This window comes from Streptomyces sp. DSM 116795, from assembly GCF_055792905.1.
This window is the reverse complement of sequence record NZ_CM147707.1, coordinates 5,441,709-5,554,617: the sequence shown is the minus strand read 5'-3', so window position 1 is coordinate 5,554,617 and position 112,909 is coordinate 5,441,709. Positions and strand designations below refer to the sequence as shown.

Annotated in this window: 99 protein-coding genes and 3 tRNA genes (2 of these 102 only partly in view); 55 read left to right on the top strand and 47 right to left on the bottom strand. The window is 70.7% G+C overall.

The genetic code is table 11. The annotated features are described in order from the left end of the window. The 4 genes in view from ACSMXX_RS23945 to ACSMXX_RS23930 are tightly spaced (at most 21 nt apart) and all read left to right on the top strand, a layout consistent with a single transcriptional unit that may run on beyond the window. Window positions 1-145: the 3' end of an SCO2322 family protein gene (locus tag ACSMXX_RS23945; RefSeq protein ID WP_473180754.1), read on the top strand. It extends 686 nt beyond the left edge of the window; only the last 145 of its 831 coding nucleotides appear in the window; its start codon lies off the left edge, out of view; its stop codon occupies window positions 143-145. A 21-nt stretch (window positions 146-166) separates the two neighbouring features. Next, window positions 167-1,399 (top strand): energy-coupling factor transporter transmembrane component T, encoded by a 1,233-nt coding sequence (locus tag ACSMXX_RS23940; protein ID WP_473180753.1) that lies wholly within the window; start codon window positions 167-169, stop codon window positions 1,397-1,399. Next, window positions 1,396-3,318 carry an ABC transporter ATP-binding protein gene (locus ACSMXX_RS23935; RefSeq protein WP_473180752.1) on the top strand — a complete coding sequence of 641 codons (1,923 nt, stop codon included), beginning with the start codon at window positions 1,396-1,398 and terminating at the stop codon, window positions 3,316-3,318. Before ACSMXX_RS23940 ends, ACSMXX_RS23935 begins: the two co-directional genes overlap by 4 nt. Window positions 3,319-3,338: 20 nt before the next feature. After that, window positions 3,339-4,238: an ECF transporter S component gene (locus ACSMXX_RS23930; RefSeq protein ID WP_473180751.1), complete on the top strand. Its 900-nt coding sequence runs from the start codon at window positions 3,339-3,341 to the stop codon at window positions 4,236-4,238. A 16-nt stretch (window positions 4,239-4,254) separates the two neighbouring features. Here ACSMXX_RS23930 and ACSMXX_RS23925 read toward each other — a convergent pair whose 3' ends face one another. From ACSMXX_RS23925 to ACSMXX_RS23900, 6 genes are all read right to left on the bottom strand, one after another. Then, a complete protein-coding gene (locus tag ACSMXX_RS23925; RefSeq protein WP_473180750.1) occupies window positions 4,255-4,740 on the bottom strand; it encodes a peptidase inhibitor family I36 protein in 486 nt (161 codons plus the stop codon). A 138-nt stretch (window positions 4,741-4,878) separates the two neighbouring features. Then, window positions 4,879-5,877 carry an AraC-like ligand-binding domain-containing protein gene (locus tag ACSMXX_RS23920; protein WP_473180749.1) on the bottom strand — a complete coding sequence of 333 codons (999 nt, stop codon included), beginning with the start codon at window positions 5,875-5,877 and terminating at the stop codon, window positions 4,879-4,881. 310 nt (window positions 5,878-6,187) lie between these two features. Then, window positions 6,188-6,685: an NUDIX domain-containing protein gene (locus ACSMXX_RS23915; protein ID WP_473184933.1), complete on the bottom strand. Its 498-nt coding sequence runs from the start codon at window positions 6,683-6,685 to the stop codon at window positions 6,188-6,190. 148 nt (window positions 6,686-6,833) lie between these two features. After that, window positions 6,834-7,094, bottom strand: a complete 261-nt coding sequence (locus ACSMXX_RS23910; protein ID WP_473180748.1) for a hypothetical protein — start codon at window positions 7,092-7,094, stop codon at window positions 6,834-6,836. 28 nt (window positions 7,095-7,122) lie between these two features. Further along, on the bottom strand, window positions 7,123-7,593 hold the full coding sequence (locus ACSMXX_RS23905) for a glycine-rich domain-containing protein (RefSeq protein ID WP_473180747.1): 471 nt from the start codon (window positions 7,591-7,593) through the stop codon (window positions 7,123-7,125). Window positions 7,594-7,756: 163 nt separating this feature from the next. Next, the gene (locus ACSMXX_RS23900) at window positions 7,757-7,927 is read right to left on the bottom strand and encodes a hypothetical protein (protein WP_473180746.1); all 171 of its coding nucleotides are present in this window, start codon (window positions 7,925-7,927) and stop codon (window positions 7,757-7,759) included. A 118-nt stretch (window positions 7,928-8,045) separates the two neighbouring features. On the opposite strand from ACSMXX_RS23900, the gene ACSMXX_RS23895 reads away from it, so the two are divergent. The 4 genes from ACSMXX_RS23895 to ACSMXX_RS23880 all read left to right on the top strand — a co-directional run bounded on the left by ACSMXX_RS23895 (window position 8,046) and on the right by ACSMXX_RS23880 (window position 10,644). Further along, window positions 8,046-8,825 carry an XRE family transcriptional regulator gene (locus ACSMXX_RS23895; protein ID WP_473180745.1) on the top strand — a complete coding sequence of 260 codons (780 nt, stop codon included), beginning with the start codon at window positions 8,046-8,048 and terminating at the stop codon, window positions 8,823-8,825. A gap of 194 nt (window positions 8,826-9,019) precedes the next feature. Further along, window positions 9,020-9,337, top strand: a complete 318-nt coding sequence (locus ACSMXX_RS23890; RefSeq protein ID WP_473180744.1) for an antibiotic biosynthesis monooxygenase family protein — start codon at window positions 9,020-9,022, stop codon at window positions 9,335-9,337. A 136-nt stretch (window positions 9,338-9,473) separates the two neighbouring features. Continuing rightward, the gene (locus ACSMXX_RS23885) at window positions 9,474-9,653 is read left to right on the top strand and encodes a hypothetical protein (RefSeq protein WP_473180743.1); all 180 of its coding nucleotides are present in this window, start codon (window positions 9,474-9,476) and stop codon (window positions 9,651-9,653) included. Between the two features lie 196 nt (window positions 9,654-9,849). Beyond that, on the top strand, window positions 9,850-10,644 hold the full coding sequence (locus tag ACSMXX_RS23880) for a class I SAM-dependent methyltransferase (RefSeq protein WP_473180742.1): 795 nt from the start codon (window positions 9,850-9,852) through the stop codon (window positions 10,642-10,644). A 55-nt stretch (window positions 10,645-10,699) separates the two neighbouring features. Here the strand turns inward: ACSMXX_RS23880 and ACSMXX_RS23875 are convergent, their stop codons facing one another. From ACSMXX_RS23875 to ACSMXX_RS23860, 4 genes are all read right to left on the bottom strand, one after another. Next, window positions 10,700-11,317: an HAD-IA family hydrolase gene (locus tag ACSMXX_RS23875; protein WP_473184932.1), complete on the bottom strand. Its 618-nt coding sequence runs from the start codon at window positions 11,315-11,317 to the stop codon at window positions 10,700-10,702. Window positions 11,318-11,718: 401 nt separating this feature from the next. Continuing rightward, window positions 11,719-12,822 carry a peptidoglycan-binding domain-containing protein gene (locus ACSMXX_RS23870; protein ID WP_473180741.1) on the bottom strand — a complete coding sequence of 368 codons (1,104 nt, stop codon included), beginning with the start codon at window positions 12,820-12,822 and terminating at the stop codon, window positions 11,719-11,721. A 232-nt stretch (window positions 12,823-13,054) separates the two neighbouring features. Beyond that, on the bottom strand, window positions 13,055-13,258 hold the full coding sequence (locus ACSMXX_RS23865) for a hypothetical protein (protein WP_473180740.1): 204 nt from the start codon (window positions 13,256-13,258) through the stop codon (window positions 13,055-13,057). A 636-nt stretch (window positions 13,259-13,894) separates the two neighbouring features. Next, window positions 13,895-14,488, bottom strand: a complete 594-nt coding sequence (locus tag ACSMXX_RS23860; protein WP_473180739.1) for a TMEM165/GDT1 family protein — start codon at window positions 14,486-14,488, stop codon at window positions 13,895-13,897. Between the two features lie 508 nt (window positions 14,489-14,996). On the opposite strand from ACSMXX_RS23860, the gene ACSMXX_RS23855 reads away from it, so the two are divergent. From ACSMXX_RS23855 to ACSMXX_RS23845, 3 genes are all read left to right on the top strand, one after another. Then, window positions 14,997-15,668: an HNH endonuclease family protein gene (locus ACSMXX_RS23855; protein ID WP_473180738.1), complete on the top strand. Its 672-nt coding sequence runs from the start codon at window positions 14,997-14,999 to the stop codon at window positions 15,666-15,668. Between the two features lie 614 nt (window positions 15,669-16,282). Next, window positions 16,283-18,124, top strand: a complete 1,842-nt coding sequence (locus tag ACSMXX_RS23850; protein ID WP_473180737.1) for an alkaline phosphatase D family protein — start codon at window positions 16,283-16,285, stop codon at window positions 18,122-18,124. A 199-nt stretch (window positions 18,125-18,323) separates the two neighbouring features. Then, window positions 18,324-19,025, top strand: a complete 702-nt coding sequence (locus ACSMXX_RS23845) for a DedA family protein (protein ID WP_473180736.1) — start codon at window positions 18,324-18,326, stop codon at window positions 19,023-19,025. A 59-nt stretch (window positions 19,026-19,084) separates the two neighbouring features. Here ACSMXX_RS23845 and ACSMXX_RS23840 read toward each other — a convergent pair whose 3' ends face one another. Then, window positions 19,085-20,320: a chitinase gene (locus ACSMXX_RS23840; protein ID WP_473180735.1), complete on the bottom strand. Its 1,236-nt coding sequence runs from the start codon at window positions 20,318-20,320 to the stop codon at window positions 19,085-19,087. A gap of 136 nt (window positions 20,321-20,456) precedes the next feature. Further along, a complete protein-coding gene (locus ACSMXX_RS23835; RefSeq protein ID WP_473180734.1) occupies window positions 20,457-21,068 on the bottom strand; it encodes a hypothetical protein in 612 nt (203 codons plus the stop codon). A 295-nt stretch (window positions 21,069-21,363) separates the two neighbouring features. Here ACSMXX_RS23835 and ACSMXX_RS23830 point away from each other — a divergent pair, with 295 nt between their 5' ends. Then, window positions 21,364-24,420: a tetratricopeptide repeat protein gene (locus ACSMXX_RS23830; RefSeq protein WP_473180733.1), complete on the top strand. Its 3,057-nt coding sequence runs from the start codon at window positions 21,364-21,366 to the stop codon at window positions 24,418-24,420. A 337-nt stretch (window positions 24,421-24,757) separates the two neighbouring features. Here ACSMXX_RS23830 and ACSMXX_RS23825 read toward each other — a convergent pair. Next, window positions 24,758-24,832 (bottom strand) — tRNA-Val (locus tag ACSMXX_RS23825). Between the two features lie 223 nt (window positions 24,833-25,055). On the opposite strand from ACSMXX_RS23825, the gene ACSMXX_RS23820 reads away from it, so the two are divergent. Together ACSMXX_RS23820 and ACSMXX_RS23815 are read left to right on the top strand one after the other, a co-directional pair. After that, window positions 25,056-26,312 (top strand): hypothetical protein, encoded by a 1,257-nt coding sequence (locus ACSMXX_RS23820; RefSeq protein ID WP_473184931.1) that lies wholly within the window; start codon window positions 25,056-25,058, stop codon window positions 26,310-26,312. A gap of 59 nt (window positions 26,313-26,371) precedes the next feature. Beyond that, complete coding sequence (locus ACSMXX_RS23815) at window positions 26,372-26,608, top strand: FmdB family zinc ribbon protein (protein ID WP_473180732.1); 237 nt, start codon at window positions 26,372-26,374, stop codon at window positions 26,606-26,608. Window positions 26,609-26,834: 226 nt separating this feature from the next. Here ACSMXX_RS23815 and ACSMXX_RS23810 read toward each other — a convergent pair whose 3' ends face one another. Both ACSMXX_RS23810 and ACSMXX_RS23805 read right to left on the bottom strand, forming a co-directional pair. Then, window positions 26,835-27,647: a pentapeptide repeat-containing protein gene (locus ACSMXX_RS23810; RefSeq protein WP_473180731.1), complete on the bottom strand. Its 813-nt coding sequence runs from the start codon at window positions 27,645-27,647 to the stop codon at window positions 26,835-26,837. Between the two features lie 151 nt (window positions 27,648-27,798). Beyond that, the gene (locus ACSMXX_RS23805; protein ID WP_473180730.1) at window positions 27,799-30,492 is read right to left on the bottom strand and encodes an SAM-dependent methyltransferase; all 2,694 of its coding nucleotides are present in this window, start codon (window positions 30,490-30,492) and stop codon (window positions 27,799-27,801) included. A 282-nt stretch (window positions 30,493-30,774) separates the two neighbouring features. On the opposite strand from ACSMXX_RS23805, the gene ACSMXX_RS23800 reads away from it, so the two are divergent. After that, entirely contained in the window at window positions 30,775-31,353 is a 579-nt protein-coding gene (locus tag ACSMXX_RS23800) for a rhodanese-like domain-containing protein (RefSeq protein ID WP_473180729.1), read from the top strand. 1 nt (window position 31,354) lies between these two features. Here the strand turns inward: ACSMXX_RS23800 and ACSMXX_RS23795 are convergent, their stop codons facing one another. Genes ACSMXX_RS23795 through ACSMXX_RS23785 form a run of 3 tightly spaced genes read right to left on the bottom strand, consistent with a single transcriptional unit; the run spans window position 31,355 to window position 36,089 of the window. Beyond that, window positions 31,355-32,230, bottom strand: a complete 876-nt coding sequence (locus ACSMXX_RS23795) for an HAD family hydrolase (RefSeq protein ID WP_473180728.1) — start codon at window positions 32,228-32,230, stop codon at window positions 31,355-31,357. Then, a complete protein-coding gene (locus ACSMXX_RS23790) occupies window positions 32,227-34,854 on the bottom strand; it encodes a phosphoribosyltransferase (RefSeq protein ID WP_473180727.1) in 2,628 nt (875 codons plus the stop codon). Before ACSMXX_RS23790 ends, ACSMXX_RS23795 begins: the two co-directional genes overlap by 4 nt. After that, window positions 34,851-36,089, bottom strand: a complete 1,239-nt coding sequence (locus ACSMXX_RS23785) for an HpcH/HpaI aldolase/citrate lyase family protein (protein WP_473180726.1) — start codon at window positions 36,087-36,089, stop codon at window positions 34,851-34,853. The genes ACSMXX_RS23790 and ACSMXX_RS23785 overlap by 4 nt, the downstream gene beginning before the upstream one ends. 237 nt (window positions 36,090-36,326) lie before the next feature. Between ACSMXX_RS23785 and ACSMXX_RS23780 the strand changes: the two genes are divergently transcribed. Next, entirely contained in the window at window positions 36,327-37,283 is a 957-nt protein-coding gene (locus ACSMXX_RS23780; RefSeq protein WP_473180725.1) for a TerD family protein, read from the top strand. An 82-nt stretch (window positions 37,284-37,365) separates the two neighbouring features. On the opposite strand, the gene ACSMXX_RS23775 is transcribed toward ACSMXX_RS23780, so the two are convergent. From ACSMXX_RS23775 to ACSMXX_RS23750, 6 genes are all read right to left on the bottom strand, one after another. Further along, window positions 37,366-38,124, bottom strand: coding sequence for a Tellurium resistance (locus tag ACSMXX_RS23775; protein ID WP_473180724.1), 759 nt, complete (start codon window positions 38,122-38,124; stop codon window positions 37,366-37,368). 144 nt (window positions 38,125-38,268) lie between these two features. Then, entirely contained in the window at window positions 38,269-39,429 is a 1,161-nt protein-coding gene (locus tag ACSMXX_RS23770; protein ID WP_473180723.1) for a DUF475 domain-containing protein, read from the bottom strand. Between the two features lie 38 nt (window positions 39,430-39,467). Continuing rightward, the gene (locus tag ACSMXX_RS23765; RefSeq protein ID WP_473180722.1) at window positions 39,468-40,046 is read right to left on the bottom strand and encodes a TerD family protein; all 579 of its coding nucleotides are present in this window, start codon (window positions 40,044-40,046) and stop codon (window positions 39,468-39,470) included. A 107-nt stretch (window positions 40,047-40,153) separates the two neighbouring features. Beyond that, entirely contained in the window at window positions 40,154-40,729 is a 576-nt protein-coding gene (locus ACSMXX_RS23760) for a TerD family protein (RefSeq protein WP_473180721.1), read from the bottom strand. 121 nt (window positions 40,730-40,850) lie between these two features. Beyond that, on the bottom strand, window positions 40,851-41,309 hold the full coding sequence (locus ACSMXX_RS23755) for a peroxiredoxin (RefSeq protein WP_473180720.1): 459 nt from the start codon (window positions 41,307-41,309) through the stop codon (window positions 40,851-40,853). A 319-nt stretch (window positions 41,310-41,628) separates the two neighbouring features. Next, a complete protein-coding gene (locus tag ACSMXX_RS23750) occupies window positions 41,629-42,069 on the bottom strand; it encodes a DUF3052 domain-containing protein (protein WP_473180719.1) in 441 nt (146 codons plus the stop codon). Window positions 42,070-42,477: 408 nt separating this feature from the next. Here ACSMXX_RS23750 and aceE point away from each other — a divergent pair, with 408 nt between their 5' ends. Continuing rightward, window positions 42,478-45,225 carry a pyruvate dehydrogenase (acetyl-transferring), homodimeric type gene (aceE, locus tag ACSMXX_RS23745; RefSeq protein WP_473180718.1) on the top strand — a complete coding sequence of 916 codons (2,748 nt, stop codon included), beginning with the start codon at window positions 42,478-42,480 and terminating at the stop codon, window positions 45,223-45,225. Window positions 45,226-45,308: 83 nt separating this feature from the next. On the opposite strand, the gene ACSMXX_RS23740 is transcribed toward aceE, so the two are convergent. Both ACSMXX_RS23740 and ACSMXX_RS23735 read right to left on the bottom strand, forming a co-directional pair. Continuing rightward, window positions 45,309-45,671: a peptidase inhibitor family I36 protein gene (locus ACSMXX_RS23740; protein ID WP_473180717.1), complete on the bottom strand. Its 363-nt coding sequence runs from the start codon at window positions 45,669-45,671 to the stop codon at window positions 45,309-45,311. A 294-nt stretch (window positions 45,672-45,965) separates the two neighbouring features. After that, window positions 45,966-47,603: an MFS transporter gene (locus ACSMXX_RS23735; protein ID WP_473180716.1), complete on the bottom strand. Its 1,638-nt coding sequence runs from the start codon at window positions 47,601-47,603 to the stop codon at window positions 45,966-45,968. 234 nt (window positions 47,604-47,837) lie between these two features. Here ACSMXX_RS23735 and ACSMXX_RS23730 point away from each other — a divergent pair, with 234 nt between their 5' ends. The 6 genes from ACSMXX_RS23730 to ACSMXX_RS23705 all read left to right on the top strand — a co-directional run bounded on the left by ACSMXX_RS23730 (window position 47,838) and on the right by ACSMXX_RS23705 (window position 55,028). Continuing rightward, complete coding sequence (locus ACSMXX_RS23730) at window positions 47,838-48,482, top strand: TetR/AcrR family transcriptional regulator (RefSeq protein ID WP_473180715.1); 645 nt, start codon at window positions 47,838-47,840, stop codon at window positions 48,480-48,482. 334 nt (window positions 48,483-48,816) lie between these two features. After that, window positions 48,817-50,031 carry an alpha/beta hydrolase gene (locus ACSMXX_RS23725; RefSeq protein ID WP_473184930.1) on the top strand — a complete coding sequence of 405 codons (1,215 nt, stop codon included), beginning with the start codon at window positions 48,817-48,819 and terminating at the stop codon, window positions 50,029-50,031. Window positions 50,032-50,253: 222 nt separating this feature from the next. Continuing rightward, window positions 50,254-51,147, top strand: a complete 894-nt coding sequence (locus tag ACSMXX_RS23720) for a DUF4429 domain-containing protein (RefSeq protein ID WP_473180714.1) — start codon at window positions 50,254-50,256, stop codon at window positions 51,145-51,147. Window positions 51,148-51,291: 144 nt separating this feature from the next. Continuing rightward, a complete protein-coding gene (locus ACSMXX_RS23715; RefSeq protein WP_473180713.1) occupies window positions 51,292-52,764 on the top strand; it encodes a sensor histidine kinase in 1,473 nt (490 codons plus the stop codon). Continuing rightward, window positions 52,761-53,504, top strand: a complete 744-nt coding sequence (locus tag ACSMXX_RS23710; RefSeq protein ID WP_473180712.1) for a response regulator — start codon at window positions 52,761-52,763, stop codon at window positions 53,502-53,504. The genes ACSMXX_RS23715 and ACSMXX_RS23710 overlap by 4 nt, the downstream gene beginning before the upstream one ends. Window positions 53,505-53,804: 300 nt before the next feature. After that, on the top strand, window positions 53,805-55,028 hold the full coding sequence (locus tag ACSMXX_RS23705; RefSeq protein WP_473180711.1) for an alpha/beta hydrolase: 1,224 nt from the start codon (window positions 53,805-53,807) through the stop codon (window positions 55,026-55,028). Between the two features lie 101 nt (window positions 55,029-55,129). Here the strand turns inward: ACSMXX_RS23705 and ACSMXX_RS23700 are convergent, their stop codons facing one another. Together ACSMXX_RS23700 and ACSMXX_RS23695 are read right to left on the bottom strand one after the other, a co-directional pair. Further along, a complete protein-coding gene (locus ACSMXX_RS23700; RefSeq protein ID WP_473180710.1) occupies window positions 55,130-56,161 on the bottom strand; it encodes an aldo/keto reductase in 1,032 nt (343 codons plus the stop codon). Between the two features lie 72 nt (window positions 56,162-56,233). Beyond that, window positions 56,234-56,704, bottom strand: coding sequence for a MerR family transcriptional regulator (locus ACSMXX_RS23695; RefSeq protein ID WP_473180709.1), 471 nt, complete (start codon window positions 56,702-56,704; stop codon window positions 56,234-56,236). Window positions 56,705-56,784: 80 nt separating this feature from the next. Between ACSMXX_RS23695 and ACSMXX_RS23690 the strand changes: the two genes are divergently transcribed. Next, window positions 56,785-57,648 carry a serine hydrolase domain-containing protein gene (locus tag ACSMXX_RS23690; RefSeq protein WP_473180708.1) on the top strand — a complete coding sequence of 288 codons (864 nt, stop codon included), beginning with the start codon at window positions 56,785-56,787 and terminating at the stop codon, window positions 57,646-57,648. Window positions 57,649-57,830: 182 nt separating this feature from the next. Here ACSMXX_RS23690 and ACSMXX_RS23685 read toward each other — a convergent pair whose 3' ends face one another. Next, window positions 57,831-58,637 carry a pirin family protein gene (locus tag ACSMXX_RS23685; protein WP_473180707.1) on the bottom strand — a complete coding sequence of 269 codons (807 nt, stop codon included), beginning with the start codon at window positions 58,635-58,637 and terminating at the stop codon, window positions 57,831-57,833. Between the two features lie 82 nt (window positions 58,638-58,719). On the opposite strand from ACSMXX_RS23685, the gene ACSMXX_RS23680 reads away from it, so the two are divergent. From ACSMXX_RS23680 to fabF, 5 genes are all read left to right on the top strand, one after another. Next, the gene (locus ACSMXX_RS23680) at window positions 58,720-59,946 is read left to right on the top strand and encodes a PucR family transcriptional regulator (RefSeq protein WP_473180706.1); all 1,227 of its coding nucleotides are present in this window, start codon (window positions 58,720-58,722) and stop codon (window positions 59,944-59,946) included. 95 nt (window positions 59,947-60,041) lie between these two features. Beyond that, window positions 60,042-60,974, top strand: a complete 933-nt coding sequence (locus tag ACSMXX_RS23675) for an ACP S-malonyltransferase (protein WP_473180705.1) — start codon at window positions 60,042-60,044, stop codon at window positions 60,972-60,974. 20 nt (window positions 60,975-60,994) lie between these two features. Next, window positions 60,995-61,999, top strand: a complete 1,005-nt coding sequence (locus ACSMXX_RS23670; RefSeq protein WP_473180704.1) for a beta-ketoacyl-ACP synthase 3 — start codon at window positions 60,995-60,997, stop codon at window positions 61,997-61,999. 97 nt (window positions 62,000-62,096) lie between these two features. After that, a complete protein-coding gene (locus ACSMXX_RS23665) occupies window positions 62,097-62,345 on the top strand; it encodes an acyl carrier protein (protein WP_028434988.1) in 249 nt (82 codons plus the stop codon). 155 nt (window positions 62,346-62,500) lie between these two features. Beyond that, window positions 62,501-63,772 carry a beta-ketoacyl-ACP synthase II gene (gene fabF / locus ACSMXX_RS23660; RefSeq protein ID WP_473180703.1) on the top strand — a complete coding sequence of 424 codons (1,272 nt, stop codon included), beginning with the start codon at window positions 62,501-62,503 and terminating at the stop codon, window positions 63,770-63,772. 77 nt (window positions 63,773-63,849) lie between these two features. Here the strand turns inward: fabF and ACSMXX_RS23655 are convergent, their stop codons facing one another. Both ACSMXX_RS23655 and ACSMXX_RS23650 read right to left on the bottom strand, forming a co-directional pair. Then, window positions 63,850-64,746, bottom strand: coding sequence for an NAD(P)-dependent oxidoreductase (locus ACSMXX_RS23655; protein WP_473180702.1), 897 nt, complete (start codon window positions 64,744-64,746; stop codon window positions 63,850-63,852). 30 nt (window positions 64,747-64,776) lie between these two features. Further along, entirely contained in the window at window positions 64,777-65,271 is a 495-nt protein-coding gene (locus ACSMXX_RS23650; RefSeq protein WP_070011712.1) for a DUF3145 domain-containing protein, read from the bottom strand. Between the two features lie 325 nt (window positions 65,272-65,596). Between ACSMXX_RS23650 and ACSMXX_RS23645 the strand changes: the two genes are divergently transcribed. The 7 genes from ACSMXX_RS23645 to mmsB all read left to right on the top strand — a co-directional run bounded on the left by ACSMXX_RS23645 (window position 65,597) and on the right by mmsB (window position 74,238). Next, window positions 65,597-66,556, top strand: coding sequence for a GDSL-type esterase/lipase family protein (locus ACSMXX_RS23645; RefSeq protein ID WP_473180701.1), 960 nt, complete (start codon window positions 65,597-65,599; stop codon window positions 66,554-66,556). Window positions 66,557-66,699: 143 nt separating this feature from the next. Continuing rightward, window positions 66,700-67,869: a mandelate racemase/muconate lactonizing enzyme family protein gene (locus ACSMXX_RS23640; protein ID WP_473180700.1), complete on the top strand. Its 1,170-nt coding sequence runs from the start codon at window positions 66,700-66,702 to the stop codon at window positions 67,867-67,869. After that, window positions 67,866-68,918: a zinc-dependent alcohol dehydrogenase gene (locus tag ACSMXX_RS23635; RefSeq protein ID WP_473180699.1), complete on the top strand. Its 1,053-nt coding sequence runs from the start codon at window positions 67,866-67,868 to the stop codon at window positions 68,916-68,918. Before ACSMXX_RS23640 ends, ACSMXX_RS23635 begins: the two co-directional genes overlap by 4 nt. Window positions 68,919-69,085: 167 nt before the next feature. Next, the gene (locus ACSMXX_RS23630) at window positions 69,086-70,093 is read left to right on the top strand and encodes a hypothetical protein (protein WP_473180698.1); all 1,008 of its coding nucleotides are present in this window, start codon (window positions 69,086-69,088) and stop codon (window positions 70,091-70,093) included. 3 nt (window positions 70,094-70,096) lie between these two features. Beyond that, on the top strand, window positions 70,097-71,314 hold the full coding sequence (gene chvE, locus ACSMXX_RS23625; protein ID WP_473180697.1) for a multiple monosaccharide ABC transporter substrate-binding protein: 1,218 nt from the start codon (window positions 70,097-70,099) through the stop codon (window positions 71,312-71,314). Between the two features lie 59 nt (window positions 71,315-71,373). Further along, window positions 71,374-72,978, top strand: a complete 1,605-nt coding sequence (gene mmsA / locus ACSMXX_RS23620; protein WP_473184929.1) for a multiple monosaccharide ABC transporter ATP-binding protein — start codon at window positions 71,374-71,376, stop codon at window positions 72,976-72,978. A 9-nt stretch (window positions 72,979-72,987) separates the two neighbouring features. After that, on the top strand, window positions 72,988-74,238 hold the full coding sequence (mmsB, locus tag ACSMXX_RS23615) for a multiple monosaccharide ABC transporter permease (protein ID WP_473180696.1): 1,251 nt from the start codon (window positions 72,988-72,990) through the stop codon (window positions 74,236-74,238). Window positions 74,239-74,357: 119 nt separating this feature from the next. On the opposite strand, the gene ACSMXX_RS23610 is transcribed toward mmsB, so the two are convergent. Both ACSMXX_RS23610 and ACSMXX_RS23605 read right to left on the bottom strand, forming a co-directional pair. Beyond that, on the bottom strand, window positions 74,358-74,786 hold the full coding sequence (locus tag ACSMXX_RS23610) for an organic hydroperoxide resistance protein (RefSeq protein WP_473180695.1): 429 nt from the start codon (window positions 74,784-74,786) through the stop codon (window positions 74,358-74,360). A gap of 157 nt (window positions 74,787-74,943) precedes the next feature. Further along, window positions 74,944-75,972, bottom strand: a complete 1,029-nt coding sequence (locus ACSMXX_RS23605) for an NADP-dependent oxidoreductase (protein WP_473180694.1) — start codon at window positions 75,970-75,972, stop codon at window positions 74,944-74,946. 90 nt (window positions 75,973-76,062) lie between these two features. On the opposite strand from ACSMXX_RS23605, the gene ACSMXX_RS23600 reads away from it, so the two are divergent. Continuing rightward, entirely contained in the window at window positions 76,063-76,536 is a 474-nt protein-coding gene (locus ACSMXX_RS23600) for a MarR family winged helix-turn-helix transcriptional regulator (RefSeq protein ID WP_473180693.1), read from the top strand. Between the two features lie 119 nt (window positions 76,537-76,655). On the opposite strand, the gene ACSMXX_RS23595 is transcribed toward ACSMXX_RS23600, so the two are convergent. The 3 genes from ACSMXX_RS23595 to ku all read right to left on the bottom strand — a co-directional run bounded on the left by ACSMXX_RS23595 (window position 76,656) and on the right by ku (window position 79,683). Further along, complete coding sequence (locus tag ACSMXX_RS23595) at window positions 76,656-77,540, bottom strand: SMP-30/gluconolactonase/LRE family protein (RefSeq protein ID WP_473180692.1); 885 nt, start codon at window positions 77,538-77,540, stop codon at window positions 76,656-76,658. Between the two features lie 59 nt (window positions 77,541-77,599). Beyond that, window positions 77,600-78,364, bottom strand: coding sequence for an IclR family transcriptional regulator (locus ACSMXX_RS23590; protein WP_473180691.1), 765 nt, complete (start codon window positions 78,362-78,364; stop codon window positions 77,600-77,602). Window positions 78,365-78,504: 140 nt separating this feature from the next. Further along, entirely contained in the window at window positions 78,505-79,683 is a 1,179-nt protein-coding gene (gene ku, locus ACSMXX_RS23585; RefSeq protein ID WP_473180690.1) for a non-homologous end joining protein Ku, read from the bottom strand. 30 nt (window positions 79,684-79,713) lie between these two features. Here ku and ligD point away from each other — a divergent pair, with 30 nt between their 5' ends. Continuing rightward, window positions 79,714-80,604 (top strand): non-homologous end-joining DNA ligase, encoded by an 891-nt coding sequence (ligD, locus tag ACSMXX_RS23580; protein ID WP_473180689.1) that lies wholly within the window; start codon window positions 79,714-79,716, stop codon window positions 80,602-80,604. A gap of 117 nt (window positions 80,605-80,721) precedes the next feature. Here ligD and ACSMXX_RS23575 read toward each other — a convergent pair whose 3' ends face one another. Then, on the bottom strand, window positions 80,722-81,021 hold the full coding sequence (locus ACSMXX_RS23575) for a YtxH domain-containing protein (protein ID WP_473180688.1): 300 nt from the start codon (window positions 81,019-81,021) through the stop codon (window positions 80,722-80,724). A gap of 158 nt (window positions 81,022-81,179) precedes the next feature. Between ACSMXX_RS23575 and ACSMXX_RS23570 the strand changes: the two genes are divergently transcribed. The 5 genes from ACSMXX_RS23570 (at window position 81,180) to ACSMXX_RS23550 (ending at window position 83,523) form a co-directional block, all read left to right on the top strand. Beyond that, window positions 81,180-81,252, top strand: a tRNA-Asn gene (locus tag ACSMXX_RS23570). A gap of 187 nt (window positions 81,253-81,439) precedes the next feature. Then, window positions 81,440-81,513: transfer RNA gene (locus ACSMXX_RS23565), tRNA-Ile, on the top strand. A 359-nt stretch (window positions 81,514-81,872) separates the two neighbouring features. Continuing rightward, window positions 81,873-82,097: a hypothetical protein gene (locus tag ACSMXX_RS23560; protein WP_473180687.1), complete on the top strand. Its 225-nt coding sequence runs from the start codon at window positions 81,873-81,875 to the stop codon at window positions 82,095-82,097. A gap of 6 nt (window positions 82,098-82,103) precedes the next feature. After that, complete coding sequence (locus ACSMXX_RS23555) at window positions 82,104-82,754, top strand: Clp protease N-terminal domain-containing protein (RefSeq protein ID WP_473180686.1); 651 nt, start codon at window positions 82,104-82,106, stop codon at window positions 82,752-82,754. 238 nt (window positions 82,755-82,992) lie between these two features. Continuing rightward, window positions 82,993-83,523, top strand: a complete 531-nt coding sequence (locus ACSMXX_RS23550) for a hypothetical protein (RefSeq protein WP_473180685.1) — start codon at window positions 82,993-82,995, stop codon at window positions 83,521-83,523. Between the two features lie 89 nt (window positions 83,524-83,612). Here the strand turns inward: ACSMXX_RS23550 and ACSMXX_RS23545 are convergent, their stop codons facing one another. Further along, a complete protein-coding gene (locus ACSMXX_RS23545; protein WP_473180684.1) occupies window positions 83,613-84,818 on the bottom strand; it encodes a MalY/PatB family protein in 1,206 nt (401 codons plus the stop codon). Between the two features lie 209 nt (window positions 84,819-85,027). On the opposite strand from ACSMXX_RS23545, the gene ACSMXX_RS23540 reads away from it, so the two are divergent. The 3 genes from ACSMXX_RS23540 to ACSMXX_RS23530 all read left to right on the top strand — a co-directional run bounded on the left by ACSMXX_RS23540 (window position 85,028) and on the right by ACSMXX_RS23530 (window position 90,307). Beyond that, complete coding sequence (locus ACSMXX_RS23540; protein WP_473180683.1) at window positions 85,028-86,434, top strand: FGGY family carbohydrate kinase; 1,407 nt, start codon at window positions 85,028-85,030, stop codon at window positions 86,432-86,434. A 220-nt stretch (window positions 86,435-86,654) separates the two neighbouring features. Beyond that, window positions 86,655-88,388 carry an ABC transporter ATP-binding protein gene (locus tag ACSMXX_RS23535; protein ID WP_473180682.1) on the top strand — a complete coding sequence of 578 codons (1,734 nt, stop codon included), beginning with the start codon at window positions 86,655-86,657 and terminating at the stop codon, window positions 88,386-88,388. Window positions 88,389-88,402: 14 nt separating this feature from the next. Continuing rightward, window positions 88,403-90,307 (top strand): ABC transporter ATP-binding protein, encoded by a 1,905-nt coding sequence (locus ACSMXX_RS23530; protein ID WP_473184928.1) that lies wholly within the window; start codon window positions 88,403-88,405, stop codon window positions 90,305-90,307. A 97-nt stretch (window positions 90,308-90,404) separates the two neighbouring features. Here ACSMXX_RS23530 and ACSMXX_RS23525 read toward each other — a convergent pair whose 3' ends face one another. From ACSMXX_RS23525 to ACSMXX_RS23505, 5 genes are all read right to left on the bottom strand, one after another. Beyond that, on the bottom strand, window positions 90,405-91,712 hold the full coding sequence (locus ACSMXX_RS23525; RefSeq protein ID WP_473180681.1) for an RNA polymerase sigma factor: 1,308 nt from the start codon (window positions 91,710-91,712) through the stop codon (window positions 90,405-90,407). A 422-nt stretch (window positions 91,713-92,134) separates the two neighbouring features. Further along, on the bottom strand, window positions 92,135-94,060 hold the full coding sequence (gene dnaG / locus ACSMXX_RS23520; protein ID WP_473180680.1) for a DNA primase: 1,926 nt from the start codon (window positions 94,058-94,060) through the stop codon (window positions 92,135-92,137). A 291-nt stretch (window positions 94,061-94,351) separates the two neighbouring features. Beyond that, the gene (locus tag ACSMXX_RS23515; RefSeq protein ID WP_473180679.1) at window positions 94,352-95,635 is read right to left on the bottom strand and encodes an NAD(P)/FAD-dependent oxidoreductase; all 1,284 of its coding nucleotides are present in this window, start codon (window positions 95,633-95,635) and stop codon (window positions 94,352-94,354) included. 348 nt (window positions 95,636-95,983) lie between these two features. Further along, the gene (locus tag ACSMXX_RS23510; RefSeq protein WP_473180678.1) at window positions 95,984-97,468 is read right to left on the bottom strand and encodes a deoxyguanosinetriphosphate triphosphohydrolase family protein; all 1,485 of its coding nucleotides are present in this window, start codon (window positions 97,466-97,468) and stop codon (window positions 95,984-95,986) included. 99 nt (window positions 97,469-97,567) lie between these two features. Next, window positions 97,568-98,410 (bottom strand): sirohydrochlorin chelatase, encoded by an 843-nt coding sequence (locus ACSMXX_RS23505; RefSeq protein ID WP_473184927.1) that lies wholly within the window; start codon window positions 98,408-98,410, stop codon window positions 97,568-97,570. A 317-nt stretch (window positions 98,411-98,727) separates the two neighbouring features. Here ACSMXX_RS23505 and ACSMXX_RS23500 point away from each other — a divergent pair, with 317 nt between their 5' ends. The 4 genes from ACSMXX_RS23500 to ACSMXX_RS23485 all read left to right on the top strand — a co-directional run bounded on the left by ACSMXX_RS23500 (window position 98,728) and on the right by ACSMXX_RS23485 (window position 103,197). Further along, complete coding sequence (locus tag ACSMXX_RS23500) at window positions 98,728-100,899, top strand: molybdopterin oxidoreductase family protein (RefSeq protein WP_473180677.1); 2,172 nt, start codon at window positions 98,728-98,730, stop codon at window positions 100,897-100,899. A 71-nt stretch (window positions 100,900-100,970) separates the two neighbouring features. After that, window positions 100,971-101,723 carry a SanA/YdcF family protein gene (locus tag ACSMXX_RS23495; RefSeq protein ID WP_473180676.1) on the top strand — a complete coding sequence of 251 codons (753 nt, stop codon included), beginning with the start codon at window positions 100,971-100,973 and terminating at the stop codon, window positions 101,721-101,723. Between the two features lie 136 nt (window positions 101,724-101,859). Continuing rightward, window positions 101,860-102,669, top strand: a complete 810-nt coding sequence (locus tag ACSMXX_RS23490) for an ArsR/SmtB family transcription factor (protein ID WP_473180675.1) — start codon at window positions 101,860-101,862, stop codon at window positions 102,667-102,669. A gap of 117 nt (window positions 102,670-102,786) precedes the next feature. Then, window positions 102,787-103,197, top strand: coding sequence for a VOC family protein (locus ACSMXX_RS23485; protein ID WP_473180674.1), 411 nt, complete (start codon window positions 102,787-102,789; stop codon window positions 103,195-103,197). A gap of 42 nt (window positions 103,198-103,239) precedes the next feature. Here the strand turns inward: ACSMXX_RS23485 and cutA are convergent, their stop codons facing one another. After that, complete coding sequence (gene cutA / locus ACSMXX_RS23480) at window positions 103,240-103,581, bottom strand: divalent-cation tolerance protein CutA (protein WP_473180673.1); 342 nt, start codon at window positions 103,579-103,581, stop codon at window positions 103,240-103,242. 57 nt (window positions 103,582-103,638) lie between these two features. Then, on the bottom strand, window positions 103,639-105,072 hold the full coding sequence (locus ACSMXX_RS23475) for a short-chain fatty acid transporter (protein WP_473180672.1): 1,434 nt from the start codon (window positions 105,070-105,072) through the stop codon (window positions 103,639-103,641). A 283-nt stretch (window positions 105,073-105,355) separates the two neighbouring features. On the opposite strand from ACSMXX_RS23475, the gene ACSMXX_RS23470 reads away from it, so the two are divergent. Next, the gene (locus ACSMXX_RS23470) at window positions 105,356-105,751 is read left to right on the top strand and encodes a VOC family protein (RefSeq protein WP_473180671.1); all 396 of its coding nucleotides are present in this window, start codon (window positions 105,356-105,358) and stop codon (window positions 105,749-105,751) included. Here ACSMXX_RS23470 and ACSMXX_RS23465 read toward each other — a convergent pair. Beyond that, on the bottom strand, window positions 105,691-106,455 hold the full coding sequence (locus tag ACSMXX_RS23465) for a helix-turn-helix transcriptional regulator (RefSeq protein WP_473180670.1): 765 nt from the start codon (window positions 106,453-106,455) through the stop codon (window positions 105,691-105,693). The genes ACSMXX_RS23470 and ACSMXX_RS23465 overlap by 61 nt on opposite strands. A 163-nt stretch (window positions 106,456-106,618) precedes the next feature. Between ACSMXX_RS23465 and ACSMXX_RS23460 the strand changes: the two genes are divergently transcribed. Genes ACSMXX_RS23460 through ACSMXX_RS23450 form a run of 3 tightly spaced genes read left to right on the top strand, consistent with a single transcriptional unit; the run spans window position 106,619 to window position 111,281 of the window. After that, window positions 106,619-108,013: an NAD(P)/FAD-dependent oxidoreductase gene (locus ACSMXX_RS23460; RefSeq protein ID WP_473180669.1), complete on the top strand. Its 1,395-nt coding sequence runs from the start codon at window positions 106,619-106,621 to the stop codon at window positions 108,011-108,013. Then, window positions 108,010-110,766 (top strand): nitrite reductase large subunit NirB, encoded by a 2,757-nt coding sequence (gene nirB / locus ACSMXX_RS23455; protein ID WP_473180668.1) that lies wholly within the window; start codon window positions 108,010-108,012, stop codon window positions 110,764-110,766. The genes ACSMXX_RS23460 and nirB overlap by 4 nt, the downstream gene beginning before the upstream one ends. Further along, window positions 110,763-111,281, top strand: a complete 519-nt coding sequence (locus ACSMXX_RS23450) for a nitrite reductase (NAD(P)H) small subunit (protein WP_473180667.1) — start codon at window positions 110,763-110,765, stop codon at window positions 111,279-111,281. Before nirB ends, ACSMXX_RS23450 begins: the two co-directional genes overlap by 4 nt. Before the next feature lie 179 nt (window positions 111,282-111,460). Here the strand turns inward: ACSMXX_RS23450 and ACSMXX_RS23445 are convergent, their stop codons facing one another. Next, the gene (locus ACSMXX_RS23445; protein ID WP_473180666.1) at window positions 111,461-111,898 is read right to left on the bottom strand and encodes a MarR family winged helix-turn-helix transcriptional regulator; all 438 of its coding nucleotides are present in this window, start codon (window positions 111,896-111,898) and stop codon (window positions 111,461-111,463) included. Between the two features lie 298 nt (window positions 111,899-112,196). Between ACSMXX_RS23445 and pcaH the strand changes: the two genes are divergently transcribed. Continuing rightward, window positions 112,197-112,909, top strand: the 5' portion of a protein-coding gene (gene pcaH / locus ACSMXX_RS23440) for a protocatechuate 3,4-dioxygenase subunit beta (RefSeq protein WP_473180665.1). The gene runs 58 nt beyond the window's last position; 713 of the gene's 771 nt are visible here — the first part of the coding sequence; its start codon is at window positions 112,197-112,199; the stop codon falls past the right edge of the window.

Genomic DNA, 112,909 nt, shown 5'->3' with positions numbered 1-112,909 from the left:
CGAGACCACGGGGCGCGGCGAGGAAGGGGACCAGGGCGGCTTCCTCGGCGGCAGCCTCGGCCCGGTGGCCGGCGTCGCCGCGGGCCTCGCCGCCGTCGCCGCGCTCGCCTTCGCCGCCGCCCGCCGTTCGCGCCGCCGCCGGTGACCGGCCGGGTGCGGTGACGTGATGAACGGGTGGCTGCGAGCGCCGGAGGCCCGGCGCGGCCTCGACCTGCACCCCGGCGCCTGGTGGCTCTGGGCGCTGGGCCTGGCGACCGCCGCTTCGCGCACCACGAACCCGCTGCTGCTGATGCTGCTGTGCGCCGTGGCGGGCTACGTCGTCGCCGCACGCCGTACGAACGCCCCCTGGGCCCGCTCGTACGGGGTGTTCCTGAAGCTCGGACTCGTGGTGCTCGTCATCCGGCTCTTCTTCGCCTTCTTCCTCGGCTCCCCCGTCCCCGGCAGCCACGTACTGGTCACGATGCCCGAAGTGCCGCTGCCGGACTGGGCGCAGGGCGTACGCGTCGGGGGCCGCGTCACCGCCGAAGGGCTGGTGTTCGCCCTGTACGACGGGATGAAGCTGGCGACTCTGCTGATCTGCGTCGGCGCCGCCAACGCCCTCGCGAATCCCGCCCGGTTGCTCAAGTCCCTTCCTGGCGCGCTCTACGAGGCGGGAGTTGCCGTCGTCGTCGCGATGACCTTCGCACCGAACCTGGTGGCGGACGTACGGCGGCTGCGTGCCGCACGCCGGCTGCGCGGGCGCGCCGACAGGGGGCTGCGGTCCGTCCTCCAGGTCGGACTGCCGGTGCTGGAGGGCGCGTTGGAACGCTCGGTGGCGCTGGCCGCCGCGATGGACGCCCGCGGTTACGGGCGCAGCGCCGAAGTGCCGCGCGCCGTACGCCGGATGACCGCCGGGCTCACGCTCGGCGGGCTGCTCGGTGTCTGCGCCGGTTCGTACGCGCTGCTGTCGGCGCAGGGAGCGGAGTACGGGCTGCCGGCGCTGCTCGCCGGCGCGGTGCTGGCCCTGGCCGGGTTGCGGCTGGGCGGACGGCGCACCATCCGTACCCGCTACCGGCCAGAACTGTGGGGCGCGCGGGCCTGGTTGACGGCCGCGTCCGGTGCGGCGGCCGGGGCGGTGCTGGTCGTGGCGGGCGGCGCGTTCCCGGAAGCGATGCATCCGCCGGCGGTGCCGCTGACGGCGCCGGAGCTTCCGCTGTGGCCCGCGGCGGGGCTGCTCGTCGGCCTGCTGCCCGCGTTCGCGGCGCCCGTCCCGGGGGCGGGCGCGGGCGCGAGCCCTGCCACGAGCCCGGGACCGGCAGCGGCACCGGCTCTGGAACCGGCTCCGGCTCCGGCACCGGCACCGGCTCGGCATCCGGCCGGGACAGCGTCGTCACCCGTACCCGAGGAGCCAGCGAAGTGATCAAGTTCGAGCAGGTGTCGGTCCGCTACGACGGCACGGCCGACGCCGCCCCGGGCGCAGACGCCTCCGCGCCGCAACTCGCCCTGCGCGAGGTGGACCTGGAGATACCCGAGGGCGAACTGTGCCTGCTGGTCGGCCCGTCCGGCGTCGGCAAGTCCACACTGCTGGGCACCGTCTCCGGACTCGTCCCGCACTTCACCGGCGGCACTCTGCACGGGCGCGTCACGGTCGCGGGACGCGACACGCGTACGCACAAGCCGCGCGAACTGGCCGACGTCGTCGGCACGGTGGGCCAGGATCCGCTCGCGCACTTCGTCACCGACACCGTCGAGGACGAACTCGCCTACGGAATGGAGTCGTTGGGCCTCCCGCCGGACACGATGCGGCGCCGCGTCGAGGAGACCCTCGACCTTCTCGGCCTCAACGAACTGCGCGACCGCCCCATCGCCACCCTCTCCGGGGGCCAGCAGCAGCGCGTCGCGATCGGTTCCGTACTCACGCCGCATCCGCGCGTGCTCGTCCTGGACGAGCCGACCTCGGCCCTCGATCCGGGCGCCGCCGAGGAGGTGCTGGCGGTACTGCAGCGCCTCGTCCACGACCTCGGTACGACCGTGCTGATGGCCGAGCACCGGTTGGAGCGCGTCGTGCACTACGCCGACCAGGTGCTGCTGCTGCCGGAACCCGGCGCACCGGCCCGGCTGGGGGACCCCGCGGGCCTGATGGCCGTCTCGCCGGTGCAGCCGCCCGTCGTCGCGCTGGGGCGGCTCGCGGGCTGGTCGCCGCTGCCCCTTTCCGTACGGGATGCGCGCCGCAGGGCGGGGCCGCTGCGCGACAGGCTCACGGACGTATCCGGCACTGGCACCGGCACTGGCACCGGCACCGGCGCGCAGGGCGCCGGGCATCGGCACACCGCCGCGCCGGGCGTCCAGACCGCCGCCGCCAACTCCTCGTCCGCGCCCTCCTCGTCAGCGCACTCCTCGTCCACGCCTGTCGGCGAACCCCGAGGTGAAGCCCAGGAATCCCGCGGCGAACTCCCCGACGGCACAAGCCCGTTGGCCCGGCTGCGCGCCCGCATCCGGTCACGGGGCCGGCACACCGCCGGCCCGTCCGCGGAGGACGGCACGGACGCACCGCCGACGGCGCAGATCCGCGGACTCACCCTCCGCCGCGGCCACATCACCGCCCTGCACGGGGTGGAGCTCACCCTCCGCCCCGGAGAGACCGTCGCGCTCATGGGCCGCAACGGAGCAGGCAAGTCCACACTCCTGGGCACCCTCATGGGCGTACACACACCGACTGCCGGAACGGTGACGGTCGGTGGCGCCGAGCGCCTCACCCCGTCCCGCATCCACCCACGTCGACTGCTGCGGCACGCGGGCCTCGTACCGCAGGAGCCGCGCGACCTCCTCCACGCGGACACCGTCGCCGGCGAGTGCGCGGCAGCCGACACGGACGCCGGCGCCGGGGCCGGAACCTGCCGCCGTCTGGTCTCCGAACTGCTGCCCGGGGTGGCCGACGGCATGCACCCGCGCGATCTGTCGGAGGGACAGCGCCTGGCTCTCGCACTCGCCGTGATCCTCACCGCCCGTCCGGAGCTGATCCTGCTGGACGAGCCGACCCGCGGCCTGGACTACGCCGCCAAGTCCCGCCTCGTCGGCATCCTGCGCACCCTCGCCGGGGAGCGGCACTCGATCGTTCTGGCCACGCACGACGTGGAGTTGGCGGCCGAAGTCGCCGACCGCGTCGTGATACTGGCGCAGGGCGAGACCGTCGCGGACGGCCCCGTCGCCGAAGTGGTCACCTCTTCCCCCGCGTTCGCACCACAGGTCGCCAAGGTCCTCGCTCCGGCACGCTGGCTCACCGTCCCCCAGGTCCGCGCGGCACTCGACGCGCCGGCCGCCCACGGAGCCCCGGAGTGAACCCCCGTGCGAACCCCCGGATGAACCCCCGTGCGAACCCCCGGGTGAAACCCCGCAGCCGCGCGCTCCGCCTCGGCCCGCGTTCCGTCACGGCACTGGCGCTGACGAGCGCCACCGGTGTCGTCGCCTTCGGCTGGCCGCTGCTCGCCGACTCCGCCTCCGGGCTGGCCCACTCACGGGACGCACCCTGGCTCTTCACGGCGCTGCTCCCGCTGCTGCTGGCAGTCGTCGTCGCGACGATCGCCGACACCGGCATGGACGCGAAGGCGGTCGCGATGCTCGGCGTACTGGCGGCGGCAGGTGCGGCGCTGCGCCCGCTGGGAGCGGGTACGGCCGGCCTGGAGCCGATGTTCTTCCTGATCGTGCTCTCGGGACGCGTACTCGGGCCGGGCTTCGGCTTCGTACTGGGCGCGCTGTCGATGTTCGCCGGAGCGCTGCTCACGGGCGGCGCCGGCCCGTGGATGCCGTTCCAGATGCTCACCATGGGCTGGGTCGCCATGGGCGCGGGGCTGCTGCCGGGCTCCGAACGGCTCCGCGGGCGACGGGAGTTGCTGATGCTCGCGCTCTACGGAGCGGCCTCGGCCCTGCTGTACGGGCTGGTGATGAACCTCCAGGGCTGGCCGTACATCGCGGGCCTCGGGTCGGGCATCTCCTTCGTCCCGGGCGACCCGCTGCCGGAGAACCTGGCACGGTTCGTCACATACGTACTGGCCACGTCCCTCGGCTGGGACGTACCCCGGGCCACGCTGACCGTCGTCCTCGTCCTCACCCTCGGCAGCACGGTACTGCGGGCGCTGCGCCGTGCCACCCGCCGCGCGTCCTTCGACGCCCCGGTGCACTTCGTACCGCCCCCGGCCGCGCCCGCGCCGCAACGGGAACGCGGACGGCCGGAGGCGGTACGAGAAGACAGGGCGCCGTAACGCCGTTCCGGCCGGCTTACAGCCCGCGGGCCGCGTAGTCGTAACGGTCGTTGTAGCGGACGTACGCGTCCGAGCCCTCGAAGAGCTGGTACGGATCGGGCTGTCCCGTCTTCTTGTCCTTGAGGAAGTAGTTGCCCCTCTCGCAGCCGCCGCGCGCCACGAACGACGAGACCTTGTCACGCCAGTAGCGCGTGAACTCGAACTTCTTGCACTTCGCGGCCGACGCCCGCCACTTCGCCATCGGGGCACGGTAGTTGCTGTTCGCGTACACGCAGTACCAGCCGCTCGGGCAGGCGGCCTTGGCGTCCGACAGCACGACGCGGACCGTCCCGCCCTCGTACGAGATCTCGTCGCCGCTCAGCTTCTTGCCGCCCGGAACCTCGGCCATGTAACGGTCGATCTGTGTGTTGCCCGGGGCCGCTTGGGCCGGAAGCACGGTGAATCCGGTGGCCAGCAGCGCACCGGCACTGATGGCGATACCGGCCTTCTTCAGGGCCTTCATGAACTGGGTCCTCCCGTTTCTGTGCCGGAACGCCGGCACGTTGGTTCCCCTGCCCGGCGGGCACGGGAACGTCGCTCGACGAGACCGGATTCTTCCGGGGGGTTGTAGGCGCGCGGGATAGCGCTGCGTGCCAACTGCTCAGCGCTGGACGCCAATTCGGGTGCACGAGGAAGCGTGACGGTACTCGCTGGGAGTGGTGCCGTAGGCACTGCGGAAGGCCCGGGTGAAGTCGGCGGGACGCAGAAACCCCCAACGGGCGGCCACGGCGTGGACGGGCCGCGCCGCCAGGACGGGGTCGGCGAGGTCGCGCCGGGCGCGGGCCAGACGCTGCTGCTTGATGTACGAGGCGACCGTGGCACCGTGGGTGTGCTGCTGGAAGAGGCGGTGCAGGGTCCGCAGCGAGATGTGGTGAGCGGCCGCGACGGTGGCCGGGGAGAGTTGGGCGTCGCCCAGGTGCTGACGGATGAAGCCCTGGATCTCCAGGAACTGCACGCGCCGCCGAGACTCGGCAGGCGTCCGGTCCTCGGCCTCGAGGTGCTGGGCCAGCCATGCCGTGACCAGGTCGACGAGCACGCCGCCGAGCCGCTGCCAGTCGGCGGGCCGGCAGGGACCGGTGTCGGCCGACAGGTTGCCGAGGAACCCGGCGAGCAGCCGTCCGACCCCTTCCCGTCCGGACGTCCGGACGGCGAGCATCCGGTCCACGTGGTCCGGCGGGAGCGGCACCATGGCCCGCGGGACCTGCACCACCACGGAGGCCGCCGTGCCGTGACGAGCGGCGTCCACGATGGCTGTGTAGGGACGTGAGGTGGAGTACACCACCAGATCACCCGCTCCGAGCGACGCCTCGCACCGCTCCTGAACGATGGACTGCCGCCCCCGCTGGATGAGCCCCACCGCGTACATTTCAGGGTCGGACCGCCGGATCAGGCGTGGCGTCCGGAGCGACCTCATCGACGCGTACGTCAGGCCGGTCACCTGCGCCCCACCCATCTCCGCGGCTTGGAGCGACGCCCGGAACTCGGCTGCACGGTCGATCCTGAACTCGTTCGGTATCAGAGCCCGCGACGTGATGTCACACCACGCGTCCACCCGGTCCGGCACCGCCAGATCCTGACTGTCGAACACCTTCTCCAGCATTGAGCCATCCCCCTGTTTGCTGTTCTGTTTTCGTCTGCAGCGCGGTCGCCTTCACCCTCCCGGGCTGGGAGCCGCCGGAAAAGGGCGCCCTCGGACACCGACGACCGGAAGCGCGCCAGAACCGAACCGGTGGAACCAACAGCCCCAGTGCGCCCGCCAGTTCGGCGGGGCGGGATCGCACCCCCGAACTACGAAGAGGCCCTGCGTCATGCACCGCCCCCCGGCGCGATCACCCGATCAGGAACCTTGCTCGACCAGAAAGCCCGTTGATCGGTAAGCGGAAGCGTTCTGACCCACCTCAAAAGCACGATCACTGCGCAGACGCCCTATCAGCACGACCAGTGAAATACCGATCCAGAATCTCCGGACTATCGGGAGTGAAAGTCCACTCCTGAAGGATCCGCGGCAGATCGGACTCACTCAGCCAACTGTGCCAAGCGACCTCATTTGAGTTCGGCATGACAGCCCGCGGAACGACGGCCTCGCACACCCCAAGCCAGTGAGGGCTCAGCCCGCTTCGGTTAAGGAACTTGAACCGAAAGCGTACTGCCGCCGACACCCCCAATTCCTCCTCCAGCTCACGGGTAGCTGCCTGCTCATAAGACTCCCCGACTACCAGGGCTCCACCCACTCCGACCTCGTAATGCCCCGGGAATCGGGGCACCTGCTCAGCACGCCGATGGACGAGGATCCGACCCTGCCGGTCGTGACACACGACCACGGCAATCCGGTGCAGCCAGCCCTCCCGGACGGCGTCTCTCCGACTCACTGGCCCCAGCACGCGGTCCTGTGCATCGACACGTTCCACGACTTCATCCACGACGCACACGATCGCAGAGCCCACTGACAGCAGCCCTCGAATGCCGGACTGCCAAGTCTGCTGCGAGTTGGGCTCCACACACGCGAAGAGCCCCCGGTCCCGTGATTCGGGATCGGGGGCTCAGTCTTGCGCGGGGTCAGTCGTCTTGCTCGTTCTTCGGCGGGATGACGAAGCCACGTGTGGGCCCGGGATGTTCGCGGTCTGCGCCCGGTGTCGGCACGTGTGCGGCGACGGCCGCCAGAGCGTCCGCCGTGATGTCCCGGCGCGTCTCCGGGTAGGAGCGGTCGTACACCCTCCATTCCCCGGACGGTTCGTCAGGATCCACGGGAGCGAGGACGCCGCCGATGCCCAGCCTGCGGAGCACGTCCGCTACCCGTTCTGCTTCGTCCGGTCCCATGGCTCCCCTTCCGTGCGGTGGCCTGACCTTACCTGTGGGTCCCGCAGTTGCCGGGACGGATCGGCCCGCAGCCGCCGGGCACAGGTGTGTGCGAGCACTTCGCCGCGACGTTGACGAGTGCCTTCGTCGGCCCCGTCCACAGTTCCTGATCCACCGTGTGCCCCGCCTGCTCGATGGTGGCCACGGTCCGGGTCAGCACGTCCGGGTCGAACCGCTCAACGTCCGGCCGTTCCGGGTAGTGGTGGACGAACCCGCCGACGCGTGCGCAGAGGTCGGAATACAGCTCCGTGTGAAGGATCAGCGCGTGCCAGCCTTCGTCCACGACACGGGATGGCGACGTACGGACGGTCGGGAACTGCGTCACGGCGTCCACGTACTTCAGTGCCTCCGTGACGATACGGACGGCCACACCTTCGGCCATGCCCGGATTGTTGTCCCGCACCGTTGCGGTGACGCCTTCGAACTGGTCGAGCGTAAGCATCGTGCGTACATCGGACATGCTGTCTCCCCTGAATCAGTCGGGTGTACTGGCGAAAATCAGAACGACGACAAGCAACGTGGCGAGGACGACCGTGCAGCCGTAGATCGGGCCCGCGTACCGGCCGATCACCGCCGCCGCTTCCGCCGACAAACGGAGCAGGGAAACGGGCACGGCAGAGGGCTCACCACACGGGCCAAGGCAGTTCCCTCCCGTGCGTCTCCCGTACGTGCCTGCGGAGCTTCACGCGGGCGTCCGTCTCCTCGCTCCTGTGGCACTCCTGGGCCGCTCGCTCCATTTGCTGGGTGATCTGGCCGCATACGGCACAGCCTCTCTGCTGCTCGTCGCTGTCCATGCCTGCATGCTCCGGCGGTCACGAGGGCCAATGCGACGACGTGTCAGGCGTCCTGACGGAGTCACTCGCCAGGTGTCATTGAGGCGACATTGGGTGACAGTTCGGGGAGACTGGCGTCATGACGACAGCGACGGAAGCACCGAACAACGCTCTCCGTGCCGTGCGTATCGGCATGCGCCTGAGCCAGGACGGCCTGGCCCGGGAACTTCGTCGCGCAGGGGACGCCGCCGGCGACCCGAACGACGCTTCCAAACGACTCGTACAGCGTTGGGAAAGCGGCGTGAGCACGTGGCCTCGCCCGGTCTATGCTCGCGCCTTAGAGCGAGTCACGGGCCTTCCGGTGGAGTCACTGGGTTTTGTGCTCCCCGTTCCCATTGCGCGGGTACAGAGCGACGGCAGAGGCGGGCACGACATGGAGCACGGAACGAATGGCGTCACGGCTGCCGTTGGTGCGCCCCGGGCAGCGCCGGGCACCGCCACGGAGAACTACTCAGGCGTCTGGCTGAGCCGGTACGAGTTCTTCTCGTCCGGCCGCGAAGCGACGTTCAAGGGTGCGCACTACGTCGTGCTGCTCCAGCACGGGAGCAAGCTCACCGGCCGCTCCCTGGACGGGGCCTCGCTGAACCCGGACTCGCCCCTCTCGCTGGATCTCACCATTGATCGGAACGTGGTCACGGGAACCTGGGTAGAGCAGACCGCGCAGGACGGCTACTACGCAGGCGCCCGGTACCACGGCGCTGTCCAACTCCTCGTGGAGCCCACCGGGCGGAGGATGGCCGGGAAATGGGTCGGGTTCGGCAAGGATTTCGACGTGAACACCGGGCCCTGGGAGTTGGTCTTCCAGGATGCGTCTACGGGGCAGGAGACCTTGGAGAAGTACAGCCGCCTGCCGGAGTAGCACATGGACACGCGGACATCCGCGCGGCCGGAGGCGGTACGGCACGACGGAACCGACGGAACTCCTTGAGCAAGGCGCTCGGCGAACCCAACAGCCCCAGTGCGCCCGCCAGTTCGGCGAGCAAGCCTCCGGCCCCTCCCCCACGCCACATCCGGAACGCGGGCAGCGTCCCGCGGTGCGGCAGGATGGGACGCATGAGCGTAGTGAAGATCAACGTGCTGACCGTCCCCGCCGAGCAGCGGGAAACCCTCGAGAAGCGCTTCGCGTCACGCGCGGGCGCGGTGGAGGGCTCGGACGGCTTCGAATGGTTCGAACTCCTCCGCCCCGTAGAGGGCACCGACAACTACCTGGTCTACACGCGGTGGCGCGACGAGGAATCGTTCCAGGCATGGATGGAAGGCCCGATGAAGGCGGCCCACCAGGGCGGCGGCGACCGCCCCAGGCCGGCCGCCGAGAGCTCCAGCGTGTGGTCGTTCGAGGTCGTCCAGCAGGCGGCGCCGAAGAAGGCATAGCTGCTGCGGCCGTGCGGTGGCGTGACGCACGGCGAGGCCCGTCGGCGGAAGCCCGATGACACCCGAATGACGCCAACTCACGCCGTTCAACGGACGCCTGACGTGTCGTCGCTCCCGCGCACGCGAACATCCGAGGATGTCGGAAACGAGGCGCGAAGCGAAGGCGGCAACGGAGTGCCCGGTGTGCACCGCGATGCTGGGGATGGTGGAGAAGGCGGCCAGGGAGTACGACCGGAGCGCGGAGACCGACGCTCGGGTGAGGTTGCGCAGGCATGCGCGGGCGGTGCACGGGCGGGAGCTGCCGCTTCCGTGGTGAGCCCTCGCCGTGCCCGTTCAGGGCCGGGGTCTGCCGGCGCAAGGTGCAGCTGTGCGGGAGTGACCCGCGGACGCGGTCGAGCAGCGGGAGAGTCTTCCGGCCGTTTCCGGCCCGGTACGCCGGGCCGGTACGCCGGGCCGGACCTGCGGTTCCAGCGGCAGAACTAGAATCGCCGAGGAACGGGGAGGGGGTACGGATGGACCGGAACATCCGCAGCGCGGAGGACGTACTCAGGCTTCTGGACAGCCTGTTCGAGCCGGAGGCGGACCGCTGGACCACGGATGCGGCCGACTGGTGGGACGGCTTCTACGCGGACCGCGCACGGCCGGTGCCGTTCTTCGTTCCGCGGCCGGACGAGAGCCTCGCCTCGTACGCCGAACGCGGCCTCATCACTCCGGGCCGCGCCCTCGACCTGGGATGCGGTCCCGGCCGTAACGCTCTCCATCTTGCTTCGCTCGGCTTCGAGGTGGACGCAGTCGACCTCTCGCCGGCTGCCATCGCCTGGGCCGGGGACCGCGCACGTGAGGCCGGAGCCGGTGTGCGGTTCCACTGCGGTGACGCGTTCGACCTCACGGCCGGCGACTCGGACGGATCGGGCGGCTCGGGCGGCTCCGGCGACTCGGATGACTCCGACGACTCCGGAGAACTCCGCGGACCGTACGACTTGATTTACGACTCCGGCTGCTTCCATCACCTGCCGCCGCACCGCCGCGTCAGCTATCTCGCGCTGCTCGACCGCGTCCTCGCACCCGGCGGCCATCTCGGCCTGGTCTGCTTCGCGGCCGGCGAGATGGGGTGCGAGCTCGGGGACGCGGATCTGTACCGCCGTGCGCGTCTCGAAGGCGGCCTCGCCTATACGCCGGAGTCACTGCGGTGGATCTTCTCCGACCTGACGGAGCTGGAGCTGCGCCGTATGCGGGACGAGCCACCGGAGTCCGCGTACTTCGGCGAACCCTTCCTCTGGACGGCCCTGTTCCGCCGCGAGCCCTGACGAACCGCCACCCGGTGGCCGCCGGGCCGCTCTCACGGACCGGCCGCGAGGGCGCTCAGTCCGCGAAGTCGAGGCGGACGCTCCCGTCCGCGAGGGGCTCGACCGTCAGCCGGGTCAGGTCGCTGATGTGAACCGTCGGCTCGTACGCGGCCGCACGCGGCCCGACTCCCACCACCCGCATGCCGGCGGCCCGCGCCGCGGCGATGCCCGCACCGGAGTCCTCAAAGGCCACGCACTCCTCCGGCGGAAGGCCGAGCTCCGCCGCGCCCTTCAGGAAGCCTTCCGGATCCGGCTTGCTCGCGCTCACGCTCTCCGCCGTGACACGCAGATCGGGCATACGCACCTGCGCCGCGCTCATCCGGGCAGTCGCCAGAGCGGTGTCCGCGGACGTGACGAGCGCGTGCGGCACGCGGACGACGGCCGCCATGAACGCCGGGGCTCCGGTCACCGGAACGATGCCGTCCAACTCGCGCGTCTCACGGGCCAGGAGCGCCGCGTTCTCCGCGTGGTTGACCTCCATGGGGCGGTCCGGGAAGACATCGGCCATCGTCTCGTGACCCTGCCTGCCGTGCGAGATGCTGAGCACCACGGCCGGGTCGAGGCCCTTGGAGGCGGCCCAGTCGCTCCATACGCGTTCGACGACGGCGTCGGAATTAACGAGGGTGCCGTCCATGTCGAGGAGCAGTCCACGGGCGGTGAGGGACGGCTGCTGCGGCTGTTGCCGCTGCGACGGCTGTGGCTCCTGCTGGGGTAGCGATGTCGGCATGACCTGCGGGCTCCCTCGCACACTGGGACAGAACCAAGTGGTCCCGCCCGCCGGTCAGGGGACCCGAGGGCCAGGCAGCCTGGCGCAGGGGAACGGACGGGACCACTTTGTTCCATCACGATACAAAGAGACGGGGACCGGCGCCAGTCCGCACCGTCCGTACGGGTCCCGCCGGGGCCTCCGTGCCGCGCCGGTGCATGCTCAGCCCGAGGCCCGCGCCGCGCGCCCCGCGCTGCGCGAGGCACGTGCCCGCCCGGCGCGAGGCTGTGCCGTGCCCGGCGCGAGGCGGCAGCGAGGCTCGTCCCCGCTCAGCCCGAGGTCTGGGACTCCAGCGCGCGGCGCGTGTTGGGGCCGTACTCGCCGAAGTCGTCCCCTCGCACCTCGTTGCGCGCCTGGTACTGGGCGACCGCCTGCTGCACCTGCTGCGAGTAGACCCCGTCCTCCGGCGCGCTCTCGTCGAGCGCACCTGCCTGCTTGAGCCGGCGCTGCAGTTCGGCGACCTCCGGGCCGCTGTCGCCGGGACGCAGCGTCTCGCCGCCCGGCTGCGTCGACTCCTGCGGGGGGCGCGGACGGTCCCGGTCACCGTCGTGGTTCCCGCCTCCGCCCCAGCCCCAGCCGTCGCCGCGGCCGCCGTCGTCGTCGGAACCGCCGGGCGTGCCGGGCGCAGAGGACGAGGACGGGGACGTACGCGACGGGACGGGAGCCCGTTCCGCGCGGTCACCGCCGTCACGGTCGGCGCGCGGGCTGCCGGAGCCGGTACGCGCGGTCTGCTTCGCCGAGGGCTTCTTGTCGCGTTTGCTCTCTTCCGTACGAGAGGGCTCCTCGGTCGGACCACCGCTGGGGGGATCCGGGAGCGCCGTGTCGTCGGTGCTGAGGCTGCGGTCGTCGCCGCTGCCGCCGCCCGTGAACGCCTGCGTCGTCAGCAGGCCGGCGCCGAGCGCCGCGACGGCTCCGACGGCCGCGAGCGCGGCCTTGGCGGGGCGGCGGCGCTTGCCGGCCGCCTCGTCCCGTCCGTAGGCGTAGTCTCCGCGGCCCTTACGGCGGCGGTGGCTGCCTCCTCGCGAGACGGACGCGGCAGAGGTCAGCGGTGCGGCGGTTGCGCCCGGCTCGGACGGCTCGGACGGCTCGGGCGGGTCGTACGGGTGGTACGACTCCTGCGGCTCGCTCTCGTGCCAGCCGTCGTACGGGCGCAGCACGGGAAGTTCGGCGGTCTCCCCCTGCCCGCAGCGAGCGAACGGTTCGAGGTCGGGCGTCTGCGACCCCTCGTCCTCCGGTTCCGGCAGGTCGACGTACGGGCGTATGTGCATCGGGTCGACGTGCTCAGCCGTGAACGGGCCTACGCAGCCACAGAACTTCCCCCCGTCGGCGGTCAACTCCGCACCGCACTCCGGGCAGCATCTATGTGCCGTCATCCCGGCCCCTCCCCTGGGTCTTGCCGCCGCGCCCTTTACGCGCCGACGCCACCCGAATCGCCAGTGACTGTCCAGCCGTGCACCTTACGCGGCCCGTGGGAGGGTGGGTCAACCGCAGTCCGAAATGACGTGCGAAGAGTGACGAGGGTCATTCCGGCGCTTGCTCGCTTTTCCAACGCGCCCTCCCGCCCCGGAAAGAGGACGGGAAGGCGGAACGGCCGTGCGCGCAGGGCTACTTCGGGCGTGCCGGGGCATGCCAGGTGACGGTCTTCGCCGGGTCGCCTTCGCCGGAGAAGACGAGTGCGGCGGGCGAGTCGGTCCTGGCGAGCATGAAGACGGAACACTCCTTGACCGACGCCTTCGGCTTCACCAATTCGTCGGGTTCCGCGTCCGGGCACGCGGAGACGCCTTCGCCGCTGAAGTCGATCAGATTCATGCGACGCGCGGGTTGTCCGCTCACAGTGCGCAGTTCGGCCTTCTGATTCATCTGCGGCAGCAGTTCGTGGGAGCCGTTGTTCCAGTTTTCAACGGTGACGTAGTACGTGCCTGCGGGCCCTTCTTCTGGTCCCCACTCAATTCGAAGCGGCCGAGATCGGACACCTTGCCGGGGCGGATGCTTTCGGGCGTGGCCTGCACCTTCACCGTGCGGCCCTCGGCGTCCAGCACCGCGCGTACGCGGCGGACTTCTTCAACGGCAGCATTCCGCCGGGAAGTTGACCCTTCCCCTCTTCGCCCGCCTTCCAGATGACCGGATCGCTCGTATTGCCGTCGGCGTCCCTGCCTGCGTACGAGCCGGCGGCCGGTTCCCCGGACGGTCCGTCCGCCGCGGCGAGCGAGAAGTCCCGCTCCGGCGAGGGGCGTTCCAGGCGCTTCTTGCCCTCCGGCTTTCCCGGATCACCGGCCGCCGCAGGCCGATCGGGCGCCGGACTGCCGTCCCGTACCCGACGATCCGCCGTGCGGGGGCATCAGGGTAAGGCAGCGCTCCGGAAGCGGTCCGCCGGGAGGGCGAAGTGAGCACGCCGGCACGCCCGCACGCCTCGTGGGGTGCCGGCACGCGGTCACGCGGCTCCGGTTACGGCGCCACGGCCTCGTACAGACTGAAAGCGGCGAGACCGGTCATCAGCAAAGCCGCGACCCTGGTGATCAGTCGCAAGGGCACGAACCGCATGAGCGTACGTCCCCCGATGATCCCGATGGCCGCCACCGACCACAGCGCGAGCACCGCACCGAGACCCACCGAGAGGGGATCGTCGTACCGGGCCGCGAGGTTGGCGGTCATGATCTGCGTCAGATCTCCGAACTCCGCGACCAGGATGAGCATGAAGCCGCTGGAGGCCACCTTCCAGAAGGACCGTCCGTCCGGGTCCCGCGGCTGCTCCTCACCCTCTCCCTCCCCTTCGTCCTTCTTCAGCAGCAGCACAGCCGCGCCTGCGAGGAAGAGCACGCCGACCACGGCCTGGACGATGCGGTGCGGAAGCAGCGTCAGCACGCTGCCGGCCGCCACGGCGAGGACGACGTGCAGGACGAAGGCGGCGGCGACACCCGCGAACACGTACGAGGCGCGGTAGCGGGTGCCCAGCACGAGGCCTGCGAGGGCTGTCTTGTCGGGCAGTTCGGCGAGGAAGACGACGCCGAAGACGACGGCTGCGACGGAGAGGCTGATCACTGAAGGGTCCTCCGGGAGGGGCTGCCCTACCGGAGCGGAGCACGCTTCGGCACGGCAGCGTCGTACATTACGGACACTGCTCGGCCGAAGGTCTCGCTGGCGCCGCAGACCCCGAACCGGGCGCAGACCGCTGCCTGGCCGGGATGCCGCGCTCCGGGCGCCGGGGCGGGACTAACGGCCGCCGGCACCGCGCGACGGACGGCGGTGGCCGCAGACCGGAAGTCCGCCCAGTGTGTCGACGGTCCGGCGAAGAGCTACTCCCCTTCTGCTTCAGCAAGGCTAGACGATGCATCCGTCCGTGCGCGATCAGCTCCAGGACGGCCCGCAGTGGAAAAAGGGCGAGGGAAAAAGGCACGGTCAGCGGGGAGTTGTGACCAAGCCCTTGATGTGACGTGAACACGTCGTCACGCTGTTACCCGACGCCTGCCTCCCGGCAACGTGTCGTCGGCACCATCAGTCCTCACGGGGCGTACGCCTCGCAACATCCCCCCACAACGAGGGAGTCCGTATGCAGAAGCGCATACGCACGAAGCTCTACGCGCGTCGACGCAAGTCGGTCATAATCACCGTAATCGCCGCTCCCTGCGCCGGGCTGCTGCTCTTCACCGCCGGTATCGCTCCTGCCCAGGCCGAGCCGCCCGCGCCGCCCAGTGCCGCAGAGGCGAAGACCATGCTGGACGGGCTGTCGGAGCAGGCAGAGGGCTCCATGGACGGCTACGACCGCGAGAAGTTCCCCCACTGGAGCGACCAGGGCGAGGGCTGCGACACCCGCGAGGCCGTACTCAAGCGCGACGGCGAGGGCGTGGAGACGGGCAGCGACTGCTACCCGACCAGCGGCTCCTGGACCAGCCCCTACGACGACGGGAAGTGGACCGACCCCTCCGACGTCGACATCGACCACATGGTGCCGCTCGCCGAATCGTGGACCTCGGGCGCCAGCGAGTGGACACAGGAAGAGCGGGAGAAGCTCGCCAACGACATGGAGGTCGCGCAGCTGCTCGCGGTCACGGACAACGTGAACCAGTCGAAGAGCGACCAGGACCCGGCCGAGTGGATGCCGCCGAATGAGAGCTTCCACTGCACTTACGCCCGGATGTGGATCTGGGTGAAGGACACCTACAAGATGACCGCGGACCCGGCCGAGAAGGGCGCACTGACCGACGCGCTCGGCACCTGCTGAGCCTGGTCGGCGTCGCTTGGGCGGCGGGCAGACGCTGGGCAGGCACGGCCAGACACTGGGCAGGTGCTCGCAATCGGTTCGCGCCCGGGGACCCGGTCGGCCGGGACCCGGTTCGGGACCGAACCCGGTCCGCGACGCCGCTCACAGCGCAGAGCACTGCTCCGGAATGCATCCCTCCACGCGGAGGGTCAGGGCAATTTCGGAGCAGTGCTCTCTGCGTATATACGGGGGCGCGGGTGCGGGCGCCAGGTGCAGCGCCGCCCGTAGCTGCGTGAGCACCGCTCTCACCCCGAAGCACCGCTCCCCCGCGCACCAGGCCGGTGAGCACTGCTCTCATCCCGGAGCATCCCTCCCCCGCATAGACTCGTGAGCACCGCTCACCCCAGAAAGCACTGCTCACGCGCCCAGCGCCGCGAGCACCGCTCTCACCCCGGAGCACCCCTCTCCCGGACCGGCCCGCGAGCACCGCTCTCGCAACGAAGCACCGCTCCGATACGCTCCGATCCTCCCCGACCCGCTCCGCCGCAAGGGCAAAGAGCACCGCTCTCCCCGCCGGAAACTCGCCGGTTGCCCTGGTCGTTCCGTAGCGTGCGGGGCGACGGAGGGAGAACTCCATGGGCAGGCTGCGCCTGGGACCGCTGCTGCGTTACGTCGACGAGGACACGGCGACGATCTGGATCGAGACCGACGGCCCGGCCGAGGCCGAGGTCCGCTGCGACTCCGGAACCGCCGGCGGCACCGCCCGCACCTGGCAGATCGCGGGCCACCACTACGCCCTGATCACGGTCGTCGGCCTCGAACCCGGCACCGAGACCGCCTACCGCCTCCTCCTCGACGGCGGCGAGGTCTGGCCCCTGCCCGGCTCCCCGCTCCCCCCGAGCACGATCCGCACGCCCGCGCCGGGCACAGGCACCGTCGACGTCGCCTTCGGTTCGTGCCGCTGGGCCACCCGCCCCTCCGCCAGTTCCCACGACCCGGTCGGCCCCGACGCCCTCGACGCCCTCGCCCAGCGCGCCATCGCGGGCGGCGGCCGCCCGGACGTGCTCCTGCTCCTCGGAGACCAGGTCTACGCCGACGAGACCTCCGAGGACGTACGGGCGAAGCTCGCGGCGAGACGCGACCTGACGAAGCCGCCGTGGAGCCAGGTCGCGGACTTCGACGAATACACACTCCTCTACGACGAGTCCTGGACGGACCCGGAGGTGCGCTGGCTGCTCTCCACCGTCTCCAGCTGCATGATCTTCGACGATCACGACGTGATAGACGACTGGAACACCAGCGACGCATGGCGCACCGAAATGCGCGCGACCGGCTGGTGGCGCGAACGCATACTGGGCGGCCTGGCTTCGTACTGGGTCTATCAGCACCTGGGCAATCTCTCGCCGGGCGAGCTCGCGGAGGACCCGGTTTTCGCGGCCGTACGTGCCGCCGGGGACGGCACAGCGGTGCTGCGCGAGTTCGTGGAGCGCGCCGACACGTACCCGGACACGGCGCGCTGGAGCTACCGCCGCGACTTCGGCAGGGTCCGCATGCTGATGGTCGACACCCGGGCGGCGCGTGTGCTCGACGAGCAGGAGCGCGCGATGCTCGGCAAGCAGCAGATGGCGTGGCTGCGCGAGCAGATGCTGACCGGGACCGGCCCGCAGGACCACCACCCCACAGGCACCGGTGCCCACGGACCCGCCGGCGTTCACGCGGGCACCGGGAGGCTCACCGGCGGGCACACCGGCGCTCAAGGAGCCGAGAGCGGCTACGACCACCTCCTCCTCGGCACGTCGCTGCCGTGGCTGCTCCCGCCGGCGATCCACGACGCCGAGGCCTGGAACGCGGCCCTGTGCCGCGGCGTACGCGGCGAGCGCTGGGCGCGCGTCGGTGAACGGATGCGGCGCGCCGCGGACTTGGAGCACTGGGCCGCCTATCCGCGTTCGTTCGAGGCGCTGAGCGAACTCGTCGAAGAGGTGGCTGCTGCGCACGCGGCGCCATCGACGGTGTGTGTCCTGTCCGGGGACGTGCACCACGCCTACGTCAGCGAGCCCCACTTCTCCCGCCCCGTGAATTCCCTTGTCCTGCAGCTGACTTGCTCACCCATGCACAACAGCGTCCCCGCGGTGATGCGCGCGGGCTTCCGTTTCGGCTGGAGCCGCGCCGGCCGCAGCCTGGGACGTGCGCTGGCACGCCACGGACGTACGGGGCGCCCGCTGGTCAAGTGGAAGCGTTCCGGGGGCCCTTGGTTCGGCAACCAGCTCATGACGCTGCGGCTGCGCGGCCGTTCGGCGGAGCTGTCGCTGGAGCATGCACGGGCCGTTCCCGAGGGGGCGGACTCTCCGGGGGGCGTTCCGGGCGCGGGACGCGGCAGCCGTTCACGTCTGGACGAGGTGCTCCGGCGGACACTCGTTCCCGCTCAGGGCCCACCGGCTTCCGCGTCCCCCAACGAGCCTCATCACACCGGGAGTTGATCCACCCTCCGGGTCCTTCAGAGTGCTCCCGCTGCCCCTTGAAGATCCGTTACTGCTCTGAGACAGGACCGAGATCGATCCCGCACGCAGCAGCGGCCCCCCGCGCAACATGCGGGCGTACGCTGGACCGACTCTTCATTTGAACCTGACGTGACACACGGAGCGGCGCAGCGAACGGGAGAGGTACGGGGGAAGAACGGTGCTGGAGTTCCTGGGATCTGTGACCGGATCCCCATGGCTGTACGGAATGATCGCGGCCTCCGTACTGCTGGACGTCTTCGTTCCCCTGCTGCCGAGCGGTGTACTCGTCGTCGCCGCCGCGACAGCCGTGGCGGGCACCACCGCCACCACTGCCACCACCACAGCCGCCGGCGCCGCTGATCTGCCGAGCCAGGCCCGTCACGCCGCCGATTCGGCGCACGTACCGGAGATCCTCGCCCTGGTGCTGTGCGCGGCCACGGCCTCGGTGCTCGGCGACCTCGTCGCGTACCGCATGGCGCGGCGCGGCGGCCACCGCTTCGACCGGGCCCTCTCCCGCTCGCGCCGTCTGAGGCTGGCTCAGGAGAAGCTCGGCCGGGCGCTCGCGGGCGGCGGGGGCGCGCTGGTGGTGCTGGCGCGGTTCGCTCCGGCGGGGCGATCCGTCGTGAGCCTCACGGCGGGGGCGGCGCACCGGCGCGCGAAGGAGTTCGTCCCGTGGTCCGCGCTGGCGGGGCTCACATGGGCCGCGTACAGCGTGAGCCTCGGCTACTTCGGGGGGCGCTGGCTGGGCGCGACGTGGCTCGGGACGGCGGTTTCGGTGCTGGCGCTCTTCACGTTCGGCACGCTGGCGGCGTACGCGCTGCGGCGCAAGGCCGAAGGGGCAGACGGCCGGGAATCCGGGCAGCCGGCGCACTCAGGCTAGGGATCCGACTCAGCGCAGGGACCCGTAGGGCGTAGGGAGCCGGAGGTCCGGTCCCCAGCTCAACGGCCGTGCTGCGCAAGGGTTTTCGTGTACTGCCACGGCTTCTGCGCAACGCCCGAGCAGGAGTCCTCCGCGGGGTAGGGGCGTGCGCCGCAGGGCCGGTCACGGTTGACGGACCAGAAGGTGAGCCTGCCCAGACCGTGCTTGCGCGCGTGGGCGGCGATGGTGCGGAAGTCCTCCACCGTGATCGTCTCCCCCTCCCCCGTGATCCCGTTCATCGAGGAGATGCCGCTGTGCGCGTACGCCTCGGTCTCCGTGTAGCCGTACGCGCTGATCAGCCGTCCCTTGAGCCCGTCCACCGCGCGCGTGCTGATACGTCCCATGTCCTCGCCCTTCGCCGGCGGCACGAACGAGAACGGCATGATGCTCCACGCATCCGGCTCCACACCCATCTCCGCGGCACGGTCGATGAGCGAACGGTCCGGCCCTGAGCGGTAACTGGGCAGCGTGATGTACGTGACCAGGCCCGGGTTCGCCTTCTTCACACGGCCGAGTGCGGCGAGGGTCTTCCGCTGCGCCTCCTTGCTGCGGTAGGCGCTCATCTCGATGTCGATGTCGATCGCCTTGAGGGCGTAGGCGTCGATCACCTTCTGGTACGCGGCCGCCAGCGACTCGGCGTCGGCGCAGCTCTGTTCGAGCTTGTGGCCCAGGCCGCCGCCGAAGGAGGGGATGACGTCGCCGCCCGCCGCCCGCACGGCCCGTACCGTACGGGCGTCGACGCCGCCGGACAGCGGCCGACGGCCGTCCCAGCGCGGTTCGCAGGTGCCACGGCTGAGGACGAAGGCGAGCGAGAACCAGCGGACGCCGGTCGCCGCCATGACCTTCGCGGGTTCCGGTGCGTCTCCCCAGCCGAGCGAGAGGTACGGCGCGACGGCCATCGGGGCGGGGGGCGGCGGAGCGGCCCCGGGACGCGGAGCGCCGGGGGCCGCCGGGATCGCGGCCGGGGTAGCGCGGATGACCGGGGCCGTGGGGTCGGCCGGAGCGGCGGTGCCGAGCGTGGCCAGCGCCAGCGCGAGAACGCCGCCGGCGCTGCCGAGGCGGCCGGCCGCACCGGACCGTCCTGCGCCGGGCGGCTCGCCACCCGTGCGGCCTGTGCGGCTGCGGCGGGTGACGCAGGCGATGTGGGTGACGCGGATGATCCGGGTGATCCGGGTGATCCGGGTGATCCGGGTGGCGCGAAGCCGGGCCAGCGCTCTCATCCGATCCCTCGTCTCTCGGCCGGTGCCCTCTGTCATGCCGAGATGGTGAACACGCCGGCCGTCCGGGCACAGCATCCGCTCCCCGGCGTGTCCTGCGCCCGTACGGACGCTGCCGCCGCGCCGCGATGTCCTCAACTCCCTGGATGAGCAGGGGAGTCGGGGGCGGGCCGGGTCACTCCTCGGGGCGGTCGATCTCCGAGAAGCCCTCACTCTGCTCCCAGCGGAGGGTGTAGAGACCCGAGTCGCTGTCGTAGAGGAAGACGACCCTGCTGCCGTCGTCGTTGATGGAGGTGTCGTCCCAGCCGTCGAAGTCCTCGGTGACGTCGATGTCCCAGTCGGTCAGGTCGCCGGTGCCCACTCCGGCCACGGACTCGGTCGGCGGCTCACCGTCGGAGCAGTACAGGCCGAAGTCGGCGATGAGCGAGACGGTGCCTTCGCGCTCGGCGAGGCCGACGCCCTGGCAGAGGTCGGTCCTGGTCTTGTAGAGCGTCTTCCACTTGCTCCACTTCCCGCCGCCGGCGGCCTGGTGCCGCTCCTGCACGCCCGTACCCTTCACCAGCCGCACGTGGACGTTCCGGCCGTCGCTGAGTTCGAGAGTGGACTCGTAGTCGTCGTCCGCGGCCGTCGCGGCCGGCTGATGCCGTGCGTCCGAACCGGCGGGTCCGCCACCCGAGTTCACGTCCTCGCCGACGGAGACGCCCTGCGCCGTGCCGTACCCCGTCGCGAGCAGTCCGGCGACGGCCAGCCCTGCGAGCCCTGCCCTGTGCGCCTTTCGGATTCCCACGATGCGATTCCCCTCTAGTGGTCGTCCCCGTCGGTCCTGCCTCTGCACGGCGGCAGAGACGCTCCGAAGACGCAGCCCGCCCGCTCCCCGGTTCCCGCCGTAGCCGGAGGCCGGGCCGGGCCGGGCCGGGCCGGGCCGGGCCGGGCCGGGCCGGGCCGGGCCGGGCCGGGCCGGGGTAGACGACTCCGGATCCGCTGCGGAGTCGTCGGCGTCAAGATCTCATGTGAATGTCGGCACCCCTGCCGCAAGGCGACGGGATGAGTCATCATGATTTCCAAGATGCGAGGGGGCACTCATGACTCAGCGACGAATGACACGGCAGGATCTGGTACGTCAGCGTCGCCGGGACGGGTTCGTCGGCCGTCGAGGCGAAGTCGCGGTGTTCCGAGAGAATCTCACCTTGGATCCAGCAGATCCAAGGTGCCAGTTTCTCTTTCATGTTTTCGGCTTGAGCGGAGTTGGAAAGAGCACTCTCATCAGGCACTGGGACCATCTTGCTCGTCAGCGTGGCTCAGCCACAGCCCTCATCGACGATGAAGTGCACAGCGTCATCGAAGCCATGGAGGTAATTTGTAACCAATTGGAGAAGCAAGGTCACTCCCTGAAGAGGTTCGCCAAACAATTGAACCTCTACCGTCAGCGCCGACACGAAGCAGAGAAGACTCCCGATCCCGGGGAAGGATTTCCCCAGGCTGTGTCGAACTCAAGCCTCATTACTACGCAGCTCGGTCTTGCTGGACTGGGGTTACTTCCCGGACTAGGTGCGTTCGCGGGCGCTGTGGATCCACAATTGGCCGCCCAGGGGACTGACAAACTCCGTTCAATGCTCAGCAGCCGCTTCCGAAGCCACGAGGACTTGCAGCTCGTCCTGTCTCCTCTGGAGATCCTCACTCCAATCTTCCTTGAGGAGTTGAGTGAAGTTGCAGAGCAGGTCCCCTGGTTGGTGATTTTCTTCGACACTTTCGAGCAGACGGCACCGCTGCTGGAGACATGGCTACACGAAATCACCCTAGAATCTCGTTACGGCACGCTTCCCGTCAACGTTCAGGTTGTACTCTGTGGCCAGAGTAAACTTGATTCCCGCTGCTGGGGTGACTCCCTGGATCTCATTTGCCAGGTGCCGCTGGAAGTATTCACAGAAGATGAGTCACGGCAGCTCCTTGCTCACCACGGTGTCACCGCGGAAGAAGTAATCGAGGTCATTCTGCGCCTTTCCGGTCGACTGCCTGCCTGGGTGGCAGCCCTGGCACAGGCACGCCCCGAAGAGCCCGAGTCCATAGATGACCCGACCGACAGCGCAATCGAACGCTTTCTAAAGTGGGAGCCGGATCCTGACCGCCGAAAAACTGCACTGCTCTGCGCATTGCCGCGGCGACTCAATGAGGACCTGTACCGCTGTATCGCTCCGGCTTCGCTGCTGGAAGAGTATGCCTGGCTGCGAAATTTGACCTTCGTCAGCGGTGACGGTGGCAGCAGTCATTACCACGACGCGGTCCGCACACCCATGCTTCGCCTTCAGCGCACCCAGTCGCCGACGTTTTGGCAAGAGCAGCACAGCCGCCTGTGCGAAACGTTCCGGGAGACACGGCGGAGCATAGAAACCCGGGTGAATTCCGAAAACCTTTGGGGTGACGCAACCTGGAGGGAAGCTCGACTCGAAGAGTTGTACCACTCGATATGTGCAGACCCTCGCAATGCTCTTCCTCAGGCTCTCGAAACGGCCGTGGATGCGAGCATCCACGGCGGCGTCACCCTCCACCGATGCGTTCAAACGATCAGTCAGGCAAGTCAAGACACCGACGACAAGAGCGTCGCCCGGTGGGGACGACGCCTGGCCGTCAACGAAGACGACGACAGCATGATCAGTGCGCTCACCCACCTCGCCTCGGCCCCTGAGCTGGACACCAAGACCCGGTCTCGTGCCCACTCCGTGATAGGCCTTGAGCACCGGAGGAGGAGAAATTTCAGCGAGGCAATTGACGCCTTCACCGATGCGCTCACCTTGGACCCCGAATTACCACGGGCGTATAACGGCAGAGGAGAAACCTATCGACAGATGGAACGCTATGACGAAGCCATCGTCGACCTTACACGGGCCATCGAACTCAAAGCGAGCACATCCCAGTATTTCACCCGACGTGCCCAGTGTTACTGGCGAGTGAATCGTCTCGATGAAGCAATTTCTGACTTCACTAGCTCACTGGAACTCAACCCTCGAAATACCGTCGCGCTAGCCGTACGCGGTGTCATATACCGCACGATGAAGCGGTACAACGAAGCGCTATCCGATCTCACTCAAGCAATCGAGCTCAGCCCGAAGTACTACTTCGCCATAATTAATCGCGCCATCCTCTACCGCATTACAGAACGCTACGAAGAGGCGGTATCCGAACTCACGCAAGAAATCGAAGACGACTCCTGGGCTATATCTGCCCTGATCGAACGAGGGGCGGTTCACAGAGCTGCCGAACGCTACGAAGAGGCGTTGGCGGACTTCACTCAAGCAATTGAACTGAGTCCAGAGTATCCTTTCGGCATCACCGAACGCGGTGATCTCTATTCAAAATTGGGTCGGCATGATGAAGCCCTGGCCGATTTCACACGCGCTGTCTCAGCCGGACATTTCACTAAAATCGCCCTGCTCAAGCGAAGTAGATTCTACAGGTCAATCGGGTCCATGGTTGATTCCCTGGCAGATTTGACGCTGGCACTCGACACCGATCCTGAGTACGTATTCGCCCTCGTTGAACGTGGTGAGGTGCACCGCGGAATGGGCCGCTACAGCGACGCCATAGCCGACTTCAGCCGAGCAATCGATCTCGACCCGGGCAGCTATATGGCTTTCGCAGAGCGCGCAAAGACATATCGCTTCATGAATTCCTACGAGGAAGCCGTCTCTGACCTCACTCATGCTATCGAATTAGACCCTGATCGCGAATACGGATTATCCCTGCGTGGCGGAGCATTCCGCATTATGGGACATTACGGAGATGCGCTTTCAGATCTCACTCGTGCCCTTGAACTCAGGCCGAGCGACGGCTGGGCCCGCTATGAATTGGCACTCGTCTCGCGCTTGCGAGGCGAAGATGCGGGCGAGCACTGGGAAAGGTTGACCAATTCCGTCGAAGACAACGACGCGGCCGTCATGTTCCTAACTCACTGCGCCTTGAGCCGATGGGAAGAGGCCGGGGAACAGCTAGAGGATCTTCTAGCCGCAAACGCCACCTCAGAATCCCTTCGGGAAATACTGAGAGATCTTGAGGAGTTGCAACTCTCAGTATCTGTCGATCAAGCAGACGTGGAGCCGCTGAGAAGCCGTCTCGAAGAATCGCTGGCCGGCATTCATGACTGACGGACCAAGCAGAAGGGTCCGAAGACTCGTGGCCACATAGCGGCAAGCGCTCTGGAGTTAACACGCGAAAAGTCCCCTCTCTTGGGAGGGTCGTTCGGCAGTTCCCAGCCTTCTTGGGTAGCCCCAGAAAGAGTCCTGACTTCCCCATCCTCGCTTCACCACTACGGAGTCCCTCTGTGGTTCGCCGGACTGATCGTGGTCATAGTGCTGTTCCGGGCGGCCAGCGGCTGAGCCAGCGCGATCCAGGCCACGAGGAACGGTACTCACTCAGTCAGACACTCCGCGCACAACGAAGGCCCGTCACGATCACGTGACGGGCCTTTGACGTGGGACTTCGTGGTGGGCACAACTGGGATCGAACCAGTGACATCTTGCTTGTAAGGCAAGCGCTCTACCGCTGAGCTATGCGCCCGTCGAACGAGGCCACAGACTACCTTGTCCCGCCTCCGACGGCGCAAACCCTTGCGGCCGGCGACCGGGGACCCGGGGCCGCAGGCGCTCGGGGCAGCCGTTCGGTGGTCTTTCCACGTACCGTTGAACGAACTGGCTCGTGTGTTCGTTGGCCCAGGGTGGGAGAATGACCAGCGATCGCTGATGCGGGACGTGGGGACGCGGGGAGAGGTTCGGTGGCGGCTATGAACGGCGGCGGTACGCGCCGCTGGGGCTGGGGCAACGCTCGTGCGGAGCACCAGCGCGCCGACGCGCAGACAGCCAAGGACGACGCCGCGGCCGCGTTCTACGAGCTGGACAGCGCCCAGCGGGACCTGCGGATCTCCATCGAGACCCTGAACGCAGTCGACGACTCTCCCGCCGCGCGCAAGGCGGTCGCGGACTTCGCTGATTTCGGCTCCCGCATCGACCAGGTCAGCCACGTGTACATCTCCGCCGTGGACGCCCACGACCTGGACCGTGACGACCTCGATGCGGGCGCCGCAGCACGCGCACGCGCCGAGCTGGCCAAGGCGCGCCAGGAGCTGGAGCGGGTCAGGGGCGAGCTGCAGCGGTTCGGCGAAAGCCTGGGTCCGCTGCTGTCGCAGGCCGAGACGCAGCTCGCGCGGCTCACCCCCGCCGTGGAGCGGGCCAAGCAGGGCCTGCTGGCGGCGTCGAACGCCCTGGACGCCGCACGGGACTCCGGGCTCAAGGCCGACGATCTCGCCGGCCGGCTCGCGGCGCTCTCCCCCGACCTGACCAAGCTCAACGAGGGCGCGGGCCAGCACGGCGTGCAGGAGACGCTGCGCCGCGCCGACCGCGTCGTGCGCGAGGCCGAGGCGATCCGCGGCGAGGCGGAGCGGCTGCCCGAGCGGGCCGCGGAGACCGACAAGCGGCTCGCTTCGCTTCGTACGCGCGCACAGGCGCTGCACACCCGGGCGGGCCAGGTCGAGCCGGTGCTGAGTGAGCTGCGGCGGCGCTTCAGCGCCGAGTGCTGGCAGGATCTGCAGCAGGTGCCGGCGCAGACGGCCAAGTCCGTACGGCAGGCGGAAGAGAAGCTGGCAGAGGGCCGCAAGGCGCGCGACGAGCAGCGCTGGGCCGACGCGACGGCGCAACTGTCGACGGTGCGGGCGCTGCTGAACTCCGCGGACGAGGCGATCAAGGCCGCCGGCGACCGTCTGCAGCGGCTCAATGAGGTCTCCTTCGACCAGACGAAGGAGGTCGAGCGGACGCGTTTCGCGATCCGTGACGCGCAGCGCCTGGCGATGGCGGGTCGCAGTACGCCCGATCCGTCTCACGCGGGGCCGCTGGACGATGCCGTCGCGCGCGTGGACCGGGCGGTGGCCGAGCTGACGGGCCGCCATCCCGACTACTGGCATCTGCTGACCGAGCTGGACGCGGTGAAGGAGTCGGTCCAGCGAGTGGTCGAACGGATCCGGGAGCAGCGGGCGGCCGGCCAGTGATGTGCGGCCCGGCCAGGCTGCCGGTCGGCGGCGCTGCCGTGCGCCGGTAGCATTCCTGCATGCCGCGATACGAGTACCGCTGCCGTGAGTGCGACACGCAGTTCGAACTGGCCCGTCCCATGGCCGAGTCCGGTGCGCCGGCCGACTGCCCCAACGGGCACGGGGACACGGTGAAGCTGCTGTCGACCGTCGCTGTGGGCGGTGCCTCCGCCGCGTCCGCGTCCGCGCCCGCCGCGAATGCCGCGCCGGCGGGAGGCGGCGGGGGCGGCTGCTGCGGCGGGGGCTGCTGCGGCTGAACCCTGTGCGTTGATCGGTGACGGCTGACGGCTGACGGCTGACGGCTGACGGCTGACGGCTGACGATTCACAGCTCACGGTCGTCAGATTTCAGATGTCGGCTATCAGCTGACAGATGACGTCATCTGTCAGCTGATAGCCGAAACGGCAACCATCCCCTCGACGTCCCACCAGACCCCGGAGCCCGACCTCAGCCCGGCCTTTCGCCCTCGCCCGCCGGCCCGGCCTACCGCCAGTGCAGCGGGCGGCCGAGCCCGTCCGGGACTCGGGTCGCCGGGCTGCCCTTCGCCGCGTCGAGCTGCGACCGCGTGAGGAAGAGACTTCCGGTGAGGTCCGCTCCGCTCAGGTCGGCGTCCCGCAGGTCCGCTCCCGTCAGGTCCGCGCTCCGCAGGTCCGCACCGCCGAGGTCGGTGGCGATCAGGCAGGCCCCGCGCAGCGACGCCCCCCGCAGGTCCGCTCCTGCCAGCCGCGCTCCGGTGAGGTCGGCGCCTCTGTGGTCCTTCCTCGGGCCGGGCAGCCGCGACCGTACGAGTTCGCTGGTACGCAGCAGCAGGCCGTTGATCCGGTCGCGGAGCGCCCACATGTCCACGGCGGCGAGTTCGTCCGGGCTGCCGTGTGTGAGGCGCGTGACGTCCTCCAGGGCGCGGCGCAGTTCACCGCGCAGCGGTCCGGCGTCCGGGAGCGCCACCGCTTCGGTCAGGAACAGCAGCAGCTCATGCAGCTGCCTCATCACCGGGAAGACCTCGAACATCCGCTCCGCCGTGCCGGGTTCGCCCCGCCAGTCGCGGCCCCCGAAGGTGTCCTGGGAGACCTTCTGGCCCGCTCCGAAGCAGTCGTACACGGTGCAGCCGGAGAAGCCCCGTTCGCGGAGCCCGGCGTGGATGCCGCAGCGGAAATCCGGCCGGAGGTTCGGGCAGGGCTCGCCTGCGTCCTTGTCGACAGCGAATTCCGAGGATGCGAGGAAGGGCAGCGCGACGCAGCACAGGCCGAAGCAGTTCGCGCAGTCGGCCTGCAGGCTCTGCGGCCGGGCCGGTGTCAAGGCGAGGGTCTCCTGCGGTCCTGGGAGCCGGTGGGTCTTCGATCCTTCCACCCGCCCCCGTACGCGCGACACCGGTTTTCCGCCCGCCCGGAGCCGCTCCGGGCCACCGCGTCCGGAGGCGCCCGGAGCCGCCGCCGGACCGCCCCCGCTCCTAGGGGACGCGGGCAACGGCCCCGTATGAGCCGACCCGTGAGTCGTCCTCCGCAAGATCCTCCTCGGAGCGTTCCGAGCGCCAGCGGTGCACCAGCACGATCCCGGGATCGACGAGCTCCAACCCTTCGAGCAGCGCCGCCACTTCGTCGTACGTACGAGGTTTCACCGGGGTGCCCGTCAGCTTCTGGTGCTGCTCGCAGACCGTCTCCACCTCCCCGGGATCGATGTCGCCGGTGAGGTGCGAGAGCGTCAGATAGCTCCCGGGGGCCAGGGCACCCGTGAAGCCGCGGATCATCTCGTACGCGACCTGGTCGTCGGTGACGAAGGGCAGCAGCGCGACCAGGGAGAGAGACACCGGCTGGTCCAGGTCGAGGGATTCGCGGACCTCGGGAGAGTCGAGGACGCTGGCGGGATCCGTGGCGTCGGCCCGCAGGAACGCGGTGCGGCCGAGCGGGCTGCCGCTGAGCAGGGCCTCGGCGTGTGCGTGTACGACGGGGTCCTCGTCCACGTAGACGACGCGTGCGCTGGGGGCCTCGGACTGTGCGACCTGGTGGAGGCTGGGCTCGGTCGGGATTCCGGCGCCCAGGTCGAGGAACTGCCGGATGCCGGCGCGCCCGGCGAGCTGGCGTACAGCGCGGAGCATGAAGGCACGGTTCTCGCGGGCCATGACCGCCACGGCCGGGGCGGCTTCGACGGACTGCTGGGCGGCGATCCTGTCGGCCGCGTAGTTCGTCCGGCCGCCCAGGAAATAGTCGTACGCACGCGCGGGATGCGGTCTGTCGGTGGGCGGCTGCCCGGCGGCGCTCCTGGCCTTCTCCGCGGACTCAACGGTCCCGTCCGGGGGCTTCTCCACGGTCGCGCCCGTGCCGGCCCGCTGCGCTTCCCGTTCGCTGCCCGTGACGGTGGAAGGCCGGACGTGCCCGGAGGTGTACAGCGCCCAGAGCAGTTCGTGGATGGCTGCCGGCCTGTCCTTGCGCAGCGGCAGATGTGTGAGGGTGCCGGCCTCCCGCAGCCAGCTCGCGAGCGTGCCGCTGGAGATGCCCAGCTCGCGGGCCGTCGCCTCCGGGTCGAGTTCCAGCTCGACCCACACGGACAGGGCCGAAAGCAGACGTGGAGGGAGCTGTGCCAGCACGCCGTTGCCCCACATGACGGCGCCTTCGTTGTCGAGGACCTGGCGCACGCCGCCCGCCGGCGCCACCCCGGGTACGGGCGGCGGCAGGTCGGCCAGGCGCATCGCCAGATCCAGCTTGGCCCGGTCCCCGAGCAGCGCCCGGTCCAGGCCCACCCGTCCGGTCAGCTCGTCCAGCCGTGAGAGGACGGTGTCGCGGTGCATCCCGAGGAGCCGTCCCGCACCCTGCGATCCCATCTGGATCGCCGCGGTGCACACCTCCAGCAGCCGCTGCCGTTCCGCGTCGGCGAGGTACTGCTCCAGCGGCGCCAGCAGCTCCCTGGCCCATGCGCGGGCCGAGGTGTCGAGCAGTTCCGCGAGGGGAGGGCGTCCGTCGTGCACGGCCACGCCGCCCGGGGTGCGCAGGGCCGCTTCCACGCTCACCGCCGCCGCACCGTAGAGGCGCGCGGCGTGCTCCAGGGGCCCGCGCCCGCTGACCCCCACGGCACGGTCGGGGTCCGCTTCCGCGACCGGCTCCAGCACGGTCTGGACGGGGGCCTGCGCACCGTCCCAGATGATGATGAGCTGGGCGTCGTCGACCGGGCAGAGCACGGTCAGCGCCCGTCCCCACTGCAGCGCCTCCTCGACCTCCGCCGCGACCTCCTCGCGGTCCTCCTCCATGGCCTTCTCCAGGACCGCGACCTGCACCACGCCCGCGGCCATCAAGCCGGGCGCCAGGGGTTCCACGGCCCGGCCGGCGGAGGTCACGTCGCCCACCATCAGGTACTGGAACGCCGAGGTACGTGCCGCCTGCACGGCGGAGTGGAGACGGCGCTCGCGTTCCGTCACGTCCTCCTCGCGCAGCAGTCCGGCCACCATCACAGCCACCTGTTCGAGGCCGAGCCGGCCGCGTCCTCCCCAGGGCCTGTCGCGGGAGGCGACCAGCAGCCGGTGGGGCGGCCCGACACCCACCGGCCACACCTCCACGTAGCGTCCGTTCGCGGCGCCCCTCACGGGCCCGACCTCACGGCCCCGTACCAGTTCCCGCAGCAGGCCGGTCTGCCGGGCGACCTCCGGGGGCCAGTCCTGCTCCCGGTAGCCGTCGACCACTCGCACCTCCGCGTGGGACTCACGGGAGACCCACTCCAGTACGCCTTCGGGGCCGCCGCCCTCGGCCATGGCGTGCGCGGCCACGTTCGAGTAGGTCTCCACCTGCCGGACCTCCGCCTGCAGCGCCGCGACCTGCGCGCCCATGAGCGCCTCCGCGACCCGCACCGGTCCGCCGGGAATCAGGGGCGTCAGTACGGGGACGAGGCCGCAGTCGGGCACCTCGTCGGCGTCGCCGGTCTCGCCGCAGAGCACCACGCCCGCCGCGTCCTCGGCGCGGAGCCGCACCCATTCGAGGTCGCTGTCGGCGGACGTCACGAGCAGCACACGCTCCGTACGTTCACCGATCGGCGGGCCGTCGGGGCCGCAACGCGTGATCCTCTCCACCATCCTGCCGGGGTCGTCCGGCGCGTCCCCCGTGCTGGCCCACCGCAGCAGCGGCGGAGAACCCGCGGTCAGATGGCCCAGCGTCAACATGCCTCCAGCGTCATCCCGGGCATCGCGCGGCGCACCTCGGGGTGACGTCCGCGGGGACATGCGCGGCGGGGCCAGCGGTCTCGTGGCGCGGTCGTCGGTGCCTGAACCGGCCGGTCTCCGCCGGTCCCAGCACCGCAGTACGGGCGTATGTCACAAATGGGTGAATTTTTCAGCAAGGCCGACGGGATTCGGTGCGGACATCCGGAATACCTCGCTCCAGGGCACTGCTGAGTCGGTCAGATCTGAAGCAGGATGATCAGAACCGAACCGGAAGGCTCCGCTGTGACCGACCCGTCTGCGACTCTCACGGTCGACGAACTCGCACCACGGCTGAACAGCGCCACCGTCATCGACGTCCGCACCCCGGGCGAGTACGCCTCAGGGCACATCCCCGGCGCGCACAACATTCCGCTCGACCGTCTCGACGACGCGCTGCCCGCACTGGGCACCGCCACCGGGAAGGGCGAACTGGTCGTCGTCTGTGCGTCCGGAGCCCGTTCCGGTACGGCGTGCGGCCGGCTCGCGGGCCGGGGGATCACGGCGGCGTCGCTCGAAGGCGGGACGGAAGCCTGGTCCCGGGGCGGTCACACACTCGACCGTCCAGAGGGCGCACGCGCGGTATGGCCGATGGAGCGCCAGGTCAGGCTCGTGGCCGGGTCGCTGGTCGTGCTGGGCATCCTGCTCGACCTTGCGATTCCGGGTGCGCGCATCCTTTCGTTCCTGATCGGCGGCGGACTGGTCTTCTCCGCGCTGAGCAACACGTGCGGCATGGCCGCGGTGCTCTCGAAGCTCCCGTACAACCGCCGCCGGCCCGGCGACGCGGGCCTGGACGCCACGCTCAGCAGGCTGACGCAGGCCTGATTCAGCCCGCAGGTCCGCGTCCGCGTCCGGTCCGCCCGGGCGCCGTCCCGGTCCTCTCGCACATCTCCCGTACGATCCGCTCGCCGGCGGCGACACCGCGCTCGCTCAGCGCGGTGATGTGCCCGGCGCTCCATCCGCTGCCGGCGAGTTCGCCGTGGCCCGGAAACCAGCCCTCGTCGGCGGCGAGCAGCATGTCCGCGTCGAGCAGCGAGTCACCGGCCGCACACGTGTACGTCGCGCCGGTGCGCCGGGCGACCTCGGCGACGGCAGCGCTCTTCGTCAGCGGACCCGGTACGGCGTAGATCTTGCGGCCCTGCAGCGACACCGTCCAGCCGCGCGGTCCGGCCCAGGCGGTCAGCTCCTTCACCCACGTCTGCGGCAGCCGGCCGCGGTCGACGACGAGGTATGCGAACAGCTCGTCCGCGACGCGCTGTTTGAGCACCCAGTCGCCCTCCGAGGACGCTCCACGCAGATGTGCGCAGACCTCCTCCAGCGGCGCGCAGCCGGCGAGCCCACGCCGCACCTGTGCGTTCCACTCCGCGTCGGGCTCGCCGTCGACCAGCAGATGCCCGCCGTTGGCGCAGACCGCGTAGCGCGCGGGACCGCCGGGCAGCCGCACACGCCGGTACTGTTCGCGAGTCCTGGTGGTGGTGGGCACGAAGACGCACCGGTCCGTCAGCTCCGCCAGCATCCCCGCGGCCGTCTCCGTCATGTACGACAGCGGCCTGCCCTCGTACACCTCCACGCACAGCAGCCGCGGCGCCTCGCTGTCCGGCACGCTCAGCCCGAGGGCCGCAGCCGAGTAGATCAGCGTGCGGTCGAGGTCGCTCGCGACGAGCATCGGGGGCGGAACCGGCCGCCCGGACGGACGGGTCATCCGGCGGCCCTGCCGTCCGCGCCCGTGGCCCCTCGCGTGAACCGCGGGTGGATCAGACCCACACAGCTGTACGGAAGTCCGTCCGTCTCCTCGACGGGAACGCCCCGCTGCTCCGCCAGCAGCCGCACATGATCCAGGTCGCGCCCGGTGCCGCGCCGTGTCAGCACCCGCCACGGCACGCGGCGCAGCAGCACACGCGTCGTCTCACCGACCCCGGGTTTGACGAGATTGACGTCGCCGATGCCGTATTCCTCGCTGATCCACTCCACCGCCCGCCAGCCGGCCCACGTCGGAGCGCGGTCGGCGGCGAGGAGCTCGGACGCGTCGTCGGCGGCGCCCGCGCGGACCTCGTCGAAGCGGGCCGTGACCGTGTCGAGGAAGTGGCCGGAGACGTCCGCGCCGGCGAGTCCGCGGTAGTGCTTGGCACCGTGGTAGTCGTGCGGACCGACGAGGTCCGCACGGAGCACCGTGCGCGATATCAGCCCGGAGACGGTGGAGTTGAGGCACGCGGAGGGTATGAGGAAGTCCTCGCGCGTGCCGTACGTACGCACGCAGCCGCCCGGATCGGCGAGCACGGCGATCTCCGGGTCGAACTCCCCGAACGGAGCGAGTGCTTCGGCGAGTTCGCGGGTGATGGCGCCCTTGCCCGTCCAGCCGTCGACGAAGACGACGTCGGCGGGGTCGTGGTGGGAGGCGATCCAGCGCAGGGCGTTGGCGTCGATGCCGCGTCCGCGCACGATGGACACCGCGTAGTGCGGCAGAGCGAGCCCGTGGGTCTGCTGCGCCCAGCGCCGCATCAGCACGCCGACGGGTGTGCCTGCGCGCGCGAGTGAGACCAGCACGGGGCGTCCCGTCCCGCGCCCGGCACGTTCCGCGAGCACCGTCTCCGTGACGGTGCCGACCGCTCGTGCGACGCGTCCGGATGAGGCCTCGAGTGCGCCGTGGAAGAGCCGCTCGTACTCCGCACTCGGCTGGTATTCGACGGGCAGCGACTCCGCGTAGTGCGCCCCGCCGCTCTGGATCGCCTCCTCGCGCTCCTCAGTCGGTGCCTCCAGCCGCGTTTCGGACAGGTCCTGCAGCAGCCAGCCGACCTCGTCGGGTGCGTACGAGGAGAAGTCCGGGCCACGCAGCGGCGCCCGCAGCGGACGGTAGGACGGGACCACCGCGAGCAGCACGCTGTCCGTGTGGGAGCGCAGCCCGTCCAGGAGACCGCCGGGTGCGCGCAGCGCCGGGGTGTCGGCGGCCGAGTCGGTGACGACGACGACGGCGTCGAAGCGGCGCCGGGGGTCGTTGCCTGGCGCGACGTTGTAGGCGTAGCGCGTCTCGCCCGCCGCCTCCTCCGCCAAGTCCTGGCCGGTGCCTTCGTGCGCGGGGAAGGAGATGCACGTACGGACCGCGTAGGCAGGGTCGTCGAGCGCGAGCACCGGTGAGCGCGTCGTGGTGGAGAAACGCACCTCCGCCGCCTTGCCGAGCCGCTCCTCCAGGGTGACGGCGAGGCGCAGCGGCGCGTACATCAACTCCTCGCAGCCCAGCAGCAGTACGCGCGGGGTACGGCGGCCGCCGTCGGGCGCCTCCGTTCCGGCGGGGAGTGTGCCGGACTCGGCCAGCGCGGCTGCCAGCCGCCCGGCCATGCCGGGCAGTGCCGCGTCCAGACGCGCACGGTGCGCGGCGGTGAAGCCGTGCCGTCCGCCGTCCGGCAGCCGCAGCGGCCAGCCGAGGTCCACCGTCGCCGCCGGGTGGGCGCGGCCCGGCGGTGCCGGAAGCGGAGAGCCCCGGTCCGCGGCGGCGTCTGCCTCCGCCGTCGCTTCGGCCGTCGCTTCAGCCACGAGCCGCTGCCCGCGCTCCAGCACGTCGTGCGGGAGCGAGACGCGGCCGCGTGCGAGCGCCACCACGTCCACGCGCGCGCCGAGTTCGGCCGCGAACTTCTCCAGGGCCGCCGCGTCGTCGGCCGAGCGCATGTCGGTGAGCGCCACCACGACGTACCGCTGACGCGGATGCCGCCGGTGCAGGGCGGCGATGGTGTTGCGCACGGTGCGGCCGGTGGAGAATTCGTCGTCGACGAGCACCAGCGGCCCGTCCCCGGTCAGCAGACCGGGCTCCTCGGGAAGCAGCAGATGGGACGTGGCGTGGCTGTGTTCCTCCTCGAACCCGCCGGCGGTGGCCACCCCCGGCACCTCGCGCCGAGTCGAGTGCAGACATGTGACGTCGCCGACGCCGTCGGCGACGCTGTGCCCCAGCCCTGTGGCCGTCTCCGCGTAGCCCAGCACCACCGCGCGCTCCGCGAGCGCGTCGCCCAGCAGCGCACGGACCCGCCGGCCCAGCCGGACGCCGACGCCGTAGACGGTGCCGGGCCGCTCCGGGACGTGCTTGCCCAGCACCCGCGATACGAGGAGATGCGCACGCTTGGGATTGCGGCGCAGGGCGAGGCCCATCAGCTCCCGGAGGCCGTCGCCGCTGAGCCCGACGTCCAGCCGCTCGGCGACCCACTCGCCGGACCACACCGCGTCGCCGTCGGCACCGCTCGCCGGTTCCCCGGCCACGTGAGCGTGAACCGTCGCGCGGCTCGGCTCCCCCGCCGTGTCCCGCCGCGCGCCGCTCGCCGGTTCCCTCGCCGCGTCGCTCATCCCGTCGCCCGTCCCTCTCCCGTCGGCTTGCCGTCCGCCCGCGCCCCCGCCACCAGCAAGTCGACGAAGCCGACGCCCTCGCGCGCCACGCCGAACAGCTCCGCGCGCAGCAGCGTCCGCTCGGCCCACGCGCGGTGCGGCTTCACCTCGTTCATCTTGTTCGTGTACGCGGACCGCACAACACCGCCTCCGCTGCGCTCGGGCCGCAGGATGTCCGTGGCGTCGCTGTACTCCTCCAGGCTCACCACGGACAGCGCGTGCACCGGCAGCACGTGCGAGGGGTGGATGCAGGTCTTGCCCTGCAGGCCGTTGGCCCGGTCCAGTTCGATCTCGCGCAGCAGTCCGTCCATGTCGTCGTCGATGAGCGCCGTACGCAGCTCCTCGGCGCGTCCGGTGAAGATGCTCTGCCGCAGCTGGGGCTTGAACATCCTCTCCTGGAGCCGGAAGTACTCCCACACCGGTCCCGTGACCGTGTAGCCGGTCCCGTCCACCCGGCCCAGCACGTTCACCACGTCACCGATGACGGAGGCGACGAGCTGGACGTCGTAGGCGGTCATCTCGGGCGTACGGCGGAGCCCGTAGGCGGAGCAGAAGTCCGTCACGCCCAGCCGCAGCGCAAGGACCCGCTCGCGGTACTTGTCGACGGCACGCGCGATGCCGGCCAGCGTCCCGGCGCGGGTCTCCAGGTGCAGCAGCTCCGGCGACTCCAGTACGGGCATCGCGAACAGCCGCCGTCCCGTGGCGGCTTCGGCCTCCGCCAGCGCCTCCAGGAACGGAATACCGCGCTCCTCGGTGAACTTGGGCAGTACGAACCCCGACAGCAGCCCGGCGGCGGGTCCCAGCCGCGCCACCAGATCCACGATCTGCTCCGGCTCGCGTACCCGTATGAACAGCAGCGGGACGTCCTGCTCCCGCCAGCCCGCGTCTCCGGCGCCTCCCGCCCCTCCGGATACGAGCTGCCTGAGCTGTTCGAGCTGCCCCACGAGATTGGTCTCGGCCGCCGAGACGTCGGCGTCGCCGATCGAGTCCTCCAGGCACAGCACCATGGACACCACGCCCCGCCGGGTCTGTTTGACCACGTCGGAGGCGAGCGACGTGCGCGTGGCGGGGCAGTAGAGGGTGGCACCCAGCGCGGTGGAGAGCGTGCGTCCCGCCGACTCCGCGGTGAACTCTGCGGGCTCGTGCTGGAAGAGCCCGCGCCGCACCCCGGGCGGTAGCTGACCGAAATGCCGCATGCGTGTCCCCGTTTCCCTTCCCGCGGCATCCGGCGTGTCCGACGCGGCCGCTGTCAGTCGTGAGCCGCCCTCCCCGCCGTACCGTCCGGCGGCGAGAAGCGGCCGCTCATCGTACGTACGGGAGGGGTCCATTGGTTCCAATCGGGGATGAAAAATGTATTACCGACCCGTACACACCCCACCCGCTACCGCCTCCCGGCGTTGTCGCGACGCATGGGCGGAAGGCAGGATGAGCCCATGACGCACGCCATGGTGAAGGGCTCGAACGTTCAGCTGGAGACTGTGGCGGTGCGCGCCGTCCTGTGCTGGGTCCCCGGTTCAGGCGTCCCCGACGTCGACGCTTCGGCGCTGCTGCTCGGCAAGAGCGGACGGGTCGGTTCCGACGAGGACTTCGTCTTCTACAACCAGCCGCTGCATCCGTCCGGCGCGGTGCGCCACCTGGCAGAGACACAGGACCAGGACGGAATGCGCGAATCGGTCGAGGCCGATCTGGGAGCCGTCGCCGGTCATGTGGACCGGGTGCTGCTGGCCGCTTCCACGGACGGCGGCACCTTCGCCGACGTACAGCGGCTGCGGCTCCTGCTGTACTCGGGCGGCGAGGCCGCCGGAGAGCCACTGCTGCAGTTCGACATCGCGCCGGAGACGGGCGCCGAGACGGCGATGATCTGCGGAGAGCTGTACAGGCGCGGCACCGGCTGGAAGTTCCGCGCGCTCGGCCAGGGTTACGACACGGGGCTGGTGGGTCTGGCCACCCAGTACGGAATCACCGTGGAGGAACCGGGCCCGGTGTCCGCAGCCGGAGCCGGAGCCGGAGCCGGAGCCGGTCCGGGGTCCACCGCACCGGAACAGCCCGCCCCTACCGTTCCGGCTCAACCGCCGGCTTCCACACACGACGCCGTGACCGTGCCGGCCCTCAACAACCCGCAGCATGCGCCCGAGCCGGAGGACTTCCCCCTCGCGGCTCCCGCCCCCGGGCCCGCGGCCCGGCCCGCTGCGGCCGCGCCGTCGCCCATTGCGGCGACCGGTCCTGGCCCGGCGGCACCGGCACAGCCCGGCTACGCCTATCCGCAGCCGCCGCAGCAACCGCCAGCCACCCGGCCCGCGTACGGATATCCGCAGCCCGCCTACGGCTACCCGCAGCCGGACCCGGACTTCGCGCTGCCGCCCCAGGGCCCGCAGTTCCAGAACCGCTGACGGGCCCGGGGCCGGGCCACGGTCCCGGGCCCAGTCACGAACCCGGCCCCCGTCACGGCCCCGGCCTCGGTTCCGCTTCCGGTCAGGCCTTGCCGGCCTTGTAGCCCCGGCCCCACTGCAGCCCCCAGCCGTAGAGCCGGTCCAGCTCGGACTGGAAGCCGTAGACGTAACGCACCTGGCGGCGGACCATCAACTGGTCCTTCTCGTGCTGAATGAGGAGCACCGCGCACGAACGCGCCTGCGGAGCCCGCTGATCGAGGGCGACTTCGACGCGCGGCCCGTTGCTCGGGAAGAGCGAGAGGATCGCGTGCGTACGGTCGAAGGCCGGGGTCCCGTCGTAGATGTAGACGAAGAAGAGCAGCCGCTTGATGTCGTCCTTGTGGTCGAGATTCACGTAGATCGTCTCGCCGGACGGTGAGCCGAAACGGTCGTCACCAGTGAGCTTCACGAACGGCGGGGAGTTCCAGTCGCCGAGGAAGTTGCCCAGCGGCTGCACGACTCCCTTGCTTCCGTCGGCCAGTTCGTACATGCAGGCAAGGTCGAGGTCGACGTTGACGACGCCTTGCGTGTGCGCCTGTACGACCTGCGGCTTCAACGCCTGGAGCGGATGCCTGAGCGAGCCGCGGCGGCCCGTTCTGCCGTCGAAGTCCGAAGAGCGCATGCGCCAGGAGAGGTTGACCCGCAAACTGCCGTTGTCCGCCCCCTGTTCGGTGAGCGACACCGACGAGTGGCGCTTGGTCAGCTCGACCGCGTAGGTCGACGGGCCCCCTACCGTGTCGAACTTCGGACCGCGCCGCCGCATCCCGGCGCTGCTGCGCCAGTTCTCCCAAAGGGAGACCATTCCGCACCCCCACTCGAACTCCAACTGCTGCGGGGCGGCTCCGAGTCGGGACTCGGAGCCGCCCCGTCAAGAGCGTTCCGCAAACAGGCCGCCGTGACACCCGGAGACGCGAGCCCGCCCACATCTTCCGGGATCACACGGGTCTCACGCTTTGGTTCCGACCTCCTTGCCGGCGGACTCGTCCTCCTCGCCGCCGCCCCCGCTGCCTCCGGACTCCGCGATGCGCTTGTTGCGCCGTAGCGAGGACCAGAAGGACGCGGCGATCAGTGCGACACCGATCAGGCCGGTGATGACCTCGTTGATCTCGTACTTGATGGTGATGAGCAGGATGGCCGCCAGCGCACCGATCGCGTAGTGCGCGCCGTGCTCCAGGTAGACGTAGTCGTCGAGCGTGCCCTGCCGGACGAGATAGACCGTGAGGGAACGGACGTACATCGCGCCGATGCCCAGGCCGAGCGCCATCCAGAAGATGTGGTTGGTGATGGCGAAGGCGCCGATGACGCCGTCGAACGAGAAGGAGGCGTCGAGGACTTCGAGGTAGAGGAACATGAAGAACGCGGCCTTGCCGGCCATCCCGACAAGCGTCGGGTCCTTGCCCTCCTTCTTGGCTTCCTCCTCGGCCTCGTGCTCCCGTTCCTCCTCCTCTTCAAGTTTGTTCTCGAAGTGGCCCGAGAGACCGCCGACGAGGAGGTACGTGATGAGGCCGGCGACGCCCGACAGCAGCACCGTCGACGACTTGTCGGCGTGAGCGCCTCCGTGCTGGTGCGCCTCGACGGCGAAGGTCATCGCGGAGACCATCAGCACGATCAGCGCGATGCAGACCGAGAGCATGTCCACCTTGCCGAGCTTGGCCAGGGGCCGCTCGAGCCAGGCCAGCCACTTGTACTCCCGCTCCTCGAAGATGAAGTCGAGGAAGATCATCAGCAGGAACATGCCGCCGAAGGCCGCGATGGCCGGGTGGGCGTCGGTGACCAGCTCCTCGTACCTGGTCGGACTGTCCAGCGCGAGCTGAACGGCCTCGATGGGGCCGATCTTGGCGCTGATGGCCACGATGACGACCGGGAAGACCAGCCTCATCCCGAACACCGCGATGAGGATGCCGATGGTCAGGAAGATCTTCTGCCAGAACTGGTTGAGCTTCTTCAGCACACCGGCGTTGACGACCGCGTTATCGAAGGACAGCGAGATCTCCAGGACGGACAGGATCGCCACGACGGCGAAGCCCTTCCACCCCCAGAGGAACGCGGCGAGGGCAAGTCCCACGGCAGTGACGCCGAAAGACCAGCCGAAAGTTTTCAGAACCACTGGGCTTCCCAATCGCTTTACGGGCTATTGACCTTGGCTTACGAAACGTTGACCCCGAAGTCTAGAGCGATGCCTCGCAGGCCTGAGGCGTACCCCTGCCCAACGGCCCTGAACTTCCATTCGCCGTCGCGCCGGTACAGCTCGCCGAAGATCATCGCGGTCTCCGAGGAGGCGTCTTCGGAGAGGTCGTAGCGCGCCAGCTCCTGCCCGTCCTCCTGGTTCAGGACTCGGATGTAGGCGTCGGTGACCTGGCCGAAGGTCTGCCGGCGGGGCTCGGCGTCGTAGATGGAGACCGGGAAGACGATCTTGTCGACGTGGGCGGGGACGAGGGGCAGGTCCACCAGAACCGTCTCGTCGTCCTCTCCTCCGGTGCCGCCGACCAGTTCGTCACCGGTGTGCTCGACCGAACCGTCGGGGCTCTTGAGGTTGTTGTAGAAGACGAAGTAGTCGTCGCCGAGGACCCTGCCGTTCGCACACAGCAGCGCGCTGGCGTCCAGGTCGAAGGCGGCTCCGGTGGTCGACCGGGCCTGCCAGCCCAGTCCGATCCGGACTTGGGTCAGATTCGGTGCGGCCTTAGAGAGGGAGACATTTCCCCCCTTGGCGAGCGTCACGCTCATGTTCCGATCCTCTCCCCGGTGTTGATGCACCCAGTCTCCCGACATCACCAGGCGCCGCACACCTCCAGATCACGGAAGTCTGCGGCGCCGGCGGTTGCCGGGATCGGTCAGACGTTGACCCCGAAGTCCTGCGCGATGCCGCGCAGTCCCGACGCGTAACCCTGGCCGATGGCACGGAACTTCCACTCCGCGCCGTGCCTGTAGAGCTCACCGAAGACCATGGCCGTCTCCGTGGAGGCGTCCTCGGAGAGGTCGTAGCGCGCCAGTTCGTTGTTGTCGGCCTGGTTGACGACGCGGATGAACGCGTTGCGGACCTGGCCGAAGCTCTGCTGGCGGCTCTCCGCCTCGTAGATGGAGACGGGGAAGACGATCTTCTGCACATCGGCAGGGACACCCGCCAGATTGACCTTGATGACCTCGTCGTCGCCCTCGCCCTCACCGGTGAGGTTGTCGCCGGTGTGCTCGACGGAGCCGTCGGGGCTCTTGAGGTTGTTGAAGAATACGAAATTCTGGTCCTTGCCGACCTTGCCCTCGGCGTTCGCAAGAAGTGCGCTGGCGTCGAGGTCGAAGTCCGAACCTGTGGTCGTACGGGCATCCCAGCCCAGGCCGACGATCACAGCTGTCAGGTTCGGGGCCTCCTTGGTGAGCGAGACGTTGCCGCCCTTGTTGAGGCTGACTCCCACGAGTCCTCCAGGTGTCTGTTCGAAGGAGCACCCTGTCCGTGCCCCCGCCTGCCTATTCCGGTTGCTGCCGGATCAACGAATCGATCCTAGTGAGCGGTTCCCCCCGCTCACAGAGCTTCGCTCACAGGGTTTCGAGCGCCCTGACGTACTCGTTCAGGTCGCGGGCCTCCGGGATCGCGTTGACGACGCTCCAGCGCACGACACCCTCGGTGTCGATGACGAAGGTGCCGCGCACGGCGCAGCCCTTCTCCTCGTCGAAGACCCCGAAGGCGCGGGAGGCCTCACCGTGCGGCCAGAAGTCCGAGAGGAGCGGGTACTCCAGGCCCTCCTGGTCGGAGAAGACGCGCAGCGCGAAAGGCGAGTCGTTGGACACGGCGAGCAGCTGCACGTCGTCGTTGACGAACGAGGGGAGTTCGTCACGCAGCGCGCACAGCTCCCCTGTGCAGATCCCGGTGAACGCGAAGGGGTAGAAGAGCAGAACGACGTTCTTCTTGCCGCGGAAGTCGGAGAGTGAGACCGCTTCGCCGTGCTGACTCTTCAGTGTGAAGTCCGGTGCCTTGGTGCCGACCTCGATTGCCATGGGGAGAAGAGCCCTTTCCGTAGAGACGATCCGTCGTAGAGACGATCCGTCGTAGAGACGATCCGTCGTGTCGTGGAGACGATCTGTCGTTGAGACGATCTGTGAGCACGACATGTGCCGCCCGTGTCCGCCCGGCGCCGGACGGTAGGGGCGGGCACCGTCGTACAGGACGTCGGCGCAGTCTTTCACTCCCGCCCCCGGAGCGACTCCGGGCCCCCGGCAGGCTGGCTGCCGGGGGCCCGGATCTGGTCTTGTTCACTGCTCGCCGGAGCTTCTCGTCGAACCCTGGGGGCTGCGCCTTGGGGAGGGAGGCCCCGAGCTACCGCTTGCCTGTGCGGGCGGCCTTGGGGGTGACGAGACGGCTGCCGCTCCAGTCCTTGCCAGCGTTGACGGTGCTGGTCTGTGCGAGCCCGGCGGTCTGTGCCGCCTCGCCGATCTCGCTCGGCTCGACGTAGCCCTCGCGGCCCGTCTTGGGCGTCAGCAGCCAGACCGGAGAACCCGCGTCGATCATCGTGGTGGCATCCACCAGCGCGTCCGTCAGGTCGCCGTCCTCCTCGCGGAACCACAGCATCACGGCGTCGGCCACGTCGTCATGGTCCTCGTCGACGAGCTCCGTACCCGTGATGGCCTCGATTCCCTCACGGAGTGCCTGCTCGGCGTCGTCGTCGTAACCGAGCTCCTGGACCACCTGTCCGGGCTGGAAACCCAGCCTTGCGGCGGGGTTGGTCCGCTCCTCCGCGTGGTCCGCGGTCGCGCTCACGGATTGCCTCCTGTCTCTTGCTGGAATCTGCCTTGTGCCCCGCGCGCACGCGAGGCATTGGCCGTAGTCCACACGGGCAGGGCGGATCGCGCAAGTACCCCACCATCCATCCCGCCCAAACGTTGACGTGTCGCCCCACAATGCCCGATGGTCAGTGATTCACGCCACAGTGACCAGGTCGATACGGGGTGGTTGAACCCCTTTCGTACCGACTGTACTCGCCGCTGCACAGTGCCTCCGTGACGGGCGTAGGGTGGCAATTCGGCCGCCCCATTTGACCCTTCTTTTCGAGGCGTTGTGAGTCTGAGCCGGGTTACCCCGCAGTAGAGGTGACGTGGACGCAGCGGCGGTACACGATGGAGGCGGCGCGACACCATGCAGACCGATCACGAACAGCGAAGGAACAGCGTGGCTTCCGGATCCGATCGCAACCCGATCATCATTGGCGGCCTTCCCAGCCAGGTCCCGGACTTTGATCCCGAGGAGACCCAGGAATGGCTCGACTCGCTCGACGCTGCCGTCGACGAGCGCGGCCGGGGACGTGCCCGCTATCTCATGCTCAGGCTCATCGAGCGGGCGCGCGAGAAGCGCGTCGCCGTACCGGAGATGCGCAGCACGGACTACGTCAACACCATCGCCACGCGGGACGAGCCGTTCTTCCCCGGTAACGAGGACGTCGAGCGCAAGGTCCTCAACGCGACCCGCTGGAACGCCGCGGTGATGGTCTCGCGTGCACAGCGTCCAGGCATCGGGGTGGGCGGTCACATCGCCACCTTCGCCTCCTCGGCCTCGCTCTACGACGTCGGCTTCAACCACTTCTTCCGCGGCAAGGACGAGGGGGACGGCGGCGACCAGGTCTTCTTCCAGGGCCACGCCTCCCCGGGCATCTATGCGCGTGCCTTCCTGCTCGACCGGCTCTCCGAGGCACAGCTGGACGGCTTCCGGCAGGAGAAGAGCAAGGCGCCCAACGGACTCTCCAGCTATCCGCACCCGCGGTCCATGCCGGACTTCTGGGAGTTCCCGACCGTCTCGATGGGGCTCGGCCCGGTCGGCGCGATCTATCAGGCCAGGATGAACCGCTATATGGGGGCCCGCGGCATCGCCGACACCTCCAAATCGCATGTGTGGGCCTTCCTCGGCGACGGCGAGATGGACGAGCCGGAGTCGCTGGGCCAGCTCTCGCTGGCGGCCCGGGAAGGGCTGGACAACCTCACCTTCGTCATCAACTGCAATCTGCAGCGGCTCGACGGACCCGTGCGCGGCAACGGGAAGATCATCCAGGAGCTGGAGTCGTACTTCCGCGGCGCCGGCTGGAACGTGATCAAGCTGGTCTGGGACCGCTCCTGGGACCCGCTGCTGGCCCAGGACCGCGACGGCGTGCTGGTCAACAAGCTCAACACCACGCCCGACGGCCAGTTCCAGACATACGCCACCGAGAGCGGTGCCTACATCCGCGACCACTTCTTCGGAGGTGACCAGCGGCTGCGGGCGATGGCGGAGAACATGACCGACGACCAGCTGCTGCACCTGGGGCGCGGCGGCCACGACCACCGCAAGGTGTACGCGACCTACAAGGCGGCCAAGGAGCACCAGGGCCAGCCCACCGTGATCCTCGCGCAGACCATCAAGGGCTGGACGCTGGGGCCGAACTTCGAAGGCCGCAACGCCACGCACCAGATGAAGAAGCTGACGATCGACGACCTCAAGGGCTTCCGCGACCGGCTGCGCCTGCCGATCCCGGACAAGGAGCTGGAGTCCGGCGCCCCGCCGTACTACCACCCGGGCAGGGAGTCCGAAGAGATCCAGTACATGCACGACCGGCGCAGGGAGCTCGGCGGCTACGTCCCCACGCGCGTGAACCGCTCGAAACCGCTGAAGCTGCCCGGCGACAAGGCGTACGCGGCGGTGAAGAAGGGGTCCGGCCAGCAGCAGATCGCCACCACCATGGCCTTCGTGCGGCTGCTGAAGGACCTCATGCGTGACAAGGAGATCGGGAAGCGCTTCGTGCCGATCGCGCCCGACGAATACCGCACCTTCGGAATGGACTCCTTCTTTCCCTCGGCCAAGATCTACAACCCGCTGGGGCAGAGCTACGAGTCCGTGGACCGTGAACTGCTGCTGGCCTACAAGGAATCGCCCACCGGGCAGATGCTGCACGACGGCATCACGGAGGCGGGCTGCACGGCCGCGGCGACGGCCGCCGGCTCGGCCTATGCCACGCACGGCGAGCCGCTGATCCCGATCTACGTCTTCTACTCGATGTTCGGATTCCAGCGGACCGGCGACCAGTTCTGGCAGATGGCCGACCAGCTGTCGCGCGGTTTCGTACTGGGCGCGACCGCCGGCCGTACGACCTTGACCGGTGAAGGGCTGCAGCACGCGGACGGACACTCCCAGCTGCTGGCGTCGACCAACCCGGCCGCGGTCTCCTACGACCCGGCCTTCGGCTTCGAGATCGCGCACATCGTCAAGGACGGCCTCCAGCGGATGTACGGCTCCAGCCCCGAACACCCGCAGGGCGAGGACGTCTTCTACTACCTCACCGTCTACAACGAGCCGATCCGGCAGCCCGCCGAGCCGGAGAACGTGGACGCCGAAGGCATCGTCCGGGGCCTCTACCGCTACCGGACGGGCGAGAAGGGGACCATCCCCGCGCAGATCCTCGCCTCGGGTGTGGCGATGCCGTGGGCTCTGGAGGCGCAGGAGATCCTCGCCGACCAGTGGAACGTCAAGGCGGACGTCTGGTCGGCGACCTCCTGGAACGAGCTGCGCCGCGAAGCGGTGGACGCCGAGGAGCACAACCTGCTTCACCCCGAGGAGGACCAGCGCGTCCCGTACGTGACGCGGAAGCTGCAGAGCGCCGACGGGCCGAAGGTGGCCGTCTCCGACTGGATGCGGTCCGTGCCGGACCAGATCGCCCGCTGGGTGCCCGGCACCTACCAGTCCCTCGGAGCCGACGGCTTCGGCTTTGCCGATACGCGCGGTGCCGCCAGGCGCTTCTTCCACATCGACGCGCAGTCGATCGTGCTCGCCGTGCTCACGGAGCTCGCACGGGAGGGGAAGATCGACCGCTCGGCGCTGAAGCAGGCCCTCGACCGCTACCAGCTGCTGGACGTGGCGGCCGCGGACCCGGGCGCGGCCGGCGGCGACGCGTAGCTTCCACTGAACGGCTGTTCTCTTCCGGGGCCCCGCACACCGCGGCGGCCCCGGAAGCGGCTCAGCCCCTCCGGACCGCGACATCAGCGCTCCCAGACCTTGAACGCCCGCACCCTGTACGCGCCTTCCGGTGTCCACGATCCCGAGGGGTGGGTGTGGAACCCGGCGGTCTCCGCGCACTCGCCGCTCTCGTAGACGGTGACGGGACGGCCCGTGCGGTTGGCGAAGGACTGTACGCCCGAGCTCCCGGGAAGCCGCAGACAGCTCCCGATGGCGACGCGCTTCAGCTCGTACGCACGCCGCTCGCCCCCGAAGCGGGGCTCCGGCCACAGGCAGACCTCTCCCGCCGCGCACTCACCGAGCCTCGGCTCGGGCCCGGCGGCCGCCGCCGGCTGCGGCACGGCGCCGCTCCCCGCGGTCACCGCCCCCAGCGCCAGCGCGGCCACGACGCCCCTCGCCGAGAACCCCCGCCGCCGGAGCGGCCAGGCGCCCCGCCCGGACACACTTCGCCCGCATCCACGCATGCTGATCACTTCCCCCGATACCCGCCCGGGCCCGACCGCCCGGCGTCGTGACCAGCATGTACGGGGCTCGCGGCGACGCCAAGCGGGAACCGTGGGTTTCACCGGTACAGGTGGCGGAGTTATCCACAGGCGGCAAGCACGCCCCCGCCGGGAGCCGGACACAACTCGGGGGCGGACAGCCGTACCGTCCGCCCCCGGTTCACACCCGCGGTGCGGTCACACGTGCACTGACGGACCCGCGTCGCTCTTGCCGCTCTTGGTGAAGAAGGCGACCCCGGACGCGAACACCGCGACGATGCCCGCGCACATGAAGGCGAGACCCATCCCCGAGATGAAGGAGTCGTGCACGACGTTCTTCATGGCTTCGGCCAGCTGCGCGGGCGTGCCCGCGGGTGCGGGCGGAGCGACGCCGACCTCGGCAGCGCCCTTGAGCTTCTCCTCCTGGCCGGGCGGGAGCGGCGGGAGCTTCGCGTCCGCCCACTTCTCCGGCAGCGCCGTGTCGACCCGGGTGGCCATGACGACGCCGAGCACCGCCGTACCGAGGCTGCCGCCCACCTGCATCGCCGCCTGCTGCAGTCCGCCCGCGACACCGGAGTGCTCCAGCGGCGCGTTGCCGACGATGACGTCGGTGGCACCGACCATCACCGGTGCGAGGCCGAGACCCAGCAGCGCGAACCAGAGCGAGGTGACGGCGAAGCTGCTGTCCGAATCCATGGTGGAGAGGCCGAACATCGCGATCCCCGCGACGAGCATGGCCCCGACGAGCGGACCGCGCGGCCCGACCTTGGAGATCAGCCCGCCCGCCAGCGGCGAGGCCACGATCATCATCGCGGTCAGCGGCAGCAGCCGGATCCCGCTGTCCACGGGCGACATGCCGTGCACGTTCTGCAGGTAGAAGGTGACGAAGAAGATGCCGCCCATGAACCCGAAGGCCATCAGCACCATCAGCACGGTGCCGGCCGTGAGCGGAACCGAGCGGAACATGCTCAGCGGAACCAGCGGCTCCTTCGCCTTGGTCTCCCAGAGTCCGAAGACGAGGAAGGCGAGGAGGGAACCGCCGAGGAAGGCCAGCGTCACCGGGTCGCTCCAGCCCCAGGACGGTGCCTTGATCAGTGCCCAGATCAGGCAGAACATCGCGCCGGACAGCAGCACGATGCCCGGGACGTCGAAGGAGCGGGGCGCGTTCTCCGCCCGGTGGTCCCGGAGGATCACCAGACCCATCAGCAGCGCGACGAGACCCACCGGGATGTTGATGAAGAAGACCGACTCCCAGTTGACCTTCTCCACCAGGAGGCCGCCGACGATGGGCCCGGCGGCGGTCGAGGCGCCGATGACCGCGCCCCAGACGCCGATTGCCGTGTTGAGCTTCTCGGCTGGGAACGAGGCGCGCAGCAGACCGAGCGCCGCGGGCATCAGCAGGGCGCCGAAGAGCCCCTGCAGCACGCGGAAGACGACGACGAGCGAGACGCTGCCCCCCAGGCCGATCGCACCGGAGGCCGCAGCGAAGCCGACGACGCCGAGAAGGAACGTCTGCCGGTGCCCGAACCGGTCACCGAGCTTGCCCGCGGTGATCAGGGCGACGGCGAGCGCGAGCAGATATCCGTTGGTGATCCACTGGACGTCGGCGAGTGACGCTCCGAGGTCCTTCTGGATGGCGGGGTTGGCGATGGCGACGATTGTGCCGTCGAGGGCCACCATCGTGATGCCGATCGCCACGGTGACAAGGGTCAGCCACGGGTGGCCGCGGACCCCTGAGCGGGGCTCCGGTGCGCCTGATACGCCTGGTATGCCTGGGTCGTTCGGACCGGGCGGCTCCGGCGTCCGGCCCGTGGCTGTGCTGGTCTGGGAGCTCATGCCGCGAGGTTAGTGACAGCCACTGACAATTGACAAACCGAATTATTCGTCGGTAGATGTCAGACTGCTCACATCGGGGCCGCGGCGCCCGTCCCCCACATCCGTGCCGCGCACACGGCTCCGCCCGTACGACTGTCCGTCCCGGTGCCGCACCCGCGGTCCGCGCCGGCAGCCCACGTCGGCAGCATCAGCACAGCACCCAGTACCAGCACCCGTATCCCGAACCTCTGGGAGGTGGCCGAAGTGACCGGTCTGCGTGAGCGCAAGAAGCAGCGCACCCGGGACTCGCTCGTCCGCGCCGCTCACGAACTCTTCGTCGAGAAGGGATACGAGGAGACCACCGTCGACGAGATCGTCGCCGCAGTTGACGTCTCACAGCGCACCTTCTTCCGCTACTTCGCCAGCAAGGAGGAGGTGGCCCTCTCCCTCCAGGCGCTCGTCTCGGAGCGGTACGTGGAGGCCGTACGCCGGCGCCCGCCCGGCGGCTCTCCCGTCCAGGTGCTGCGCACCACGCTGGACGAGACCTGGGAGAGCATCGGGGAAGCCATCGAGGAGGTCGTTCCGCTCCCCCTCTACATGCGGATGTGGCAGATCACCGAGTCCACGCCCGCCCTCGCCGCCGCCCAGCTCCGGCACGCGGTGGAACTGGAGGAGCGGCTCGCGGCCGAGATCGCGACGCGCGAGGGCCTGGATCCCGACACCGACCCCAGGCCCCGGGTCCTGGTCGCCGCGTTCTCCGGTGTGATGCGTGCCGCCTTCCGCGGCTGGAGCGTCCGCGGGGACCTCACGGTCAGCGCGGCACAGCACGCCGTCGAGTCGTATGTGGAGCAGCTGGGCCCCGCCCTGTCCGACGACTGGGGCGGAGCCTCCGCCGGCTGACGCGCCCGGCCGGCCAGCCCGGCCCGCCCGTCCAATCGGGCCGTCCAATCGGGCCGTCCAATCGGCCCGTCCGGCTGCCCGCTCCCACCGGTCTCTCAGCCCGGCCTCCCAACCGACCCCGGTTCCAGGCCACTTCGCGGGCCGCTCTCCCGGCCCGGCCCCGGCAAGAAGCGCCTGCACACACCCCCCGCACCCCGCCCGTCCCAGGGCTTACGGAACTGACCCAATCAGGCATGGTGAAACGTGAGATGGGTCACGGCGTGCACGAGCACTCCCGCCCGTCTCCTAGGGTTGCTGCCCAGTGACTTCTTCCTTCCCGGCCCTCAGCAACCCTCTGTCCGCATCAGGCCTCCCACACCCGGGAGCCCCGGGCACGGCTTTCTGGCGCACGGTGCTCGCGCTGGTGGTGGTGCTGGTCCTGCTGGCGACGACGGGATGGACCGCGATCCGCGAGAACGACGCGGCCCCCGGCCCGTACGCCGCCGCCCTGCTCGCCTGGGAGAAGGGGTCCGTCGCGGGCCGGCAGCTGCCCTCCCCGGACGACGAGCCCGGTGCCGTCGCCCGGTTCTTCCGCTCGCTCGACCCCGGCCAGCAGCAGCGGCTGGCCGAGCGCCATCCGCTCGTCGTGGGAAATCTGGGCGGTGCTCCCGTCAAGCTGCGCTACAGCGCCAACCACAAGGCGCTCACCGAGGCCCGGGACTTGGAGCGTGCACGCATGCACGACCAGCGGCTGACCGACGAGGGGCGGCAGAACGCGAGCAGCAGGATGCACCGCTTCGAATCGATGCTCGAACCGGGACGGCAGATCCTCGCCTTCGACCCGACGGGACGCGGCCGCGCCGCCGAGGCCTTCGGGGATCTGGACCGGGCGCAGCGGGTGTCGGTCGTCGTGCCCGGCGTGGACACCAACCTGCTGACGTTCGAGAAGTCCGACCGGCCCTACGCCGCACCCTCGGGCATGGCACGCGCACTGCAGGAGCGGCAGCGCACAGCGGCACCGCACACCTCCACGGCGACCATCGCCTGGGCCGACTACACCACGCCCACCGGCCTCGGCGTCGACGCCGCCTCCGGCAACCTCGCCGAGGACGGGGCGGAACGGCTGGAGAACTTCGTGCAGGGGCTGCACAGCCCGCACGTCGCCCTGTTCTGCCACAGCTACGGCTCGGTCGTCTGCGGGGAGGCCGCCGACGAATTGCCGGAGCGGGTCACCGACATCGCGGTCTCGGGAAGCCCGGGGATGCGCGTGGACCACGCCGACGACCTGGGCACCGGCGCCAACATCTGGGCGGTGCGCGACGAGGACGACTGGATCGCCGACGTACCGCACATGGAGGTCGGCGGCCTCGGCCACGGCGCCGACCCCGTCTCCCCCGGCTTCGGGGCGCGCAGGCTCTCCGCGAGCGGCGCGCTCGGGCACACCGGCTACTACGTGCCGGGCACGGGGAGCCTGGACAACTTCGCGGGGATCGCGACCGGTTCGTACAACACGGTCAGCTGTGCGGACAGCGACCCGGGCTGCATCGGCACACCCACGAGGACCCTGTAGCGAACGAGAGCCGCGGCCGGAGCCCGCGGCTCTCGGCCGCCCGGCGGCGCACGACCGGCGCCCGGCCCGGCGCACGACCGGCGCATAGGACCCCGTCGACGACGCCGCGCACGGCCCGGCACGGCCATACCCGTGCACGCATATGCCCGGCATGGACAGGCAATTACGCGCGTAGCGTCGAGGAGGGGGACGTGCGGGCTGCTCGCGCATACGATGGGCCGCATGGGTGACGTACTGGCTGGAATTCACTCCACCTGGGAGTTCGAAGCCGACTCCGTGCTCATCCGCTTCGAACGGGGGATCCGCACACCGAAGCTCTTCCACGTGCTCGGGGAGCGGCGCGTCCCGTACGAGGCGCTGAGCAGCGTCGAGCTCACGCCCGGTGGCAAGCGCGGCACCGTCGTGCTGCGCGCGGAGCCACGCACGGGCGCCGATCCGCTGCTGGAGGCCGCGGCCGGCCAGCTCAAGGACGGCTGTGATCCCTACCGGCTGGTCCTGCCCGCCGAGCGCGAGACGCTCGCCGACTACTACGCCACGGAGCTGCGCGCGGTCCTGGGCGCGGACGCCGACAAGCCCGCCGAGCACCACCTCGTCGCAGCCCCGGCGGCCCCGCACAGCTTCAAGGCCTACGACGGCAAGGCTTCCTTCGACGGCGGCACGGTCTACTTCCGCTGGTTCTGGACGGGCGCCTCGTCCAGCAAGTGGAAGGCCGGCGACCAGAGCTTCCCAGTGGACGAACTGGAGGGCGTCGAGTGGCGCTCCCCGGAGTTCGCCAGCGGCCATCTGCGCGTACTGCTACGCGGCGGCCGGCCGCCGGAGAACGACGAGCCGGACAAGGACCCCGCGTCCGTGGTCTTCGGCACCGGCTACGGGCTGGTGCACGAGTCACTGCCGTTCGCCGCGTCGGTGCTGGAGGCCCTGCGGGCCTCGGAGCCGGCAGCCGTGACCGGGTCCTCGGCCCAGTCCCGTCCGTCCCGCGCCCGGCACTCCGGCAGCCGCGCCGACCCGGCGGACATCGCGGAGCGCATACGGCACCTCGGGGAGCTGCACGAGGCGGGCCTCGTGACCGCCGAGGAGTTCGCGAAGAAGAAGGCCGACCTGCTCTCGGAACTCTGATCGCAGGGCGTGCGGCCGGCGACGGGATGGCCCAGGTGCCGGGACCGGCGGTGCCATGCCCTACTGCCGTAGGGGGTACGCCCGTCGCACCCGGTACCCACGTATGACGTGCGGCCCTCGGCCGCGCCATAGCCTGAATCCGCGATGAACGCCTCCACCTCCCCGGAGGCACCGGGAACGCCCGGTTCGCCGGGGGTCCCGCCCACCGAGCCGTCACGCGGACCGGCACAGCGGCAGACGACCTGGCCGCCGCCCGCGCAGACGCTGCTGCGCGGGCTGCACGGCATCTGGGCGGCGCTCACCACGCCCACGGGCTCCGGTACCCGTCCGCCCGCGCCGGGTTCCGGTCGGCGCGGACGGCGCTGGGCGTACGTACTGGTCTTCGGGCTCGTCGCACTGCTGATCCCGGTCACCTCCATCGTGCTTTCGGAGGACTACGGGCTGCCCGGCGCGATCGCGGTCTCGCTGGCCTTCGCGCAGGCCGGACCCCTGCTTCTCGCCGTCACGCGGCCGCTCCAGGCCTGGTGGATCGTGATCATCGCGGACACCGCAGGCTCGCTGCTGCTGCTCTTCACCCCGTCCGGGCAGCACTCGTGGCCGTGGCCGGCGACGGTGATCATCGGCTATCTGGTGCTGTGCCTGGCGCTCGCGCTGCGGGAGCGCCGCAGCACGCTCGTCGCCGTGTGGACGGTCACGCTCGTGCTCTCGCTCGGGCTCGGCTTCCTCGTGCAGGACCGCAGCGACGGTACGAACGTGCTGCTGACCGTCCTGAGCGGGGTCGTGCTGCTCGTCTTCGGCGCGGTTCGCGAACGTACGGACGCGCAGCGGCGGCTTGCCGAGCAGGAGACGATCAGCGAGGCGGAGCGCGCCCGTCGCACGCTGCTGGAAGAGCGGGCCCGTATCGCACGTGAACTGCACGACGTCGTCGCACACCACATGTCGGTGATCACCGTCCAGGCCGACAGCGCTCCGTACCGGCTGAGCGGCCTGCCGCACGAGGCGCGGGAGGAGTTCGGCGCCATCGCCGGGACCGCGCGCGAGTCCCTGTCGGAGATGCGGCGGCTGCTGGGCGTGCTGCGCAGCGAGGAAGCGGGCGGCGAACGTGCGCCGCAGCCGGGGCTCGACAGGCTCGGTCAGCTGGCGGATGCGACCGTACGGGCAGGCGTACCCACCGAACTCGCCGTGGAGGAAGGGCTGTCCGGGCTGCCGCAGGCGGTGCAGCTGTCGGTCTACCGGATCGTGCAGGAGGCCCTCGCCAATGTCGTACGGCATGCGCCCGGGGCGACCGCCCGCGTATCGGTGACCGCTGTGACCACTGCGGGCGGTGGTGCCGACGGTGACAGGGCCGCCGCCGCTGGTGGTGGCGGTGCCGGTGGTGACAGGGCCGCCGGCGGCCTGACCGTACTGATCGTCAACGGCCGCGCCCCCGGTCCCGCGGGCCCGCCGCTTGAGACCACCGGCACGGGACACGGCCTGGTGGGCATGCGCGAACGCGTCCGGCTCGTCGGCGGCACGCTCGACACCGGCCCGCTGCCCCACGGCGGCTTCCGCGTCGCCGCCCGCATCCCGCTGCACCACCCCAGCCCACCGGACGGGAAGGACCTCACACCCTCATGACCACCCGCGTGATCATCGTCGACGACCAGGCCATGGTGCGGGCCGGCTTCGCCGCCCTCCTCGCCGCGCAGTCCGACATCGACGTGGTGGGCGAGGCCGCGGACGGGGCGCAGGGCGTCGAACTGTGCGGACGTACGCACCCCGACGTGGTTCTCATGGACGTCCGCATGCCGGAGATGGACGGGCTGGAGGCAGCCAGAAAGCTGCTCGGAGCGGGTTCCGGTCCCGGTCCCGGTCCCGGTTGCGCGACGCGATCCGGTTCCGGAGCGGGTTCCGCGGCCGGAGCCGGGAGCGCCCACCGTCCCAAGGTCCTGATGCTGACCACCTTCGACGTCGACGACTACGTCTACGAGGCCCTGCGCGCCGGAGCCAGCGGCTTCCTGCTCAAGGACGCCCCGCCCGCCGACCTCATCGCCGCCGTGCACATCGTGGCGGAGGGCGAGGCGCTGCTCGCGCCTTCGGTCACCCGGCGCCTCATCGCCGACTTCGCACGGCAGCGGCCGGCACCGTCCGCATCGCGCGAGCTGCGGCTCAACGGCCTGACGGACCGTGAGACCGAGGTGCTGGAACTGCTCGCACGCGGCCGGTCCAACACCGAGATCGCCGACGCACTCGTCCTCGCCGAGCAGACGGTCAAGACGCACGTGAGCCGCATCTTCACCAAGCTCCAGCTGCGTGACCGCGCGCAGGCCGTGATCTTTGCCTACGAGTCTGGCCTGGTCTCGCCGGGCGAAGCCTGAGTCTCCGGGCGAAGCCCGATTCTTCCGGGCAAGAGCCCGACCCCCCCTGCGGAGACCGAATTCCCCTGCGAAGGCTGAGGCGAAAGCGAAGGCCGGAGCACATGCGCAGGGTCTGCCCGGGCGGCCGGCACCTGAGCACGACGGACGCGCCGCCGCCCTCCTCCCCGGGAAGGGCGTCCCGATACCCCGGTATCACCCCGGAGTTGGCTCCCTGGCGTGACGTGCGCCCGCACACCCGCGTCCGACTCTCCTCCCGACAGGCCGCCGGGCTCCCCGGCAGCCGCCGGAGGGAGTACGGGGATGAAACGCCGGCTGAAACGAGCTCTGACCGCCGCGGCACTCGCGGGAACCGTCGTCGCGGGCACCGCCGGGTGGGCCGCCGGGTCGACGCAGCAACCGGTCACCGGTCCGCCACCGGGCACCGCGTCCTGGCGTGCCGACGGCGAGACCCTCGGCCGCCCACTGCCCGATCCGGCCACGGCACGGCCGGAGCGGATCGGCTCCTTCTTCGAGGGCCTCGGCCACCGGCAGCGGCAGGCCCTCGTGCAGCGGCATCCGCTCGTGGTCGGAAACCTCGACGGTGCGCCTGCGGCACTGCGCTACGCGGCCAACCGCCGTGCTCTGCGTGCCGAGGCGACACGCCAGCGGGACCGCGCCGGCGCCCCGTCCCGCACACCGCAGGACCGCGCACGGGCCCGGGCGAAGGCAGCCCGTTACGCCGAACTCCTCACGCCCGGACGGCACTTCCTCGCCTTCGACCCGCGCGGCCGCGGCCAGATCGCCGAGGTCTACGGCGACCTCGCCGCCGCCGAGCGCACAGCCGTGGTCGTGCCGGGCTCCGACATCGACCTGACCAACTTCGACCGCGACGGCCCGAACAGATACGGAACTCCCGCCGGCATGGCCGCATCCCTGCGGGCCCGCATGGCGTCCGCGGCACCCGGTACGCGTACGGCCGTGATCGCCTGGTCCGGCTACACGACCCCGGTCGGGCTGGGACCCGACGCGGCGACCACCCGGCTGGCCGCTGCGGGCGCGCCCCGGCTGGAGCGCTTTCTGCGGGGGCTCGCTCGTACCGGTGCGCCCGCGCCCGCGGTGCTGTGCCACAGCTATGGCTCCGTGGTCTGCGGCAGGGCGGCCGACGGGCTGACCAGGCGCGAGGCCTCCGACCTGATCGTCTTCGGCTCGCCCGGGATGCACGCGGGCTCGGTCCGCGAACTCGGCACGTCCGTAGGGGTCTGGGCCGCCCGCGACGCCGGTGACTGGATCGGCAGGGTGCCGAACGTGGAACTCCTCGGCGTCGGGCACGGCACGGACCCGGTCTCGGAGGGCTTCGGCGCGCGCGTCGTCTCATCGGCCCGCGCCGACGGCCACACCGGCTATCTCGCCCCGGGCACCGATTCGCTCGCCAACTTCGCGGCGATCACGCTCGGTTCGTACGGGGCGGTGGAGTGCGCTCCGCAGTCACCGCCGCGAGCGGCGTCGCGGCCGGCGTCCCGCCCGTGCACCCGGGGGCTGATCTGAGGCCATGACGCCCGGCGAGGGGCGTCATGGCCTGATGGCGTCATGGCCTGATGCCTCATGGCGTCAGCCCGATACCGCGGACGCCGTCATTCCCGTCGCCGTCATTCCCGTCCGGCCGAGGTGAACGACATGTCCGCGTAGCGCGCCCCCGCCACCCGGCCCCCGATGGGCTCCAGCAACTCCAGCTCGTCCCGTGAGAGTTCGATCCGGGTCGCTGCCGTGTTCTCCTCCACCCTGGACCGTTTGCGGGTGCCGGGGATCGGCACCACGGTCAGGCCGTCCCGCAGCCGCGCCTGCTGCTGCACCCACGCCAGCGCGATCTGCCCCGGCGTCGCCCCGTGCGCCGCGGCGACCTGCCTGACCGGTTCCAGCAGCGCGGCGTTGGCCGCGGCGTTGTCGCCGGTGAACCGGGGCTGCTGACGGCGGAAGTCGTCGCTGGTGAGCTCCTTCTCGGCATCGGCGAAGGCACCTGTGAGGAATCCTCGTCCGAGCGGCGAGTACGGCACGACGGCGACCCCCAGCTCGCCGGCCGCCTCCACCACGCTGTCCTCGATGTCGCGGCTGAAGAGCGACCACTCGGACTGCAGCGCCGCGATGGGGTGCACCGCCTGCGCCGCCCGCAGTTCCCGGGCCGTCACCTCACTGAGTCCCAGATGCCTGACCTTGCCCTCCCGCACCAGCTCGGCCATGGCGCCGACGGACTCCTCGACGGGAACCTCCACATCGCGCCGGTGCATGTAATAGAGGTCGATCTCGTCGACGCCGAGCCTGCGAAGACTGTCCTCGACGCACTGGCGCACATACGGCGGGTCGTTGCGGATGGTGCGCTTGGTGGGATCGGACGGGTCGAGGCTGATGGCGAACTTGGTGGCCAGGGTGATCTCGTCGCGGTGCGCCCTGACGAACGGCGAGATGAACTTCTCGTTCTCCCCCGCGCCGTACATGTCCGCGGTGTCGTAGAGCGTGACGCCCAGTTCCAGGGCGCGCTCCAGCGTCGCCCGTGCCTCGTCGGCGTCGGTGGGCCCGTAGGCGAAGCTCATCCCCATGCAGCCCAGGCCCTGCACGCCCACCTCCGGGCCGTCCGCGCCGAGCCTCGCCGTGCTGATCTTCATGCCGTTCTCAGTGGAGCTCATGCTTTCCTCTCAGGTCTCTCAGGTCTCTCGGGTCCCTCGGGTCCCTCGGGTCCCTCGGACCGGCCCGGCGTCTCAGGCCGATTCCGGCACCTTGTACGCCGCGTAGATGTCGATCTTGTAGTTGAGCACCGCGAGCGTCTCCTGCAGCTCGGCGACGCGGCGCAGCACGTCCTCCCGCGTGGCCACCAGCAGTTCGTGCCGCTCAGGGCAGGTGTGGTCACCGGCGCGTACGAGTTCGGCGTACCGCACCATGTCCGCCACCGGCATGCCGGTCAGCCGCAGCTTGGCGACCAGATCCAGCCAGTCCAGATCCCGGTTCGTGAAGCGCCGCTGCCCCGTGTGCGACCTGTCCACATGTGGCATGAGTCCGATCCGCTCGTACCAGCGCAGCGTGTGCGCGCTCAGCCCGCAGATCGAGGCGACCTCGCTGATCGTGTACCGGTCCTGGCCTTCGGGCCTGGGGCGCGGCAGCCCGCGGGCCGCGCACGCATCCGGTTCGACTGCTTCGTCCGCTGTCTCCGTATCCGTCTCCGTCACGGTCATAAGTGAACGCTACGGACCTTGAGCGCACTCCAAGCAAGCGCAAAATCCGGGCCAATTCGCGTCGCGTTACGCTCGGCCTCATGAACAGCCTGCGGATGATCGACAATTGGCCCGTTCCGAGTGCTGCCGCCGCCGTCATCTCACGAACGGACGGCGCGGAGGCCGCACCCGGCGCCGGCACCCCCACCGTCACCGCCAAAGTCACCGCCACCCACGGCAGCACCGGCCGGCGTTTCGCACTCGCGTCCGTGACCAAGCCCCTCACCGCCTACGCCGCGCTCATCGCCGTCGAGGAGGGCGCGGTGGAGCTGGACGAACCCGCCGGGCCCGAGGGTTCGACGGTCCGCCACCTTCTCGCGCACACCTCCGGGCTGGCGTTCGACGAGGACCGTCCGACGGCCGAGCCGGGCACGCGCCGCCTGTACTCCAACGCCGGCTTCGAGGCGCTCGGCGACCACATCGCGAAGGTCACCGAGATCCCGTTTCCGCAGTATCTGCACGAGGCGGTCCTCCAGCCGCTCGGCATGACGTCCACGGATCTTCCCGGCTCCCCCGCCAAGGACGGCGTCTCCACCGCCGACGACCTCGCCTCCTTCGCCGCCGAGCTCCTCGCGCCGCGCCTGCTGAGCCGTGCCACCCTCGACGAAGCGACCACGGTGGCCTTCCCCGGGCTCAAGGGCATACTTCCGGGCTACGGGAACCAGTCGCCGAACGACTGGGGTCTCGGCTTCGAGATCAGGGACGGCAAGTCACCGCACTGGACGGGCAGTTCGTCCTCGCCCCGTACCTTCGGCCACTTCGGGCAGTCGGGCACCTTCCTGTGGGCCGACCCGGAGGCGGGCGCCGCCTGCGTCGCCCTCACCGACCGGGACTTCGGGCAGTGGGCGATCGAGGCGTGGCCCCCGTTCACGGACGCGGTGCTCGCCGATTTGCGCGACGGGTGACGCTCAGCGGTGCACGACGAAGGGATGACAGATTTCAGAATCTGTCATCCCGACATTGTCCGCTGACATCCCACGACCACCCCCCGCCTGCCTCAGCCGCAACCGGCTCCGCCGCCGCTACCCGGCTGAGCCGCCTTGGCGCAGCCGGCTCCGCCGCCGCCGGGCCCGCCGCGTCCCCGGGCTCAGCCGCCGTACCCCGGCTCCGCGTGCATCTCCCACATCAGCAGCTCCACCGGGCCGCCGGCCCCGCGTGCCTCCAGGTCACGGGCGTCGCTGATGCGGGCGGCGTCACCAGCGGCAAGCCTCTCGCCGCTCTCCCCCGGCGCCGGCCCGATCTCCGCCTCGCCCCGCACCACATGCACATACACCCACGCCGCGTCCGGCACCGCCGTACGCTCGCCCTCCGCGAGCCGCCGCACATGCATCACCGCCTCCGTGCGCGGTACGGCGAAGGGGGTGCCGTCGGCGATGCCGTGCACCACCTCGTACTCCGGCTCGTATCCCGCCGGGCCTCCCGGCTCGTCCCGCGGCGGGTCCACAGGCGCGTACCCACCGTCGCCGCTCCCGCTCTCACCGCGCTCGCCGCCCGCGCCGCCCGCGCCCGAACCCGTGCCGTGGGAGCCGGGAACCAGCCACATCTGCACGAAGCACAACGGACCCGTCCCCGCGTTGCGTTCGACGTGCCGCACGCCTCGCCCCGCACCCATCCGCTGCACGTCGCCCGCGCGTACACGCGAGGTCCGGCCCGTCGAGTCGATGTGCTCCAGCTCCCCCTCGACCACCCAGGTCACGATCTCCACGTCCCGGTGCGGGTGTTCGGGGAACCCCGCCCCCGGTGCGAGGCGCTCCTCGTTGCAGGCCACGAGCTGCCCGAAGCCGACGTTCTCCGGGTCGTAGAACCCCGAGAACGAGAAGGCGTGCCGGGTGTCGATCCCGGCCGCCTCGTCCCCGCCCCGATACCGCCCGTACCCCCGCCACACCTGAAGCATGAGCCCACGGTAATCCGCTCACCGGCACCGCGGCATCGCCCCCCGGCCCCCTGCGCGCACCCCCATGAGGCAGGCTTGGCACGTGCCCGAATCCACAGATCCTTCCGCGAACCCACCACCGGACGAGCGCCCCGAGTACGCCGAACACCCGCACGGCGCGACCCTGCGGCGCCTGGAGCAGTCCTCAGGCAAACTCGCCGCGGCGGCCATCACGCGCATGGACGAGCAGCTCCCGTGGTACCGGGCGATGCCTCCGGAGAACCGCTCCTGGATCGGGCTCGTCGCCCAGGCAGGCATCGCGGCCTTCACCGAGTGGTTCCGGCACCCCGAGACGCCGCAGGCCATCAGCACGGACGTGTTCGGCACGGCGCCGCGCGAACTGACCCGGGCCATCACGCTGCGCCAGACCGTGGAGCTCGTACGCACCACGATCGAGGTCGTCGAGGCGGCGATCGACGAAGTCGCCGCTCCCGGTGACGAGTCGGTGCTGCGCGAAGCGCTCCTGGTCTACGCACGCGAGATCGCCTTCGCCACCGCCCAGGTCTACGCCCAGGCCGCCGAGGCCCGCGGAGCGTGGGACGCGCGGCTGGAGTCGCTCGTGGTCAACGCCGTCCTCTCCGGCGAGGCCGACGAGGGCGCCGTCTCGCGCGCCGCGGCCCTCGGCTGGAACGCCCCGGAGCACGTGTGCGTCGTCCTCGGTACGGCGCCGGACGGGGACAGCGAACTGACGGTCGAGGCCATACGGCGGGCCGCCCGGCACGCCAAGCTCCAGGTGCTCACGGGCGTGCTCGGCAGCCGTCTCGTCGTCGTCGCCGGCGGCAGCGACGATCCGCTGCGCGCCGCGAAGTCGCTGATCGGGCCCTTCGCACCGGGTCCCGTCGTGGCCGGCCCCATCGTCGGCGACCTCCTCTCGGCGACCGGCTCCGCGCAGGCCGCCGCCGCCGGGCTGCGGGCGTGCGCGGCCTGGCAGGACGCCCCCCGCCCGGTGCTCGCCGACGATCTGCTGCCGGAGCGCGCGATGGCCGGCGACCCCGCCGCGCGGGACCTTCTGGTGGAGGAGATCTACAGACCGCTGGAGGAGGCGGGCTCGGCTCTGCTGGAGACGCTGAGCGTCTATCTGGAACAGGCGAGCAGTCTCGAGGGCGCGGCACGGATGTTGTTCGTACACCCCAACACCGTGCGCTACCGGCTGCGACGTGTGACGGACGTCACCGGCTGGTCGCCCTCCGATGTCCGGTCGGCCTTCACGCTGCGTATCGCGCTGATTCTGGGGCGTCTCAGCGACTTCGGGAACCAGGCGCAGGCCTGACCGAGCTTCTTTGTCGGGGCTCGACAATTTGCCCCCCGGTTCTTCGTACCGCTCCGTACCGGCGCGGAAGGTACCTGACAAGAGAGAGTGAAAGAGTGCTCGTACTCGTAGCTCCCGGCCAAGGCGCGCAGAAGCCTGGCCTCCTGACTCCCTGGCTCGAACTCCCCGGCGTCGCCGAAAGGCTCGCGGAGTGGTCGGCCGCCATCGGCATGGACCTCGTGCGTTACGGCACCGAGGCCGACGCGGAAGAGATCCGCGACACCGCCGTGGCGCAGCCGCTCCTCGCCGCCGCGAGCCTCGTCTCGACGGACGCCCTGCTGGAGGGCAGGGACGTGACCGACGTGGCCGGTGCCGTGGCCGGACACAGCGTGGGTGAGCTGGCCGCGGCCGCTACGGCGGGCGTCCTCTCGCCCGCCGACACCATGACGCTCGTACGGGCACGCGGACGCGCGATGGCCGAGGCCGCCAAGGTGACGGACACCGGCATGGCCGCGGTGGTCGGCGGTGAACCCGAGGCGGTCGTCGCCCACTTGGAGAAGCTCGGCCTGACGGCGGCCAACATCAACGGCGGCGGCCAGATCGTCGCCGCGGGCACCGCGGAGCAGCTCACCGAGCTCGCGGAGGACAAGCCCGACAAGGCGCGGGTCATCCCGCTGAAGGTCGCCGGCGCCTTCCACACCCACCACATGGCACCGGCCGTGGACGCCCTCGCCGCCGCCGTCGAGGGAGCGCAGGTGAACGACCCGGTGCTTCCGTACGTCTCCAACCTGGACGGAGCGGCCGTCGACGACGGCCGGCAGGTCGTGCAGCGCCTGGTCAACCAGATCTCCGCGTCCGTGCGGTGGGACCTGTGCTCCGAGACCTTCCAGAAGATGGGCGCCACGGCGCTCATCGAGGTCTGTCCGGGCGGCACCCTCACCGGCCTGGCCAAGCGCGGCCTTCCCGGCGTACGCACCCTGGCACTGAAAACCCCCGATGATCTCGACGCGGCGCGCGAGCTGATCGCCGAGCACACGCAGACCGCCTGAGCCTCAAGGAGCTCGAGAGCATGACCGCGAAGATCAAGCCCGCCAAGGGTTCCCCGTACTCACGCATCCTCGGTGTGGGCGGCTACCGCCCGACCCGGGTCGTGCCGAACGACGAGATCCTCAAGCACATCGACTCCTCCGACGAGTGGATCCGCTCGCGCTCGGGCATCGCCGGCCGCCACTGGGCCGGTCCCGACGAGACCGTCGCCGAGATGACGCTGGAGGCGGCGGGCAAGGCCGTCGCCGACGCCGGCATCCAGCCGCAGCAGGTGGGCGCCGTGATCATCTCGACTGTCTCGCACTTCAAGCAGACCCCGGCGATCGCCACCGAGATCGCCGACCGCATGGGCGCGGGCAAGGCCGCCGCCTTCGACATCAACGCGGGCTGCGCCGGCTTCGGTTACGGGCTCACGCTCGCCAAGGGCCTGATCGCCGACGGCAGCGCCGAGTACGTGCTCGTCGTCGGCGCCGAACGGCTCTCGGACCTGACCGACCTGACGGACCGTTCCACCGCTTTCCTCTTCGGGGACGGCGCGGGCGCCGTCATCGTCGGCCCGGCCGCCGAGCCAGGCATCGGCCCGAGCATCTGGGGCTCGGAGGGCGACAAGGCGGACGTCATCAGCCAGACCGTCGCCTGGGACGCCTACCGGGAGGGCGGGGTCGAGAAGTTCCCCGCCATCCGCCAGGAGGGCCAGGCGGTCTTCCGCTGGGCCGTCTACGAGATGGCGAAGGTGGCCCAGCAGGCCCTCGACGCCGCCGGGATCACCCCGGAGGAATTGGACGTCTTCATCCCGCACCAGGCCAACATGCGGATCATCGATTCGATGGTGAAGACCCTCAAACTGCCGGAGCACGTCACGGTCGCCCGCGACGTCGAGACGACCGGCAACACTTCGGCCGCCTCCATTCCGCTCGCGATGGAGCGGCTGCTGGCGACCGGACAGGCGAAGAGCGGTGACACCGCCCTCGTCATCGGCTTCGGGGCGGGCCTCGCCTACGCGGCGACGGTGGTTACCCTCCCCTAGGCAAGATCCACACAGCCCGTACAGCGCCGTACGGCAATGTGTGGCGACCTCGCAGAACACAACTCGCAACTACGCAGAAGACCGAAGGAGCGCCGAGATGGCCGCCACGCAGGAAGAGATCGTCGCAGGTCTCGCAGAGATCGTGAACGAGATCGCCGGCATTCCCACCGAGGACGTCCAGCCGGACAAGTCCTTCACCGACGACCTGGACGTCGACTCGCTGTCCATGGTCGAGGTCGTCGTCGCCGCCGAGGAGCGCTTCAGCGTCAAGATCCCGGACGACGACGTGAAGAACCTCAAGACGGTGGGCGATGCCACCGAGTACATCCTCAAGCACCAGAGCTGAGACGACGCCCACGCGTTCGTCGCCATCCACCGCGTCCCCGGGGACCCGTACCGGGGCGCGGGAGTGCCGCGACCGGCGAGGTTTGCCCGACCGGGTAAACGTCGCCGAGAGGGGCACTGGGTGGTCCGCACGGCTCCCCCTCAACCAGTGGAGACATGAATCCAGTGAGTACGACCCAACACTCCGTGGTCGTCACCGGTATCGGCGCAACCACACCGCTGGGTGGCGACAGCGCATCGACCTGGGAGGGTCTCGTCGCCGGACGTTCCGGCGTCGCCCTCCTCAGCCAGGACTGGGCGGCGGAGCTGCCGGTCCGTATCGCCGCCGAGATCGCGGTGGAGCCCACGGAGATCATTCCGCGTCCGCAGGCACGCAAGCTGGACCGCTCGGCGCAGTTCGCGCTGATCGCGACCCGCGAGGCGTGGGCGGACGCGGGCTTCACCGCCAAGGCCGGTGAGGACGCCAGCGTCTCGCCGGACCGGCTCGGTGCGGTCGTCGCCTCCGGCATCGGTGGTGTCACCACGCTGCTCGGGCAGTACGACATCCTGCGGGAGAAGGGCGCCCGCCGCGTCTCCCCGCACACGGTGCCGATGCTGATGCCGAACAGCCCGAGCGCGAACGTCGGTCTGGAGGTCAACGCGCGCGCCGGTGTGCACACTCCGGTCAGCGCCTGCGCCTCCGGTTCCGAGGCGATCGGCTACGCGGTGGAGATGATCCGTACGGGCCGTGCGGACGTCGTCGTCGCCGGCGGCACCGAGGCAGCCATACACCCCCTCCCCATCGCCGCGTTCGGCAACATGATGGCGATGTCGAAGGACAACGACGACCCCGAGGGCGCCTCGCGCCCCTACGACGCCGACCGCAACGGCTTCGTCATGGGCGAGGGGGCGGGCGTCATCGTGCTGGAATCCGCCGAGCACGCCAAGAGGCGCGGCGCGCGGATCTACGCGGAGGCCATCGGCCAGGGCATCTCGGCCGACAGCCACCACATCACCCAGCCCGAGCCCAGCGGCAACGGCATCGCGCTCGCGCTGCAGAACCTCATCGAGCAGACCGACCTCAAGCCCGCCGAGGTCATGCACATCAACGCGCACGCGACCTCGACGCCGCTCGGTGACATCGCGGAACTGAAGGCGCTGCGCAAGGTCTTCGGCGACGACACCGACCACATGGCCATCTCCGGCACGAAATCGATGACGGGCCATCTGCTGGGCGGTGCCGGGGGCATCGAGACGGTCGCATCCATCCTCGCCCTGCACCACCGCACGGCCCCGCCGACGATCAACCTCGACAACCTGGACCCGGAGGCGGACGCCGACATCGTCGGCCGCGAGGCCCGTCCCCTGCCCGAAGGCACGATCGCCGCGCTGAACAACTCCTTCGGCTTCGGCGGACACAACGTCGTACTGGCCTTCCGTACGGTCTGATCCCGCACGCGGCACACGACGTCGCACATGCGTGAGGGGCGGCTCCCTGCGAGCCGCCCCTCACGCATGTCCTGCTTTCAGCCGCCCTTCCGCGGCGTCTGCGTGCCCTCGGGGAAGCTCGCGAAGTACGAGGCCGCCATGTCCTCGCCGCCGTGCCCGAGTTCGGCGGCCCGCCGGAAGCGCTCCGCTCCCGCGGCGGCCACGTCCAGGCGCACACCCCCCTCCTCTGCGGCGGCGACGATGAGCCGGGCGTCCTTCTCAGCGGTGGCGACGGCGAAGCTCGGCGTGAAATCCCCCGAACGGATCACGTCCGCCTTGATCCGCAGATAGCCCATGTCGAGGGCACCGCCTTCGACGGCGTCGAGGAAGCCCTGCGGGTCGACGCCCAGACCGTCGGCGAGGGCCAACGCCTCCGCCGTCCCGTGAGTGACGGCGAGGACCCAGGAGTTGCAGACCAGTTTGAGGCGGGTGGCCGCGCCCGCCTCCTCGCCGACCCAGACCGTACGGGAGCCGATCGCGTCCAGCACGGGCTCGATCCCCGGCCGCGTCCCGGAGGGCCCGGCCGCCAGTACGAGCAGCTGTCCGGCCTCCGCGGACTGCCGTGTGCCGAGCACGGGTGCGTCGACGAAGGTCAGGCCGTACTCGCGGGCGATTCCGGCCAGCGGCGGCATCCCGTCGAGCCCTGCGGTCGTGCACTGCAGCCACACCGTGCCGGAACGCAGGCCCGGGGCCGCGGCACGTACGGTCTCGGCCGTGGCGGGCCCGTCGTACAGCATCGTCAGCACGACACCGGCGCCCTCCACCGCGTCGCGAGGGCTGTCGGCCACGCGGGCACCGGCTTCGGCGAGGGGCTCCGCCTTGGCTCTGGTGCGGTTCCACACGCGCACGTCGAGGCCGGCGCCGCAGAGGTTACGGGCCATCGGGGCACCCATGATCCCGGTGCCGAGGACAGCCACTGAAAGCAGATCGGACATGGGGGCAGGCTAAGGCCAGAACCGGGTGGTTCAGACGACCTGATGGAGCCACCGCACGGGGGCTCCCTCGCCCGCGTAGCGGAAGGGCTCCAGCTCGTCGTCCCAGGGCTTGCCGAGCAACTTCGAGATCTCCGCCTCGAGTTCGCTCTCACCGCGCGAGGCACGGCCCACCGCGGCGCGCAGCCGGTCCTCCGGGATGAGGATGTCTCCGTGCATCCCGGTGACGGCGTGGAAGATCCCCAGTTCGGGAGTGGAGCTGTAGCGCTCGCCCTCGGCGACGGCACAGGGCTCGGCGGTGACCTCGAAGCGCAGCAGGTGCCAGCCGCGCAGCGCGGATGCGAGCTTGGAGGCGGTGCCCGGGTCGCCCTGCCAGGAGAACTCCGCACGCCAGGTGCCCGGGGAGGCCGGCTGTCTGATCCAGTCGAGACTGACGCGGGCGCCGAGCACACCGGCCACAGCCCACTCGACGTGCGGGCACAGCGCGCGGGGCGCGGAGTGCACGTACAGAACTCCACGTGTCGTCACCGGGACCTCCAGTGCGGTCCGAGGGCGTCTTCGCCGGACTGCCTCGACTAACTGCCGGTCACGCGCCGGGTCAGCGCCTGACCTCCTGCACCACCGGTCACTTCGTCATCAGCGCCGAGGTTACGAATAGTAAACACCATTGGCGCCAATTCTCCCCGAAAGGGACATGAGGTGACGCGGTGTAATATTTTGCTGTCGTCGAACGGACTCTCCCGAATGTCGGCACGGGGCGAAACTCGCAGGAGAGCATGGGGCCAAAGCTATCGCGCGCCGGTGGACGGCCGGTGACGTACCGTCGTATGGACAGCGGGGAACGAGGGGGCAGATGCCGGAGAGACGCGGGGCCACGGGCACCGGCCCGGGCGCCGGCGGCCGGATAACACGTCGTGGACGGGCCCTCGCGGTCACTTCGGCCGCTCTCCTGCTCATCGGCGCTCTCGTGCTCGCCGCGGCGTACGGCTTCGGAAGCGGGGGCACGACCGGGGAGCGCCCTCCCGGCACCACGCGCCCCTCACCGTCCCCCACGCCTCCCTGGGACCGCCACCCGGACTCCGTCGCGGCGGTCGGGGACTCCATCACCCAGGGTTTCGACGCCTGTTCGCTGCTGGCGGACTGTGCCCGTGCGTCCTGGGTCACCGGCTCGGACGCCTCGGTGCGCAGCCTCGCCCAACGCCTCATCGACGACGCTCCGGCGCGGCACAGCTGGAACTTCGCGGTCAGCGGCTCGGTGATGGCGGACCTGCCGCAGCAGATGGAGCGTGCCGCGCGGAAGCGGCCCGATCTGGTGACCGTGCTGGCCGGCGCGAACGACGCGTGCCGGCCCACCGTCGAGCAGATGACGCCGGTGGCGGACTTCCGCGCGGATTTCCGCACCGCCCTGCGCACGCTGCACGAGGCGCGGCCCAGGACGCAGATGTACGTGTCGAGCGTGCCCGATCTGAAGCGGCTGTGGTCCCAGGGCCGCGACGACCCGTGGGCCGAGCGGGTCTGGCGGCTGGGGATCTGTCAGTCGATGCTGCGCGACCCGCAGTCCACGTCCCCCGCCGCCGAGGAACGGCGGCGGCAGGTACACGAGCGGGTGGTTGCGTACAACTCCGTGCTCGAGGAGGAGTGCGGGAGGTTTCTGCGCTGCCGCTGGGACGGCGGTGCGGTCTTCCGCTACCGCTTCACGAAGACCGAACTGAGCCGCTGGGACTGGTTCCACCCCAGCAAGGCCGGGCAGCGCAAGCTCGCCGAACTCGCGTACCGCGGCGTCACCGCGCGGCACGGGGAGCTTCCCCGGTAGCGCACATCACGTCCACCGCGCCTCCCCGCAAGAACCGCTGAACCACCCATTGACTCCGCTCGGCGAGCATCAATACATTCGCGTCAGCATTTCGAACATGCGCCGAAATCTCGAACAGCGAACAGCGTGAAGGGCCGAATGCCGTGCGCATCACCAGAATCACTACCCACGTCGTCGGCACACCCTGGCGCAATCTGACGTACGTCCGGGTCCATACCGACGAAGGGCTCACCGGGACCGGTGAGACCAGGATGCTCGGGCACACCGACGCTCTCCTCGGCTATCTGCGCGAGGCGGAGGCCAACCACATCGCGGGCTCCGACCCGTTCGCGGCCGAGGACCTGGTGCGGCGGATGAAGTACGGCGACTACGGGCGGGCCGGGGAGATCGTGATGTCCGGCATCGCCTGCGTCGAGATGGCGTGCTGGGACATCAAGGGCAAGGCGCTGGGCGTACCGGTGTGGCAGCTGCTGGGCGGCAGGGTCACCGACCGGGTCAAGGCGTACGCGAACGGCTGGTACACCACCGAGCGGACGCCCGACGCCTATCACAAGGCGGCCCGCGCGGTGGTCGAGCGCGGCTACCGCGCCCTGAAGATCGATCCGTTCGGCACCGGCCATTTCGAGCTTGACAACGATGCCACCAACTACGCGGTGTCGCTGATCGAAGCCGTACGGGACGCGATCGGCCCGGAGGCGGAGCTGATGCTGGAGATGCACGGACGCTTCAGCCCCTCGACCGCCGTACGGCTGGCCCGCGAGATGGCGCCGTTCCGCCCGGCGTGGCTGGAGGAACCGGTGCCGCCGGAGAACCTCAAGGCGCTCGCCAAGGTCGCGGAGAAGGTGGAACTGCCGGTGGCGACGGGCGAACGCATCCACGACCGCATCGAGTTCAGGGAGCTCTTCGAGTCGCAGGCCGCCGACGTCATCCAGCCCGACGTGGGCCACATCGGCGGCATCCTGGAGGCGCGGAAGCTCGCCGCCACCGCGGAGACTCACTACACGCTGGTCGCGCCGCACAACGTGGGCGGGCCGGTGCTGACATCGGCGTCCCTGCAACTCGCGGGCTGCACACCGAACTTCAAGATTCTCGAACACTTCAACGACTTCGCGGACGCCGAGATAAAGAAGGTGGTCAAGGGTGCGCCGCAGGTCGTCGACGGCTACTTCGAGCTGCCCGAGGCGCCCGGTCTCGGTGTCGAGCTGGACACCGACGCGGCGGCCGAATTCCCGCAGCAGCAAGCCCGGTTCGACCTCTGGGCCGAGGGCTGGGAGCGGCGTGACCCGGCGGCCGGGAGGGGTGAGCGGGCATGACGGCCGCCCCGCCGGACGCACCGTCCGTACGGTCCGTCGTCATCGACAAGCCCGGTGAGCACCGGCTGGTCACCGGGCCGCAGCCGGAGCCCGGGCCCGGTGAGGTGCGGGTCGCCGTCCATGCCGCGGGGGTCTGCGCCAGCGACCGGGAGGTCTACGACGGCACCCGGGCCGCCGGCTACGTCCGCTACCCGGTAACGCCAGGACACGAGTGGGCGGGGACCGTCGACGCCGTCGGCGAGGGCGCCGATGCTCAACTGGTCGGGCGCAGGGCCGTAGCTGAGGGCTTCCGCGCATGTCTGCGCTGCGACCGCTGCCGGGAAGGGGCGACCAGCCTCTGCGCGAGCGGCTACGACGAGACGGGCTTCACCCGGCCCGGCGCCTTCGCCGATTCGCTCGTACTGCCGGCGCGGCTGCTGCATCTCCTCCCCGACGACGCCGATCTGCGGGCCGCCGCGCTGCTGGAACCCGCGGCTGTCGCCGCGGCGGCGGTGCTGGCGGCGCAGCCGCGGGCCGGCGAGCGGATCGCCGTGCTCGGTACGGGAACGCTGGGAATGCTCGCGGTGCAGCTGCTCGCGGCGCACTCCCCCGCCGAGCTGCTGGCCGTGGATCCGCGGGAGCAGCGTGCGGAGCAGGCCCTGACGATGGGCGCGACGCACGCCCGTACGCCCGGGGCCGAGGACAGCCTCGGGGGCTCCGGCGGCTCGGCGGACTACGACCTGGTCGTGGAGACGGCGGGGGCGCCCGGCACCGCACACGACGCGTGCATGCTCGCCCGGCGCGGCGGACGGGTCGTGCTCACCGGCATGTTCGAGCCGGGAGCGCAGGGCATCGATCCGGTCCATCTGTCCGTCAGTCAGCTGACGGTCCGGTCGGTCTTCGGTGCGCCGTCCGCGGCGTGGTCGTACGCCGTGCGGGCCTTCGGCTCCGGGCTGCTCGATCCCGCGCCGCTCATCACGCACGAACTGCCGCTGACGGCCTTCGGCGAGGCGATCGGCCTCGTCGGCAGCGGCGATCCGGCCGTCGGAAAGGTGCTGCTGAAGCCCTGAGCCCGCCCTCGACTTCTGAGCCCGGGGAGCGCCTCCGCGGACCGACCGGGAGCCGGGGCGTGCACCGTCGGCAAGCGGCAGGCATCAGACGACAGCTGACAAATGACAGATAACAGAAAACCAACACCACCTGAGCGTCACCCCCGCCCCCTACCGTCAGGAGCACCGTGCCCAGCCCCTCCTCCGGTTCCGCCGGTTCCGCCGGTTCCGCCGGCCCTCACCACCCCCGCCGCCCCGGCGCCACAGCCCTGGACTCCCTGGGCCTGGGCGCTCCCGCGCCCGATCCGGCGGACGCCTCGCCGCACGCCTTTCCCGACGGCGGCACGTGGCGTACCGAAGTCCCCTCCTGCGAGGGGCCGGAGGCGCTCGCCGCCGTACTGAAGGAGGCGGAGGCCCTCGACGTGCCGGTGCACCGCATCAGCCAGGGCAGCGGCATATGGATGCTGACCGACGCGGAGATCACCGAGATGGTGGGCGCGTGTGCGCGGCACGACATCGAGCTGTGCCTCTTCACCGGCCCGCGCGGCACCTGGGACATCGGCGCGTCCACCCGGACCGACTCCGGCGGCGCCGGCCTGCGCTCCCGCGGCCACGACGCGGTGGCCGGCTGCGTCGAGGACGCGCTGCGGGCGGCCGAACTGGGCGTGCGCTGCCTGCTGGTGGCCGACGAGGGCGTGCTGTGGACGCTGCACCGGCTGCGTGCGCGCGGCGAACTGCCCGCCGACACCACGCTGAAGGTGTCCGCGCTCATAGGCCCGGTGAACCCGGCGGCGTACAGCGTGCACGAACACCTGGGGGCCGACTCCCTCAACATCCCGTCCGATCTGACGCTCGCGCAGATCACCGAGATACGCCGCGTCAGCGCCGCACCGATGGACTTCTATCTGGAGGCGCCGGACGACCTGGGCGGCTATGTGCGGATGTACGAGGCGGCCGAGCTGATCCGGCGGGGCGCGCCCATCTACCTCAAGTTCGGTCTCAGCAAGGCGCCCGGCATCTATCCGTACGGCGCTCATCTCCGCGACCTGACCCTCGCCACCGCACGCGAGCGCGTACGGCGGGGCAGGCTCGCCCTCGATCTGCTCGCCCGGCTCGGCGCCGACGGCGGCATGTCCCCGCTGGGTTCACGACTGCCCGGCACACTCCAGCGTTTCCCCCTCCCCGAGAGGAACTGACACATGGGAACCCGCACCCCCATCCGCACCGGCACAGGTTCCGGCTCCGGCACCGGCACCGGCTCCGGCACCGGCACCCGCAACGGCACCCGCACCCGGACGCCCGCACCGCCACGGCGGCGGCGAAGCGCACCGGTGGCCGCGGTCGCAGCCGCCGCACTGCTGACCGCTTCGCTGGCGGCCTGCGGCCAGGAGGCCAAGGGCGGCAGCCGCTACAAGGCCGAGAAGGGCAAGGGCGGCACCGTCGGACTGGCCATGCCGACCAAGTCCTCGGAACGCTGGATAGCCGACGGCCGGAACATGGCACGGCAGTTCAAGGCCGCCGGCTACAAGGCGGACCTGCAGTTCGGCGACGACAAGGTCGAGAACCAGGTCGCCCAGATCGAGAACATGATCGCCAAGGGGCACCGGCTGCTCGTGGTCGCCGCTATCGACGGTTCCGCGCTGACGGATGTGCTGCGCCGGGCCAAGGAAGCCGACGTCCCGGTCATCTCCTACGACCGTCTTCTGCTGGGCACCGAGAACGTCGACTACTACGCCTCCTTCGACAACGAGCGCGTCGGCGAGCTGCAGGGCGGCTACATCGTCGACAAGCTGAAGCTCGACGAGAAGAAGGACGAGGAGTTCGACGTCGAGCTGTTCGCCGGTTCGCCCGACGACAACAACACCAAGTTCTTCTGGGACGGGGCCATGAAGGTGCTGCGCCCGTACATCGAGAAGGGGCAGCTCAAGGTCCGCAGCGGGCAGACGAAGATGAACCAGGCCACCACGCTGCGCTGGGACGGCGGCACGGCACAGAAGCGGATGGACGACCTGCTGAGCAAGAACTACGGCTCGGAGGACATCGACGCCGTCCTCTCCCCGTACGACGGCATCTCCATCGGCATCCTCTCCGCGCTCAAGAGCGCCGGTTACGGCGGCAAGGACAAGCCCCTCCCAGTGGTGACCGGCCAGGACGCCGAGCTGGCGTCGGTGAAGTCGATCATCCGCGGGCAGCAGACGCAGACCGTCTACAAGGACACCCGCAAACTCGCAAAGCAGGCCGTGCAGATGGGCGACGCGGTGCTGACGGGCAAGAAGCCCGAGGTCAACGACACCAAGACCTACGACAACGGCAAGAAGGTCGTGCCGTCGTATCTGCTGAAACCGGTGAGCATCGACAAGTCCAACACCCAGCGGCTCGTCGACGACGGCTACTACAAGGCAGGGGAGCTCAAGTGACGGCCCCGGCAGAGCAGCCGTCGCCGGTGCCGGCGACGGCCGGCGGCACCGTCCTGGAGATGCGCGGGATCACGAAGACCTTCCCCGGGGTCAAGGCGCTCTCCGACGTCAATCTGACGGTACGTGCGGGTGAGATCCACGCGGTCTGCGGCGAGAACGGCGCGGGCAAGTCGACGCTGGTGAAAGTGCTCAGCGGAGTGCATCCGCACGGGAGTTACGAGGGTGAGATCCTCTTCGGCGGTGAGCCCTGCGCGTTCAAGGACATACGCGCGAGCGAGCAGCGCGGCATCGTCATCATCCACCAGGAACTCGCCCTGGTGCCCTACCTCTCCCTCGCGGAGAACATCTTCCTCGGCAACGAGCACGCCACCCGGGGCATCATCAGCTGGGGCGAGACCCTGCGGCGCGCCGACGCGCTGCTGAGGCGCGTCGGCCTGCCGGACAAGCCGCAGACACGCATCGCCGACATAGGTGTCGGCAAGCAGCAGTTGGTGGAGATCGCGAAGGCGCTGTCGAAGGAAGTGCGGCTGCTGATCCTCGACGAGCCGACAGCCGCGCTCAACGACGAGGACAGCCGCAAACTTCTGGAACTGATACGGGAGTTGCGCGACCAGGGCATCGCCTGCATCGTCATCTCGCACAAGCTGAACGAGATACGCCAGATCGCCGACTCCGTCACGATCCTGCGGGACGGCCGCACGATCGAGACCCTCGCGGTGCGCGAACACCCCGGCGGCGAACCGGAGATCTCCGAGGACCGCATCATCCGCGGCATGGTCGGCCGCGATCTGGACCAGCGCTTCCCGCCGCGCACTCCGTACGAAGGCGAGGACGCGGGGCAGGTCGCCATGGCGGTGTCCGGCTGGACGGTGCGGCATCCGATCGACCATCAGCGCAAGGTCGTCGACGACGTCTCGCTGGAGGTGCGGCGCGGCGAGATCCTCGGCATCGCCGGCCTGATGGGCGCCGGGCGCACCGAGTTGGCGATGAGCGTCTTCGGACGCTCCTACGGCCAGTACGCGGGCGGAACCGTGTCCGTCGAGGGGCGGGAGGTGCTCACCCGTACCGTGCCGGAGGCGATCTCGCACGGCATCGCGTACGTGACGGAGGACCGCAAGACCTACGGACTCAACCTCATCGACGACATCAACCGCAACATCTCGCTCGCCTCGCTGAGCGGCCTGACCCGGCGCGGCGTGGTCGACGAGCACGAGGAGCGGCGGGTCTCCGAGCGCTACCGGCGGTCGATGAACATCAAGGCGCCGACGGTCCACGAGCAGGTGCAGCGCCTCAGCGGCGGAAACCAGCAGAAGGTCGTCCTGAGCAAGTGGATCCACGCCGAACCCGAGGTGCTCATCCTCGACGAGCCGACGCGCGGGATCGACGTCGGCGCGAAGTACGAGATCTACACGGTCATCGACAAGCTCGCCGCGGACGGCAAGGCCGTCGTCTTCATCTCCTCGGAACTGCCCGAACTGCTGGGCATGTGCGACCGCATCTACACGATGTCGGCGGGGCGGCTCACCGGCGAGGTCACGCGCGAGGACGCCACGCAGGAACTCCTCATGCGGCACATGACCGAGTCCCTGGACACGAGCACGACCACCGGCACGACGACGACAGGCACCACCACCCCCGCCGACGGCACGAGTGACAAGAGCTGAGGGCCGACCATGACGACACCGACAGACACGCCTGACCGCACCGGTTCCGGTCCCGGCCCGGGTTCCGGTTCCGGCGGGGCCTCATCCGGAGCCGGGGCGCTCCTTGTGAACGCCGTCCGCAACAACATGCGCCAGTACGGCATGCTCGTCGCACTCGCGCTCATCGTCGTCCTGTTCCAGATATGGACGGACGGCTCGCTGCTGCTGCCGAACAACGTCTCCAACATCGTCCAGCAGAACAGCTACATCCTGATCCTGGCCATGGGCATGATGATCGTCATCATCGCCGGCCACATCGATCTGTCCGTCGGCTCCCTCGCCGCGTTCGTGGGGGCCGCCGCGGCGGTGATGATGGTCAAGCACGACATGCCGTGGGTACTCGCGCTCGTGCTCTCGCTGCTGATCGGCGCCGCCGCCGGAGCCTGGCAGGGCTTCTGGATCGCCTACGTCGGCATCCCGTCCTTCATCGTGACGCTCGCCGGGATGCTGCTCTTCCGCGGCGGTACGCAGATCCTGCTGGAGGGCCAGTCGATCGCCCCGTTCCCGAAGGGCTTCCAGGAGATCGCCCAGGGATTCATCCCGGAGATGGGCCCGTACATCCAGTACCACAACCCCACTCTGCTCATCGGGCTCGTCGTCATCGCGTTCGTACTCGTCCAGGAATGGCGGGACAGGCGGCGGCAGTTGGCGTACGAGCTGGAGGTGCTGCCGTTCAATCTGTGGGTGCTCAAGTGCACGGCGATCGTGGCGGCGGTGGTGGCCTTCACGCTGACGCTGGCCAGCTACCACGGCGTGCCGGTGGTGCTGCTCATCATGTGTGTCCTGCTCATCGGCCTGGGATTCGTGATGCGCAACGCCGTCGTCGGCCGTCATGTCTACGCACTGGGCGGCAACAAGGCCGCGGCCAAGCTCTCCGGTGTGAAGGACAAGCGGGTCACCTTCCTGGTGTTCGTGAACATGGGCGTGCTGGCCGCGCTCGCGGGATGTGTGTACGCGGCGCGGCTCAACGCGGGCACGCCGCAGGCGGGCATCAACTTCGAACTGGAGGCCATCGCCGCGGCGTTCATCGGCGGCGCCTCGATGAGCGGCGGCGTCGGCACCGTGCTGGGCGCCGTGATCGGCGGCCTGGTGCTCGGCGTGCTCAACAACGGCATGTCGCTGGTCGGCATCGGCACCGACTACCAGCAGGTCATCAAGGGGCTGGTGCTGCTCGCGGCCGTCGGCTTCGACGTGTGGAACAAGCGCAGGGTCGGCTCCTAACAGCGGTCATTCCGCACATGCCGAGGGCCGCACCCGGTCGGGGGTGCGGCCCTCGGCATGTGCAGGCGCCGTACGTACGCGCGACTCACGCGCGACAGGACGTCGGGGCGCCCGCCGTCTCAGGCGACGCCGAGGCTGACCTCGACGTTGCCGCGGGTGGCGTTGGAGTACGGGCAGACCTGGTGCGCCTTCTCCAGCAGGTCCTTCGCCGTCGCCTCGTCGACGTTCGGTATGTGCGCCTCGAGCGCGACCTTGAGGCCGAAGCCGCCCTCGGGGGTGCTGCCGATGCCGACCCGGGCCGTCACGGTCGACCCGGAGATGTCGGCCTTCTCCTTGCGGGCGACGACTCCGAGCGCGCTCTGGAAGCATGCGCTGTAACCGGCGGCGAACAGCTGCTCGGGGTTGGTGCCCGCACCGCTTCCGCCCAGCTCCTTGGGCGCGTTGACCACGACGTCGATCTTGCCGTCGTCGCTGGCGACGCGGCCGTCGCGGCCGCCCTCGGCGGTGGCCACGGCGGTGTACTTGACGTCGATGGACTGGATGGACATGGATCCTCCTGTTGGGGCCCTGTTGGTGGCATGGCCGAGGCTCGCGCCCCGGACCGTGAGTCCGTTTCCCCGCTTGGCCACTGCTGCGCAGCTGCCGGACGCAGGCTCGGACGACCGGACGCGCGGGAGACGCCCGGCAACTCCTTGAAAGTAAGGGTCAGTCGGCGAGGGTGACGATCATCTTGCCGGTGTTGTCGCCCTTGAGCAGCCCGAGGAAGGCGTCCACCGCGTTGTCCACGCCCTCGACGACCGTCTCGCGGTACTTCAGCTCGCCCGAGCGGACCCAGCCCGACACCTCTTCGAAGAACTGCGGCATCAGGTCCTGGTGGTCCATCACGAGCAGGCCCTGCAGACGCAGCCGCTTGCCGATGACCATCGCGAGATTCCGCGGCGCCGCGGGGGGCTCGGTCGCGTTGTACTGCGAGATCATGCCGCAGATCGCGGCGCGGCCGTGCACATTGAGCCTGCCGATGGCCGCTTCCAGGTGCTCCCCGCCGACGTTGTCGAAGTAGACGTCGATGCCGGACGGGGCGGCCTCCTTGAGCTGCTCCGCCACGGGCCCCGCCTTGTAGTTGAACGCCGCGTCGAAGCCGTACTCCTCGGTGAGCACACGGACCTTCTCGTCCGACCCGGCACTGCCGATCACCCGCGACGCGCCCTTGAGCTTCGCGATCTGCCCGACCTCGCTGCCGACGGCGCCCGCTGCACCGGAGACGAAGACGGCGTCGCCCTTCTTCATCGAGGCCACCTCCAGCAGCCCCGCGTACGCCGTGAGGCCGGGCATGCCCAGGACGCCCAAGTAGCTGGTCAGCGGGGCGAGTTCGGCCGAGACCTTGGTAACGTGCTTGGCCTTGGGCGTCGCATACTCCCGCCAGCCCAGGTCGTGCAGTACATGGTCGCCGGGGGCGAACCCCTCAGCCTTCGACGCCACGACGATGCCGACCGCTCCGCCGGTCATCGGCTCGTCGAGCTGGAAGGGCGGCACGTAGGACTTCACATCGTTCATCCGGCCGCGCATGTACGGGTCGACGGAGAGATGCAGGTTCCGGACGAGGATCTGCCCCTCGCCGGGCGCCACGACGGGTCCTTCACGCAGCGCGAAGTCACCGGGCACCGGCCAGCCTTGGGGCCGGGATACGAGGTGCCATTCGCGACCGGTCGTGGGGAGCGATTCGGACGAGCTCATGTGGGGGCCTCTCGGAGATATGTTTCATGTACTGAAACAACCTTGCACCTTGATATTTCATGTTGTCAAGCAAACAGCTAGACTCCCCCTATGACCCCCCACACAACTGCCGGTACCAGTACCCGCAAACTCGACCCGGACCCCGTCACGCGCGAGGTCGTCGACCTGATCGGCTCGGTCGTCGCGCGCTACCACGAGGAGTACGAGCTCGCGGCGGCCGGTCATTCGCTGACCGGCGCCCAGGCCCGCGTTCTCGCCCTGCTGGCGCGCGAACCGACGCCGATGCGTCAGGTCGCCCGCGAGCTGAAGTGCGAGCCGTCGAACGTGACGGGGATTGTGGACCGCCTCGAATCGCGCGGCCTGGCGGTGCGCCGCCCCGATCCCGCGGACCGCCGGGTCAAGCTCGCGGCGGCCACGGAGGACGGCGTCGACATGGCCCACCGGCTGCGCGCCGCGCTCGACTTCGCCCGTGAGCCGCTGGCCGGCCTGACCCCGGACGAACGGACCGTGCTGCGTGACCTGTTGCAGCGCATGCTCGGCGAAGAGGCCACGGAAGGCGCCTGACCGCCCCCGGCGAGGGGCAAGGATCAGGTCGCCGGGGCAGGTCGCCCGTCGCCGTAGCGAGGGTGCCGCCGTAACGAGGGTGCCGCAGTCACGAGGGTGCCGCAGTCACGAGGGTCAGGTCAGCCGTCGAAGGCCGGCTGCGGCAGCCCTTGGCCGGCCCCGGGCAGCACCAGCAGCGATCCCGCGAGAGGGTGCGCCGCCGGATCCGCTCCCACGCTCGCGGTCGTCACGTACAGGTCCCGCAGATCCGTTCCGCCGAAGGCGCAGGCCGTCGGACGCGGGACGGGCACCGCGACCGTACGGTCCAGCCTGCCGTCCGGTGTGTAGCGGCGGACGGCGCCGCCGTCCCAGAGCGCGACCCACACGCAGCCCTCGGCGTCGACCGTCAGCCCGTCGGGATAACCGGCGTCCTCCTCGATCTCCGCGAACGGCCGCCTCCCGCTGACGTCCGCGCCGGACGAACCGTCCCGCACGGGCGGCACGTCGAAGACGTCGACGCGTCGCGTCGGGGTGTCGATGTAGTACATGAGCGAGCCGTCGGGGCTCCAGCCGATGCCGTTGCTGACCGTGACCTCCGGCAGCACCGTCACGGCCGTGCCGTCGCCGGTCACGCGCTTGAGGTCGCCGCCGCCCGGCTGTTCGCCGTACGACATGGTGCCCGCCCACAGCGCACCGTCGGGGGCGACCGCCGCGTCGTTGCCCCGCCGCCCCGGCACGGCCTCGCGGTGCAGCCACGAGAACGCACCGTCCGGGCCGTAGAGGCCAATGCCGTCACGGAGATTGACGACGAGACCGCCGCCGGTCCTCGGCTTCGCCGCCCCGGCATGCTGTTCCGTCGCCATGACCGTACGGGCGCCGTCGGACGGATCGAAGGTGTGCACACGGGAGTTGAGTATGTCCACCCATATCAGCCGCTCACGGTCGCCGTCCCAGGTCGGCCCCTCGCCGAGCCAGGCCTGCGTCCGCACCGCCACCGCCAACTCCGCCGCCGGCTTTCCGCGCACACCGCTCACCCCTTCTCCGGTACGTCCGTGTCTGCGTGAACCGGTGACTTCCTACCCCGTCACCGGTGGCCGAGACGGCCCGAGAGTTCGGCCGCCCCCTTGACCGCCAGCCCTTCCAGCTCGGCCCGGCGCTCCTCGCTCCAGCGGACGGTCGGCACCGAGATGCTCAGCGCGGCGACGACCTTCCCGCCCGAGTCCCGTACGGGCGCCGCCACACAGCTCACGTCCGGATTGGACTCCTGCTGCTCCACCGCGATGCCGCGCTCGCGTACCTCCGCGAGCGCTTTGCGCAGCTCCCCGGGGGAGGTGATCGAGTCGGGCGTCATCGCCGCGAGCGGCCCGCTGCCGGCGAGCGTCGCCTCCAGTTCCTCCTCGGGCAGCGACGCGAGCAGCATCTTCCCCACGGACGTGCAGTGTGCGGGAAGCCGGCGTCCCGCGGCCGAGACCATGCGCACCGCGTGTGTGCTGTCGACCTTTGCGATGTAGATGACGTCGGGGCCTTCGAGGACGGCCACGTGCACGGTCTCGTCGCACGTGTCGGCGACGCTGCGCGCCACCCGCTGCCCCTCGGCGGCCAGGTCGAGCTGCTCGGCGTAGCGGCTGCCCAGCTGATAGCCGCGCACGCCCAGCCGGTAGCGTCCCGGCTGGTCCGGCGGTTGTTCCAGATAGCTGCGGGCGGTGAGCGTGGTCACCAGCTCGTGGACCGTCGTACGGGGCAGCTGCAGCTTGCGGGTGATCTCCGGGGCGGAGAGGGTGCCGTCGGAGTCGAGGAAGAGTTCCAGCACGTCCAGCGCCCTGGTCACGGCCGGTACGAGACGACCCATGTCACCCGCCCTCCCCTTGCTCGCGTCGTTACCGTCAGTTCGAAATACCGACAAGCGGTCGGCATCGCGAACAGACTAGTCACGGCTTCACGGGCGGACAATGCTCCGGAGCCGGACGCTCCGGCCGCGGGGCCGCGCCGCTACGCGGACTTCCGCGTGCGGGCTGCCTTCTTCGCTGTGGACTTCGCCGCCGGCTTCTTGGCGACTGTCTTCTTCGCGGGCGCCTTCGCCGCGGGCTTCTTCGCCCCGGCGGCCTTCTTCCCCGCGGACGTCGTCTTCGCCGTCGTCTTCGCGGCGGTCTTCTTCCCCGTCGTCTTCGCAGTCGTCTTCGCCGTCGCCTTCGCGGCGGCCTTCTTCCCCGCGGACGCCTGCTTCGCCGTCGCCTTCGCCGCGGGCTTCTTCGCCGGCGCCTTGGCCGCCGCCTTGCCGCCCGCCTTCTTCGCCCCGCGCTGCCTCGACAGCTCATGAACGGTTGCCTCCGAGGCCGCCGCCGCTCCCCCGCCTCCGGCCGCAGCGCCCCCGCCGCCTTCCCTGCGGGACTGCCGGGCGGCCTGCACGCTGCTCTCCAGCACCGCCATCAGGTCCACGACCTGCCCCTTGCCGGTGGCAGCCGCGGCCTCCTTGCCCGCCGCGGCCGTGTCGACGCCCTCGATCTTGGCGTTGACGAGTTGTTCCACCGCTTCCCTGTACTCGTCGTGCAGCTCCGACCAGTCCAGCTCGCCGAGCGTCTCCATCAGGGTGTCCGCGAGATCCAGCTCCGCCTCGCGGATCGTGACGTCCTCCTCGGGCGCGACACCGCTCACGGACCGGATCTCCTCCGGCCAGAGCATCGTGTGCAGGGCGAGCACGTCCTCGTACACGCGCAGCAGACCCAGGCTCTCCCGGCCCCGCATCGCCAGCTTGCCGACGGCCACCTTCCCCGAGCGCTTCAGCGCCTCCCGCAGCAGGGCGTACGGCTTGGTCGCGGAGCGGCCGTCGCCCGCCAGGTAGTACGAGCGGTCGAGCTGGATCGGGTCCACTTCCTCGGCGGGGACGAAGCCGAGTATCTCCACGGTCTTCGCGGTCGGCAGCGGCAGCGCGGCAAGGTCGGAGTCCGTGAGCTGCACGGTCGTCCCGTCGCCGGTCTCGAACCCCTTGCCGATCTCCTCCCGCGGCACCTCCTGCTCCTCCAGTTCGCACACCTTGCGGTAGCGGATGCGTCCGCCGTCGGTCGTGTGCACCTGGTGGAAGGAGACGCTGTGGCTCTCGGTGGCCGAAACCACCTTGATCGGTATGGAGACCAGCCCGAAGGAAATGGAACCTTTCCAGATGGATCGCATGGTTCGTCCCTTCTATGGGACTCTCAGGGTATGCCGTACACGGAGGTCGAGGGCCGCCGTCTCGCTCTCAGCAATCTCGACAAGGTGCTCTATCCGGCCACCGGATTCACCAAAGGTGAGGCACTGCACTATTACGTGACCGTCGCCGAGGCGCTCCTCCCCCATCTGCGAGGGCGCCCCGTCTCCTTTCTGCGGTATCCCGACGGCGTGGACTCCACAGCCTTCTTCGCCAAGAACGTGCCGCCCGGCGCCCCCGACTGGGTGACCGTCCGCGAGATCACCGAGGTCAGCAGCACCCCGCTGCACCAGGTGCTCATCCACGATCTCGCCACCCTCGTCTGGGCGGCGAACCTCGCCGGACTGGAGCTGCACACCCCTCAGTGGCGCGTCGAACACGAGGTCCGGGCGGACCGGCTCGTATTCGACCTCGACCCCGGCCCGGGAGCCGGCGTCCTCGAGTGCCGCACCGTCGCGCTGTGGCTGCGCGAGCGGCTGGCGTCGGACGACATCACTGTGCTCCCGAAGACCTCCGGCGGCAAGGGGCTGCATCTGCTGGCACCGATCGAGGTCACCGCGTCCTCGTCCGTGTCCGCGTACGCGAAGAAGATCGCGATGGAGGCCGAGGCGGCGATGCCCGACCTGGCACTGAGCAAGATGGCCAAGGCGCTGCGCCCCGGCAAGGTCTTCGTCGACCACTCGCAGAACGCCGCCGCCAAAACCACCGCCGCCCCCTACACCCTCCGCGCCAAGCAGCGGCCCAGCATCTCCACTCCGCTCACCTGGGACGAGCTGACGGCGGCGCGGACGGCGGACGAACTCGTCTTCCTCGCCGACCAGCTGCCGCTGCGGCTGGAGAACAAGGGGGATCTGATGGCGCCGCTGCTCGATCCCGGACTGGTCCGTCCGCTTCCGGGCTCCTGAGTACGCCCCGGTCCGGGCGGCGGGGCCGGGCCCTGCGTACGCACAGCGAGGGCGGGCTCCGGAAGATACTCCGGAGCCCGCCCTCGCGCGCCTCGTACGGGGCTAGTTGGTACTGGGCTACTTGGTACTGGTGCCCCAGTCGTCGTCCAGAGGTGTTCTGTGGTCGCGGAGCGAGCGCACCCGCTCGTTGACCGACTCCGGCAGCCGGTGCCCGACCTTCTCCGTCACGACACCCGCCGCTTTCGCGGCGGCTTCACGGCCGCTCTGGGCCGCGCTTTCGGTCGCGTTGCGCACGGCGGGGTTCTCGGCCAGCCGCTGTGCCGTCTGCCGCAGCCGCTCGTAACGCTCGCGGCCGGCACGCGTACCGAACACGTACCCGACAGCGAGTCCAGCGACGAACGTGAGCCGGTAGCGCATGGCTCCACCCTTCTCTCGGATCTCTCGGTTCATCGGTTACCCGGCGGCGCGTAGCCGAACCGATACCGATTTCGGAGTACCCCCTGGCATGCGCTAATGTATTGCCCGCGGCAAGGGAGCGCCGTCCATGACCAAGTGGGCGCGTCCGAGCAGCCCATTCCCGTGTAGCTCAATCGGCAGAGCAGCCGGCTGTTAACCGGCAGGTTACTGGTTCGAGTCCAGTCGCGGGAGCACCGAAAGAGCCCTCCCCGGGGCTCTTTTTCTTTGCCGGACAAGTCCGTTGGGGCGGGCGGGAACCGATCACCGGGTGCTCGAAGTCCTCCCTCCCGTACGGCACCACCCGGCAGGGGCGGGAGATCGTATGAGCAGCTATGCTGCGGCAGACGCGGCGCGCACACATGTGCGTGGCCGGGCGAACGGGGCGGTAGCTCAGCCGGTTAGAGCAGCGGACTCATAATCCGTCGGCCGTGGGTTCGAGTCCCACCCGCCCCACGAGCGCGAGGGTGACGTGTGTCCGCGGCGCGGACCACGGTCGCCCTCTTTGTCATTACGCGACTCCGCCACGCAGTGCGGGGGCTCCGCCACCCGCACCCCCCCCCACACTCGCGAGGCCGACGCGTGTCCGCGGCGCGGACCACGGTCGCCCTCTTTGTCATTACGCGACTCCGCCACGCAGGGCGGGGGCTCCGCCACCGCACCCACACTCCTCAACGGCCTTGCACCGGCGACCCGATCACCGGGCAGGGCCTGGGCCCGCCTACGTCTTCACGCCCCCTCGCACGGCGAATCCCGGCACAGGCAGTCTGTCAATGTCGGTTGACAGATCCCGCTTGTCATCCTAGGTTGACATCATGGCCGCATCGGACGCACGAGAAGCAGTGGATACAGCCGAGGCCGCCCTGCACCGCGATCCGCGCGTAGGACTGCGCGCCGTCGCCGCGCTGCGGCGGCTGACCGAGCGCCTGGAGGCGCTGCAGGTCGACAGCGCACGCGCCCAGGGCTGGTCCTGGGACGAGATCGGGGCCGCGCTCGGCGTGAGCAGGCAGGCCGTACACAAGAAGCACGCGAGGAGGTAGGCGGCGATGTTCGAACGTTTCAGCCGGCCGGCACGGCAGGTCGTCGTGGACGCACAGGAGGAGGCGCGGAGCCTCGGCCACGACTGGGTCGGCACGGAGCACCTGCTGCTCGCCGCACTGCGCCGGCCCGACCAGCCGGGGACCGCGACGCTCGTACGGCTCGGAGTCAGCGCGGAGAGCTGCCGGGCCGCCGTCTCCAGCGTGGTCGGGGGCGCGGACGGTGACGCGCTGGGCCCTGAGGACGCGGAGGCGCTCAAGGCCTTCGGGATCGACCTGGACGAGATCCGCCGGCGAGCCGAAGGTGCCTTCGGCGACGGCGCGTTGGACACACCGGTGAGCGATCCGGAAACAGGACGGCGGCGCGGGCGCCGCTTCATGAAGCGTGGACGGCGGGAGAGCCGGGGCAGCTTGGGCCTCCCGGACGCCGCTCCCGGCCCGTCGGGACACATCCGCTTCACCGGGCGGGCGAAGAAGGCGCTGGAACTCTCGCTGCGGGAAGCGATCGCACGCAAGGACAGGAGTATCGGCACGGAGCACGTCGTACTCGCGCTGCTGCGCGGGGACGACAAGATCTCGCAGGGGATGTTCCAGCAACTCGGCGTGGCCCCGAAGGAGATGCGCGATCTCGTACTGGCGGATCTGCGCTCCGCGGCGTGAGGCACGGCCTCGGCTCCGGGGCACTGGCCGGTCCCGGGGCCCGGCCCGGGGTACCCGGGCCCGTGACCAACAGCACCCGGAGCGTGCGCTGTTGGGCAGGGCGTCGAAGAGCTTCGTGTTGCCGTACAACCCCTTGGCCGTGTCGGGTGTCTTTCTGGATGTCGGATTCTTCCGGGCAATCGCCCACAAGGTTCGTCTGTCGTGAACAGTCATGCTTTTCAGCACTTGAGGGGGAGTAATGCGCATTCGTTACAAGAAGACCGCGATCGCCGCGCTGACCTGCGCGATGATGACGGTCCCCGCGGGAGCCGCCTACGCAGGCAGCGGGCCCGCACCGAAGCCGTCCGAGCGGAGCGCCGCCGAGTCCACCGCGCCGTCCGCGAAGGGCAACCCGAACAGCAGGCTGGCCGAGGTGGCCGGGGTCTGCGACGACGCGTACCAGATCGGCAGCACCGGGTACGTCAAGCGCAGCGGCGTCACCATCGCGTCGGTCAAGCAGTTCTACTCGCCCGACTGCCAGGAGAACTACGGCTACGTGTGGGTGTGGGAGAGCTTCCGCAAGACGGCCGGCGACTACGACGTCACCTCGGCCGTCTACAGCTACTCGCAGGACGAGGTCCTCGGCAGCAGGGCCTGGACGAACACCACGCAGCAGGAGTTCTGGTCCCACGGCACGGACACGGTGCCCGAGTGCACCGCAGCCGTCGGTTCCGTGCGCAAGGCGGGCGACCCGACGCCCAACCACGGCGCCTCGTCGAAGCGTTGCTGAGCCTGCTCGGCTGATTGGGGGGTGCGGCGAAGCTCCCCGTGCGGATCTCCGTGCGGGGAGCTTCGTCTTGCCGTACCGCCGGCGCCATCTCAGACGGCCGACGCCATCCGCCGCACCGCCTCCTCCAGGTTCTCCGGCGACGTGGCCAGGTTGAGCCGCGCGTGTCCGGCGCCGCCGGTGCCGAAGGCCGGTCCGGGTATGAGGGCGACCCGGCCCCGCTGCAGGAAGGCCGCCGCCGGGTCGTCACCGAGGCCCAGCGCGCGGCAGTCGAGCCAGGCGAGGAACGTCCCTTCGTGGGAGCGGTAGCCCACCTCCGGCAGATGTTCCTTGAGCAGGTCTGCCAGCAGCCGGCGGTTCTCGTCCAGACCGGCGAGCAGGGCCTCCAGCCAGGCGTCGCCGTGCCGCAGCGCCGCGACGTGCCCGATCACTCCCAGATGGCTGGGGCCGTGGCTGACCTCCTCCGGCATCACGGCCAGTTCCGCGGCGGACTCGGCGCCCGCGACCGCCATGGCCGCCTTCAGCCCGGCCAGGTTCCAGGCCTTGGACGCCGAGATGACGGAGAAGGCGCGTTCCGTGCCGGGCACCGTCAGATACGGGACGTGGCGGGCGCCGGGCAGCACGAGCGGCGCGTGGATCTCGTCGGCGACTACGCGTACGCCGCTGTCGGCGGCGAGCTCCGTCACGGCCGCGAGTTCCTGCGCGGTGTGGACGGTGCCGGTGGGGTTGTGGGGGCTGCACAGCAGATACGCCGCCACGCGCCCGCCGCCGTCCGCCCTGCCGGTCCCGTCCGCCCTGCCGGTCCCGCCGTCGCCGCCGCTCCCGCCCGTGCGGAAGGCCGCGGCGAGGGTGCCCATGTCGAGCCTGCCCTCCGCGGTCAGCGGGGCCTCCACGACGCGGCGGCCCATGTGCGAGACGAACTGGTAAAAGGGCGGGTAGACGGGCGAGTTGACGACGACGGCGTCGCCGGGCGATGTGATCAGCTTGAGCACCTCGACGACTCCGGCCATCACGTCGGGGACGATCGCCGCCCGCTCGGGCCGCACTCGCCATCCCCAGTGGCGCCCGGCGAAGCCGTCCAGGGCCTCGACGTAGGCGTCCCCCATGGCATAGCCGGTGTCCCCCGCCTCGACCGCCGCGTGCAGCGCCTCGGCGACCGGTCCGGCCAGCGGTACGTCCATCTCCGCGATCCACATCGGCAGCACGTCGGCGGGATGCACCCGCCACTTCGCGCTCGTACGGCGGCGCAGCTCGTCGGGGGAGCACTGCCGCAGCGGGTTGCTCACACAGGTGTCCACCCCACCACGCTAGGACGGATCGCTTCCCTTGAGCAGACCGCAGCCGGACCGCACCGGGACCGCTCCCGGACCCCGCCGGCGCGCACCGGACCGCGGCGGACCCCCCGCGGACCCACGTCAGGCGCCTGCGGGCAGGGGCTCACCGCGGCGGCACGTGTGGGGGCGAGGGCGGCAGCCGGGCGGCACGGCACGTAGTGCATCATTCGGCCATGGGGATAGTCGCCGGTCTGGAGAGCTCTGCCGAGTACACGCGCATCATGGTCTGCGACGCGGATTCGGGTGCCGTCGTCAAGCACGGGCATGCGGAGCACCCGGCGGAACGTGACGATCCGCAGTCGTGGCTGATGTCGCTGGGCCGGGCCGCCAGCTCCGGGCAGTTCGCCGACGTCGAGGCCATCGGGGTGGCCGCGCAGCAGCAGGGGCTCATTGCGCTGGACTCCTCGGGCAATCCCGTACGGTCCGCGCTGCTGGGCAACGACAGGCGGATACAGCCCGCGGCCGCCGATCTGGTCGATGCGCTGGGAGGCCGCCACGCGTGGGCCAAGGCCGTCGGAGCCGTACCGGAGGCCGGCCATCCGGTCTCCAAGCTGCGCTGGCTCGCACGCAACGAACCTCAGACGGCCGCCGGTGTCGCCGAGGTGCTCCAGCCGCACGACTGGCTCGTGTGGCAGCTCATGGCGCGGCCTTCGCGGCGTACGACGGACCGCGGTGAGGCGTCCGGGACCGGCTACTGGTCCGCGGCGCTGGAGTCCTACCGGCCCGATCTCGTCGAGCTCGCGCTCGGCCACCAGGTCGCGCTGCCCGAGGTCATCGGCCCCGCCGAGCCCGCCGGGCGCACTCCGGAGGGGCTGCTGATCTCCGCCGGTACGGGCGAGACGATGGCGGCGGCCTTCGGGCTGGGGCTGGACGTGGGGGACGCGGTGATCTCCCTCGGCGCCTCGGGCTCGGTGTTCGCCGTGCACCACGAGGCGCTCGTCGATCCCACCGGCACCATCACCTCGTACGCGGACGCCACCGGAATGCACATGCCGGCGGTGCGCACGCTCAACGCGACGCGTGTGCTGCGCGGCGCCGCGGAGCTGCTCGGCACCGACGTCAAGGGACTCTCGGACCTGGCACAGCGGTCGACACCGGGCGCGTACGGACTCGTCCTGCTGCCCTATCTGGAGGGCGAGCAGACGCCGGATCTGCCGCACACCGCCGGGTCGCTGCACGGTCTGCGGCGCGAGAGCATGAAGCCCGAGCATCTGGCGCGGGCGGCCGTCGAGGGGATGCTGTGCGGGCTCGCCGACGCGCTGGACGTGCTGCGCGCCAGAGGCGTACAGGTACGAAGACTCTTCCTGCTCGGCCCGGCCGCGGGCCTGCCCGCCGTGCAGGATTGTGCGCCCGCCCTCTTCGGCACCCACGTCGTGGTGCCTCTCCCCGCCGACTACACCGCGATCGGCGCCGCTCGGCAGGCGGCCTGGGCCCTCAAGGGCGGCGCACACCCGCCGCAGTGGCCGGCCGCGGAGTGCGAGGTCTTCGAGCCGGGCGACGAGCTGGCCGCAGGGCAGGCGGTACGGCAGCAGTACGTGACCGTTCGCGAGGAGACCCACCCCGGGGCGTTCGGCGTCTGACGGCCGGGGACGGCGGCCCGGGCCCGGCACAGCGAGAACCGGGGCCGGATTCAGCCGGCAGCGATCAGCCCGGTCTTTGCCCGGAGTTGGGGGCGCGCACCGTGGGACCGCCCGAAAATGAAGCCACCCGAAATGGGAATGCGCAGCACTCGACCCACCAGTAGTGTCGGTCGGCGGCTATCGATCTCGATCGATCTTCTTTTCCGCACGGGGGACCTTTGTGCTGATACGTCTGCTCCGCGAGCATCTGCGCCCGTACCGGCGCCCGATCACCGTGCTGGTGCTGCTGCAGCTGGTGCAGACGTCCGCGACGCTCTATCTCCCCACGCTCAACGCCGACATCATCGACAACGGTGTCGTGCTCGGCGACACCGGCTACATCCTCCGCTACGGCGCCGTCATGCTCGGCGTCTCCCTCGCCCAGGTCGTATGCAATATCGGTGCCGTGCTCTTCGCTGCGCGCACCGCCTCGGCCGCCGGCCGTGACATCAGGGCGAGGGTCTTCGACCGCGTGCAGACGTTCTCCTCGCGCGAGGTGGGGCACTTCGGCGCCCCGTCCCTGATCACCCGCACCACCAACGACGTCCAGCAGGTGCAGATGCTGGTGCTGACGACCTTCACGCTGATGGTCTCGGCGCCGATCATGTGCGTCGGCGGCATCGTGCTGGCGCTGGACCAGGACGTGCCGCTCTCGTCGGTGCTGCTCGGCGTCGTGCCGGTGCTGGCGGTGCTGGTCGGCCTGATCGTGCGGCGGATGCGTCCGCTCTTCCGCACCATGCAGGAGCGCCTCGACGGTGTGAACAGGGTGCTGCGTGAGCAGATCGGCGGCATCCGCGTCATCCGGGCCTTCGTCAAGGACGAGTACGAGCAGCGGCGGTTCCACGAGCACAACAGCGGCCTCACGGATGTGCAGCTGCGCGCCGGGCGGCTGATGGCGCTGATGTTCCCGACCGTGATGACGGTCGTGAACGTCTCCAGCGTCGTGGTCGTCTGGTACGGCGCGCACCGCGTCGACAGCGGCGGGATGCAGATCGGGGCGCTCACGGCGTTCCTGGCGTACCTGATGCAGATCGTGATGTCCGTGATGATGGCCACCTTCATGTTCATGATGGTTCCGCGCGCGGAGGTGTGCGCGGACCGCATCACGGAGGTGCTCGACACCTCTTCGAGCGTGGTGCCGCCTGCCGCGCCCGTACGGGCACTGCGCGGCCACGGAGTCCTGGAGCTGCGGGGCGCGGGCTTCCGCTATCCGGGCGCGGAGGCACCCGTGCTGCAGGACGTGGATCTGCTGGCGCTGCCGGGCGAGACGACGGCGGTGATCGGCTCGACGGGCAGTGGCAAGTCGACGCTGCTGAGCCTGCTGCCGCGACTGTTCGACGTGACCGAGGGTGCCGTACTGGTCGGCGGCGAGGACGTACGGACGGTCGATACGCGGCTGCTCGCAAGGACGGTGGGGCTGGTGCCGCAGCATCCGTACCTCTTCTCCGGCACTGTCGCCTCGAATCTGCGCTACGGACGCCCCGACGCCACCGACGAGGAGCTGTGGGAGGCCCTGGAGACCGCGCAGGCGCGGGAGTTCGTCGCGGCGATGGACGGCGGGCTGGAGGCACGGATCGGCCAGGGCGGCAACAACGTCTCCGGTGGTCAGCGTCAACGGCTTGCCATCGCACGGGTGCTGGTGCACCGCCCGGAGATATATCTCTTCGACGACTCCTTCTCCGCTCTCGACTACGCGACGGACGCGGCGCTGCGCACGGCCCTCGCCCACAGGACCGCGGACGCGACGGTCCTCATCGTCGCCCAGCGGGTCTCCACGATCCGCGACGCCGACCGGATCCTCGTACTCGACGAGGGCCGGGTGGCCGGCTCGGGCCGGCACCACGAACTGATGGACGGCAACGACACGTACCGGGAGATCGTGCTCTCCCAGCTGACCGAGGAGGAGGCGGCGTGAGCGGGCACGGCCGGATGCCCGGCGTCGGGGCACCGCCCCGGCGCTCCGACGACTTCCGCGGATCGGCGAAACGCCTGCTCGGTCAGTTCCGCCCCGAACGGGCCGCGCTCAACGGGATGGTGGCGTTCGGCCTGGTCGGCGTGGGCTTCAGCGTGGTCGGGCCGAAGATGCTCGGCGACGCCACCGACCTGATCTTCGCGGGCTTCGTCGGCGAGCGGCTACCGGACGGCGTCAGCCGCGAGCAGGTGCTGGAGCGCATGCGCGCCGAAGGGGACTCCGGCGTCGCCGACATGCTCTCCGGCACGGACTTCACCCCGGGCCAGGGCATCGACTTCGGCGCGCTCGGCCACGTACTGCTGCTGGTGCTCGCGGTGTACGCGGCAGCGGGGCTGATGATGCTGGTGAGCGGGCGGCTGTCGGTGCGGGCGATCAACCGGACCGTCTTCCGGCTGCGGGAGCAGGTGGAGGAGAAGCTCTCACGGCTGCCGCTGTCGTACTTCGACAGGCAGACCCGCGGCGAGGTTCTCAGCCGCGTCACGAACGACATCGACAACATCGGCCAGACCCTGCAGCAGACCATGGGACAGATCGTCAACTCCCTGCTCACGGTGGCCGGTGTGCTGGTGATGATGTTCTGGATCTCACCGCTGCTGGCGCTGGTCGCGATCGTCACGGTGCCGCTGTCCCTGCTGGTGGCCACGCGCCTGGGCAAGCGGGCACAGCCGCAGTTCGTGCGGCAGTGGTCCGACACCGGGAAGCTGAACGCCCACGTCGAGGAGATGTACACCGGGCACACGCTGGTGAAGGTCTTCGGGCGGCAGGAGGAGTCGGCGGCGGCCTTCCGCGAGCACAACGAGGCGCTGTACCACGCCGGTTACAAGGCACAGTTCGTCAGCGGCATCATGCAGCCGGCGATGATGTTCGTCGCGAACCTCAACTACGTGCTGGTCGCGGTCGCCGGCGGTCTGCGGGTCGCCTCGGGCGCGCTGTCGATAGGCGACGTACAGGCGTTCGTGCAGTATTCGCGGCAGTTCAGCCAGCCGCTCAACCAAGTCGCCTCCATGGCGAACATGGTGCAGTCCGGGGTCGCCTCGGCGGAGCGCGTGTTCGAGGTACTCGACGCGGAGGAACAGTCGCCGGACCCGGCACTCCCGGCACGTCCGGCGCAGGTGCGCGGCCGTGTCGAACTGGACCGCGTCTCCTTCCGATACGAGGCGGAGCGCCCCCTCATCGAGGATCTGTCGCTCACGGTCGAGCCGGGCAGCACCGTCGCGATCGTGGGCCCGACGGGTGCGGGCAAGACCACCCTCGTCAATCTGCTGCTGCGCTTCTACGAGGTGCGCGGCGGCCGGATCCTGCTGGACGGCACGGACACCGCCGCGATGAACCGCGAGGACCTGCGCTCCCGCGTGGGCATGGTCCTCCAGGACGCATGGCTCTTCGGCGGCACCATCGCGGAGAACATCGCCTACGGAGCGCAGAGTTCGAGCCGCGAACAGGTCGAGGAGGCGGCGCGCGCGGCACACGCCGACCGCTTCATCCGCACCCTGCCCGAGGGCTACGACACGGTCCTCGACGAGGACGGCACGGGCGTCAGCGCCGGCGAGAAGCAACTGATCACCATCGCACGGGCCTTCCTCTCCGACCCGGTCATCCTCGTACTGGACGAGGCGACCAGTTCGGTCGACACCCGCACCGAAGTGCTCATCCAGCAGGCCATGGCGCGGCTGGCGCACGGCCGTACGAGCTTCGTCATCGCGCACCGGCTCTCCACGATCCGGGACGCGGACGTGATCCTGGTGATGGAGAGCGGGTCGATCGTCGAGCAGGGCTCGCACGGCGAACTGCTGGCGGCGGACGGGGCCTACGCCCGTCTGTACCAGGCGCAGTTCGCCGAAGCGGTCGCCGAAGTCGACTGAGCGGGGCGCCGGGTGGCCGTTCGTCCGTCGGTCGGACGCCCGGCCGCCCCTACGCACGGCTGCCCCTCCGTCCGTCCGTACGTCCGCACGTCCGGAGTCAGTCCAGGTAGCCGCGCAACTGGTCCGCGAAGGCGTGGTCGCGGAGCTTGCTGAGGGTCTTGGACTCGATCTGCCGGATGCGCTCCCGCGTCACGCCGAAGAGCGTGCCGATCTCCTCCAGGGTGCGCGGCCGCCCGTCGTCCAGTCCGTAACGCAGCTGGACGACCTTGCGTTCACGCTCGCCGAGCGTGGAGAGCACCGCCTCCAGATGCTCGCGCAGCAGCAGGAACGCGGCGGACTCCACCGGTGAGGGCGCGTCTCCGTCCTCTATGAGGTCACCGAGGTTGACGTCGTCCTCCTCGCCGACCGGGGCGTGCAGCGACACCGGCTCCTGGGCGAGACGCAGTACCTCGGTGACGCGTTCACCGGTGAGGTCGAGATGCGCTGCGACGTCGTCGGGGGTCGGCTCGCAGCCCCGCTCCTGGAGCAGCCGGCGCTGGACGCGTACGACGCGGTTGATCAGCTCGACGACGTGCACGGGCACGCGGATCGTGCGGGCCTGGTCCGCCAGCGCGCGGGACATCGCCTGCCGGATCCACCAGGTCGCGTACGTGGAGAACTTGTAGCCGCGGGCGTAGTCGAACTTCTCAACCGCCCTGATCAGGCCGAGGTTTCCCTCCTGCACCAGGTCGAGCATGGTCAGACCACGGCCCACGTACCGCTTCGCGACGGAGACCACGAGCCGGAGGTTGGCCTCTATCAGACGGCGCTTGGCGATCCTGCCCATCACGACGAGCTGGTCCAGTTCGTGCGCGAGGCGCCCGTCGGGGTGGGTGGCCGGATCGGTGAGCTTCACCTCCGCGAAGAGCCCCGCCTCGACACGGCATGCGAGCTCGACCTCTTCGGCGGCGGACAGCAGCGGGATGCGGCCGATCTCGCGCAGATACTGCCGGAAGAGATCGGCGGACGTGCCGCTGCCCGGAGCCTCCTGCTTCTCCTGCCTCGCCGGGATGCCGTCTCCGGCCCCGGCATCGGCCTCCGGACGGGCCCGCGGCGGTGCGAGCGGTGCGGCCGCAGCGGGCTGCGGGGCTGACGGGGCGGCGGGCCGGGCAGGCGGAGTGTGAACGGGCGGAGGAGCCGCGGGAGCCGGGGCGGCGGCCGTGGCGGTAACCGTCGGGGCGGCGGCCGGCGCCGCGCTGGTCAGGGTCCGGGTCTGCACGGGGGCGACCTCCAGTGTGCTCGCTGCCGGTTCGGGGGGCGGCGTACATGCTGTTCGGATCCGCGGGGGGTTCTCCGGCAAGTACGGCCGGCACACGCCCCGGTCCGAGGACTCAAGCACCGCACACCAGTGTGGGGTACGACACACTCCGGCCACGAGGGTCGTGCGCCCGGTTTTTGAGATGGGCGGTGACTTTTCGCATACGTACGGCTACGGCCTGGCGGCCGTGCCGCGCAACCGCGCGGCTCCGCGCCGCTGTGCCCGCGACCCGGGCGCGGGAGGACCGGGCAGTGACGCCGGTGGTGTGGTCCTCCCCCGGGCCACCCGGGCCCCCGCGACCCCCGGTCCCCGGCCCAGGCAGTGCCCCCGAATGGGCAGTCGGGCATGCTGCCGGACCCCTCATGGGGCGGGTTTCACACCGTTGCGGCAGGTTTGTTTCCTCCGCAACGGTGGTCAACCACGGTGGGGACAATGGCCGTTGGGGGCACTCCCCCTCGCTGCGCTGGGGGGACCCCCACCCTGGGCGAGGCTCAGGGGACTGCACGTTCGGCTGATCTGCCGGAGACGGCCTAAAGCGCCGCCGCGCCGCGCTCCTGGAGGGAGCGGCCGTACTGAGTGAGCGTCCAGATCTCCTGGCGTACGGCCGCCGAACGCTCGTCGTCGCGCTGGGCCTCCAGGCGGCGGGCGCTGCTTTCGAGGTCGGCGATGCGTGCGTTGACGGCGGCGAGGCGCACGGCGACCAGCTGCATCCCCGCGTACATCTCGTCCGGTTCACGACCGCGGGCGCTGCGCAGCGGCTCGACGACGAGTTCGTGCACGAGGGCCCGCACACTGTCGTCGGGCGCGGCGGAGCGGACCAGGCCGACCAGGTCGTCGCCGGCGCCGGTCACGCCGCCTGCGGCCTCGACGGCCTCACGGACGGCGGCGTAGGGCGGGGCGGTGAACTCGTCCGTGCCGTAGGCGTCGAAGGCCGGGGCGACCAACTCGGGGCGCTGCAGGGCGAGTTTGAGCAGCTCCCGCTCGACCCGGTGTGCCGGGCTGCGCAGGTTGAGGGCGGGCCCGCCGCGTGCCGCCGTCTGCTGCGGCGCCCCCTGCGCGGCTGACGCGCGAGCGGGCGAGGGCCCCTGCCCGGGCGTGCCCCCGCGCGGCGTGCCCGGGCCTCCCGTGCGGCGGCGGGCGAGCTGGCCCAGGCGCCGTACGACGAACTGCGTGTCCAGGATGCCGAGGAGGCCCGCCAGACGCACCGCGTACTCGTGCTGGATGGACGGGTCCTTGATCTGCGCGACGACGGGCGCCGCCTGCTCCAGCGCGGCCGAACGGCCTTCGGCCGTATCGAGGTTGTGCTGCCCGACGATCGAGCGGATGGCAAACTCGAAGAGCGGCGAGCGCCCTTCGACGACCTTCGCCACCGCCTCGTCGCCCTCGGCGATCCGCAGTTCGCAGGGGTCCATGCCCTGGGGTGTGATCGCGATGGACGTACGGGCGGCGAACTTCTGGTCGTCCTCGAAGGCGCGCAGCGCCGCCTTCTGCCCGGCGGCGTCGCCGTCGAAGGTGAAGATGACCTCCGAGCCGGAGTTGTCCATCAGGAGACGGCGGAGGATCTTGATGTGGCCCTCGCCGAAGGACGTGCCGCTGGTGGCGATGGCGGTGGTGACGCCGGCGAGGTGGCAGGCCATGACGTCCGTGTAGCCCTCGACGACGACGGCGCGGTTGCCTTTGGCGATGTCCTTCTTGGCCAGATCGATGCCGTAGAGGACCTGGGACTTGTGGTAGATCGGCGTCTCGGGGGTGTTGAGGTATTTGGGGCCGTTGTCGTCTTCGCGCAGCTTGCGGGCGCCGAATCCGACGACGTCACCCGTGATGTCGCGGATGGGCCACATCAGACGGCCGCGGAACCGGTCGATCGGACGCCCGTTGCGGGCCTCCTGCGCGAGGCCCGAGGCGGTCAGCTCCCGGTCGGAGAAGCCCTTGCCGCGCAGGAAGCGCACGAGGTGGTCCCAGCCAGCCGGGGAGTAGCCGATGCCGAAGTGCTCGGCCGCGGACTGGTCGAAGCCCCGTTCGGTCAGGAAGCGCCGGGCCGTCTCGGCCTCGGCGCTCTGCAGCTGCTCGGCGTAGAACTGCGCGGCCGTCTTGTGCGCATCGACGAGCCGGGTGCGCTCGCCCTGCTGGCTGGAGCGGCCGTATCCGCCCTCCTCGTACCGGAGCGTGATGCCCGCCTGGCCCGCCAGGCGTTCGACGGCCTCGGAGAAGGAGAGGTGGTCGACCCGCATCACGAAGTCGAGGGTGTCCCCACCCTCCTGGCAGCCGAAGCAGTGGAAGACGCCCTTGGCCGGACTGACGTGGAACGAGGGGGACTTCTCGTCGTGAAAGGGGCAGAGGCCCTTGAGATTGCCGCCGCCGGCGTTGCGCAGCTGGAGATACTCGGAGACCACGGTGTCGATGGGGACCGCCCCCCGCACCGCTTTCACGTCCTCGTCGTTGATCCTGCCCGCCACACCGGAATTGTACGGCGGGCCGCCGACACGTCAGCCCGGCCCGGGCGGGGTGCGGAGCCCGCGGCGGGACCGCTGCCTGCCGGGCGCGACGGGCGGCGGCGCCGAGCGTCCGCGTCACGCGGTGGCGCTGTCGCGCCCGCCGCCTCGGGCGCCGCGGCAGGCACCGCATCGCTGTTGCCGCGCCGCGGCAGGCACGGGCGGAGCCGCTGCCGTCCGCCCGCCCGGAAGTCGCCACCGCGGCAGGCGCGGGCGGCACGCGCCGCTCCGGCTCCACCCCGGCGGCGTCGCCTCTCAGCCCTTCCCGGCGCCGTCGTCGCCGTCGCCGAGGTCGCTCAGCGGTACGTCCGGGTCGGCGAGCGTTTCCGGCTCGACGGTGACGCGGGAGCGGATCATGTCCTGGACGGCACCGGTCACGTCCCACACGTTCACGTTGAGCCCTGCCAGTACGCGGTTCTCGCGCAGCCAGAAGGCGATGAACTCGTGCTTGGCGACGTCGCCGCGGCACACCACCTGGTCATAGGTGCCGGGCGGCGCGTAGCCGGAGTACTCCAGGCCCACGTCGTACTGGTCGGAGAAGAAGTAGGGCACCCGGTCGTAGACGACCTCGCGTCCGAGCATCGAACGCGCGGCGGCGGGGCCGCTGTTGAGGGCGTTCGCCCAGTGCTCGACGCGCAGCTGGGCGCCCCACGGGGTGTCCCGCACCGAGGCGACGTCACCGGCCGCGTAGATGTCCGGATCGGAGGTGCGCAGCGCGGAGTCCACGGCGACTCCCCCGCCCGGCCCTGCGGAGAGCTCCAGCCCGGCGGCCTCGGCGAGGGCGGTGCGCGGTGCGGCGCCGATGGCGGCGAGCACGTCGTGGGCCGGGTGTTCTTCTCCGTCGTCGGTCCGTACGGCCTGCACCATGCCGTCCGCTCCGGTGATCTCGCGGAGCCGGGCCCCGAAGTGGAAGCGCACGCCGTGCTCCTGGTGGAGGTCGGCGAAGAGCGTGCCCATCTCGGGGCCGAGCACGGAGTGCAGGGGCGTCGGTTCCGGTTCGACGACGGTGACCTCCGCCCCGTACGCCCGTGCGGCCGCGGCGACTTCGAGCCCGATCCAGCCCGCGCCGGCGATGACGAGGTGTCCGTTCTCCTGCCCGAGTGCCGAGAGCCGGCCGCGCAGCCGGTCGGCGTGCGCGAGGCGCCGCAGGTGGTGCACGGAGGCGAGGGACGTGCCGGGGATGTCGAGGCGGCGCGGTTCGGCGCCGGTGGCGAGCAGGAGCTTGTCGTAGTGGAGGCGGGAACCGTCACCGAGCTGCAGGCTCTTGGCGGGGCGGTCGAGGCGTACGACGGTCTGGCCCAGGTGGAGTTCGATGTCCGCGCCCGCATACCAGGCGGGCTCGTGCACGAACACGCTCTCGCGTTCGTCGGAACCGGCCAGATACCCCTTGGAGAGGGGCGGACGCTCGTAGGGGTGGTCGCGCTCGTCGCCGATCAGGATGACCCGTCCGGTGAAGCCTTCGGCACGCAGGGCCTCTGCGGCTTTCGACCCGGCGAGCCCTCCGCCGACGATGACGAACGTCCGGTGTGCGTCGACCACTTGGTTCCTCCTCGCTGATCTGACCCCCCGACGGGAAACGTCGCCGTTCGAGCCTCCCGCATCGGGCGGGCAGCGGGAAGAGGCCCCGGCGGCCCGTCGGACACAACCGGACACCCGCCAGGGTCTGTCTGACAGATAGCGTCGTACGTCCGTAGGACGGGGGGAGCGGTGTCTGGGGCGTGCGGTCGCAAGGCGGAGGGTGGGGGCACCTCCCGGGCCGGCAGGCCCAGGGGGCGAGAGCGCAGCGGGCTGCGCCGACGACCGACAACGCTGGGGGCACCTCCCACGAAGTGGGGGAGAGTGTGCGTGCCAGGCGCCGCTCCCCAGACGGGATTTGTCAGACAGACCCTAGGGGCGGGTGAGGCGCATGTGGAGCGAGCGTGCCGACACGTCCGTCAGGGCGGCGATCTGGTCGACGACCACCCGCAGCCGTGCCGCGTCGTCCCCGGCCTCCCCGAACAGGGCCCGGAACTGCGGGTCGAGTCCCTCGGGTGCGCGCGAGATCAGCGCGTCCGCCAGCTCGCCGAGCACGACCCGCTGGTCGGCCCGCAGACGTTCCAGCTCGTCACGCTGCATCACATAGCGGTCCGCGACGGCCTTGAGCACCGCGCACTCCAGGCGAACGCCGCGCGGAACGACGAGTTCGGCGGCGTAGCGCGTGAGCCGTCCGGAACCGTACGCGGCTCGCGTGGCGCCCTCGGCCGCGAGGCAGAACCGGCCGATGAGCTGGCTCGCGGCGTCCTTGAGCCGGGCCTGTGCGACGGCGGAGCCGTCGTAGCCGTGCGGCCACCACTCCTGGTCCAGCAGCCGGTCGAGGGCTTCGGCGAGTTCGGCGTGGTCGGTGCCGGGCGCGTAGCGGCGCGCGGCGACGGCGAAGATGTCGCGGCGCTCGGGCTCGGCGAGGAGCAGATTGGGGTCGAGGTGGCCGGCGTGCAGACCGTCCTCGACGTCGTGCACCGAATAGGCCACGTCGTCCGCCCAGTCCATGACCTGCGCCTCGAAGCACGTACGGTCGCCGGGTGCGCCGCGGCGGAACCAGGTGAAGACGGGAAGGTCGTCCTCGTACACGCCGAACTTCGGTGAGGCGGGGTCGGTGGGATGGGAGCCGCGCGTCCAGGGGTACTTGGTGGCGGCGTCGAGGGCTGCGCGCGTGAGGTTGACGCCGACGGGGATCAGGGCGCGGGCGCCGGTGCGTCTGCTGCCCGACCTGGTCCCGTCCGTGTCGTCGGCGGCGGGACCGGGCCGGGGGCCGGGGGGCGGGTACGGGCCAGGGTGCGCGTCCGGGTCCGGGCTCGGGGCCGGGTCCGAGCCCGGGTCCGGCTCGAGAAAGCGCTTCGGCTCCAGCCGGGAGAGCAGCCGCAGCGACTGCGCGTTGCCCTCGAACCCGCCGCAGGGCGCGGCGATCTCGCTCAGTACGCGTTCGCCGTTGTGCCCGAACGGCGGGTGCCCAAGGTCGTGTGCGAGACAGGCCGTCTCCACCAGATCCGGGTCGCAGCCGAGCGCCGCCCCGAGCTCGCGTCCGACCTGTGCGCACTCCAGGGAGTGGGTGAGACGGGTGCGCGGGCTGGCGTCCCACGCCTGCGCGCTGCTGCCCGGCGCGACGACCTGGGTCTTGCCTTCGAGCCGGCGCAGCGCGGCCGAGTGCAGCACACGGGCACGGTCGCGCTGGAAGGCGGTGCGACCCGGCCGCTTGTCGGGCTCGGGCGCCCAGCGCTCGATGTCGGACGGGCCGTAGGGCGCGGGAGCACCGCCGGTGCCGGTGCCGGTCCCGGTGCCGGTCCCGGTGCCGGCGGCCTCCGTGCCGGTGGCCTCTGTGTCGTACGTGCCGTGCATAAGCCGACCGTAGCGGCACCGGTGGCACGCGGGTCCTCCGGCTGCCGCCGTGCGCGTGCTCCTCTGTGCGCGCTGCGCGTGATCTCCGTGCGGGCTTCCCTATGCGTGTACGGGACTCGCCGTGCGCCTTGCCCCGAGGGCCGCCGCCCGTGCCTCGTCGAAGCGGTGCAGCACGAGCCGGGCAAGCGCGGGATGGTCGCCGATGGGTGCCGAGGCGGCCCACGGCGCCTCGGCCGCGCAACGGGAGGCGAAGTGACCGGGGGCGGTGAAGCAGGAGGCGAGGGCGATCCGGCGCCGTCCGGCGTCGCGCAGGGTACGCACGGCCTCGGCCACCGTGGGGCTCGCGGCGGAGGCGTACGCGGGCAGCACGGGCGTGCCGCCGAGCCGTTCGCGCAGGCCGGCCGCGATGCGCCGGGCGCCCTCAGCGGACTCAGGGTCGCGTGAACCGGCGGAAGCCAGCACGACGGCGTCCGGGTCGGCGGTGTCCAAGGCTGCGGCCCCAGGGTCGGCGGCCTCCGGCGCCGCGTCGTCGCGGCGCGCCCGTACCGCCTCCGTCAGCCGCGTGTGCAGGGCCTCGGCGAGCAGCGGATGGGGCCCGAGGGGTTCCGCGACGGTGCCGCGCAGGTGCGGGGCCGCGGCAAGCGCGCGCGGGATGTCGTGCTTCACGTGGTGTCCCCGTCCGAACAGCAGTGGTACGAGCACCACTTCGCTGCCGGCCGGAAGCCCGGCCAGAGTGTGCGCCAGGGCGGGTTCGTCGAGTTCGATGTGGCCGAGCACGGCACGGAGACCGGGTCTGAGCGACCGTACGGACGCGAGCAGCGCGGTGACGGTGCGCAGCGCACCGGGGTCGCGGGAGCCGTGGGCGACCGCGACGAGCACAGGGGCCGCGTGCGGACGTACCGCGGCGAGCTGGGAGTGGAGCTGGGTCGTGACCCGGGTCATCAGCTGCGCCGTGCTGTCGAGACCGTGGAGCGGACCCGGGCGGGGACCGGAGCCGGGACCCGGGGCGGGTCCGGGTCCGGAGCCGTGACCGTGGCCGTGGCCGTGGCCGGGGCCGGATTCGGGTGGGAGCGACGCCGTCATGGAGCGAGGTTGCCGGGCGGTCTTTGCGGCGCTGTTGCGGCGGCCCGCCGGCTTCGTTGCGATGCCCTCACAGCCGCCGCACCTCACCGGCGAGACGGCGGGGCGCTGAGGAGCGGTTGCCGGGGGTGTTACCTGGGCGGCTGCCGCCCGTAACAGGCCTGCCCGACGCTGGCGCCATGCACGTGGAGCCCGTCTCATCCCCTTCCGCCCCTTCCGGAACCGACACGCACTGCCCGTACTGCGCACTGCAGTGCGGCATGACACTGCGCCCCGCGGCGGACGGCGCCGGGCGGACCCGCCTGGAGGTCGCGGAGCGCCCGTCCTTCCCCGTGAACCGGGGGGCGCTGTGCGGCAAGGGCCGCACGGCGGCCGAGGTGCTCGCCCCGCACGCCCGTCTCACACAGCCGCTGGTACGGCGCGCTTCCTCCGGCGAACTGGAGCCCGCCGGCTGGGACGAGGCTCTCGATCTGGTCGCCGCGGCGCTGGCCCGTACGCGGGAGGAGCACGGCGCGGACGCGGCGGGCGTCTTCGGCGGGGGCGGGCTGACGAACGAAAAGGCCTACGCGCTCGGCAAGTTCGCCCGTCTGGTGCTCGGCACCTCACAGATCGACTACAACGGCCGGTTCTGCATGTCCTCGGCCGCCGCGGCCGGTACCAGGGCCTTCGGCGTCGACCGCGGGCTGCCGTTCCCGCTCGCGGACGTCGCCCGTACGGACTGCGTCGTACTCGTCGGCTCGAACCTCGCCGAGACGATGCCGCCCGCGCTGCGCTACCTCACCGAACTGCGCGAGAACGGCGGCAAGTTGATCGTCGTCGATCCGCGCCGCACCCGCACCGCCGAGCAGGCCGACCTCCATCTCGCGCCGCGCCCGGGCACCGATCTGGCGCTCGCGCTGGGCCTGCTGCACCTGATCGTCGCCGAGGGCAGGCTCGACACGGAGTACATCGAGGCCCGCACCAGCGGCTGGCCGGAGGCACGCAGCGCCGCGATGGCGCACTGGCCGGAGCTGGTGGAACGCGTCACCGGGGTCTCCGTGCCCGAACTGCGCCGCGCCGCGGGGCTGTTCTGCGACGCCGAGCACGCAATGGTGCTCACCGCGCGCGGGCCCGAGCAGCACTCGAAGGGCACCGACACCGTCGGCGCCTGGATCAACCTCTGCCTGGCGACGGGCCGTCCGGGCCGCCCGCTGTCCGGCTACGGCGCCCTGACGGGGCAGGGCAACGGCCAGGGTGGACGCGAACACGGCCAGAAGGCCGACCAGTTGCCCGGCTACCGCAGACTCGACGACCCCGCGGCCCGCGAACACGTGGCCGGGGTGTGGGGCGTCGACCCGGCGAGTCTGCCGGGTCCGGGGCGCAGCGCGTACGAACTCCTCGACGCGCTCGGCGGCGACGTGCGCACGCTGGTGCTGGCGGGCTCGAACCCGGTCGTCTCCGCGCCGCGTGCCGCGCACGTCGAACAGCGGCTGCGCGCACTGGACTTCCTCGCCGTCTGCGACGTCGTGCTGTCCGAGTCCGCGCAATTGGCCGACGTCGTGCTGCCGGTGGCGCAGTGGGCCGAGGAGACGGGCACGACTACCAGTCTGGAGGGCCGTGTGCTGCTGCGCCGCAAGGCGGCCGACCCGCCCGAAGGCGTACGTACGGACCTGGAGGTGCTGGAAGCCCTAGCGGCGCGGCTCGGCTGGGAGAAGGGCTTCCCGGCGGCTCCGGAGGAGGTCTTCGACGAGCTGCGGCGCGCCTCCGCGGGCGGTCCCGCGGACTACTCGGGCATCAGCTACGACCGCATCGCCGAGGAGGACGGGGTCTTCTGGCCCTGCCCGGAACGGTCCGGCGGCGAGGCCGAAGCAGGGCACCCCCCGCATCCCGGTACGCCGCGGCTCTTCCTCGACCGCTTCGCCACGCCGGACGGACGCGCCCGCTTCGTACCCGTGATGCACCGTCCGGCCGCCGAGGAGCCGGACGAGGGCTATCCGCTGCTGCTGACCACGGGCCGGGTGCTCTCCCAGTACCAGTCGGGCGCGCAGACGCGGCGCGTCGGCGCGCTCAACGACGCGGCGCCGGGCCCGTTCGTCGAGCTGCACCCGCGGCTCGCCGAGCAGTTGGGCGCCGGGGACGGCGACGCGCTCGCGGTCGTCTCGCGGCGCGGACGCGCGGTGGCGCCGGCGCGGGTGACGCGCGGCATCCGGCCCGACACGGTCTTCATGCCCTTCCACTGGGACGGCGAGGGCCGCGCGAACTCCCTCACCAATCCGGCGCTCGATCCGGTTTCGCGGATGCCGGAGTTCAAGGTCTGCGCGGTACGCGTGGAGCGGGCGGACCCCGGTGCCGCGGCGCCCCCAGCGGCGTAGATCCGCGGCCCCTGCGGCCAGCTACGACCAACTGCGCAACCGCACCCGCCGGTTGACGCGTCGCAACAGTCATGCACGACAGACCCGCCGCGGACCCGGCGCACAACGCCCGTGCCGCCGGCTCCGCCCGCGCGACCCGCAGGAGCCGCGCGACCCGCGCGACCCGCCGCAGACGTGCCGTACAGGCGGCGATGCTGTGCTGCGTGCTCGGTCTGCTGCCTGCGACCTGGCTGCGGCTGTCGACCGGCGACGTACGGGTGGAGGCAGGCGCCGGGGACGCCCCGTCCGCGCCCGTCGCGCTTGTCTTCGGCGCCGGACTGTGGGACGGCGAGCCCTCCCCGTATCTCGCGCACCGGCTGGACGCTGCCGCCGGACTGTACGAACGCGGGAAGGTCAAGGCGGTCCTGGTCTCGGGCGACAACAGCCGCGAGGAGTACGACGAACCGGAGGCCATGCGCGCCTACCTCACCGAGCGGGGCGTCCCGGCTGAGCACATCGCCGCCGACTACGCGGGCTTCGACACCTGGGACTCCTGCACGCGGGCCGCGCGCCTCTTCGGGGTCGGCCGCGCCCTGCTGGTCAGCCAGGACTTCCACATCCGCCGCGCCACGGCGCTGTGCCGGGCCGCCGGCATCGACTCGTACGGCGTCGCCGTGCCGGAGCCGCATGACGCCACCTGGTACGCGGGCGGTCTGCGCGAGATCCCCAGCGCCGCCAAGGCGGCGTTCGAAGCGGGCGTGACACCGGACCCGCAGTTCCTCGGACCGCAAGAGCCGGGCGTGGAACGGGCGTTGGCGGACGCACACCGGGGCGCGGACCGCTAGGGCGTGCAGGCATGCGTCGTCGAAGTCACCCAGCACTTGTCCTGGGGGCATCCCAGACTTCCCCAGCGTTGACATGCAGCCAATGGGCTGCCTATATTTCATGCAGCCGATCGGCTGCGTATTCGAGGATGGAGAGATGGACGAGGTGTTCAAGGCGCTGGCCGACCCCAGTCGCCGGCTGCTGCTCGACAGCCTGAACTCCCGCAACGGGCAGACCCTGCGCGAGCTCTGCGCCGGTCTGCAGATGGCCCGCCAGTCGGTGAGCAAGCATCTGGCGGTGCTGGAGGCGGCCAACCTGGTGACCACTGTGTGGCGTGGCCGGGAGAAGCTGCACCACCTCAACGCCGTGCCCATCAATGCCATCGCGGAGCGCTGGATCAACCAGTACGACCGCGAGCGCGCCCAGGCACTCGCGGATCTGAAGCGAGCATTGGAGCAAGAACCCATGAACAGCACCGAGTTCGTCTACACGACGTACATCAGCACCACGCCTGAACGGCTCTGGCAGGCTCTGACCGACCCGGCTTTCACCCGTCGCTACTGGGAGACCACCTTCGAGACGGACTGGAAAGCGGGATCGACGATGGTCTGGAACGCGCACGGCGGAAGGACCGAGGACCCCGCTCAGGTCGTCCTCGAATCCGAGCCCTTCCGGCGGCTGTCGTACACCTGGCACACCTTCACCCCGGAGTGGGCAGAGGTCGCCGGGGTGGGCGAGGACGTACTCGCCCAAGTGGCCGGTGAGCGGCGGTCGAAGGTGACCTTCGAGATCGAACCACTCGGGAAGCTGGTCAAGTTGACCGTCGTGCACGACGACTTCGAGCCCGGCAGCCCCCTGCTGGAGATGGTCGGCCAGGGCTGGCCGCATCTTCTCTCCGACCTCAAGACCCTGCTTGAGACCGGCGAGACGATGCCCAATCCCGAGCCCGCCGCCGAGGCTTCCTGACCGGCGGCGCCGCGACCGGCTCCGTCCCGCGGGAGAAACTCCGCCGGCACCGATGAGTTGCCGCCGCGCCGGTGGTCTGCCTCTGCACAGGGAAAAACAGCAGAAAGGCGGCAAACCGTGTCCACGAAGATCTTCATCAATCTCCCCGTGAAGGACCTCGCCAAGTCCCGGGACTTCTTCTCCCGGCTCGGCTACTCCTTCGACCCGCAGTTCTCCGACGAGAACGCCGCATGCCTCGTCATCAGCGACGACATCTTCGCCATGCTGCTCACCGAGCCCTTCTTCAAGTCGTTCACGAAGAAGGAGATCGCCGACGCCGGCAGCAGCACGGAGACGATGATCGCGCTGAGCGCCGACAGCAGAGCAGCTGTCGACGAGCTGGCAGACAAGGCTCTGGCCGCGGGCGGGCGGGCCGCGGGCGACCCGCAGGACCACGGCTTCATGTACGGGCGCAGCTTCTACGACCTCGACGAACACCACTGGGAGGTCGTGTGGATGGACCTGGCGGCGATGCAGCAGCAGGGCTGAGGCGCCCCCAGGCCCCCGGGCCCGGCGCCCGCCCCCGGGACGTCAGACCGGCCCGGGGGCCGAGGTCTCCTCCTCGACCCAGGCGAGGTAGCCCTCGCCGCCCCGCACCACGGGGGTCGCGATGATCTCCGGCACGTCGTAGTCGTGTGCCCGGTGCAGATAGGCCTCCAGCGCGTCGTAGCGGGCGCTGCTCGTCTTGAACAGCACCTGCCACTCGGGGTCGTTCTGCACGGCGCCCTCCCACCGGTAGACGGAGGTGACGGGCGCGCTGATCTGCGCGCAGGCGGCCACGCGTTCGCGTACGGCACCGGCCGCCAGCTCGCGCGCCCTCTCCTCGCTGCCGGTCGTCGTCAGCACGGTCAGAATCCTGGCGTCGTCGCTCATGACTCCACCCTTTCACTGCGCCCCTTCACTCCGTACGCCTCCGGCACGCGGCCCGGCTCACGGGAAGGGCAGCGTTCCGGCCAGGACCGTCACCATGACGAGCACGGCGGGGAAGCAGGCGAGGAACATCGCGAAGGTGTACCCCATGATGTCGCGGGCCTTGAGCCCCAGGATCGCCAGTGTGGGCAGCATCCAGAACGGCTGGAGAAGGTTGGCGGACGCCTCACCGAGGTCGTACACGACGACCATCCAGCCCTGGTTGACGTGGAGTTGGTTCGCGGCGTCGATCACGTACGGGGCCTCGATGACCCACTTGCTGCCGCCGCTGGGCACGAAGATGCCGAGCACCGCCGAGTAGACGGCGATGAGCGGCGCGAAGACCACCTCGTTGGAGACGCTCACCAGCCAGCCGGCCACCTGCTTGGAGATGCCGGTGAACGCGATCATCCCGAAGATGCCGCCGTAGAAGGGGAATTGGAGCAGGACCCCGGACGCCGCCGGAGCACCGCGCCGCACCGCGTCGACCATGCGTATCGGACGCCAGTGCAGACACAGCGCCAGCAGCAGCAGAATGAGGTTGACGGTGTTGAGGTCGAGCGCCGCGATGGGGTTCCCCTCTGCCCCGGCGAAGTGACGTACGAGATACCACAGGCCCAGCAGTCCGATCAGGACGGTGAAGACGGGGCTGCTCTCCAGCCAGTCGCCGGGCCGCGAACGCCGCACCTTCGTGGCGCCGTCCTCGACGAGCGGCCGCAGCTCGATGCCCAGGTCCTCCGCGGTCTTCGCCCGCGCGGGCGTCGGTGTGAGGAACCAGGCCATGGTGAGGGCCACGACGAAGACGACGGCGGTCGCGAGCAGGCTCTGCCAGGTGAAGATCGTGTCGGTGAGCGGTATCAGCCCCTCGCCGTCGCGGCCCTCGGCGATGACGTCCTGCACGGGCTTCGGGCTGGAGACGTCGCTGGCCACCTGGAGCGCCGCCGAACCGGAGAGCCCCTGGGCCCACACCGTGCCGAGCCCGAGGAACGCCATGGCGCCGACCGCGCGGTAGTCGACACCGCGTACGACCCGCGCGATCTCCTTGGCGAGGATGGCGGAGAAGACCAGGCTGAACGCCCAGTTGAGATAGGAGCTGACCATCGCCACGCCGGCGGTGAAAGTGATCGCAGCGCGCGGCGACTTGGGTATCAGCGCCATCCTGGCTATCAGCTTCGCGACGGGCGCGGAGACCGCGACCGCGTAGCCACCGATGATGATCATCGCCATCTGCAGGGTGAACTCGATCAGCGACCAGAAGCCCTTCCCCCACGCGTCGACGAGCGTGGTGGGCCGCTCGCCGGTCGAGAGCCCGAGGGCGAAGATCAGGAAGGTGCCGACGAGTACGAACCCGAAGGCGTCCGGAAGCCACTTCTCCGTGAAGGCGGTGAACCGCAGCGCGATGCGCGCCAGCAGCGTCTCCTTCTCCGGCTCCGCGGTCTGGGTGTTGCCGGCCATCGTCCTACCTCGCTCGCTCCCGTCCGGGTCCGTCCCGCGCATCCTGGCGAGCGGAGGACATCAGGGGAACCGTCCGCCTGCGCAACGTTGCAGAAACGGAAGCGATCTGGCCGCGGAGCCCACCCGGCGGCCCGAAGCTATGGCGTGCCTGAACATTGCGGACGCGACACGGCACGTCCGCAACCGCGAACGGCACGTCCGAACGGCACGACGGCACGACAACGCGACGACGCGTCCGATTCGTTCAAGACCCGCGGCGCCGTCCGCGCCTAGCGTGCGTCGCATGACACCACGCTTCGACCTCATCGGCCTCGTCACCGCCGACATGGCGGCCGCCCTGGCCTTCTACCGCCGGCTCGGCCTGGACATCCCCGCCGAAGCCGACAAGGAGCCGCACGTCGAGGCGGCGTTGCCCGGCGGACTGCGGATCGCCTGGGACACCGACGAGACCGTCCGCTCCTTCGATCCCGGCTTCGATCCCGGACCCCGCGGTGCCGGCCGTATCGGCCTCGCCTTCCTCTGCGACTCCCCCGCCGACGTCGACCGCCTGTACGCCGAACTCACCGGCGCCGGATACGAGGGCCACAAGGAGCCCTGGGACGCCTTCTGGGGTCAGCGCTACGCGGTCGTGGCCGACCCGGACGGCAACGGCGTCGACCTCTTCGCAGGGCTTTCCTGAGAAACCAGCCGTGTCAGCGGAACGCCGGCCAGTGCCCTGACCTCGCGCGAGAGATGGGCCTGGTCGGCATACCCGGCGGCCACCGCGACCTCCGCGGGCGGCACGCCGCGAGCGGCCAGCCGCAGCGCCTCCTGCATCCGCAGCACCCTCGCGAGGGTCTTCGGCCCGTAACCGAACGAGTCAAGGCAGCGCCTGCGCAACTGCCGCTCGCTCAGCCCGACCACGGCGGCCACCTCCGCCACGCTCCGGCCGCACGCGAGCAGCTCCGCGACGGTCCCGCTCACCGCCGTCACCGCCGGCGACCGCCCCGCGAGCCGGCCGGCGGCGACGGCCTCCAGGGCCCGCCCCGTCTCCGGTGCGTCCGCGACCCGCTCCTCCAGCATCCGTACGGCACGCTCCGGCCACACCGCGCCGAGCGGCACTCGCTGATCACACAGCTCATGTGCCGGTACGCCGAAGACGAGCGGCCCCGTGCCCGGCGGGAACCGGAGCCCGGTGATACGGGCGCCCGGGCGGCGCGCGAAGACATGGGCCCGCGTATCGGGCCCCGCGACGACCAGCGCGCCGTCCCACATCAGCAGGTCCATGCACCCGTCGGGCAGAACCCGTCCTTCCCCGTCGCCGGACCCGCCGGGCCCCTCGGGCCCGCCGGTGTGCGTCCACACCACGGCTCCGCCCACTCGCGACCGCCACTCCCGGTACATGTCGCCATCATGACCCCGGCCACCGACAACGGACCCCTGCTCGCCGGACGTGCGCCTCACAGTGCACTTCTCACAGAGCCCGCGGCGCCCCGCTGAGGGCACCGTTCCCCCCGGGAAACAGACGCGATCCGGCCGGGTAACAGGCGCAGCGCACTCTCATGGCATGACTTCGGACCAGCGTGTGGTGGTGATCGGCGGCGGTATGGCCGGTGCCCGGCTCGCCCAGCAGCTCGGCGCTGCGGACGCGGGCGCATCCGTGGGCGCCGCCGTCGGCACCGGTGCCGGCGCCGGCGCGGCCGTGGACGTCACCGTGGTCGGCGAGGAGCCGCACGCCCCGTACAACCGGGTGCTGCTGGCGGACGTGCTCGCCGGGCAGTACGCACCGGAGGTCGTCGCGCTCCCCGCCGGCCGGGCCCGGCGGCTGCCCGGTGTGCGGGCCGTGCGCATCGACCGCGCCGAGCGGCGCGTCGTGTGCGACGACGGCAGCGTTCTTCCCTACGACACGCTTGTGCTCGCCACCGGCGCCAACCCCGTACTGCCGCCGCTGCGGGGCCTCTTCACCGCCGGGAGCGACGAACTGCCGGACGGCGTACGGGCGTTCCGCACCATGGACGACTGCCTCGCGCTCCGCGGCGAGGCCCGGCCGGGCGTGCCCGCGGTGGTCGTCGGCGGCGGGCTGCTCGGTGTGTCCGCGGCGCGCGCACTCGCCCGATGCGGCGCGCAGGTCGTGCTCGCGCATCAGGGTGAGCGCCTCATGGAGCGGCAACTCGACGCCGGCTCCGCGGCGTTGCTGCGGCTGCACCTGGAGGAGCTGGGCGTCGAGGTGCACACGGAGTGCCGGGTACGCGGGCTGCGTACAGAGCCGCGCGACCCGGACGGCACCGGCGCGCGCACCCGTACCCGCACCGGCAGCGCCGCGAGCACCGGCACCGGCGGCCGCACAGGACGCGCCCTCCGTTCCCTCCGCGCCGTCGAACTCGCCGACGGTTACGCCCTCGACGCCCGGCTCGCCGTTCTCGCGTGCGGCGTACGCCCCCGCACCGGGCTCGCCGAGGCCGCCGGTCTCCAGGTCTCGCGCGGGGTCGTCGTCGACGACCGGCTGCGCACCAGCGACCCGCACGTGTACGCGATCGGCGACTGCGCCGAGCACGACGGCGTCCTCTACGGGCTGGCGGGCCCTGCGCAGGATCAGGCCGACGCCCTGGCCCGCGTCATCACCGGGGACGCGCGGTCCCCGTACTACCGGGGCTCCCGCACCCTGACGCGCCTCACCCTCGCCGGGAACGCCCCGTACACCGGCACATCCGGACACCCCCTGGACCTCGCCGCGTTCGGCGACCCGCTCCCCCGCGAGGACGACGACGTCGTCCACCTCACCGACGCCACCCGCGGCGTGTACCGGAAGGTCGTCGTACGCGACGACCGGCTCGTCGGCGGCATCCTCCTCGGCGACCTGACCACGGTCGGCGCACTCGCCCGCACCTGGGAGGACGACGAGGCGCTGCCGCCGGAGCCGCTGCTCCACCTGCTCACCCACGACGGAGAGGCCCCCCGATGACACCCCCGACGACGCCGTCGCCCACGACGCCGGCCGGGACGCCGGCCACGACGCCGACGATCGTGCTGGTCGGCCACGGAATGGTCGGCCAGCGCTTTCTGGAGGCACTGGCGGCCCGCGGCACGACCGCCGCCGCGCGGGTCGTCGTGCTGTGCGAGGAGCCGCGGCCCGCGTACGACCGCGTCCGCCTCACCTCGTACTTCTCCGGCACGGCGCCCGGTCAACTCGCCCTGTGCGACGACGAGTTCATCTCCTCGCACGGGATCGAGCTGCACCTCGGCGATCCCGCCGCCGCGATCGACCGCGACAGGCGTACGGTCACCTCCCGTTCGGGCCTGACGATCCGCTACGACGCCCTCGTCCTCGCCACCGGCTCCTACCCCTTCGTGCCGCCCGTGCCCGGCAGCGGCAGCACGGGGTGCTTCGTCTACCGCACCATCGACGACCTGCTCGCCATCGAGTCGTACGCGCGGACCTCGGCGGACACGGGCGTGGTCGTCGGCGGCGGGCTGCTGGGGCTGGAGGCCGCGGGCGCGCTGCGCGGGCTCGGACTGCGCACGCACATCGTCGAGTTCAGCGAACGGCTCATGGCTCTCCAGGTGGACGCGGGCGGCGGCTCGGCGCTGCGCCGCACTCTCGAAGGGATGGAGCTGGAGGTCCACACGGGAGTGGCGGGCGAGCGGATCGTCACGGACGAGACCGGTGCCGTGTCGGCCATGACGCTCTCTGACGGCTCCCAACTCCCCGCCGGAATGGTCGTGTTCGCCGCCGGCATACGCCCCCGTGACCAGCTTGCACGCGACGCCGGTCTCGGCACGGGCGAACGCGGCGGCGTCGTCGTCGACGAGCACTGCCGCACAGCCGACCCGTGCGTGTACGCCATCGGCGAGTGCGCCGAGACGGCCGACGGGAAGGTCTACGGACTGGTGGCGCCCGGCTACGACATGGCGGAGACCGCCGCCGACGCGGTCGCCGCCCGGCTCGCACCGCCTTCGGCGGCAGTGCCCGCCGCCGGCTCCCCGGCCGCCGCGCCGCCGCAGGAAGCGCCCACCGAGGGCGCGGAGCTGCGCACCTTCACAGGTGCCGACACCTCCACCAAGCTCAAGCTCCTCGGCGTCGACGTGGCCTCGTTCGGCGACGCGCACGGCACCGCCGAGGGCAGCCTGGACGTCGTCTACTCCGACTCCCGCGCGGGCGTCTACAAGAAGCTGGTGGTCTCCCCCGAGGGAACCCTGCTCGGCGGCGTCCTCGTGGGCGACGCCGAGTCGTACGGCACGCTGCGCGCGCTCACCGGCTCCGTGCCGCCCGTACCGCCGGAGTCGCTGGTGCTCCCGGCCGGCTCGGGAGCCCCGGCGGCGCTCGGCCCCGCCGCCCTGCCCGACGACGCGGTCGTCTGCAACTGTCACCACATCGACAAAGGCACCATCCGTGCCGCCGTCTCCGAACACGGCTGCAGGGACGCGCCGTCGGTGAAGAAGTGCACCAAGGCCGGTACGGGCTGCGGCAGTTGCCTGAAGGTGCTCGGGCAGATCGTGGACGCCGAGCTGGAGGCGAACGGCGTCACTGTCGATGCCGGCCTGTGCGGCTGCTTCGCCTACACGCGCGCCGAGTTGTACGAGATCGTGCGCACCCTGCGGCTGACGACGTTCGCCGAACTCCTGGACTCGCACGGCCGCGAGGACGCCCGACAGGGCGACGGCTGCGAGGTGTGCAAGCCGGCCGTGGCCTCGGTCATCGCCTCGCTCGCACCGTCCATCGGCGCCGGAGGCCACGTACTGGACGGCGAACAGGCCGCGCTGCAGGACACCAACGACCACTTCCTCGCCAACCTCCAGCGCAACGGCTCGTATTCGGTCGTACCGCGCGTCCCCGGCGGTGAGATCACACCGGAGAAGCTGATCGTCGTGGGCGAGGTCGCACGGGACTTCGGCCTCTACACGAAGATCACGGGCGGTCAGCGCATCGACATGTTCGGCGCGCGCGTCGATCAGCTTCCGGCTATCTGGGCCCGCCTGGTCGACGCCGGATTCGAGTCGGGTCACGCGTACGGAAAGGCGTTGCGCACCGTCAAGTCCTGTGTGGGCAGCACCTGGTGCCGCTACGGCGTGCAGGACAGCGTGCGCATGGCCATCGACCTGGAACTGCGCTACCGCGGTCTGCGCTCGCCGCACAAACTCAAGTCGGCGGTGTCGGGGTGTGCCCGCGAGTGCGCGGAGGCGATCGGCAAGGACTTCGGGGTGATCGCCACCTCGTCCGGCTGGAACCTGTACGTCGGCGGGAACGGCGGTGCGACGCCGCGCCACGCCGACCTGCTCGCGCAGGACCTCAGCGATGCCGAACTGGTGCGCCTCACCGACCGGTTCCTGATGTTCTACATCCGCACCGCCGACCGGCTGGAGCGCACCTCGGCCTGGCTGGAGCGGATCGAGGGCGGGCTGGAACATGTGAGGGACGTCGTCGTGCACGACTCCCTCGGCCTGTGCGACGAGTTGGAGGCTCTCATGGCCGACCACGTCGCGCACTACCGCGACGAATGGTCCGCGACCCTGGCCGATCCCGAGAAGCTCACCCGCTTCGTCTCCTTCGTCAACGCGCCGGACGTCCCCGACCCGACGGTGCGGTTCGTCGAGGAACGCGAGCAGATCAAACCGGACTTGACGCTGCTGTCGGGCCCGGACATCCCTGTACGCAGCGCGGAACCCACGGAACGCACGGAACGCACACCGGAACTCGAAGGGACGGCCACCCGATGACCATCACGACGACGGCAGTCAGGCGGGAATCCGGGGAGGAGACCTCCAGGGCCTCCGAGACCTCCGAGGCCTCCACCTCTGCAGCCTCCGCCGCTGCCACGACTGCCGCCGGGACCGCCGTCCCCCACGTCGAAGTACGCGACGAGCAGGGCTGGTTCACGGTGTGCACTCTGGAGGACCTCACCCCGGGGCGGGGCGTGGCGGCGCTGCTGCGGGACGGTTCGCAGGCCGCCGTCTTCCTGGACCGCGCGGGCCGTACGTACGTCATCGGCAACCGGGACCCGTTCACGGGCGCCTACGTCCTCTCCCGCGGCCTGCTCGGCTCCGCGCCGGAGGCCACCGGCGAGGCCGAGGAGGACGCCGGGCGCGGCGGCGCGGACGCCGACGCGAACCGCGTCGCAAGCGCGGCCTTCGTGGCCTCGCCCCTACTGAAGCAGCGCTTCGACCTGCGTACCGGCCGCTGCCTGGACGACGACGGGGTGCACGTTCCGGTCTTCCGCTCCCGCACTCGCTGACGCGCGGCAGGCGCGCGCTTTCACCGACGTAGCCGGCCGTAGGCCGCGGCCTTCTTCATTCCGCTGGCCCTCGTCGTCGTGGTCGCCCTCCCTCTGGTCCTCCCCTCGCTTCGCTGGGGGACCCGCCCCGGGGCTGCAAGACCAGGCTGGACCGCCTTCGGTGAACCGCCGGACACGGCTCATCCGCGCAGTTCCTCCGCCGCCGAGGCCACCCGCGCGATGAGCCGGAGCAGGGTCTCCTGCTCCTCGCCGTCGAGCGGCGCCAGGAAGACGCGGTTCATCCGCGCCGTCCGTGTGACGAGCTTCCGGTGCAGCCGCCGGCCGTCCTCCGTCAGCTTCAGCACGTTGCGGCGCCCGTCGTCCGGATCGCGCACCCGCTCGAGAAGTTCACGCCCGGCGAGCCGGGCCACCAGGTCGGCGATCGTGGAGCGGTCGAGGTGGACGTGCTCGCTGAGGGTCCGCTGGTCCATGCCCGGCTTCTCCTCCAGCGCGTTGAGGACGGCGAACTGCGGCGACGTCGTCTCCTCCGAGACCATCGCCCCCCACAGCAGCGAGTGGGCCTGCTGGAGCCGCCGGGCGAGATGCCCTGGGTGCGTGCTCAGATCGACCGCCGCCATTCGCTCTCCGCTCCCGCTCGCCGGCGTCCTCCGGCCGCCGGGGCCGCGCGAAGGGGGCGCCTGGGCCGCCCGAAGCGGCCCGTCCATGCCATTGACTTTCGATCGTGTACTGACTGATTCTGACGCTCGATGACACATAGTGTCGAGCCTTTCCGGAACCTTCCTGGCCCTTGACGCCCCTGTCCTGGAGTGGCAGCGTCAGAATCGTCCCGCAGAAATACTCAGCATACTGAGCAATGCCCCGCGCTGAGCATCCCTCATCCCGTGTCCGTCCGCGAGGACCGACAGGAGTACGTCCATGCCACTCACCCAGCGAGACATCGACCGCGAGGTGGCCGAACAGCGCGACGCGTACGAGAAGTCACGCGCCGCCGGAGCCCCCGCCGCCCACCACCCCTCGCGCGACTACGCCCCGTACCGCAGCAGCCTGCTGCGCCACCCCAAGCGGCCGCTGGTCCCCGTGAAGCCCGACCCGGAGACCGTCGAACTCCACGCTCCGGTCTTCGGTCCCACCGATGTCACCGACACCGACAACGACCTCACGGTCCTGCACAGCGGCGAGCCCCTGGGCGAGCGGATCACCGTCTCCGGCCGGCTGCTGGACCGCGCGGGACGGCCCGTGCGCGGTCAGCTCATCGAGCTGTGGCAGGCCAACGCCGCGGGCCGCTACGCACATCTGCGCGACCAGCACCCCGCACCGCTGGATCCCAACTTCACCGGTGTCGGACGCACTCTGACCGGCGACGACGGCAGCTACAGCTTCACCACGATCAAGCCCGGCGCCTACCCCTGGCGCAACCACGAGAACGCCTGGCGCCCCGCCCATCTCCATTTCTCGCTCTTCGGGACGGCGTTCACGCAGCGCCTGGTGACCCAGATGTACTTCCCGGGCGACCCGCTCTTCGCCCACGACCCGATACTGCAGTCCGTCACGGACGAGGCGGCGCGGCAGGCGCTGGTCGCGGCGTACGACCACGAACTCTCGCGCTCCGAGTGGTCGCTGGGCTACCG

What these genes read in the sequence shown, in the direction of transcription:
- ACSMXX_RS23635 (WP_473180699.1), top strand. Translation starts at nt 67,866, where the DNA reads ATGACGGCCGCCCCGCCGGACGCACCGTCCGTACGGTCCGTCGTCATC.
- ACSMXX_RS23495 (WP_473180676.1), top strand. Translation starts at nt 100,971, where the DNA reads ATGCACGACAGACCCGCCGCGGACCCGGCGCACAACGCCCGTGCCGCC.
- ACSMXX_RS23805 (WP_473180730.1), bottom strand. Translation starts at nt 30,492, where the DNA reads ATGTTGACGCTGGGCCATCTGACCGCGGGTTCTCCGCCGCTGCTGCGG.
- ACSMXX_RS23905 (WP_473180747.1), bottom strand. Translation starts at nt 7,593, where the DNA reads ATGTCCGATGTACGCACGATGCTTACGCTCGACCAGTTCGAAGGCGTC.
- ACSMXX_RS23605 (WP_473180694.1), bottom strand. Translation starts at nt 75,972, where the DNA reads ATGAGCTCGTCCGAATCGCTCCCCACGACCGGTCGCGAATGGCACCTC.
- ligD (WP_473180689.1), top strand. Translation starts at nt 79,714, where the DNA reads ATGCCGTACACGGAGGTCGAGGGCCGCCGTCTCGCTCTCAGCAATCTC.
- ACSMXX_RS23855 (WP_473180738.1), top strand. Translation starts at nt 14,997, where the DNA reads ATGCAGAAGCGCATACGCACGAAGCTCTACGCGCGTCGACGCAAGTCG.
- ACSMXX_RS23645 (WP_473180701.1), top strand. Translation starts at nt 65,597, where the DNA reads ATGCCGGAGAGACGCGGGGCCACGGGCACCGGCCCGGGCGCCGGCGGC.
- ACSMXX_RS23670 (WP_473180704.1), top strand. Translation starts at nt 60,995, where the DNA reads ATGACCGCGAAGATCAAGCCCGCCAAGGGTTCCCCGTACTCACGCATC.
- ACSMXX_RS23530 (WP_473184928.1), top strand. Translation starts at nt 88,403, where the DNA reads ATGCCCGGCGTCGGGGCACCGCCCCGGCGCTCCGACGACTTCCGCGGA.
- ACSMXX_RS23830 (WP_473180733.1), top strand. Translation starts at nt 21,364, where the DNA reads ATGACTCAGCGACGAATGACACGGCAGGATCTGGTACGTCAGCGTCGC.
- ACSMXX_RS23705 (WP_473180711.1), top strand. Translation starts at nt 53,805, where the DNA reads ATGAAACGCCGGCTGAAACGAGCTCTGACCGCCGCGGCACTCGCGGGA.
- ACSMXX_RS23920 (WP_473180749.1), bottom strand. Translation starts at nt 5,877, where the DNA reads ATGCTGGAGAAGGTGTTCGACAGTCAGGATCTGGCGGTGCCGGACCGG.
- ACSMXX_RS23840 (WP_473180735.1), bottom strand. Translation starts at nt 20,320, where the DNA reads ATGACAGAGGGCACCGGCCGAGAGACGAGGGATCGGATGAGAGCGCTG.
- ACSMXX_RS23925 (WP_473180750.1), bottom strand. Translation starts at nt 4,740, where the DNA reads ATGAAGGCCCTGAAGAAGGCCGGTATCGCCATCAGTGCCGGTGCGCTG.
- ACSMXX_RS23885 (WP_473180743.1), top strand. Translation starts at nt 9,474, where the DNA reads ATGTCGGAAACGAGGCGCGAAGCGAAGGCGGCAACGGAGTGCCCGGTG.
- ACSMXX_RS23850 (WP_473180737.1), top strand. Translation starts at nt 16,283, where the DNA reads ATGGGCAGGCTGCGCCTGGGACCGCTGCTGCGTTACGTCGACGAGGAC.
- mmsA (WP_473184929.1), top strand. Translation starts at nt 71,374, where the DNA reads ATGCGCGGGATCACGAAGACCTTCCCCGGGGTCAAGGCGCTCTCCGAC.
- ACSMXX_RS23460 (WP_473180669.1), top strand. Translation starts at nt 106,619, where the DNA reads ATGACTTCGGACCAGCGTGTGGTGGTGATCGGCGGCGGTATGGCCGGT.
- ACSMXX_RS23555 (WP_473180686.1), top strand. Translation starts at nt 82,104, where the DNA reads ATGTTCGAACGTTTCAGCCGGCCGGCACGGCAGGTCGTCGTGGACGCA.
- ACSMXX_RS23685 (WP_473180707.1), bottom strand. Translation starts at nt 58,637, where the DNA reads ATGCTTCAGGTGTGGCGGGGGTACGGGCGGTATCGGGGCGGGGACGAG.
- ACSMXX_RS23755 (WP_473180720.1), bottom strand. Translation starts at nt 41,309, where the DNA reads ATGGCAATCGAGGTCGGCACCAAGGCACCGGACTTCACACTGAAGAGT.
- ACSMXX_RS23735 (WP_473180716.1), bottom strand. Translation starts at nt 47,603, where the DNA reads ATGAGCTCCCAGACCAGCACAGCCACGGGCCGGACGCCGGAGCCGCCC.
- ACSMXX_RS23490 (WP_473180675.1), top strand. Translation starts at nt 101,860, where the DNA reads ATGGACGAGGTGTTCAAGGCGCTGGCCGACCCCAGTCGCCGGCTGCTG.
- ACSMXX_RS23715 (WP_473180713.1), top strand. Translation starts at nt 51,292, where the DNA reads ATGAACGCCTCCACCTCCCCGGAGGCACCGGGAACGCCCGGTTCGCCG.
- ACSMXX_RS23795 (WP_473180728.1), bottom strand. Translation starts at nt 32,230, where the DNA reads ATGACCCGTCCGTCCGGGCGGCCGGTTCCGCCCCCGATGCTCGTCGCG.
- ACSMXX_RS23890 (WP_473180744.1), top strand. Translation starts at nt 9,020, where the DNA reads ATGAGCGTAGTGAAGATCAACGTGCTGACCGTCCCCGCCGAGCAGCGG.
- ACSMXX_RS23780 (WP_473180725.1), top strand. Translation starts at nt 36,327, where the DNA reads ATGACGCACGCCATGGTGAAGGGCTCGAACGTTCAGCTGGAGACTGTG.
- ACSMXX_RS23655 (WP_473180702.1), bottom strand. Translation starts at nt 64,746, where the DNA reads ATGTCCGATCTGCTTTCAGTGGCTGTCCTCGGCACCGGGATCATGGGT.
- ACSMXX_RS23710 (WP_473180712.1), top strand. Translation starts at nt 52,761, where the DNA reads ATGACCACCCGCGTGATCATCGTCGACGACCAGGCCATGGTGCGGGCC.
- ACSMXX_RS23510 (WP_473180678.1), bottom strand. Translation starts at nt 97,468, where the DNA reads ATGCACGGCACGTACGACACAGAGGCCACCGGCACGGAGGCCGCCGGC.
- ACSMXX_RS23540 (WP_473180683.1), top strand. Translation starts at nt 85,028, where the DNA reads ATGGGGATAGTCGCCGGTCTGGAGAGCTCTGCCGAGTACACGCGCATC.
- ACSMXX_RS23505 (WP_473184927.1), bottom strand. Translation starts at nt 98,410, where the DNA reads ATGACCCGGGTCACGACCCAGCTCCACTCCCAGCTCGCCGCGGTACGT.
- ACSMXX_RS23775 (WP_473180724.1), bottom strand. Translation starts at nt 38,124, where the DNA reads ATGGTCTCCCTTTGGGAGAACTGGCGCAGCAGCGCCGGGATGCGGCGG.
- ACSMXX_RS23815 (WP_473180732.1), top strand. Translation starts at nt 26,372, where the DNA reads ATGCCGCGATACGAGTACCGCTGCCGTGAGTGCGACACGCAGTTCGAA.
- ACSMXX_RS23500 (WP_473180677.1), top strand. Translation starts at nt 98,728, where the DNA reads ATGCACGTGGAGCCCGTCTCATCCCCTTCCGCCCCTTCCGGAACCGAC.
- ACSMXX_RS23870 (WP_473180741.1), bottom strand. Translation starts at nt 12,822, where the DNA reads ATGACGGCACATAGATGCTGCCCGGAGTGCGGTGCGGAGTTGACCGCC.
- ACSMXX_RS23790 (WP_473180727.1), bottom strand. Translation starts at nt 34,854, where the DNA reads ATGAGCGACGCGGCGAGGGAACCGGCGAGCGGCGCGCGGCGGGACACG.
- ACSMXX_RS23465 (WP_473180670.1), bottom strand. Translation starts at nt 106,455, where the DNA reads ATGTACCGGGAGTGGCGGTCGCGAGTGGGCGGAGCCGTGGTGTGGACG.
- ACSMXX_RS23610 (WP_473180695.1), bottom strand. Translation starts at nt 74,786, where the DNA reads ATGTCCATCCAGTCCATCGACGTCAAGTACACCGCCGTGGCCACCGCC.
- ACSMXX_RS23875 (WP_473184932.1), bottom strand. Translation starts at nt 11,317, where the DNA reads ATGGACGGCACCCTCGTTAATTCCGACGCCGTCGTCGAACGCGTATGG.
- ACSMXX_RS23880 (WP_473180742.1), top strand. Translation starts at nt 9,850, where the DNA reads ATGGACCGGAACATCCGCAGCGCGGAGGACGTACTCAGGCTTCTGGAC.
- ACSMXX_RS23820 (WP_473184931.1), top strand. Translation starts at nt 25,056, where the DNA reads ATGAACGGCGGCGGTACGCGCCGCTGGGGCTGGGGCAACGCTCGTGCG.
- ACSMXX_RS23695 (WP_473180709.1), bottom strand. Translation starts at nt 56,704, where the DNA reads ATGACCGTGACGGAGACGGATACGGAGACAGCGGACGAAGCAGTCGAA.
- ACSMXX_RS23590 (WP_473180691.1), bottom strand. Translation starts at nt 78,364, where the DNA reads ATGGGTCGTCTCGTACCGGCCGTGACCAGGGCGCTGGACGTGCTGGAA.
- ACSMXX_RS23700 (WP_473180710.1), bottom strand. Translation starts at nt 56,161, where the DNA reads ATGAGCTCCACTGAGAACGGCATGAAGATCAGCACGGCGAGGCTCGGC.
- ACSMXX_RS23445 (WP_473180666.1), bottom strand. Translation starts at nt 111,898, where the DNA reads ATGGCGGCGGTCGATCTGAGCACGCACCCAGGGCATCTCGCCCGGCGG.
- ACSMXX_RS23785 (WP_473180726.1), bottom strand. Translation starts at nt 36,089, where the DNA reads ATGCGGCATTTCGGTCAGCTACCGCCCGGGGTGCGGCGCGGGCTCTTC.
- ACSMXX_RS23550 (WP_473180685.1), top strand. Translation starts at nt 82,993, where the DNA reads ATGCGCATTCGTTACAAGAAGACCGCGATCGCCGCGCTGACCTGCGCG.
- ACSMXX_RS23895 (WP_473180745.1), top strand. Translation starts at nt 8,046, where the DNA reads ATGACGACAGCGACGGAAGCACCGAACAACGCTCTCCGTGCCGTGCGT.
- chvE (WP_473180697.1), top strand. Translation starts at nt 70,097, where the DNA reads ATGGGAACCCGCACCCCCATCCGCACCGGCACAGGTTCCGGCTCCGGC.
- ACSMXX_RS23940 (WP_473180753.1), top strand. Translation starts at nt 167, where the DNA reads ATGAACGGGTGGCTGCGAGCGCCGGAGGCCCGGCGCGGCCTCGACCTG.
- ACSMXX_RS23450 (WP_473180667.1), top strand. Translation starts at nt 110,763, where the DNA reads ATGACCATCACGACGACGGCAGTCAGGCGGGAATCCGGGGAGGAGACC.
- ACSMXX_RS23900 (WP_473180746.1), bottom strand. Translation starts at nt 7,927, where the DNA reads ATGGACAGCGACGAGCAGCAGAGAGGCTGTGCCGTATGCGGCCAGATC.
- ACSMXX_RS23720 (WP_473180714.1), top strand. Translation starts at nt 50,254, where the DNA reads ATGGGTGACGTACTGGCTGGAATTCACTCCACCTGGGAGTTCGAAGCC.
- ACSMXX_RS23470 (WP_473180671.1), top strand. Translation starts at nt 105,356, where the DNA reads ATGACACCACGCTTCGACCTCATCGGCCTCGTCACCGCCGACATGGCG.
- ACSMXX_RS23765 (WP_473180722.1), bottom strand. Translation starts at nt 40,046, where the DNA reads ATGAGCGTGACGCTCGCCAAGGGGGGAAATGTCTCCCTCTCTAAGGCC.
- ACSMXX_RS23910 (WP_473180748.1), bottom strand. Translation starts at nt 7,094, where the DNA reads ATGGGACCGGACGAAGCAGAACGGGTAGCGGACGTGCTCCGCAGGCTG.
- ACSMXX_RS23665 (WP_028434988.1), top strand. Translation starts at nt 62,097, where the DNA reads ATGGCCGCCACGCAGGAAGAGATCGTCGCAGGTCTCGCAGAGATCGTG.
- ACSMXX_RS23575 (WP_473180688.1), bottom strand. Translation starts at nt 81,021, where the DNA reads ATGCGCTACCGGCTCACGTTCGTCGCTGGACTCGCTGTCGGGTACGTG.
- ACSMXX_RS23930 (WP_473180751.1), top strand. Translation starts at nt 3,339, where the DNA reads ATGAACCCCCGTGCGAACCCCCGGGTGAAACCCCGCAGCCGCGCGCTC.
- mmsB (WP_473180696.1), top strand. Translation starts at nt 72,988, where the DNA reads ATGACGACACCGACAGACACGCCTGACCGCACCGGTTCCGGTCCCGGC.
- fabF (WP_473180703.1), top strand. Translation starts at nt 62,501, where the DNA reads ATGAATCCAGTGAGTACGACCCAACACTCCGTGGTCGTCACCGGTATC.
- ACSMXX_RS23560 (WP_473180687.1), top strand. Translation starts at nt 81,873, where the DNA reads ATGGCCGCATCGGACGCACGAGAAGCAGTGGATACAGCCGAGGCCGCC.
- ku (WP_473180690.1), bottom strand. Translation starts at nt 79,683, where the DNA reads ATGCGATCCATCTGGAAAGGTTCCATTTCCTTCGGGCTGGTCTCCATA.
- ACSMXX_RS23600 (WP_473180693.1), top strand. Translation starts at nt 76,063, where the DNA reads ATGACCCCCCACACAACTGCCGGTACCAGTACCCGCAAACTCGACCCG.
- ACSMXX_RS23690 (WP_473180708.1), top strand. Translation starts at nt 56,785, where the DNA reads ATGAACAGCCTGCGGATGATCGACAATTGGCCCGTTCCGAGTGCTGCC.
- cutA (WP_473180673.1), bottom strand. Translation starts at nt 103,581, where the DNA reads ATGAGCGACGACGCCAGGATTCTGACCGTGCTGACGACGACCGGCAGC.
- ACSMXX_RS23865 (WP_473180740.1), bottom strand. Translation starts at nt 13,258, where the DNA reads ATGAATCTGATCGACTTCAGCGGCGAAGGCGTCTCCGCGTGCCCGGAC.
- ACSMXX_RS23475 (WP_473180672.1), bottom strand. Translation starts at nt 105,072, where the DNA reads ATGGCCGGCAACACCCAGACCGCGGAGCCGGAGAAGGAGACGCTGCTG.
- nirB (WP_473180668.1), top strand. Translation starts at nt 108,010, where the DNA reads ATGACACCCCCGACGACGCCGTCGCCCACGACGCCGGCCGGGACGCCG.